The organism is Kytococcus schroeteri (genome assembly GCF_042433515.1).
In the GTDB taxonomy this organism is placed as follows: domain Bacteria; phylum Actinomycetota; class Actinomycetes; order Actinomycetales; family Dermatophilaceae; genus Kytococcus; species Kytococcus schroeteri.
Genome location: NZ_JBHLVH010000028.1, coordinates 1 through 107,475 on the forward strand (window position 1 = coordinate 1; position 107,475 = coordinate 107,475).

The following is a 107,475-nucleotide window of genomic DNA, read 5'->3' on the forward strand; positions in this document are numbered from 1 at the left end:
CTACCGACTCCGCATGCTCCTCATCGGCGGAGGACTCACCCCATGACCCACGCTCAACTCCGAAGAGCCGGTCTTCCCAGCTCCGTTCGCCCCCAGGAGGACGGTGCGACGAACGTCGGGCACCATCCATGTCAGGTTCTCCAGAACGGCCTGTCGACGGCCACGCCAGAGGCCGCCGCGGTGGACGGTGACGCCCGCCAGCCCGAAGGACGATGAAGCCAATTCGACTCCTCAGTACTTGACGCCGATTCCTTGGAAGTCCACGGCTTCGCGGTAGGAGATGTGCTGGTAACCGTTCAACCGAACCATGTAGTCATCCTTGCGCTGCCAGCCGTGGTTGAACTCTCGATAGCCGCCGCACGAGTGCGTGACGTTCCGGATCAAGATGTCCTTCTTGTACCACGGCTCGTTGCGGTCCAGCCCGAGAACGACATTGGGCAGGGGGTTCAGCTGTTGACCACGGTCGAAGTGCCGCTTGCAGTTCTTGGACCACACGACCGTCCCCGCCGAGGAGTTGGCTGCGTCGTTCCACACACGGGTGGTCTGGTGCAGGGTCGCACCACGCCAGAAACTGGACCAACTCCCGTCACCCGCACTTGCACTGGGTGCTGCCAGAACGGCCCCGGCAACTGCTGTGGGCAGGGCCATCCTGATCCATCGAAGGGTAGATGAGGTGCGCAGGGCGACCGTCCTTTCGTGTGTGGTGATTGTCGCGCCGCATTCTTATCGCCCCCCCCTTTGCCCAGGTCAAACCCACTCGTCCTCCACCCAGTCCAGGGTGCGCTGCACGGCCTTGGCCCAGGTGCGCACGTGGCGGTCCCGCACCGCGGGGTCCATTTGCGGCTCCCACCGGCGCGCCTCGTGCCAGTGGGCGGCCAGCTCGGCGGTGTCGCGCCAGAACCCGACCGCCAGACCCGCCGCGTAGGCCGCGCCCAGGGCGGTGGTCTCGGACACCTCGGGAACCACCACGGGCACGTCGAGCACGTCGGCCTGGAACTGCATGAGCATGTCGTTGACGGTCATGCCGCCGTCCACGCGCAGCTCGGTGACGTCCAGCTCCAGCGCGGCGGCGTCGGCCAGCATCGCGTCCACCACCTCGCGGGTCTGGAAGGCGGTGGCTTCCAGCACGGCCCGGGCGATGTGCCCCTTGTCGACGTACCGGGTGAGACCGACCAGCGCGCCCCGGGCGTCGGCGCGCCAGTGCGGGGCGAACAACCCGGAGAAGGCCGGCACGAAGTAGGCGCCGCCGTTGTCGTCCACGGTGGCCGCGAGCGTCTCCACGTCGTCGGAGCTGCTGATGAGGCCGAGGTTGTCGCGCAGCCACTGCACCAGGGAGCCGGTGACGGCGATGGATCCCTCGAGGGCGTAGACCGGGTCGGCCTCCCCCAGCTTCCAGCACAGCGTGGTGAGCAGGCCGTGCTGCGAGCGCACCGGCTGGCTGCCGGTGTTGAGCAGCAGGAAGTTGCCCGTGCCGTAGGTGTTCTTGGCCGTGCCCGGCTCCAGGCAGGCCTGGCCCAGGGTGGCGGCGTGCTGGTCGCCCAGCGCCCCGGCGATGGGGACACCCGCCAGCACGGTGTGCTCGTGGGCGTGGCCGTAGACCTCCGAGGAGGAACGGATCTGCGGCAGCATCGCCATCGGGATGCCCAGGGCCGCGCAGGTGTCGGCGTCCCAGGCCAGGGTGCGCAGGTCCATGAGCAGGGTGCGCGAGGCGTTGGTGACGTCGGTGACGTGGACTCCCCCGTCCACGCCGCCGGTGAGGTTCCAGACCAACCAGGTGTCCACGGTGCCGAAGAGCAGGTCACCGGCCTCGGCGCGCTCCCGGGCGCCCTCCACGTGCTGCAGCACCCAGCGCAGCTTGGGCCCGGAGAAGTAGGTGGCCAGGGGCAGGCCGGTCACCTCACGGAAGCGGTCCTCCCCCAGCGGCTCGCCGTCCGGGCCGGGTTCGGCGGCGAGCTCCTCCACCATCGAGCGGGTGCGGGTGTCCTGCCAGACCAGGGCGTTGCACACCGGCTCGCCGGTGCGGCGGTCCCACACCACGGTGGTCTCGCGCTGGTTGGTCACGCCCACGGCGGCCAGGTGCGCGGCGCTGGTGTCCGCGGCCGCCAGCACACCGGCGACCACCTGCCGGGTGGTGCGCCAGATCTCCATCGGGTCGTGCTCCACCCACCCCGGGCGGGGCAGCACCTGCCGGTGCTCCAGCTGGTCGGTGGCCACCGGGCGCCCGTCGCGGTCGAAGAGCATGGCGCGGGTGCTGGTGGTGCCCTGGTCGATGGCGAGCACGTAGCGGGGGCTGGACATGACAGGCACCCTGCCACGGGCGGGGCGGAGGAGACGGGTGGATGGGCCGGCGTGCACCAGACTGGCGCCATGCCCGACTCCCCCGTGATCCCCGACGTGATGCTGGCCAAGGCCGCCGCGAAGGTCCCTGCCGCCGACGCCCTGCCCGGTGGGTGCAGCTACGAGCCCAAGTGGGACGGCTTCCGCGTGCTCGTGGTGCGCGGCGCCGCGACCGACCCCGCCACGGCCGTGGGTGAGGGCGACGACGCGGTGGACCTGCTGGGGCGCAGCGGCAAGTCCCTGGCGCGGTACTTCCCCGAGGTGGTGGAGAAGGTGCGTGCCGTGCCGGCCCCGGCGATCGTGGACGGCGAGCTCGTGGTGCGCAGCGGGGAGCCCGGCGCCGAGCGGCTGGACTGGGACGCCCTGGCCCAGCGCATCCACCCGGCGGCCTCCCGCATCGAGCGGCTGGCGGCCGAGACCCCCGGCGAGGTGATCTGCTTCGACCTGCTGGCCGATGCGGGCGGCTCGCTTCTGGAGCGGCCCTTCGCCGAGCGACGCGAGCGGCTGGCGGCGCTCGTGGGTGGGCTCCCGGCATCCGGCGGGGTGCACCTGACCCGGGCGACGACCGACCCCGGGGAGGCGGCCGACTGGTTCACGCGCTTCGAGGGCGCGGGGCTCGACGGGATCATGGCCAAGGGGCTCGACACCCCCTACGAGCCGGGGAAGCGCACCATGCTCAAGGTGAAGCACAAGCGCACCGCCGACGCCGTGGTGGTGGGCTACCGGGTGCACAAGAGCGGCACCGGGGTGGGCTCGCTGCTGCCGGGACTGTGGTCGGGTGACCAGCTGGTGCCGGTGGGCGGGGCCTCGGCGTTCACCACGGCGCGGCGGGCCGAGCTCGAGGCCGAGCTGCAGCCCTGGGTGGTGCGTGAGGCCGACGGGTCGGTGGCCAGCGCCGAGCGGGCGCGCAACCGGTTCACCTCCGGCAAGGACACCAGCTACGTGCCGCTGCGCCCCGAGCGCGTGGTGGAGGTGGCCTTCGACCAGCTGGAGGGCCACCGGTTCCGCCACGCGGTGCGCTTCCTACGCTGGCGCGACGACAAGGACGCCGCGCAGTGCACGCTGGAGCAGGTGGACGTGGCCTCCGGCTACGATCTGGACGCCGTGCTGGCCGCGGACTCCTGAGAGTCCCCACCGGAGCGCACGGCCACGAACACCTCGGGAGGACCCATGCACGCACTGCTCACCGCCGCCGGCGAGACGACCTCGTGGATCCCGGGCGCCGTGTGCGCCGGGCTGCTGGCCGTGGTGGCCGTGCTGATGCTGGGACGCTCCGGCTCCCTGCCGGTGCCGGTCAAGGGCATCGTGCGCGCGATGTCGCTCGTGGCCCTGCTGGTGGGGGCCGGCCTGTACCTCCTGGGCGCCAACGGCATGGGGTGGCTGCCGCTGGCCCTGGTGACCTTCGTGGCCCTGCTGCTGGTGCTGGGCACCACCGGGCTGCTGGCCACCCGCGCCGAGCGCACCGCGCGGGAGCGCCGCGCCGCGCGCGACTGAGGGCCGCCGGCCTCAGGCCTTCCGCGCCCGGCTCGGCTGCACACGGGGCGGCTCACCCGGCATTTTCGGGTGGTCCGGCGGGAACGGCTCCTCCCCCAGCCCGCGCTCGAGGTCGGCCTCCCACATCGCCATGACCGGGGAGAAGTCCCCGCGATGCTCGAGCATGTCGGCCCACGGGTCGGGCTCGGCCAGGTGCTCTGCCACGGTGTGCACGCTCACCGCGCCGGGCACCACGGCATCGAGGGCGGCCCACGCCACCGGCAGCGACACCGGCGCACCCGGCAGCGCACGGGGGCTCCACGCCCCGGCCAGCGTGCGGTCGCGGCAGTGCTGGTTGAAGTCGACGAAGCACTTGTCGCCCCGCTCCTCCTTCCACCAGCGCGTGGTCACCAGCTCCGGCAGGCGGCGCTCCAACTCGCGGGCCAGCGCGATAACACCGTGGCGCACGTCGAGGAACTCCCGCTCCGGGGCGATGGGGGCGAACACGTGCAGACCCCGGTTGCCGGAGGTCTTCACGTAGGCGGTGAGCCCCACCTCCTCGAGGAGCTCGCGGGCCGCCCGGGCGATGGTGACGACGTCGCCGAAGCCGCGCCCCGGCATCGGGTCGAGGTCCAGGCGTACCTGGTCCGGGCAGTCGTTGAGCAGCTCCCCGGAGTGGTCGGTGGTCCGCACGGGCCAGGGGTGGACGGTGAGCGTGGACATCTGCGCCGCCCAGACCACCGAGGCCACCTCGTCGAGGACGACCTGCTCGTGCGAGCGCCCGCTGGGGTAGGTGCAGGTCGTGGTGCGCAGGTACTCCGGGGCGCCCTTGGGCGGGTTCTTGGAGTAGAACTCCTCCCCCGTGATGCCGGTGGGGAAACGCTGCAGGGTCACCGGCCGGTCGGCGTTGGCGGTCAGGAAGCGTTCGCCGACGGCCACGAGGTACTCCGCGAGGTCGAGCTTCGTGACCTCGAGCGCCCCGGGCGCCTCGCCGGCGGGGCACATGACGCGGTCGGGGCTGGAGACCCGCACCTGCCGCACCGTGCCGTCCGGTCCGGGCACCTCCAGGGTGGTGGCCTTGCTCGCCATGCCGTGCTCCTGCCTCGAGGGGGTGCGCGGTGAGCCCGCGCACCGGCGAGCCTACGGCGCGGTCCGTGCGCTGCGGCCTCGTTCACCGGGCGTCCACGTGGGCGGCACCTTGTGCACACCGTGGTCTGTCAGGGTGCAGCGTCCTGTTCCCCCACCTGGGAGACCACGCACCATGCGACCCCTCACCCGCACCCCGCTGGCCCTGACGCTGGCCCTCCTGCTGCCGGCCGCCTCCCTGGCCGGCGCGGCCACCGCGCCCGCGCACGCCGTCTCGGAGGACCTCGTGATCTCCGAGGCCTACGGCGGCGGCGGCAACTCCGGCGCCCCGCTGCGCAACGACTTCGTGGAGCTGTTCAACCGTGGCGACCACGCCGTCGACCTCACCGGCTGGACCCTGGAGTACCGCTCCGCCACCGGCAGCTCCGCCCAGGTGACGAAGCTCTCCGGCTCCGTGGCCCCCGGCGCCCGGTTCCTGGTGCAGCAGGCCGCCGGGTCCAACACCTCCGCGGCCCCGCTGCCCACCCCGGACGCCACCGGCACCGTGCCGATGTCCTCCTCCGGCGCCAAGCTGCAGTTGGTGGGCCCGGACGGCTCCGTGGTGGACCTGCTGGGCTGGGGCGGCGCGAACGCCGCCGAGGGCCTGCCGGCCGGCGCCACCTCCAACACCACCTCGGTGGCCCGCACGCAGCCGTGCCACGACACCGACAGCAACGCCGCGGACTTCACCACCGGCGCCCCCACCCCGGAGAACAGCACCGAGGCCCCCGTGGACTGCTCCGCGGTGCCGGACCCCGACCCGGACCCCGAGCCGGGCGACGTCACCATCGCCGAGATCCAGGGCACCGCGCACCGCTCCCCGCTGGAGGGCCAGGGCGTGCGGGGCGTGCCCGGCGTGGTGACCACCACCGACCGCAACGGCTTCTGGATGCAGTCGACCACCCCCGACGAGGACGACGCCACCAGCGAGGGCGTGTACGTGTACACCCGCGGCAAGACCCGGGTGGCCGTGGGCGACGCGGTGCTCGTGGACGGCCTGGTGGCCGAGTACCGGCCCGGCGGTTCCGGCGGCCACGACAACCTCACCACCACCCAGCTCACCAACCCCACCGTGACCGTGACCGGCACCAGCGAGGTGCCCGCCCCGGTGGTGCTTGGCGAGGACGTGCAGGTGCCCGCGCAGACGGTGGAGTCCGGCGACCCGGGTTCGGTGGAGTACGCCGGCGTGCCCTTCCTGCCGCAGGTCGACGCCATCGATGCCTACGAGGCGCTGGAGGGCATGCGCGTGGGCGTCCGCGACGCGCAGGCGGTGGGCCCCACCGCCTCGTTCGACGAGGTGCCCGTGGTGCCCGCCGACGCCGGGGCGCAGCGCAGCGTCTTCGGCGGCGTGGTCTACGGCGGCTACGACCAGCCGAACGCCCGCCGCGTGCAGCTGGCCGGCGACCTGCTGGGCTCCGAGGGGCTGCCGCAGGTGGACACCGGCGCGCGCTTCGACGGCCTGACCGCCGGCGTGCTCGACTACTCGTACGCCAACTTCAAGCTCAAGGTGACCGAGCTGGGCTCCGTGCAGGCCAGCCCGTTCAGCCGCGACGTGGCCGCGCCCAACCGCAAGGACGCCCTCGAGGTGGCCACCTTCAACGTGGAGAACCTCGACCCCACCGACGACGCCGCCAAGTTCGACGGCCTGGCCCGCCAGCTGGTGGACCACCTGGGCGCCCCCGACATCGTGGCCCTGGAGGAGGTGCAGGACGACAACGGCGTGCAGAACGACGGCACCGTGGACTCCTCCACCACCACCGACCAGCTCATCGCCGCCATCGAGGCCGCCGGCGGCCCCCGCTACGAGGCCCGCTGGGTGAACCCCGAGGACGGACAGGACGGCGGCCAGCCGGGCGGCAACATCCGCAACGTGATGCTGCACCGCACCGACGTGGACGGCCTGAGGTTCGTGCACCGCCCCGGCGGCGACGCGACCACGGCCACCACCGTGGAGTCCCGTGGCCGCTGGGCGGCGCTCTCGGCCTCGCCCGGCCGCATCAACCCGCTGAGCAGCGCGTGGGAGAACTCCCGCAAGCCGGTGGTGGCCGAGTACTCCTTCCAGGGCCGCCCGGTGTTCGTCATCGGCGTGCACTTCAGCTCCAAGGGCGGTGACGACCCGATCTTCGGCCGCTGGCAGCAGCCGGTGCGCTCCTCGGAGACCCAGCGCATGGAGCAGGCCCGCGAGGTGCGCGGCTTCGTGGACTCGCTGCTGGCCAAGGACGCGCAGGCGAACGTCATCGTGGCCGGTGACGTGAACGACTTCGAGTTCTCGCCCGTGGCCGACACGCTCGTGGGCTCGGGTGCCACGGCGCTGCGGGACCTGCCGCGCGAGCTGCACCCGGCCGACCGGTACACGTACACCTACCAGGGCAACAGCCAGGTGCTGGACCACCTGCTGCTCTCCCCGGGCATGACCACGGCCTTCCAGGGCAAGCGTCCGGTGACGGCCTACCGCCACGACGTGGTGCACGTCAACGCCGACTTCCACGACCAGCTGAGCGACCACGACCCGCAGGTGGTCAGCGTGGACCGTCGCGCTCTGCGCTGACCAGTCACTCGCGCCCTGCGCTGACTCACCCGCGCGCCACCCCCGTCGACCCGATGGGGGTGGCGCGCAGCGTGCGGTGGGAGGATCTGCCCATGGACATCCCCCTGCTCAACTCCGCCAAGTACCCTCTGGGCCGCGACGACTCCGCGTGGCGCGAGGAGCTCTCCGCCGAGGAGTACGCCGTGCTGCGCCAGTCCGGCACCGAGCGACCCGGCACCGGGAAGTTCGAGTCCTTCGAGGGCGAGGGCGTCTACTCCTGCCGCGGGTGCGGCACCGAGCTCTTCCGCAGCAGCACCAAGTTCGACGCGCACTGCGGCTGGCCGGCCTTCTACGCCCCGCTCGCCGAGGACCGCGTGGAGTACCTCAAGGACAACTCCCTGCCGAACCGCCCCCGCATCGAGGCCCGGTGCGCGGCGTGCGGCTCCCACCTGGGCCACGTGTTCACCGGCGAGGGCTTCGACACCCCCACGGACACGCGCTACTGCATCAACTCCGTGTGCATGACCTTCACCCCCGACGACGGCGGCGAGACCGTCCGCGGCGGACGGGACTGACGCTCCCCTCGACGACGACGGCGGCCCGCTCCGGTGAAGGAGCTGGCCGTCGTCGTGCAGTCGGTCGGTGGGTGCCTCAGCCGGCCTGCACGGCCGGGTGGTGCGGCAGCTCACGCACGATGTCGGCCAGCGGGGTGCGCTTGCCGGTGTGGAAGGGCGTCTCCAGGGTCACGTGGCGGCGCGCGTCGGTCTCGCGCATGGTGCGCATGAGGTCCACGATCTGGCCCAGGTCGTCGGACTCGAAGGCCAGCACCCACTCGTAGTCGGCCAGGCCGAAGGCGGGGATGGTGTTGGCGCGCACCTCGGAGTAGTCACGGGCCTTCATGCCGTGCTCCACGAGCATGCGGCGGCGCTCGTCGGCCTCCATGAGGTACCACTCCGGGTCGCGCACGAAGGGGTACAGGCACAGGTACTCGCGTACACGACCACCGGCGAGGAAGGCCGGCACGTGGGACTTGTTGAACTCCGCCGGGCGGTGCAGGGCCGATGCGGTCCAGGTGCAGCGGGAGCGCGCGCCGAGCTCGGTGCGGCGGAAGGCACGGAAGGCGGCCTGCAGCTGGTCGTTGGACTCCGCGTGCCACCACACGAGGTAGTCCGCACCGGGGCGCATGCCGGCGATGTCGTACGTGCCGCGCAGCTCCACGCCCTGGGCGGACAGGCCGTCGAGGAACTCCTGGGCCTCGGTGGCGATCTGCTCCACGCGGTCGGCGGGCAGGACGTCCGGCACCTCGAAGACCGACCACATCGTGTAGCGGACGGACTCGTTGATCTCCCGGACCTTGGCGGGGCTGACGCGATCTGAGCTGCTCATGCGCCCATCCTCCCACCGGCCACGAGGCGGGCGGCGGCCGCCCTCGCGGTACCGATGCAGGCCGGGATGCCCACCCCGTCGTACACCGACCCGGCGAGCTCCAGGCCGGGCACGGCGGCCACGGCGTCGGCCACGCGGGCCATGCGCTCCAGGTGCCCCACTTCGTACTGGGGCAGGCCGTCGGGCCAGCGCTGCACCCGGACCTCCAGCGGCGCGGGAAGGTCGGCGCCAGTGTGCTCCGCGACGGCCTGCGCCACGTCGGCCAGGGCCAGGGCGCCCAGCTCGTCGTCCGTGCGGTCGGAGAGGTCGTCCCCGGCCCGGCCCAGGGAGGCGCGCACGAGGGTGACCTCGTCGTCGCCCACACCGGGCCACTTGGCACTGAGGAAGGTGGAGGCCTTGATGGCGCGGCCGTCCACCGGGGGCACGAGGAAGCCCGAGCGGTCCAGGGGCGGCATCGCGGCGGTGGGGAACGCGAAGGTCACCACCACCATCGAGGCGGTGGGCACGGCGGCCAGTTCGTCGGCCGCGGCGGGCAGCTCGGGCCGCAGCAGGGCGGCCGCGGCCGGGGCGGGCACGGCCAGGAGCACGGCGTCGGCGGGCAGCGCCTGGCCTGCGGCGCGGACCTCCCAGCCCCCGTCGGTGCGCGTCACGGCCTCGACCGGGGTGCCGGTGCGGACCCTCACACCCCGGGCCACCAGGTCGTCGGTGAGCGCCTCCACGAGGCGGGCCAGGCCCCCGGGCAGGGAGGCGAACGGCGGTGCGGGCCGGGCCTGCGTGCCTCCCCCGCTGCGGGCGGTGGCGGCCTGCACGGCCTCGGTGAGCGAGCGCCCCTCGGCCGCGGCCTCGGCGAGCGCCGGCAGGCAGGCCCGCACCGAGAGCCGGCGGGCGTGGCCGGCGTACACCCCGCCCAGGAGCGGCTCCACGAGGCGGTCCACCACCGCGTCGCCCATCCGCTCGGCCACGAGGTCGCCCAGCGAGACGTCCTCGACCAGCGGCGGGTGCTCGCGGCCGGAGTCGTCGGCGCGGTCCACCTCCTGCTCGGTGAGAAGCCCGGCGGCCTGCGCGGCGTCGCCGGGCACACCCATGAGGGTGCCGCGGGGCACCGGGTGGATGCCGCCACGCGACCAGACCGCGGCCGGCACCCCGGTGGGGTGCACGGCCTCCTCGGCCAGGCCCAGCTCGGCCAGCAGGTCCGTCGCCTCGGGGCGGGTGGTGAGCACCGATTCCGCACCGAGGTCCACGGTGCGGCCGGCCACCTCGCCGCGCAGCAGCACACCGCCAGCGCGCTCCCGCGCCTCGAGCACGGTCACGTCACCCGACGCGATGCCGTGGTGAACCACCAGCTCCCGGGCGGCCACCAGGCCGCTGAGTCCTCCACCGACGACGACCGCTCGCGTCATCGCGCGGAGACCTCGTGCACGCGCGCGGTGACGCGGGTGAGGACGTCGGGGTCGGTGGACGGCAGCACCCCGTGGCCGAGGTTGAAGATGTGGCCCGGCGCGGTGCGGCCGGCGGCGACGATCTCGTCGACGCGGGCCATGAGCGGCTCGGTGGGGGCGAACAGCAGGGCCGGGTCGAGATTGCCCTGCAGCGCGTGGCGGCCGCCGGTGCGGGCCAGGGCGTCGGCCAGGTCCACGCGGTAGTCCACGCCCACCACCTCGGCGCCGGCGTCACCCATGAGGTCGAGCAGCTCCCCGGTGCCCACGCCGAAGTGGATGCGGGGGACGCGGCCCTCCACGGCGGCGAGAACGGCCGCGGAGTGCGGGGCCACGAAGCGCTGGTAGTCGCGGCGGTTGAGATAGCCCACCCAGGAGTCGAAGAGCTGCACCGCATCGGAGCCGGCGTCCACCTGCACCTGCAGGAAGGCCCCGGCGATGGCGGCCAGGCGCTCGCACAGCGCGTTCCACAGCTCGGGGTCGCCGTGCATGAGGGCCTTGGTGTTCTCGTGGTTCTTCGACGGGCCCCCTTCCACCAGGTAGCTGGCCAGCGTGAACGGCGCGCCGGCGAAGCCGATGAGGGCCTGGTCGGGGCGCAGCTCGCGGCGCACGGCGGCGATGGCGGCGCTGATGTCCGGGACCATGTCGGGCGTGAGCTCCGGCAGCCGGTCCAGGTCGGCACGGGTGCGGAAGGGCTGCGGCACCACCGGGCCGGTGCCCGGCACGATGTCGAGATCCACCCCCACGGCCTGCAGCGGCACCACGATGTCGCTGAAGAAGATGGCGGCGTCCACGTCGTGGCGGCGCACCGGCTGCAGGGTGATCTCGGTGACCAGGTCGGTGTCGCGGCAGGCCTCGAGCATGGCGTTGCCCTCACGGACAGCGCGGTACTCCGGCAGCGAGCGACCGGCCTGGCGCATGAACCACACCGGCGTGTGCGGCACCTCCTGTCCCCGTGCGGCGGCGACAAGGGTGGGCACCGTGGCGGAGGGCGTGGGGGAACCGGTGGCGGCGTGCTCAGTCATGGCCGAATCGTCCCACGGCAGCAGCCGTGTCACCGGCCGGGGCGGGGCGGCACGGCGCGCCTGCGGGAGGTTGTCGGCGCCGCGCCATATCGTCCCCGGTGTGACCCCCCGTTTCCTGCCCGGGCGCCGTGCTGCGGACCCGGAGGCCGCCCTGGAGATGCTGCGGAGCGCCCCGCCGCGCGCCGGCGTGCTCTGCGAGGAGGTCCCCTCCCCCTCGCGTCTGGCCCCCACCTCGGTGGCCTTCACCGCCGAGGTGCCGGCCGCCGACCCGGAGGCCGAGCCGTTGGCCGCCGGCCGCTTCGTGCTGCTGCACGACCCGGACTCGCCGGAGGAGTGGGGCGGTGACTGGCGCGTGGTGACCTTCGCGAGCAGCCCGGTGGAGTCCGAGCTGGCGCACGACCCCTTGTTCGGCGAGGTGGGTCGAGCCTGGCTGCAGGAGTGCCTGGCCCAGCAGGGGTGCCACCTGGAGACGCTCAGCGGCACCAGCACGCGCGTCACCTCGGAGCCCTTCGGGGCCCGCGAGCACCTCGGGCCGGAGGTCACCCTGGAGGTGCGCGCCTCCTGGACACCCCTGGACGCAGACCTGCTGCGCCACTTCGACGCCTGGAGGGACCTGTTGTGCACGATCGCCGGGCTGCCGCCCGTCCCGGAGCTCCCGCAGGGCGTGGTGGCCCTGCACGGGGTGCGCTGATGCCCACCCCGCTGGACCGCCCTGCCGAGCCGCTGCCGGAGGTGGTGGCCGACGACGCCGCGCTGGCCGAGGCCGCCGCCCGGCTCGCCGCCGGCACCGGACCGGTGGCCGTGGACGCCGAGCGCGCCTCGGGCCACCGCTACGGCAACGACGCCTACCTGGTGCAGCTGCGCCGCGAGGGGGCCGGCACCGTGCTGCTGGACCCCACCGGCATCGACGACATGTCGCCCCTGTCCGCGGCACTGGACGGCCCGGAGTGGGTGCTGCACGCCGCCACCCAGGACCTGCCCTGCCTCACCGACCTGGGACTGGCACCCCGCGCCCTGTTCGACACCGAGCTGGGCGGGCGCCTCGTGGGACTGCCCCGGGTCGGCCTGGCCGCGGTGGTGGAGCACTACCTGGGGCTCACCCTGGCCAAGGAGCACTCGGCCGTGGACTGGTCCACCCGCCCGCTCCCCCACGACTGGCTGGTCTACGCCGCGCTGGACGTGGAGGTCCTCGTGGAGACCCGCGACGCGATGGAGCAGGACCTCGAGCGCCTGGGCCGTCTGGAGTGGGCGCGGCAGGAGTTCGAGGCCCTCACGCACTTCCGCGGCAAGGAGCACACCGAGGAGGCCTGGCGCCGCACGTCGGGCTCCCACCGGCTGCGCCGTCCGCGGCAGGCCGCCACGCTGCGCGAGCTGTGGCAGGTGCGCGACGCCATGGCCCGCGAGCGCGACGTGCCGCCCTCCAAGGTGATCCGCGACGAGGCGCTCGTGGCCCTGGCCACCGCCCCGATGGTGGAGCCGGCCGACATGGCCCCGGTGGTGAAGTTCGCCCTCGCCGGCCGCAGCGGCCGCGCCCGAGGCGGCCGGCCCTCGCGCACCGCGGGCACCACCGAGCGCCGCGTGCGCCGGGCCCTGGCCACGCTGCAGGGCCACCAGGAGCAGTGGTGGGGGGCCGTGCAGCGCGCCCGCGCCCTGCCCGAGGACCAGCTGCCCGCCGCCCGCCTGCCCGCCGTAGGGGCACCCCCGGCCAAGGCGTGGGCCGACAAGGACCCCCGCGCCGCCGCGCGCCTGGCCCGAGCACGGGCCGACCTCGGGGAGATCGCCGACGACCTGGGCGTGCCCGTGGAGAACCTCCTCACCCCCTCGCTGCTGCGCGACCTGCTCTGGGAGACCGCCGAGAGGGACCGGGTGGACGCCGACGAGGTGGAGCGCCATCTGGCGGACGGCGGGGCGCGTGAGTGGCAGCGTGGCCTGGCGGTGCCGGTGGTGGTGCGCGCCGTCGCCGAGGCGGCCGCCTGAGGCCGTCGGGCACCCGCAGGTGGGCCATGACACACGGCCTGTCGGAGCGTCGGCCGGTTGCGATATCTCATCCATGAGATACCGTCGAGGGCATGACTGATGAGTACTTGGCACGGATCGGGAACCTCATCCGCGACGCCCGACTGCACCGGGGCATGACCCAGCAGCAGGTCGCGGAGATCCTGAACACCAGCCAGAGCGCGGTCGCGCGCATGGAGCAGGGCAAGCAGAACCTCTCCCTGGACACCATCGCCCGCGTGAGCGAGGCCCTCGACCACGACATCGTCGTGCCGGCCTCCATGCCCCAGCACCTGCGCATCGAGGGCGGACGCAAGCTCTCCGGCAGCATCGAGGTGCGCACCTCCAAGAACGCCGCCGTGGCGCTGCTGTGCGCCTCCCTGCTCAACAAGGGCACCACCACGCTGCGCAACCTCGCCCGCATCGAGGAGGTCAACCGCCTCATCGAGGTGCTGAACTCCCTCGGCGTCGAGACCAAGTGGCTCGGTGACACCAACGACCTGCGCATCACCCCGCCGGAGCGCCTCAAGCTCGAGGAGATCGACGAGGCCGCGGCCCGCCGCACCCGCTCGATCATCATGTTCCTCGGCCCGCTGCTGCACCGGCACCCCGAGTTCCAGCTGCCCTACGCCGGCGGCTGCGACCTGGGCACCCGCACCGTAGGCCCGCACCTGAACTCGCTCAAGCCCTTCGGCCTGGAGGTGCTGGCCACCGAGGGCCAGTACAACGCCACGGTCAACAAGAAGGCCCCGGGCCGCGCGATCGTGCTCACCGAGCGCGGCGACACGGTCACCGAGAACGTCATCATGGCCGCCGCCATGGAGCCGACCACCACGGTCATCCGCAACGCCTCGAGCAACTACATGGTGCAGGACCTGTGCTTCTTCCTCGAGGCGCTGGGCGTGAGGATCGAGGGCGTGGGCACCACCACGCTCACCATCACCGGCGTGGAGGACATCGACACCGACGTCGAGTACTCCCCCAGCGAGGACCCCATCGAGGCGATGAGCCTGCTGACGGCCGGCATCGTCACCCAGTCCGAGATCACCATCGAGCGGGCGCCGATCGAGTTCCTCGAGATCGAGCTGGCCACCCTCGAGCACATGGGCATGAAGTACGAGCTCACCGAGGAGTACACCTCGGCCAACGGGCGCACCCGCCTGGCGGACATCACGTACAAGCCCGGCCCGCTGGTGGCACCGCAGGACAAGGTGCACTCGATGCCGTACCCCGGCCTCAACATCGACAACCTCCCGTTCTTCGTGATCATCGGCGCCATGGCCGAGGGCAAGACGCTGGTGCACGACTGGGTGTACGAGAACCGCGCCATCCACCTCACCGAGCTATCCACCCTGGGCGCCCGCGTGCAGCTGCTCGACCCGCACCGCATCCAGGTGGAGGGCCCGACCCGCTGGCGCGCCGCCGAGATCATGTGCCCGCCGGCGCTGCGCCCGGGCGTGGTCATCCTGCTCGGCATGCTCGCCGCGCCGGGCACCTCGGTGCTGCGCAACGTGTACGTCATCAACCGCGGCTACGAAGCGCTGGCCACGCGCCTCAACGAGTTGGGCGCGAGCATCACGGTGTTCCGCGACATCTGATCTCCCACCGCACGGCCAACGGCCGGGTCCGCAGGCGCGGGCCCGGCCGTCGTGTGTGTGGCGTGGTGGACGGGGCGGGCCACCACAGGACAGATCCCGTTCACCGAGGTGGTGGAGGCTGCCCCCATGGCCGCCACGCGACACCTCTTCCCCGAGGACCCTGCCCCCGCCGCCCGCATCCCCTCCCCCGGCGGTGCCGACGCCGGGGACACGCGCACGCCCTACCTGGCGGGTGACAGCCCGCTCGTGCTGGCCCACCGCGGGTTCGCCCCGGACGGCAGCGAGAACTCGATGGCGGCCTTCGACGCCGCCGTGGCCCTGGGCTGCACGTACGTGGAGACCGACGTGCACGCCACCGCCGACGGCGTGGTGGTGGCCTTCCACGACGACACCCTGGACCGCGTCACCGACGCCACCGGCCGCATCGCCGACCTGCCGTGGGAGCAGGTGCGCCGGGCCCGCATCACCGGCGGCCACCCGGTGCCCACGCTGGAGGAACTGCTCACCCGGCACCCGGGGTTGCGCCTCAACGTGGACCTCAAGTCCGACGGCGCGGTGGAGCCGACCGTGGCCCTCGTGGAGCGCCTCGGCGTGCACGACCGGGTGCTGCTCACCTCGTTCGACGACGCCCGCCGCCAGCGCGCGCTGGACCTGCTCTCGCGCCCCGTGGCCACCTCGGCCGGGCAGGCCCGCACGGCCGCGATGTGGGCCGCCAGCCGGCTGCTCGTGCTCGCCGCCGGCATCGGGGTGGGCACCGCCGAGCTGGCCCGGGGGCGCCTGGCCGCACCGGGGCGGCATCTGGCCACGGCAGCCGAGGAGTGGACCCACCGGCTCGTGCGGCGGGTGGCCCACGACATCGACGCCTACCAGGTGCCCGAGCACTTCCGGGGGTTGCGCGTGGTGGACCACGCCTTCCTCGACGCGGCGCACCTCGCCGGCGCGCAGGTGCACGTGTGGACCGTCAACGAGGAGGCCGACATGCGGCGCCTGCTCGACCTGGGCGTCGACGGCCTGGTGACCGACCGCGCCGACCGCGCCCTGGCGGTGGTGTCCGGACGGTCCTGAGCCGACGGGTGTGCGTCGACCGGGTGTGAGTCGACCGTGCGGCACCTGTGAGTCGGGGGCGAGCCGCGCACGGGCCGGGGCTGGCACAGTGGGGGCGTCCGGTCGAGGGCCGGGGCCGGGCCCACCACCGGGGCCACCCCGGCGGCGAGCTCGTACACGACCACCGCCGACGTGGACGGTGACGGCGCGAAGGACCGCGTCACCATCACCTCCGGCAGCAAGACCACCCGGGTGACCGTCCGCCTGGCCACCGGGCGCACCGTCTCCACCGGCCACACCCACGGCCCCGTCCTCGCCCGTGCCCGCACCCAGTACGTGGGCGCCGCCCACATCTCGGCGTGGTCGAGCCTGGGCTACCGCCGTGAGCGACTGTCCAACGGCACGATCCGGGCGCACACCTCCGTGGGCATCGCGCCCCGCCCCGGCGATGACTTCCGCCAGAGGCACTGCTGCACGGACGGGTGACAGGTCGGGTCAGGCTGCCTGAGCGGCCAGTGTGGTCATGATGGTCTCGTACTCGATGGGGGCCAACCGGCCGATAGCGTCCTGCCGCCGGCGGCGGTGGTAGGTGCGCTCGATCCAGGTGACGATCGCGATCCGCAGGTCCTGTCGGGTCGTCCAGTGCCGACGGTCCAGGACGTTCTTCTGCACCAGGGGGAAGAAGGACTCCATCGCAGCGTTGTCGCCGGCCGCGCCGACCTTGCCCATGGAGCCGACCATGCCGTGACGGTGCAGAGCGCGGACGAACGTCCGGCTTCGGAACTGCGATGCCCTGTCGGCGTGCAGGGCATTGGCGCGGTAAGCGGCAGCCAGCTCGGCGTCAGTGACCGGGTTGGACAGCCACCGGTAGTAGTGCTGGCGAGCGATCTTGAACACCCGGCACGTCACCGTGACGGGGATCCCGTCGCCGGCCAGCTCGCGGACGAGCGGGTACATCACTTTCCCGGCAGGTTCGCCTGAGACAGGTGAGCCGCAGCGCGGCGCAGAACCTCGTTCTCCTGCTCCAGCAACCGGATCCGCTTTGTGGCCTCGCTCAGCTCGACGTTCTCCGCTGTCGTCCTCCCGGGCCGGGCGCCACCGGTCACCTCGGCCGCGCGCATCCAGTTGCACAAGCACGACTCAGCGATCCCGAAACCGGCTGCGATCTGCTTGATCGTCTATCCAGATTCACGGTTTCGGGCAACGCTGACCACGTCGTCACGGAACTCTTGGGGACAGGGATTGGGCACGGTGCGCGTCCTTCCAGCGACGCCTCGTAGCGCCACAGACCAGATGTCACCTACCTGTGCAGCAGTCCCATGTCACTCAGACGAGGACGAGGCGGCGACGTGGAACACCGAGTCGCCCTCGCAGTCGCTCGTGACGTTCTCACCGGGGTTCCCGCCGCCCAGCTCGATCTCGTCGCCCTCGCCGTAGTGGGTGCCCTGGTAGGTGAGGCCGTCGTCCTCCCAGACGACCTCGCCGGTCGGGAACACTGGAACGGTCGTGCCCTGGTGCTCGCCCTCCACGACCCAGCATCCTTCCCGCTGCGTCAGGGTCCCCTTGAGCTGCGCGGCCATCCCGCCAGGCCCCTTGGCCTCGTACTCCTGCGCCGGGTTCTCCGATGCTGAAGCACTCGGAGGGCTCGAGGCCCCCTTATCCGAGGGCTCGCCGCTATCGCCGTTGCTCGCGCATGCAGCCAACGCCAAGAGTGTCACGCCAGTGACTGTGCATCCCCGAACTGAACACCAGAGTCTCGCGTTCCCCTTCACGGTGGTGAGCCTAAGGCGCACGCCTCGATGAGTCGAGAGGGACTGCGGCCCCGATCCCCGAGCGTGCTCGATCTGCACCTGATGCCTGAGACGGCGCGAGGTGCAGCTGTGCTTGGCGCTCCGATGCACAGCAGGTTCGCTGTACCTGGAAGAGGCGGCGATCGCGACATCTCTTCGCAAGGAAGGGCCACGATGTGCAAACTCTGATCGATCAAGCTCCCTGGATCACTCGGCGGAGCACGAGGGCCGGCCTCCGCGGTGGGTACCGGCCCTCGTGCTGCCCGGCGTGCCCCGGGGCGGCCGGACGCCCGCCCGCTCAGCCCAGCAGCTCGGCGGCGATGCCGTCGGCGTCCAGCCCGATCTCGGTGAGGATCTGCCCACGCGAGGCGTGGTCGAGGAAGCGCTGCGGGATGCCGAAGGCACGCACGGTGCGCTCGGGGAACTCGGCGGCCACGCGCGAGCCCAGGCCGCCCACCACGAGGGCGTCCTCGACCACCGAGACCCGGCCGCCGGCACGCTCCACCTCGGCCCGCAGCCCGTCGGAGAGCGGCAGCACCCACAGCGGGTCCACCACACGGACCGTGCGGCCCGCGGCGCGCAGGCGCTCGGCCAGGTCGAGGGCGACCGGCGCCATGGCCCCGATGGCCACCACCAGCTCGTCCACCGCACCGTCACCGTCCTGCGTGAGCACGTCCACGCCGTCGCGGTGCGCCACCGCCTCCACCGGCTCGGGCACGCTGCCCTTGGGGAAGCGCAGCACGGTGGGCGCGTCGGTGACCTCCACGGCATCGCGCAGGGCCCGGCGCACGCGCACGCCGTCGCGCGGGGCGGCCAGGTGCAACCCGGGCACGATGGACAGCAACGAGTGGTCCCACATGCCGTTGTGGCTGGGCCCGTCCGAGCCGGTGACCCCCGCGCGGTCGAGCACGAAGGTGACGCCCTGGCGGTGCAGCGCGCAGTCCATGAGCAGCTGGTCGAAGGCGCGGTTGAGGAAGGTGGAGTAGATGGCCACCACCGGGTGCAGCCCGGCACGGGAGAGCCCTGCGGCCATGGTGACCGCGTGCTGCTCGGCGATGCCCACGTCGAAGACGCGCTCGGGGAAGCGCGCCTGCATCGGCTCCAGGCCCACCGGGATGAGCATGGCCGCCGTCAGCGCCACCACGTCCTCGCGCTCGGCGGCGATGTCGACGAGCTCCTCGGAGAACTCCTCGGTCCACGCCCGGCCGGCGATCTCCAGCGGCAGCCCGGTCTCGGGGTTGATCTTGCCCACGGCGTGGAAGCGGTCGGCCTCGTCGTTGGTGGCCGGGTCGTAGCCGCGCCCCTTCTGGGTGATGACGTGCACGATCACCGGGCCGCCGTAGCGCTTGGCCAGGCGCAGGGCGTTCTCCACGTCCGGCAGGTCGTGGCCGTCCACCGGGCCGATGTACTTGATGCCGAGGTCCTCGAAGAGGCCCTGCGGGGCCAGCACGTCCTTGACGCCCTTCTTGAGGCCGTGCAGCGCCTCGAACACCGGACGCCCCACCACGGGGGTGCTCTGCACGCTCTTCTTGGTCCAGCTGAGGGCCTGCTCGTAGCGGCGCTGGGTGCGCAGGTGGGCCAGGTGCTCGGCCATGCCGCCCAGGGTGGGCGCATAGGAGCGCTCGTTGTCGTTGACCACCACCACCAGCGGCAGGGTCTTGTCCGCGGCGATGTTGTTGAGCGCCTCCCAGGCCATGCCACCGGTGAGCGCGCCGTCACCGATGACGGCCACGGTGGCGCCCTCCTCGCCGCGCAGGCGCCGCCCCACCGCGATGCCGTGCGCCCAGCTGAGCGAGGTGGAGGCGTGGGAGTTCTCCACCACGTCGTGCTCGGACTCGGCGCGGCTCGGGTAGCCACTCAGCCCGCCGGCCTGGCGCAGCGTGCTGAAGTCGGTGCGGCCGGTGAGCATCTTGTGCACGTAGCTCTGGTGGCCGGTGTCGAACACGATGGGCTCGGCCGGCGAGTCGAACACGCGGTGCAGGGCGATGGTCAGTTCCACCACGCCGAGATTCGGCCCCAGGTGCCCCCCGGTGCGCGAGACGCTCTGGATGAGGCGACTGCGGATCTCCGCAGCCAGACCCGGCAGCCGGTCGGCTGCCAGGGCCTTGAGGTCGTCGGGGTTGCCGATCTGGTCCAACGTGCTCACGCAAAGTCCGTTCCGTCGTGCGAAGGGCCCAGTCTAGAGGCGCGGCACCCAGCGTTCACCGCGGAGCGCCTCGCTGAGCAGCTCGGCGCCCCGGCGCGCCTCGGCCAGGCGGCGCCCCTCGGCGGCCATGTGCTCCATGAGCGAGGGCAGGGCCTCCGGCGGCACGTGCACCCCCACCTGCAGCCGCACGTCGCGCCACGCCTGGCGCAGCACCTCCACCTGCCCGGCCACGTGGCGCTCGGCGATCCACGCCAGCATCACCGGGTGGCGGCGCCAGCCGTCGTAGGCGCGGAAGTCCGCCGGGCAGAGGTCCAGCAGCCAGGCCACCGCGTCATCGCGCCACCCGGGGGCGTCCACGGGGCGCACTGGAGCCGGCCAGCCGGGCGGGCCGGAGCGCGGGTCGCGGGCAGGTGCCATACCCGCAGTCTATGGAACAGGCGTACCGATGCGCCAGCCGCGTCTGCGACAGGAGTACTCATGCACCTGCCGTCCCGGTACCCGCCACCGCCGGTCAGTCGCCCGAGTCCTTCTCCCCCGCCTGCGCGGCGAAGGTGTCGCGCACCATCGCGCCGTAAGCGAAACCACCCTCGATGCCGGGGTGCACGCCATCGCTCTGCAGCCACTCGGGGTGCTGCGAGACCAGCGCGTGCCAGTCGGCCACGGCCACGTTGGGGTAGTCCTCGGCGATCTGCCGCAGGTTGTCGTTGGACTCGTCGATCCACGTGGACTTGCCGAAGAGGTTCACCAGCACCACCTGGCGCTCGGGGCCCAGGTCGTCGAGGGTGTCGCGCACCACCTTCTGGTCGCGCACGCCGGCGTTGGTGCCGAAGGCGATGACCACCGAGTCGCGCACGTCTCCGGCGCGCAGGTGGGCACGGATCACCGACTGCCCCTCGGGCCACTGGCGGTTGGACTTGGCGTCGACGGCCAGCCCGGGGAACTCCTCCTTGAACCCGTGGAGGCTGGTGACCACCAACGAGTCACCGAAGACCGAGACCTGGTGGCCCTTCGGGACGTACCAGCCGGAGCCCTTCCCCGTGGGCGCCGTGGACTCCCCCGGCTCGGGCGACGGGGTCGACGAGGGCGAGGCGGCGGGCGACGACGACGCGTCGGGCGAGGGCGAGGCGTCCGGCTCCCCGGTCGGCGAGGGCGAGGCACCCGGGGCCGGGGAGGTGTCCGGGCCGGTGGGGTCGCCGGGCACGACGACCTCGCCGTCGGGACCCACCTGGGCCCCGGGCATCTCGGCCAGCTCCTTCTCGCCGGCCTCGATGGCCAGCTGGGTCTCGGTCTTCTCCGGGGCCGTGGCCACCGCCACACCGCCCATGAGCAGGGCCACCACGGCCGCTCCTGCGGTCACGCGGGCCGGCACCGGTGGGCGCAGCGCGCCGCGGGCACGGACACCCGGGACGGCGCCGCGTCGCGCCGGGCGTGCCCCACGGGGCACCGGACGCCCCCGCTCGGCGGGGCCCCGCACGGCCTCCACCGCCTGCAGCGCCCAGGCCCGGAAGCCCATCCGCCGCACGGGGGTCTCCACCCAGCGGTAGCTGGCCTCGGTGGCTGCCACCGCCAGCGCCAGCGCCAGCAGCCGGGTCAGGAACGAACCCAGCGAGCCCGGGGTCTGCGCCGGCAGCGCGGCCTCGAGCAGCAGCAGCACCGGCCAGTGCCAGAGGTACAGGCCGTAGGAGCGCTCCCCCACCCACTCCATCGGGCGCAGCTCGAGCACCCGGTGCAGGGCGGTGCGGCCCGGCAGCAGGGCGGCGATGACCACCGCGGTGAGCAGGGACACCAGGAACAGCCCGCCGGTGTAGGTCACCGCACGGTCCTCCGGCATCGCCAGGGCCAGCAGCAGCACGCCCGCCAGCGAGCCCACGCCCGCCGGCCCGCGCCACCGGCGCCAAGCGGCCCCTCGCAGCACGCTGCGCCGCGACATCCACAGGAAGGACACCATCACCCCGGCCATGAGGCCGAAGAGGTGGGAGTCGGTGCCGTAGTAGGGGCGGGTCACGTCGGGGGCGGTGACGTACAGCACCGCCATCCACACCGCCGAGAGCACACCCACCACCGAGACCACGGCCATGCGCTCGCGCCAGCGGCCGGTGAGGGCGATGAGCAGCGCCAGAGCGGGTGGCCAGAACAGGTAGAACTGCTCCTCCACCGAGAGCGACCACAGCGGCTTGTAGAGCACGGGCTGGTTCTGGTCGAAGTACGAGGTGCCGTGGGAGATCTCCACCCAGTTGGTGCTGAAGGTCAGGCCGCCGAGCACCTGCCGGCCGAGCCCCACCCGCAGGTCCCCTCCCCGGGTGAGGTCCACCACCAGCACCAGTGCGGTGCACACCAGCAGCAGCAGCACCAGGGCCGGGACCAGCCGGCGGATGCGGCGCATCCAGAAGGTGGGCATGTTCATGTACCCGTTGCGCCGCACCTCGCGCAGCAGCAGCGTGGTGATGAGGAAGCCGGAGATCACGAAGAAGACGTCGACCCCGAGGAAGCCGCCCCGCACGGTGCCGGGCCACAGGTGGAAGAGCACGACCAGCCCCACGGCCAGGGCGCGCAGGCCGTCGAGGCCCTGGATGCGGCCGGAGTCGGCGGCGCCGGAGCCCATGCCGGCCACCGGACGGGTCTCCCCCTCGGGGGCGCCGCGCCGCGCCTGACCCTGCTGCCGGCCCACGGCCACCTCCTCCGGGGGCGCTGCACCCCACCGTTCCGCGGCGCCGGCCTCGTGCCGCGCGCCGGCGACACGATAACGCCCACCACCGACGACCTGCGGCACCGACGCACACCACGGCGCCCGCCCCCGGGTGCGGGGACGGGCGCCGTGGAACTCCTACCGCCTCAGCGGTTCACCGCCTCAGGCGGCGAGCTGGCGCAGCACGTACTGCAGGATGCCGTCGTTGCGGTAGTAGGACATCTCACCGGGGGTGTCGATGCGCACCACGGCGTCGAAGGAGACGGACTCGCCGCCCTCCTTCGTGGCGGTGACCTTCAGCGTCTTCGGGCGCTCACCGGCGTTGAACGCCTCGATGCCCTCGATGTCGAAGGTCTCCGTGCCGTCCAGGCCTAGGGACTCGGCGGACTCGCCCTCGGGGAACTGCAGCGGCAGCACGCCCATGCCGATGAGGTTGGAGCGGTGGATGCGCTCGTAGCTCTGGGCGATGACGGCCTTGACGCCCAGCAGGCGGGTGCCCTTGGCGGCCCAGTCGCGCGAGGAGCCGGAGCCGTACTCCTTGCCCGCCAGCACCACCAGCGGCACGCCGGCCTCCTGGTAGGCCTGCGAGGCCTCGAAGATGGTGGTCTGCTCGCCGCCGGCCAGGAAATTGCGGGTGAAGCCGCCCTCCACGCCGTCCAGCAGCAGGTTCTTCAGGCGGATGTTGGCGAAGGTGCCGCGCACCATCACCTCGTGGTTGCCGCGGCGCGAGCCGTAGGAGTTGAAGTCCTTGCGCTCCACGCCGTGCTCGGCCAGGTACTTTCCGGCCGGGCTGTCGCCCTTGATGGAACCGGCCGGGCTGATGTGGTCGGTGGTCACCGAGTCACCCAGCAGGGCCAGCACGCGGGCGCCCTTGACGTCCGCCACGTCCGAGGGCTCCATGGACATGCCCTCGAAGTACGGGGGCTTGCGCACGTAGGTGGACTCGCCGTCCCACTCGAAGGTGCTGCCCTCGGGGGTCTCCAGGCCCTGCCAGCGCTCGTCACCGGCGAACACGTCGGCGTAGTCCTTGACGAACAGGTCCTTGGTGATGGCCTCCTTGATGGTGGCCTCCACCTCCTCGGGGGACGGCCAGATGTCCTTGAGGAAGACGTCCTTGCCCTCGGCGTCCTGGCCCAGCGGCTGGGACTCGAAGTCGAAGTCCATGGTGCCCGCGAGCGCGTACGCGATGACCAGCGGCGGGGAGGCCAGGTAGTTCATCTTCACGTCGGGGTTGATGCGGCCCTCGAAGTTGCGGTTGCCCGAGAGCACGGAGACGACGGCGAGGTCGTTCTCGGTGATGGCCTGGCTGATCTCCTCGGTCAGCGGACCGGAGTTGCCGATGCAGGTGGTGCAGCCGTAGCCGACCAGGTGGTAGCCCAGCTTCTCCAGGTAGGGCCACATGCCGGCGGCGTCGTAGTAGCCGGTGACGACCTGCGAGCCGGGGGCCATGGAGGTCTTCACCCACGGGGCCACCGAGAGGCCCTTCTCGACGGCGTTCTTGGCCAGCAGCGCGGCGGCCATCATCACCGACGGGTTGGAGGTGTTGGTGCACGAGGTGATCGAGGCGATGGCCACGGCGCCGTGGTCGATCTCGAAGGTCTCGCCGTCCACGGTCACGCGGACCGGCTTGGACGGGCGCTGGCCACCGTTGGTGGAGATGGCGCTGCGCACCGGCTTGCCGGCCTCGGTGGCTTCCTCGGAGGCGTCCTGGGCGGGGGCGTCGGAGGCCGGGAACGAGTCGGCGAGCTCCTTGTCGACGGCGGAGCCCTGGACCTCGTTGCCCTCGACCACGTAGTTCTGCAGGTCGGCGCGGAACTGCTCGGCGGCCTTGGTCAGCTCGATGCGGTCCTGCGGGCGCTTCGGACCGGCGATGGAGGGCACCACGGTGGAGAGGTCCAGCTCGAGGCGCTCGGAGAAGCGGGGCTCCACCGAGGGGTCGTGCCAGAGGCCCTGCTCCTTGGCGTAGGCCTCCACGAGGGCGACCTGCTCGTCGGAGCGACCGGTCAGGCGCAGGTAGTCCAGGGTGATGTCGTCCACCGGGAAGATGGCGCAGGTGGAGCCGAACTCCGGCGACATGTTGCCGATGGTGGCTCGGTTGGCCAGCGGCACCGAGGCCACGCCCTCGCCGTAGAACTCCACGAACTTGCCGACCACACCGTGCTCGCGGAGCATCTCGGTGATGGTGAGCACCACGTCGGTGGCGGTGGCGCCGGCGGGGATCTCGCCGGTGAGCTTGAAGCCCACCACGCGCGGGATGAGCATGGAGATGGGCTGGCCCAGCATCGCGGCCTCGGCCTCGATGCCGCCGACGCCCCAGCCGAGCACGCCGATGCCGTTCTCCATGGTGGTGTGGGAGTCGGTGCCGACGCAGGTGTCCGGGTAGGCGGTGAGCTCGCCGTCGACCTCACGGGTCATGGCGACGCGGGCCAGGTGCTCGATGTTCACCTGGTGGACGATGCCGGTGCCCGGGGGAACGACCTTGAAGTCGTCGAAGGCGGTCTGGCCCCAGCGCAGGAACTGGTAGCGCTCCTGGTTGCGCTCGTACTCGATCTCGACGTTCTTCTCGAAGGCGTCGGGGCGGCCGAACACGTCGATGATGACGGAGTGGTCGATGACCATCTCGGCCGGGGCGAGCGGGTTGATGCGGTCGGCGTCACCACCGAGCTCGGCCACGGCCTCGCGCATGGTGGCGAGGTCGACGATGCAGGGCACACCGGTGAAGTCCTGCATGATCACGCGGGCCGGGGTGAACTGGATCTCGACGCTGGGCTCGGCGTTCTCGTCCCAGTCGGCGATGGCCTTGATGTGCTCGGCGGTGATGTTCTCACCGTCCTCGGTGCGCACGAGGTTCTCGAGCAGCACCTTGAGGCTGTAGGGCAGGGTCGCGGCGCCCTCGAGGCCCTCGACGTCCTTGATGCGGTGGATCGCGTACTCGTTGTCGCCGACCTTCAGGGTCGACTTGGCTCCGAAGCTGTCGCTCACAACCATTCCCTTCGTCGTGCCGCCCGCGCGCAGGGGCGCCGGGTGGCCGTGGTGGTGGTGCAGCGCGCCGCGAACCGGCGCCCTGCCGTCGTCATCCATTCTGTGACCTCCGGAACGCCCGGTCCACCGAGGTGGACCTGCGTGCAGCAGCGGGGGCGGATGACCTGGAACTTTTTTATCTTGACGTCAAGAGAATATCAGAGGCCCGCCCGTCGCCGATCCCGGCCCTCGGTGGGCCGGGTGCCGTGCCCGCCGCGAGTCAGGGGCGGCGGAGCGTGGCGATCGCCTCGACGTGGTGGGTGTTGCCGAAGGCGTCGAATCCGACCACCTTCTCCACCTGCAGCCCCAGGGTGCGGGCGGTGCCCAGGTCGCGCCCGAGCGCCGCCGGGTCGCACGCCACGTACGCGATGCGGGAGGCGCCGCTGGCGGCGACCGCGTCCATGACCGCCCTCCCGGCCCCGGCGCGCGGCGGGTCGAGCACCACGAGGTCGGGGGCCTGGCCCTCCCAGCCGGACAGCGAGCGCGCCACGTCCCCGACGAGCAGGTCGGCCGGGGTGCCCGGGGCGTGCTCCTCCAGGGCGGCCGCGCAGGCGTCGACGGCGGGCTCGTACCCCTCCACGCCGAGCACGGCACCGGCCTCGCCCACCGCCAGCGCGAGCGGCACGGTGAAGGCACCCGACCCGCAGTAGAGGTCCCAGGCCCGCTCCCCCGGCTGCGGGGCCAGCTCGGCCAGCACGTGCTCCACGAAGGTGGGCACCGCCGCCGGGTGCGCCTGCCAGAAGCCGCGCGCCCCCAGGCGCACCGGCAGCTCGCGGCCGTCGGGGGCGACGGTGCGTTCGGTGACCTCGGGTTCCTGCCCGAGCACGCGGCCGCGGTGCCCGAGCTCCACGGCGACCGGCTCCGAGAGGGCCGGGTCCACGGCATCGACGGCGCGGACGCCCCGCGGGCGCGGGGTGCCGAGTCCCGCTGCACCCACCACCCCGGAGGTCGCGATGAGGCAGTCGTCCACCGGCAGCACGTCGTGGCTGCGGTGGGCGCGCAGGCCCGGCACGCCCTCGGGGTCGGTGGCGAACTCCACCCGGGTGCGCCAGCGCGTGCCCGGGGCGACGCCCGGCACCGCCAGGGGACGCACCTCCACCGGCAGCTCCAGCCCGGCCAGGCGGCGCAGTTGCTCGGAGAGCACATGGGCCTTGAGCTGCAGCTGGGTGCCGGGGGTGGCGTGCTGCAGGTCGCAGCCACCGCACCCGCCGGGGCCGGCCCACCGGCACGGCGCCTCGCGACGACCGGGGGCGGCGCGGAGCACCTCCACGGCGTCGGCACGCAGGAAGCGGCTGGTGCTGCCGCCCTCGGTGACGGTGAGGCGCACCTGCTCACCGGGCAGCGCGTGCCGCACGAAGACGACCTGTCCCTCGGCGGTGCGGGCGACGCAGTGGCCGCCGTGGGCGAACTCCCCCACCTCCACCACCGCACTCGTGCCGACGAGGTCCTGCGGCTCGGGGGACGTGCGGTTCCGGCGGCTCATGGGCCGGAGTCTAGGTGGGACGCCTCGACCCGGCCCGGTCCCGGGGCCGTGCCGGCGGGAGCGCTCAGCCCTCGCGGGCGAGCTGCTCGGCCTCGGCCTCCAACGGGGCGTCCACGGCGGTGCGGCCGGTGGCCAGCATCGCCACCATCGCCCCGACGGCCACGAGGTACAGCGGCCAGCCCATGACGATCTTGGCCACGCCCAGCGCCGCCACGTTCCCGGCCAGGTACATGGGCAGCATCACGGCCACGCGCACCGCGTAGAGCGCCACGAGCGCCCAGGTGAGTCGGGAGCACACCCTCACCATGGCGCGCGAGCGGCGCCAGCCGGTGGGGTCGGTCTCGAACTGCGGGTCGCCCAGGGCCACGAGGAAGCCGACCACCGGCCACCGCACCAGGACCGAGACCAGCGTGAGGACGCACCACGCGGCCGACATGAGGATGCCGGGCAGGAAGGCGTCCTGGGCCTCCCCCGAGCGGAGGGCGAAGAAGGCCGCCAGGGCCGTGGCGAAGACCGACGCCCCGAGGTAGCGCAGGGTGCCGCCTGCGGCGAACCGGGCCACGGCGAGCACGCCGAGCACCACCACCGAGGCGATGACGGCGCCGCGCACGTCGTGCCGCAGCAGCCACCAGGTCACGAAGGCCACGGTGGGCAGGGCGGCCTCGAGCGATCCGCGCCACCCGCCGAGGGCCTCGGCGAGCCGGTGGCGGATGACGTGCTCGACCGTCTCGGCGGCGGCCGCCTCGGAGCGCGGCGCGGAGGGTGCGCTGCCGTCGCCGGCCGCGCCGGCGGGGGTGGCCATCAGGCCGGACCGGTGCCCGGGCGGGGCTGGCTGCGCGCCGCCATCGAGCCGTTCTCCGGGTTGTCCGAGGGCAGGTGCAGGGGCAGCAGCGAGCGCGGCTCGCGCGGGACCTCGTCGCGGTGCACCACGGTGGCCTTGAGCAGGGCGTACATGAGGCCGGCCTTCTCGCGGTCCACCGCGGCCGGGCCGGAGATGACGCCGCGCAGGAACCAGCCGGGGCCGTCCACGCCCACGAAGCGCACCGGCGCGGTCCTGGCCTCCCCCTGGCCGTCACCGAGCTGGCCGGTGCGCGGCATGCGCGCGTGGATCTCCGGGCCCAGCGGGCCGTCCACCACGGCGCCGTGGCTGCCGGAGCGCTCCAGGCCCTCCACGAGGCCGGAGCGGATGTCCTCCCACAGCCCGCCGCTCAGCGGGGCGGCGTAGGCCTGGAGCTGCAGGTTGGAGTCGCCCACGAGGACGTTCACCGCCGTGACGGCGCCGGTGGCGCGGTCGGACTCCAGGCGCATCTGCATGCCGCCCACGCCGGGCACCCAGATCGAGCCCATGTCCACGCGGTTGCGGGGCGAGGGCACCTCGGTGGAGTCGTACGGGCCGGTGGCGCGCAGGCCCTCGGGGCGCGGCAGGCCCAGCGCGGCGGCCTCCTCGGACTCGGCGCGCAGCATGTCGCGCTGCTCGGGCTCCATCTCGGCGGCCTCGTCGGGGAGCTCCTCGGCCGCGGCGGTCTCGGACGCGGGCTCGACCGCGGCCACGATGCCCTCCAGGCCGCCCATCCGGTCCACCTCGTCGGCGGAGAGGCCGAGCTCCCGCAGCTCGTCGTCGGTCAGGTCGGAGCCACGCACGGACCCGGCCGGGGCCTGGTGGTCGGGCTGGGTGCGGGACCGCTTGAACAGTGCCATGCCTTAGGTGTCTCCTCGTCGGTGCGGCGGGTGGTGCCAGGTGCTCAGCGTCCGGTGGACCCGTGTCCGCCGGTGCCGCGCTCGGTGGTGCCCAACAGCGCCACGTCCTCGACCTCCTCGATGGCGGGGAGCTCCACCCGCTGCACGAGCAGCTGGGCGATGCGGTCCCCGACACCCACCGTAAAGGGTGCGGTCCGGTCGGTGTTCAGCAGGCACACGCGGACCTCCCCGCGGTAGCCGGCGTCGATGGTGCCCGGCGCGTTCACCACGGTGATGCCGTGGCGTGCGGCCAGCCCGGAACGGGGGTGGACCAGGCCCACCGTGCCCGGTTCCAGGGCCACCGCGATGCCGGTGCCCACGAGGGCCCGCTCGCCGGGGGCCAGGGTGACCTCCTCGCTGGCGTACAGGTCCGCACCCGCGTCGTCGGCGTGCGCCCGGGTGGGCAGCGTGGCCGACGGCGTGAGGCGGGCGACGCGCAGCGAGGGGGTCATCGTGCTCTCAGGCGCACTCCGAGCAGACGAGCTGGCCGTTCTTCTCGGCGGCCAGCTGGCTGCGGTGGTGCACCAGGAAGCAGGAGGAGCAGGTGAATTCGTCGGTCTGCGTGGGCAGCACGCGCACCGACAGCTCCTCGGAGGAGAGGTCGGCGCCGGGCAGCTCGAAGCCCTCGGCCTGCTCGGTCTCGTCGACGTCGACGTTGCCGGAGGTGGTGTCGCCGCGGCGGTTCTTCAACTCCTCGATCGAGTCGGCCTCGATGTCGTCGTCGTTCTTGCGCGGAGCGTCGTAATCGGTCGCCACAGCCATCTCCTGGAAGTAAGGGACACCGCGCCGGGCCGGCGCAGCACGCGCGGAGAGTGCACCATCCGCGGGGATTTTGCAACACCGTTGCCGGCGCGGTGATTCCCGCGCCGGATCACGCCTCCAGCCGCACCAGCTCGTCGTGCAGCCAGCGGCCCACCGACGGCCCGCCGGCCACCACCACGGGGTCCCCCAGCGGGGCACCTCCCAGGCCGCCGACGACGCCCCCGGCCTCGCTCACCACGAGCACCCCGGCGGCGTGGTCCCACACCTGCGTGCCCTTCTCGTAGTAGGCGTCCAGGCGGCCGGCGGCCACGCAGCACAGGTCGAGGGCGGCCGAGCCCATGCGGCGCAGGTCGCGCACCTGCGGCAGCAGCGCGGCGGCCACCCGACCCTGCTCGCGGCGGCGCCCGGCGTCGTACCCGAACCCGGTGCCCACCAGGGCGCGGCCCGGGTCCTCCAGAGAGGTGACCGCCAAGGACCGCTCGCGCCCGTCGGGGCCCTGCAGCACCGCCCCCTGCCCGAGGCCGGCGTGGAAGAGCTCGCCCCAGACCGGGGCGCCCACGGCACCGGCCACGGTGCGCCAGGCGCCCGGCGTGCGCGGGTCGCCCACCACGCACGCCACCGAGACCCCCCAGGCCGGCAGGCCGTAGAGGTAGTTCACGGTGCCGTCGACGGGGTCCACCACCCACGTGAGGCCCGACGCACCCGCTGCCCCCTCGGCGCCGTACTCCTCCCCCAGCACCGCGTCGTCCGGGCGCGCTGCGGCCAGCTGCTCGCGGAGCCACTGCTCACTGGCCCGGTCGGCCGCGGTCACCACGTCGGTGGCCGAGGACTTGGTGTCGGCCACCTCGACGGTGTCCGGCCTCCCGGCCAGCAGCCGTTCGCCGGCCTCGCGGGCCAGGCGGGCGGCCAGGGCGCGCAGCGAGGCGATCGTCCCGGCACCGGGCACCGGCAGGTCACCGGCACCGGCGGGCACGGCGCCGAAGGTGACGGTGGGCTGCTCAGCCATCGGCCTGCTCCCGGTACCAGGCGGGCTGCTCGGCCGGGTCGCCGCACAGCGCCGGCAGCGCCTCGCGCAGGTTGGGGCAGCACCCCGGCGCGCACTGCGAGGGCATGGCCGGCGAGGGCGGCCACTGGCGGTGCTCCACCGCCTCGCCGCGGGTCTCGGCGGCCCGCTCCAGCAGCAGGTCCACCAGCCCGGAGACGAACTGCCGGTCGGTGCCCACGGTGGGCACGCGCACCATCGACAGGCCGTGCTCGGCGGCGGTGGCAGTGGCCTCCACGTCGAGGTCGTAGACCACCTCCATGTGGTCGCTCACGAACCCGATGGGGGCCACCGCCACCGCGGTGAAGCCCTCGCCGGCGAGCGCCTCCAGGTGGTCGTTGACGTCCGGCTCCAGCCACGGGTGGTGCGGGGCGCCGGAGCGCGAGCAGTACACGAGGTCGGTGCGCAGCACGGCGCCGAAGGTGGCCTCCAGCTCGTCCTCGATCGCGCCGGTGAGCTGCTCGTGCTGGCGCTGGTACACCTCGCCGTCGCTGTCGCCCGGGCCGGAGGTCTCGTCCATGGCCACCGGGATGGAGTGGGTCACCATCACCACGGCCACCTGCTCGGGGCGGTGCTCGGCGAGCAGGCCTCGGACGGCCTCGGTCACCAGGTGGGCGTTGGTGGCCGAGAAGCCCGGGGCGTGGACGTAGGGGCGCACCTTGTCGATGCGCACCGGCGCTCCCCCGGCGTCGTGGTGGTCGACCACGGCCTGCGCGAGGTTCTCCCGGTACTGCCGGCAGCTGGAGTAGCTGGAGTAAGCGCTGGTGGTCAGCGCCAGCAGGCGGCGGTGGCCCGCGGCCGAGGCCTCGGCCACGACGTCGGACAGGAAGGGCGCGCTGTTGCGGTTGCCCCAGAGCACCGGCACCTCCACCTCGCGGCGGGCGAGCTCGGCCTCGAGGGCGGCCAGCAGGGCGCGGTTCTGGTCGTTGATGGGGCTGCGTCCGCCGAAGTGGTGGTAGTGCGCACCCACCTCCTCGAGGCGCTCGTCGGGGATGCCGCGGCCGGCGGTCACGCGGCGCAGGAAGGGCAGCACCTCCTCGGGGGCCTCCGGGCCACCGAAGCTGGTGAGCAGCACCGCGTCGTACGGCGCGAGGGGCGAGTCGGTCATCGGGCGTCTCCTGTCGTCAGGGCCTGGGGCAGGTGCCAGTCGAACACGATGCTGGCGATGCGGATTCCGAACACGACCCCGATGATGGGCCACACGGTCTGCGGGGACACCAGGCCGTGCTCGTGGGCCAGCGCCGTGAGCGTGGCGCCCAGCAGCGCGGGCAGGGCGTAGAGCTCGCGGCGCAGCAGCTCGGGCACCTGGCCGGCCACCACGTCGCGCAGCACCCCGCCGCCCACCGCCGAGACGGTGCCCACGATGACGGCGGTCACCGGGCCCACCTCCGCGCGCGTGGCCACGAGCGTCCCCGAGACGCAGAAGAAGGCCAGCCCCAGGGCGTCGAGCAGCCGGATGGGGCGCTGCACCCGGTGCATGCCGGTGTGCAGGGCGAAGGTGACCAGGCCGCCGAGCACGGCGGCGGTGATCATGCGCCAGTCCGAGACCCCCATCGGCGGGACGGCCCCGATGAGGACGTCGCGGATGGTGCCGCCCCCGAGCCCGGTGAGCCAGGCGAGCACGAGCACGCCCACGAGGTCGAGGCCGCGCCGCACCGCCACCAGCGCGCCGGAGACCGCGAACGCGAAGACCCCCACGAGGTCCAGCGCGAGCGCGAGGGCCGGTTCGAAGGGGGTCACCGCGTCATCCTAGGCCGCGGCGTGGTACCCGACGCGACGCCCGGGCCCGTGGCATGGTGCGATGGAGCCCCGCCGCACGTCGTGGCCGCGGGACACCGACGAGAGCCCACCGCCGCAGGTGGCGGGACCGATGCGAGGAGTTGCCGATGGACGAGCTCACCTTCCTCGGGGTCGATGACTCCGGGGACCACCTGCTGCTGCAGGACGCCGCGGGCACCCGGTACACGGTGGCCGTCACCCCGGCGCTCACCACCGCCCTGCGCCGCCGTCCCGAGCACGCCGTGTCGGCCGCCCCGGAGGTGGCCGTGACGCCGCGCGAGGTGCAGGCCATGATCCGCGCCGGTGCGAGCACCGAGGAGGTGGCCGAGGCCTCCGGGTGGAGCACGGACAAGATCGGCCGCTACGAGGCGCCCATCCTCGCCGAGCGCGGCCACGTGGCGGGTCTGGCCCGGGGGGCCTTCCTGCCCTCCTTCGGGCGGGGTTCCTCCCCCACCCTGGAGAAGCGCGTCAAGGAGCGTCTGGTGATGCGCGGCCTGCGCCCGGACGACGCGTGGTGGGACGCCTGGCGCCAGGACGGCACCCCGTGGGCCGTGAGCCTGTCCTTCGAGGCCGGCGGGCGCACCCGCACCGCGGTGTGGCACTTCGACCCCATGACCTCGGCCCTGACCCCGCAGGACGACGAGGCCCGGTGGCTGAGCACCGCCGAGGAGGACGGCTTCGAGGACGACGCCCCGGCCGCGGCCCAGGAGGCCCCGGCCGCGCCGGGCGTCGGGCACGAGCCGGTGAGCCACGCCCGCACCACCCGCGGCGAGGCGGGGGGCCCGCTGCCGACGGCCCCCGGCACGTCCCGTGGGCAGGAGGGCGAGCAGGCCGGCGACGAGCACGCCGATGAAGCCGACCAGGCGACCGACGTCTCCGGGGACCACCGCCGCGCCCAGTCGCCGGAGAGCGCCCCCGAGCACGACGCCGCCGACGAGCCGGCCCCGCAGGAGCCCACCCGCACCGGTGGGGCCGCGGTGCCCGAGCCGGTCGAGGAGCCGCAGGAGCGCGAGGCACCCCTGGCCCCGCGGCAGCGCTCGCAGAAGCGCCGTGGGCGCCCGTCGGTGCCCAGCTGGGACGACATCATGTTCGGCGGCTCCAAGGGCTGAGCCCCTCGCCCGCCCGTCGCGGTGCCCCCGTCCTGCTCAGCGAGGCGGGGGCACCGCGCACACGTCGAGGTCGAAGGGCAGCAGCTCCCCCTCGGGCGAGGAGACCCGTGCCACGTGCGAGGTCATACGCCGCATGAAGTGGCGACGGCAGAGCACCTCGTACTCCACCTGCGGCGTGGGCGCGTCCGAGCCGCCGACGTCGCCCACGGCCACCTGGTCGCCGTCGGTGACCATGTGCCCGTCCACCACGCGGGCGTTGTGCGTGGCGCGGCGGCCGCACCAGCACAGGGCCTCCACCTGCAGCAGGTGGGTGCGGTCGGCGAGCTCCAGCAGGCGCTTGCTGCCGGGGAACAGCTGGGCGCGGAAGTCGGCGGTGATGCCGAACGCGAAGACGTCCACCTCCAGCTCGTCCACGAGGCGCGCCAGCTGCTCCACCTGCGCGGCGCTGTAGAACTGCGCCTCGTCGCAGATGAGGTAGTGCACCGGGCGGCCCTTGGTGGCCTCGGCCACCACCATCGCGAAGAAGTCGAGCTGGTCGTGCACCTCGAGGGCCTCGCGCTGCAGGCCCAGACGGGAGCTGACGGTGGCCTCCCCGGCGCGGTCGTGGGAGGTGAACACCAGACCGTGGCGGCCACGGGCCCGGTGGTTGTGGTCCATCTGCAGCGCCAGGGTGGACTTGCCGCAGTCCATGGTGCCGGTGAAGAAGGCGAGCTCAGCCACGGGTCACCGAGCCGGCAGGAGCACGTCGGGCACCAGCAGCTCCTCGCGGTGCAGACCGCCGTGCCAGCCCTTGAGCGACATCTGGCCGGTGCTGTCCGGCCCCGGCACGAAGGCCAGGAAGCGGTCGTCCCGGGCCACCACGAGCACGTCGCCGATGCGGGACAGGTTCTCCGCGGTGGTGCCGGGGCCGAACCAGCCCGAGGCCACCGCCTCGGCACGGGTCACCACGAGCGCGCCGTCCCCGGCGGCCTCGCGCCAGGCGTCCACGAGCTCGGCCTGCTGGGCCCGGTCCGGCTCACCCTGGCGTCCCTCGGGGGACTCGTCGGCCCGGGGCAGGTACAGGAAGCGACAGCGCGGGTCACCGGCCACCGCGGCCACCCCCTCCACGAGGTGGGCGTGCTGCGGGTCGTCGGTGCGCAGGGCCCCGGCCGGGTCGATGCCGAGCATGCCGTGGTCGGCGGTCAGCGAGAAGTGGACCCCCGGCGGCAGGCCCTCCACGAGCTCGCGCAGGGCGGCGTCCACCTCCTCCAGGGCGCCGGTCCAGTCCACCGAGCCGGGCCCCTGGGCGTGGCCGATCTGGTCGAGCACCGGCCAGTACAGGTAGGCCGCCGTCGGCTCGCTGCGGCTGGAGCGGCGCGCGAGGTCGAGCCCGGCGGCGGTCCAGGCACCCAGCCCGTCCGCGGGCAGGTAGGTGCCCCCGCGCTGGGCGGCCCGGGTGAGGGCCGAGGTGGCGAACTTCTTCTGTCCCACGCGTACCACGCGCACCCCGGCATCGGCCAGGCGGCCGAAGAGGGTGGGCTGGGTCTGCCAGGCCAGCGGGTCCGGTCCGTCCTTCCACGAGAGGTGGTTGAACACCGTGGAGGTGCGCGGGTCGCGCACCGCGTAGCCCACGTGGCCGTGCACCGCCGGCGGCACGCCGGTGGCGTGCGTGGCCAGGGAGACGGCGGTGGTGCTGGGGAAGCCGCAGACCGCCGGGGTGCTCACCTGCGGGTCCTGCAGCAGCGAGCGCAGGAAGGGTGCGTGCCCGGCGTAGCGCTCCAGCGTGGTCCAGCCCAGGCCGTCCAGCAGCACGCTCACCACGCCGTGGGCCGGCGGCAGCTCGCGGACGGGCAGGTCCGGCAGGTCGACGCCCAGAGAGGCGCCGAGGCTCGCGAAGAGGGAGGCCAGGCCGCCCGGCGCGTAGCCCAGGGCGGGGTCGACGGACTCGATGTCCAGCAGCGGGTGCGTGCTCACGCCGGACCTCAGCGCCCCAGGTTGGCCTGCACGGCGCGGGCGAAGTCCAGCGCCTCCTGCACCGCCTGGGCCCCGGAGACCTCCCCGCTGACGCGCAGCGAGATGTCGTCACCGGCCACCGTGCCCTCGTAGCCGTGGTCGCCCTCGCACTGCGGGTCGGCGCAGCCGGCCGGCACGAGGTCCAGGCGGCTGATCGCACCCCATCCGAGGGTCAGCGTGACCTCCCGGCCCAGGCTGCCCGGCCGGTAGTCCTCCGGGTTGGCCATGACGTGCGAGAGCACCACGCCGCGCAGACGGCTCAGCGGCACCGTCTCGGTGGTGGCCATGGCCACCGGCGCGGACTCCACGTGCTCTGCCTCGCGGTCGTCGGCGTGCGCGATGACCAGCCGCCCGGGCGTGAGGACGAGCACCGTGAGGTGGCGCCGCACGGTGTCGGTGTCGAAGGTGGCCTCCTGGTGCACCAGGTGGGCCTGCACCTCCTGGCCCGCCACGGCGGTGGCCACCACGTCGGCCACGAGGGCCGGGTAGTAGCCGGCCGCCTCGATGTCGTCGGCCAGGTCCTGCGGCAGGGAGTCCGCGGGCACCTGGGGGTCGTGCGACTCGTGGAGGCGTCCAAGCATGGGGGTCATCCTGCCACCCGGCACCGACGACCTCCCGCTGGGCGGCCTCAACGGGAGATGCTGCGACGCCCCGCGTCCTGGCGCACCTTGGGGCGGCGCACCGTGGCCCGGGCGCCGTGCACCACCACCCCGTCGGCCCGCACCTCCACCGGGCTCAACTGCAGCTCGGCGAGCTCGGGCACCGCGTCGGCCAGCACGGCCACGCGCGCCAGCAGGTCCTCCAGGGCGGCCCGGTCCACGCCGCGCGCGGTGAGCAGGCGGCTGCCCTGCAGGGAGTCCACGAGGTCGTGCACGTCGGCGTCGGTGAGCGGCGGCACCCGGTAGGAGGGGGTGCCGAGCAGCTCGGCGGTGCGCCCGTGGAAGCGCAGCGAGACCACCGGGCCGAAGAGCGGGTCCTCCACCGCCTCCACCACCAGCGGCACCACCTCGCCCGGCCAGCCCGCGGCCGGCTCCCCGGGGGCCGCCGGGTCGTGCTCGATGCCCACGGCGGACAGCAGGTCCTCGAGCTCCTCGGGGCGCAGCTCCCGGCCGGCCGGGGCCGAGCGCAGCGCGTCGCCGGCCACCTCCTGCGCGGCGTCCAGCGACTGCCAGGTGACCCCCTCGGGCTGCACCAGGGTGCCCCGCGAGGAGCGGCGCCAGGCGGCGTAGCGCTCCACGGCGTTGAGCGCCCGCACCGCGTCCTCGGGGGTCATGTACGCCGGCACCACCTCGGTGACGGGACCCTCCGGGGTGTCCTTGGTGGCCGAGAGGGTCTCGTCGACGCCGTCCATGCCCGTCATCGTGGTCAGGCAGGGCTTGTCCTGGTCGAGGGCCACCCGGCCCACCGTGCGGGCCAGGTCCGTGCCGTCGCCCACCAGCGGCGGGATGAACACCGCGAGCACCGCGTGCACGGACGGGTCGGCGAAGGCCTCCTCCAGCGCGGCGGCCACCTCCTCCATCGAGGCGTCGTGCGCGAGCGAGGCGGGCTCGCGGGCCATCTCCAGCCCCCAGCCCACGCACGCGTCGGCGGCCAGGGCGGCCAGCGAGCTGGAGTTACCCACGATGGCCACGCCACGCCCCTCCGGCAGCGGCTGGTGCAGCGCCAGCTGGGCCACGTTGAACATCTGGTGCAGGTTGCTCACGCGGATCACGCCGCTCTGGCGCAGCATCGCGTCCAGCGCCTCCGGGCTGGCCTGGCTGCGGCGGATGAGGTGCCCCGGCGGCACGCCGTAGCCCGAGGTGCCGGACTTGATGACGATGACCGGCTTGCGCGCGGCCAGCCGCTGCGAGATGCGGAAGAACTTGCGGGCGTTGCCCAGGGTCTCCAGGTAGAGCCCCACCGCGGCGGTGTCCTCGTCGTCGATCCAGTACTGCATGAGGTCGTTGCCCGAGACGTCCGCACGGTTGCCCGCCGAGACGAAGGTGGACAGGCCCACGCCGCGCTGCCGCGCCATCTGCGTCACCGAGACGCCCAGCGCACCGGACTGGGCGAAGAGCCCGAACCGCCCCCGCACGGACGGCGCGCCCAGCGTGGCGTTGAGCGAGACCTCCTGCGCGGAGTTGCTCAGCCCGTAGGAGTTGGGGCCCACCAGGCGCATGCCGTGCCAGTGCACCAGCCGCAGCAGCTCGCGCTGGCGCCGCGCCCCCTCCTCGCCGGCCTCGGCGAACCCGGCCGAGACCACGAGCACTGAGCGCACCCCGATGGCGGCGCAGTCGGCCACCACCTCGTGCACCTTCTCGGCCGGCAGGGCGACGATCGCCAGGTCCACCGGGCCCTCGACCTCTCGCACGCTGGGCGTGGTGGTGATGCCCAGCAGCTCGGGCACCTCGGGGTGCACCACCTCCAGGCGCCCGGTGTACCCGCCGGCCACGATCTCCTCGAGCACCTTGTGCCCGATGGTGCCCTCGCGCCGCGAGACGCCGATCATCACCACCGACTCCGGGCGCAGCACGCGGGCCACCGAGCGGGACTCGGCGCGCTGCTCGCGGGCCTCGCGGACGGTGCGGGAGGTCTCGTTGGGCTGGATCTCGAAGGACACCGCGATGACGCCGTCCTCGAAGCGGTGGGCCACCTCGTAACCGGCCTCGGTGAAGACGTTCATCATCTGGCGGTTCTCGGGCAGCACGTCGGCGGTGAAGCGCCCCAGGCCCAGCTCGTCGCCGATGGCGGCCAGATGCTCCAGCATCACCGAGCCCAGGCCGCGGCCCTGGTGGGCGTCGGCCACGTTGAAGGCGACCTCGGCGGTCGTCGGGTCGAGGCGGTCGAAGCGCGCGATGGCGATGATCTCCCCGCCGATCTCGGCCACCAGGGCCACCCGCTGGTCCTGGTCCACCTGGGTGAAGCGGTCCAGGTCGCGGGCCGAGAGCTCGGGGATGGTGGCGAAGAAGCGCAGGTAGCGCGAGCGCTCGGACTGGCGCCGGTGGAACGCGGCCACGGCCTCCCGGTCCCCCGGGCTGATGGGCCGCAGGTGGGCCACGGCGCCGTCACGCAGCACCACGTCCGTCACCCACGTGGCAGCACGGTCCGCCCTGATCTGCTCGGTGGTGGGGGCGACCTCGTCCATGGCCCCAGTGTGGCAGGCGCCCTCCGGGCGGCCGCCACCGCTCCGGACACCCCGGCCCCTGTCATGTGACGCCGGTCACCTGGCGGGTAGGTTTCCCCCATGAGCACTCCCACCGACACCTTCCGGGACGCCCGCGACGCCGTCCTGGCCCTGCACGACGCCGACGACGCGGCCGTGGACGCCTTCGCCGCGCCCCGCCTCACCGAGTTCAACTGGGGTCTTCACCACATCGATGCCGTGGCCGCCGGACCGCGCGCCGACGAGCCGGCCCTGCGCATCGTGGACGTGGTGAAGGACGGCACCCGCACCCACCAGCTCACCTGGGCGGAGGTCTCCCGCACCTCCTCGCAGATGGCCAGCTGGCTGCGCGAGGTGGGCGTGGCCCAGGGCGACCGCGTGCTGGTGATGCTGGGCAACCAGACCGAGCTGTGGCAGGTGATGGTGGGCTGCATCAAGCTGGGCGCCCAGGTCATCCCGGCCACCACGCTGCTCACCCCCGAGGACCTCACCGACCGCGTGGCCCGCGGGAAGGTCAAGCACGTCATCACCACCGCCGGCGAGGCACACACCTTCGCCAAGGTGGACGGCGACTTCCAGCGCATCGCCGTCTGCGGCGAGGGCGACACGCCCGAGGGCTGGCTGCGCCTGGAGGACTTCCACGCCGCGAGCGCCGACTTCACCCCCGACGCGCCCACCATGGCCGACGACACGATGCTGCTGTACTTCACCTCCGGCACCACGAGCGCGCCCAAGCTCGTGGAGCACACCCACTCCAGCTACACGGTGGGCGCCCTGTCCACGATGTTCTGGGTGGGCCTGCGCCCCGGCGACGTGCACGTGAACATCTCCTCCCCCGGCTGGGCCAAGCACGCGTGGAGCTCGCTGTTCACCCCGTGGACCGCCGAGGCCACGATCCTCGTGGTCAACCAGCCGCGCTTCGACGCGAAGGCCCTGCTGGAGGTGCTGGCCGCCGAGGGCGCCACCACCTTCTGCGCCCCGCCCACGGTGTACCGCATGCTCATCCAGCAGGACCTCGCCGCCTGGCGCGAGAAGCTGGCCCTGCGCGAGATGGTGGGCGCCGGCGAGCCGCTCAACCCCGAGGTGATCCGCGCCGTGGAGAAGGGCCTGGGCATCACCATCCGCGACGGCTTCGGCCAGACCGAGACCACCGCGCAGATCGGCAACGCGCCGGGTCGCCCGCTCAAGCCGGGTTCCATGGGCCGCCCCCTGCCGGGCTACGACGTGGTGCTGCTCGACCAGGCCACCGGGGCCGAGGTGACCACCCCCGGCGAGGAGGGCGAGCTGTGCCTGCGCCTCGATGGCCCCAAGGGACGCCCCATCGGGCTGATGGTGGGCTACCACGGCGACGAGCAGAAGACCGCTGACGCGATGCGCGACGGGGCGTACCACACCGGTGACGTGGCGGTGCGCGACGAGGACGGCTACATCACCTACGTGGGCCGCGCCGACGACGTGTTCAAGGCCAGCGACTACCGCATCAGCCCGTTCGAGGTGGAGTCCGTGCTCATCGAGCACGAGCTCGTGGCCGAGGCGGCCGTGGTCCCCTCGCCGGACCCGACGCGCCTGTCGGTGCCCAAGGCCTACGTGGTGCTGGTCGAGGGCACCGAGCCGAGTCGCGAGATCGCCGGGTCGATCCTCGCCTACTGCCGCGCCAACCTGGCTCCGTACAAGCGCGTCCGCCGCCTGGAGTTCGGCGAGCTGCCGAAGACCGTCTCCGGCAAGATCCGCCGGGTGGAGCTCAAGGCACGGGAGAACGAGTTCCACCCCGTGGGCGACGACCCCGCCGAGCGCGCCAGCGAGTGGGAGTTCTGGGAGAGCGACTTCCCCGACCTCAAGGGCTGTGCAGGAGGCCGGTGACACCGACGGATGGGCTCCATGCGAGAATGCTTTCAATAACACTTCTCAAAAGGAGCCCTTCGTCGTGTCCCTGCACCGCCGCCCCCACGCAGCTGGTCTGACCGCGCTCACCATCCTGTGCCTGACCGGCTCGATGGTGTCGCTGTCGCCCGCCGGCGCCGCCCCCACCGTCCCGCCGACCGCGCAGAACGACAGCCCCCCAAGCACCACCGCCCTGGAGGAGCTCACCACGCTCCCCCCGCAGCAGACGCCGGCTGACCGCAGCTGGTCCGACGGCCTGTACGTGGTGGTGACCGCCGACGAGCCGATCGCCACCTACACCGGGGGCGTGAAGGGCCTGTCCGCCACCGCTGGGAAGGCCGGGGACGCCCGCCCGTCAGCCGTGCGCGCCTATGCCCAGCACCTGACCAGCCAGCAGGACGCGGTGCTCTCTCGCGTGGACGCACCCCGCCCGGTGGAGCGCTACACCCACGCCCTCTCCGGGGTTGCCGTGGAGCTCACCGCGGAGCAGGCCCGGAAGCTGTCCGCCGACCCGCGCGTGCTGTCGGTGACCGAGAACCGTCTGGAGACCCTCCACACCGACCAGTCCCCCGAGATGCTGGGACTCACGGGCCCCGACGGCGTGTGGAAGCACGCCGGCGACACCCAGGGCCAGGGCGTCGTCGTCGGCGTGATCGACTCCGGCATCAACCCGGCCAACCCCTCCTTCGACGACGCCGGCATGACCGCGCCGCCGGCCGACTGGCGCGGAGCGTGCAAGAGCGAGACCCCCGCCGACTTCCCCGAGAGCACGTGCGACAACAAGATCATCGGTGCCAAGGTCTTCCGTGAGGGCCTGGGCGAGCACAAGCTCGCCGACCACGAGTCCCACTCGCCGCTGGACGTCCACGGCCACGGCTCGCACACCGCCAGCACCGCCACCGGTGCCGCCGGCACCAAGGTGTCGGTCAACGGCCTGCCGTCCGGCCCCATCTCCGGCATGGCACCGAAGGCGCACGTGGCGGCCTACAAGGCCTGCTGGGAGCTCGCCGAAGGCCGAGGTGTTTGTCCGACCGTGGACACCACCGCGGCCATCGACGCCGCCGTGGCCGACGGGGTCGACATCATCAACTACTCGATCTCCGGCACCGACCGCGACCTGCGCGACCCGGTCGAGGTGGCCTTCATGAACGCCGCCGCCAGCGGCGTGTTCGTCGCGGCCTCGTCGGGCAACGACGGCCCCAAGGAGGCCACCACCAACCACCCCTCCCCGTGGGTGACCACCGTGGCCGCCGGTGCACACGCCGAGCACCGCAAGACGCTGGTCACCGGCGACGGCCAGCGCTACGAAGGGTCCTCCATGACACCGCCCCTGCCGCAGGAGGCCCCGCTGGTGCTCGCCGACGAGGTGGCCCCCGAGAACGCCTCGCCCAGCACCGAGTGCCGCGCCGGGACGCTGGACCCGGCCAAGGTCAAGGGCACGATCGTGGTGTGCGACCGCAGCGAGGCCAACCCGATGGATCAGTCCCGGGCGGTGAAGGACGCCGGTGGCGTGGGCATGGTGCTGGTCAACACCGAGCCCGGGGACACCCTTACCCACGACCACTGGGTGCCCACCGTGCACCTGGACTCCTCCGCGCGCAAGGGCCTGCGGGCCTACGCCCGCGGCTCCGAGGCCACGGCCTCGCTGGTGGACGAGCACGGGGACTCCTCCACCGTGCCCAGTCTGGCCGACTTCTCCTCCCGCGGCCCGACGAACGCTGCGCAGGGCAATCTGCTCAAGCCCGACCTCACGGCCCCGGGTGTGGACGTCCTGGCCGCCTGGTCCTCCGCGGAGCGTGGCCGCCCCGTGGCCAGGCACGTCTCGGGCACGTCCATGTCCGCACCGCACGTGGCCGGCCTGGCCGCCCTGGTCAAGCAGGCCCACCCGGACTGGTCCCCGATGGCGATCAAGTCGGCCATGATGACCACCTCCCGGAAGATGACCGGCCCGGACGACAACCACCCCTTCGGGGGCGGCGCCGGCTTCGTCGAGCCACGGGCCTTCCTGGACCCCGGTCTCGTCGTGGACTCCGACGCCTCGGACTGGGAGCGCCTCCTGGCCGGACAGGGTGCGCGGATGGGCCAGGACGTCGACCCCATCAAGCCGTGGCAGCTGAACACCCCGTCCATCGCGCTCGGCGGCCTCCTCGGCGAGCAGACCGTCACCCGCACGGTCACCAACACCACCGGCAGGACCACCACCTGGACCCCGAAGGTGTCCGGCCTGGACGGCGTGGAGACGTCCGTCTCCCCCCAGCGTCTCACTCTGGCCCCCGGTGAGTCCGGCACCGTGACCTTGACCTTCACCGACACCGGCATGCCGGCCCAGCAGTGGGTCACCGGCCGACTCGACCTGACCGCCAGCGGGGTGAACCCCTTCCACCTGCCCATCGCGCTGCGCTCCGAGGCGGTGCAGATGCCCAGTCATGTGCTGGGTCACGCCGGTCAGTCGACCGTGCCGGTGGAGCTGCGTTCCTCGCGCAAGCGCGACGTGGCCCTGCGGACCCACGGGATGGTCCCGGGACGTGAGTGGCGCGGCACCGTGCGCCAGGACAAGGGTGAGGAGTGGACGGGTCGCGAGAAGGAGGCCTACCGCGTGCCCTTCGAGGCGAAGATCGGTGACGTGTTCTGGGCCGAGATCGAGTCCGACGACCCGAACGTGAACCTGGACCTGACCATCACCTGGAAGGAGTTCCCCGGGTACCCGCTGGACCGCGGGCGCACCCCCGCCGCCAACGAGCGCCTCATCGTGCCGAGCATCGGCACCGACGCGGACTTCGAGCTGCACGTGACCGGTACCGACCTCAAGGGCAAGGAGTCCACCGACTTCACCCTGCGGCTGTTCGTCCTGTCGCCCGACGCGGCCGACGCGGGCAACCTCGCCTTCAAGAGCCCGGTGCACCTGCCCCGCATCGCGCCGCACACCGCCGAGGGCGCGGTGTCCGTCGACGACCCCACCAAGGCCTGGCTGGGGATGGTCGAGATGGAGCCGGCCGAGGGCGGTGAGCCGCTGGCCCGCACACTGGTGCACCTGGACCCCTCGAAGGCGGAGAAGGTCTCCCGCGTGGGCGGCGCCAACCGTTACGCCACCGCAGCCCGCCTGGCCCGCAGCATGAAGGGCGACCACGACACGGTGTACGTGGCCTCCGGCCAGGACCACCCTGACGCCCTGGCCGGCGCATCGGTGGCCTCCAGCAAGAATGCTCCGCTGCTACTCACCCGTCGCGACCGTCTGCCGGCCGAGACCCGCGAGGCACTGGCCCAGATCGGCCCCCGCAAGGTGGTCATCCTGGGCGGCGAGAAGGCCGTGAGCCGTGAGGTGGCCGACCAGTTGGCGGCCGGTGGCAGGACGGTCGAGCGCGTCGCCGGCGCCAACCGCTACGCGACCGCGGCCCGTCTCACTGCCGGGCACGACGCCCCGGTGGACACCGTGTACCTCGCCTCCGGTCAGGACTACCCCGACGCCCTCACCGGTGCTGCCGTGGCCGGTGCCCAGGACGCGCCGCTGCTGCTCACCCGGGGCGACCGCCTGCCCACCGAGACCCGCAAGGCACTTCAGCGGATGCGTCCCGACCGGGTCGTCATCCTCGGTGGTCGCCAGGTGGTGAAGGGCTCGGTCTTCGCCGAGGCGGGCGAGTATGCCGACGCGGTGCGCCGCATCGGCGGCGCCGACCGCTACGAGACGGCCGAGTTGGTGGCACGGTCGGTCAAGAAGGACCCCTACCAGGTGTTCGTCGCCTCCGGTGAGAACTACCCCGACGCCCTGACCGCCGCCGCCGTGGCCGGCACGCAGGACACCGCCGTGCTGCTGACGCGCAGTGACCGTCTGCCCGAGCCGACCTCGCGGGCCGTCACCCGCCTCTCGCCGTGGGTCTCCACGGTGGTCGGTGGCGCCACGGCCGTGGGCGACAAGGTCGTCCAGGCCCTGCGCGGCATCACCCGCCGCTGAGCCGATCCACTCCGGCGCCCGCCCCCGTCTTCCGGTGGTCCAGCAGACCACCGGAAGACGGGGGCGGCCTCGTGCCCGGGGCAGTGCGTGCCGGTCCCCCGGCGCGGCGGGCGGATGACGCATCATGTGGCCCGTGCCCAAGAAGTCCGACAAGCCCGCAGAGCCCACCCAGGTGGCCGACACGGTCATCGACATCGACGTCGCCGAGGAGATGAGCTCGGCCTTCCTCGAGTACGCCTACTCCGTCATCTACAGCCGCGCGCTGCCGGACGCGCGCGACGGCCTCAAGCCGGTGCAGCGCCGCATCCTCTTCGGCATGGACGAGCTCGGCCTGCGCCCGGACCGCGGCTACGTCAAGTCCTCCCGCGTCGTCGGCGAGGTGATGGGCAAGTACCACCCGCACGGCGACCAGGCCATCTACGACGCCCTCGTGCGCCTGGCCCAGCCGTTCACGATGCGCCTTCCCCTGGTGGACGGGCACGGCAACTTCGGCTCCCTGGACGACGGACCGGCCGCCAGCCGCTACACCGAGGCCCGCATGGCCCCGGCCGCACTCACCATGACGGCCACGCTGGACGAGGACACCGTGGACATGGTGCCCAACTACGACGACCAGCTCCTGCAGCCCGAGGTGCTGCCCGCGGCCTACCCCAACCTGCTGGTCAACGGGGCGTCGGGCATCGCGGTGGGCATGGCCACCAACATCGCCCCGCACAACCTGCGCGAGGTGGTGGCCGCCGCCCGCCACCTCCTGGACAACCCCGCCGCCACGGTGGAGGACCTCATGCGCTTCGTGCCCGGGCCGGACCTGCCCGGCGGCGGCCGCATCGTGGGGCTCGACGGCATCCGCGACGCCTACCGCACCGGCCGCGGCTCGTTCCGCACCCGGGCCAAGGCCACCATCGAGAACGTCACCCCGCGCCGCAAGGGCATCGTGGTCACCGAGCTGCCCTACCTGGTGGGGCCGGAGAAGGTCATCGCCAAGCTCAAGACGCAGGTGCAGGCCAAGAAGCTGCAGGGCATCGCCGACGTCAAGGACCTCACCGACCGCCACAACGGCCTGCAGCTGGTCATCGAGGTGAAGAACGGCTTCAACCCCGAGGCCGTGCTGGCGCAGCTGTACAAGCAGACGCCGATGGAGGAGTCCTTCGGCATCAACACCGTGGCGCTCGTGGACGGCCAGCCGCGCACCCTGGGGCTCAAGGAGGCCCTGCAGGTGTACGTGGACTTCCGGTGCGAGGTGGTACGGCGGCGCACCGCGTTCCGCCTGGGGAAGCGGCGCGACCGGCTGCACCTGGTGGAGGGGCTGCTGCTGGCCATCCTCGACATCGACGAGGTCATCCAGCTCGTCCGCTCCTCGGACGACGCCGCCGAGGCCCGCACGCGGCTCATGGAGGTCTTCGACCTCTCCGAGGCGCAGGCCTCCTACATCCTGGAGCTGCAGCTGCGGCGCCTGACGAAGTTCTCCCGCATCGAGCTGGAGACCGAGCGCGACGAGCTGCAGGCCGCCATCGCCGAGCTGGAGGCGATCCTGGCCGACGAGGCGCGCCTGCGCGGTGTGGTGAGCGACGAGCTGGCCGCCGTGGCCGCCGAGCACGGCACCCCGCGCCGCACCGTGCTGCTGGAGAGCGAGGCCGCCGCCGCGATGGTGCCCGCCGCCCCGCTGGAGGTGGCCGACGACCCCGTGACCGTGGCGCTCTCGGCCACCGGACTCATCGCCCGCGTGCCCCGCGAGGAGGACACCAGCGGCGCGCTGGTGCGCACCGACGTGCGCCCCGCCGACGCACCCCGGGTGGACCACGACGCCATCGCCTCGGTGGTGGCCGCCACCGCCCGTGGCCAGGTGGGCCTGGTGACCTCTGCCGGGCGCCTGGTGCGGCTGTCGGTGGTGGACCTGCCCGCCCTGCCGGCCGCCGGCTCGCTGGGGCTCACCGGTGGGGCTCCGGTGGCGGCCTTCGTGGACCTGGCCGGCGGCGAGCGCCCGCTGGCCCTGGTGCGCACCGACGACGTGGAGGGCACCGCCGGGCTGGCGCTGGGCACCGCCCGGGGCGTGGTCAAGCGGGTGCGCCCGGAGTACCCGGCGAGCAAGGACGCGATGGAGGTCATCAGCCTGGCCGAGGGCGACGAGCTGGTGGGCGCCGCCGAACTGTCCGACGGCAGCGAGGAGCTCGTGTTCGTCACCGACGCCGCCGCGCTGCTGCGCTACCCGGCCTCGCTGGTGCGCCCGCAGGGGCTGTCCGGAGGCGGTGTGGCCGGCATCAAGGTGCCCGAGGGCGGGCGCGTGGTGGCCTTCGCCGCGGTGCGGACGGGCGGCGAGGGTGAGACCGACGCCCCTGCCCCCGTGGTGGTCACCGTCGCCGGGTCGGCCGGGGCGCTGCCCGGCTCCGGCGGGTCGGTGAAGGTGACGCCGCTGGAGGCCTACCCGGGCAAGGGCCGGGCCACCGCGGGCGTGCGCTGCCACCGCTTCCTCAAGGGTGAGGACGCGCTCGTGCTGGCCTGGGTGGGCGCCGACCCGCGGGCGGTGGACGCGGGGGGCTCGGCGGTGGCCCTGCCGGAGCCCACCGACCGCCGCGACGGCTCGGGCACGCCCGCCCCGGCGGCGATCCTCGGCATCGGCTGAGGCGTCAGACGACGCACCCACGCCTCGAGAACCAAGGACTTGACCCTCCCCCCCGATGGTTCCATGATGTGGGTCGCACCGGGCGGCCGGAAAAGGGGAAAAACCATGCACCGCACTCGCATTCGACCACTGGCAGCCGCTGCACTGGCGGTCGTCGCCGCTGTGTCCGCGACGTCCGCCTACGCCGGTACGAGTTACCGGTCGTACAGCACCACGGTCGGCAAGTTCAACGGCAAGGCGTACACCGCCTCCCAGACCAAGAGCATCAACAGTCGTGCCGGTGATCTCACGTCACAGTCCGTGGGGGGCAACTACAAGGTGGATGCCCGGATGCTCCCCGGCGGCACCGGGGTCTCCGGTGTGACCGACAACCAGGAGTACAAGCTGAACAACTCGATCGGCTCCGGTGCCTCCACGCGTGTGGAGTTCAACAACGGTGTCTTCACGCGGGTGGACGTCCAGGTCAGCGGCACGTGGCGCAGCAACTGAGCACTGTGGCGAGGGGTGCCAGCGTCCGGCTGGTGCCCCTCGCTGTTGCCCTGCTCGTCCTCACCCTGGGCGGCCTCACGAGCTGGTTCGGCACTCAGGGAACGGCCTATGTGAGCCCGTTCCACAGTTATCTCGCCGCCTCCAGCGGACCCGTGGGACTCACACTGCCACTGGCCCTGGCACTCGTCGCCGGCTGGCACCTGCGGTCCTGCCTGACCGACGGGTTCCTCGAGGCGACCCGGACGCGTGCCCCTGTGACCGTCACCCTCCGTCGGCTCTGCTGGCCATGGGCGGTCGTCGCCGGCCTCGCCGCTGCGCTGCTGCCCGTGGTCTACGGACTGGTGACCCTGGAGTTGCTCCCGAGCACGGGCTTCCAGTACTACCCGGACGCCTACCACGTGGCCGAGCAGCACGTGGCGGACTGGAACGCCGATGCGGTGGCCGGCGGCGCCCTGACCCGTCGGACCCCATGGGCCTACGTTGCCGCCCACAGCGCATGGCTCGGCCTCTGGGGGCTGGTGCTCGCCGCGGCCACCCAGGCACTCCTGCTCCTGGTGAGGCGCCATGCGCTGGCGTTCTTCCTCCCCCTCGCGGGTGTCACCGTCGTCTCCGTGGTGCTCGCACTCGCCAAGCTGGAGACCTTCACCCCCACGGCCTCGCAGTTCCCACCCACCTTGGATGTCTTCCCGCTCTGGCACGCTGTGCCCTCGCTGGCCCTGGCCACGGGAGTGACGGCGCTCCTGTGGATGTGCGTGCTGGTGCGGCTGCCTGAACTCCCCCGGTGAGTACCGTGCTCCGACCGAGGACGCTCGGGATACTCGTCGTCGGTGTCGTCTGCGGCTGCCTCTACGGGCTCCACGCCCGCTCGGCCGCCGCGCCCACCGTTGCAGATCACCTCTGGATGCGGCTGACCGACCCCCGGCCCTGGGTGTCCGTGATCCTGCCGGCAAGTCTCGTGGTGGCCGTCTCCGACGGTGTCTGGCACGGCTCCCCGGCCGCGCGCATGCGGCACGGTACCGACCGCTCCCTCACGCGGGCGCTGTTCCTCGATGCCCTCACAGCCTCGTGTGCAGCTCTCGGCGGGTACCTCCTGGGGGCCGCAGCCAGCGCCACCGGCCTGCCGTGGGAGAGCCTGCCCCAGGCGGCACCGACCCTGGCGGCCTGTCTCATGACACTCGCTGCCGCGACGACGCTGCTGAGCACGGCCGTTGCAGGAGCCGCCGCGTGGCGTGCGGCGGCAGGCTGGGCGCTCTGCTGTGCCGTGGTGCTCTGGGCCGTCTGCCAGATCGGCCTGGGCATCCCCACCCTGGGAGTGGGCCCCGTCGACCTGGCCCTGCCGGGCCCCGAGGCAGGCAGGGTGCGGTCCCTCGCCTCGCTGCTTGCCTGCGCGGCCCTGGCAGTGGCAGTGCAGCGGGGCCCCCTTCGACCCACCTCCGCCTTCTGGACCACCACGGCCGCTGCTGGGCTGTGGACCCTGGCAGCGCCCGCGCTCCAGGGCAACGGGTGGCACTCCTCGGGAGAGGTCCTTCTCCTCACCTGGTGGGGGCACGGCGGCGGGGCGTTCGATGCCCAGGTCTTCACGGTGCACTGGATGGTCACCAACCTCCCGGTGCTCATGGCCCTCCTGGCCCTCGACACCCCTGCCCTGCGCTCAGCGCCCCTGCGTGTCCTCGCCCATGGAAGGACCTGGCCCGTTCTGAAGCCCTCCGTCACGGCCCCTGCCGTTGCCGTGGTCGGCGCAACGGCGTGCACCACCGTGATCGCCACGGTCATGACCGGAGAGCAGCTCTCGTCGTCGCTCCTGCTCGGTGGCCACCTCCTTCTCGGGTGGCTCCTGCACGTGCTCGTCTGGGGCACGCTCACCGTCTCGGTCACGTGGGTCGCCGGTGACCAGAACTGGGGGCTGATAGTCCTCAGCAGCACGCTGCTCCTCGCCCCCCTCGCACCGTGGGAGTCCTCGCACCTCCCGCTCGGCCTCACCGCGCTGGCCCAGGACGCGGGAGCCTCTCCAGCCTGGCTGTGGCTCGCCGCTCCCGTGGCAGCGCTCGCCCTGACCATCCGATGTTCACCACTGCCCCGACAAGGACGTGACCTCTGACATGCACGCCATCTCCGCCCTTGGGCTCTCGAAGGCCTTCCGCGGCACCCCTGTTCTGCGAGACGTCGACCTCACTGTCGAGCACGGTGAGTCCATCGGCCTCAGCGGCCCCAACGGCTCCGGCAAGTCCGTGCTCTTCAAGTTGCTCGTAGGGTTCATGCGACCTGACGCCGGAGAAGTGACCATCGACCCAGCCCTCATGGGGCCCGGACGCAAGTACCCGGAGTCCTTCGGCGTCATGATCAATTCCCCCGGGTTCCTCGGCCATCTGAGTGCCGCGGACAACCTGCGCGAGCTGGCGCACATCCGCAGGGTCGCGGATGAGGCCCGCGTCCGAGAAACCCTCGAGGCCGTGGGGCTGGACCCCACGTCATCGACCAAGGCGAAGAACTTCTCCCTCGGGATGAAGCAGAAGCTGGGCATCGCCCAAGCAATCCTCGAACGACCGCGCGTGCTGCTGCTGGACGAACCCTTCAACGCACTCGACCAGTCGAGTGCCGAGCGCATCACCGGCCTCCTGAGGGACTTCTCCTCGGATGGTGGCACGTTGCTCATGACCAGCCATCGTTCGGAGGACCTCGAGGCCCTCACCCAACGGCGTCTGCGCATCGACGACGCACGGGTGGTCGAGGCCTGAATGACCGAACCCGGCATCGGCTGAGGTTCGACCGCCGGCGCGGCGGGACCCCCGTACCCGGTGTGACCGGGGTCACCCATAGCATCTGGGTGCCCTGTCCCCTCGCCTGGAGGTCCACCCGTGTCCAGCCCCGCGTCCACGGCCACCACCCGCCCCAGCCCGGACCGCCGCCGCGGCCAGGGGGTGATGGGGCCGATCAACCACCTGGTGGAGCGGTTCATCCCCTCCTCGCTGGTGTTCGCCATCGTGCTGACGCTCGTGGTGATGGTCGCCGCGCTGGCGCTCACCGACGCCGGCCCCCGCGAGGTGGTCACGGCCTGGGGTGACGGACTGGCCGGGCTGCTGGCGTTCATCACCCAGATGGCGCTGGTGCTCATGCTCGGCCACGTGCTGGCCCACACCGGCCCGGTGCGCACCCTGCTCACCGGCCTGGCCCGCGTGCCCCGTGGCCGCGTCATGCCCTACGTCTTCGTGGCCCTGGTGACCTGTCTGGCCACCCTCGTCACGTGGGGGCTGGGCCTGGTGGTCGGCGCCCTGCTGGCCAAGGAGGTGGCCGCCCAGGCCCGGCTGCGCGGCGAGAAGGTGCACTTCCCGCTGCTCGTGGCCACCGGCTACACCGGCATGAGCATCTGGCACATGGGCTACTCCGGCTCGGCGCCGCTCACGGCCGCCACCGAAGGCTCCTTCGTGGCCCAGCAGGTGGGCCACACCATCCCCATCACGCAGACCACCTTCAGCTGGTGGAACCTCACCGCGGCCGCGGTGGCGTTGCTGGTCATCCTCGCCACCGTGGCGCTCATGGCCCCGAAGTCCGGTGCGGACGTGGTGGAGATGCCCGAGCACCAGCTGGAGACCGCCCGGCCGGAGTGGACGGTGGAGACCCCGGCCGACGCGGTGGACGCCTCCCGGGTGACCACCACCGTGCTCGGCCTGCTGGTGGTGGCCTACCTGGGCCTGCACTTCGCCGACGGCGGCACGCTCACCCTGGACGTCGTCAACTGGAGCTTCCTGGGCCTGGTGCTGCTGCTGGTGCGCAATCCCTTCGAGCTGGTGGAGCTGGTCAAGGACGCCGCCTCCAACGTGGGCGAGATCCTGCTGCAGTTCCCGCTCTACGCCGGGATCATGGGCATCATGGCCGGCACCGGCCTCATCGCCGTGCTCTCGGACGCGGTGGTCGACACCTCCACGCCGCAGACCTTCGGGCTGCTGGCCTTCCTCTCGGCCGGCCTGGTGAACTTCTTCGTGCCGTCGGGCGGCGGGCAGATCGCCGTGCAGGGGCCGATCCTGCTCGATGCCGCCGAGCGCCTCGGCGTGGACCCGGCGGTGGCGATCATGGCCGTCTCCTACGGCGACCAGTGGACCAACATGGTGCAGCCCTTCTGGGCCCTGCCGCTGCTGGCCATCGCCGGCCTCCGCATCCGCGACGTGCTGGGCTACACCACGATGATCCTGGTCACCGTGGGCGTGGTCCTGGCCGCCACGATGCTGCTCGTGGGCACCGGGGCGTGACCCCACCACGCACGAGGGGCCCGGGCGCCTGCCCGGGCCCCTCGTGCGTGCCTCACACCTTGGCGGCGCGCCACCCGGCCTTGATCGCCTCGGCGGCGGAGCAGAACCACCGCTCCCCCTTGGCCGGCGAGATCTTGGTCTGCGTGTAGTGCCGCTGGCCCGGGGAGTGGAAGATCTTCTCCCCACTGCTGGAGATGTTGCCCTTGATGCGGCACGCGCCACCACCGGGCTCGGCCGGCGCCGGCGGGGTGTCCACCAGGCGGGCCGGCGGCGCGGTGGTGGCCGGAGCCGGGGCGGGCGTCGGGGTCGGGGCAGGGGCGGGGGCCGGAGCGGGGGCGGTGCAGCCGCTGCGCCCCCAGATGCCGAGCCGCTCGGCCTTGGCCGCCCGCTCGGCCGCCAGGTGGGCCGCACGGTTCTGGTACGGCTCGTCGTACAGGTACTCCGGAGCCAGGCCCTGGCGGATCATGCGCACGGCAGCGGAGTCTCCCCCGGCCATGCGGACGTGCCGCACCAGGCGTCCGTACCGGTCCCGGTTGTCCTGGGTGGGGTCGCGCTCCCGGGTGACGGTGGTGCCGGCGACCAGGTTCCGCAGGCCGGCGGACGCCTCGCGGAAGCCGCACTCGCCGATCTCCGGGGTGTCCAGGCCGATGACGCGCACCCGCTCCACCCCGGAGGCCAGACGCACGTGGAGGGTGTCACCGTCGACGACCTTGACCACCGGGCCCCGGGACGCCCCGGCAGCAGCGGGAGCAGCGGCAGCGGCGGCCACCGGGGTGGAGGCTGCCGCGGGCGCCGCGGTGCGGGTGGCCGACGGTGTCGTCGTGGGGTCCACCGCCGTGGCGGACGCCCGCTCCGTGGCCGCGCTGCTGGGTGCTGCCACGGTGGCCGTGGGCGTCGTCGACCCCTCGCTGGCCGAGGAGGCTGAGGAACGATCCGCGCTGCGCGCGGCATTCGTGCGCGTCGGGGACGCGCTCGACGCCGCAGACGTCGGGGACCCGCTCGACGCCGACGCCGTCGTCTCCGCCCCGGAGCCGGACCCCTGCTCGGCCGCCGCGGCCTGCGAGACGTCCCCGGTCTCGGTGTAGCGACCCTCGCTGCCCAGCGAGCCGACGTCGCAGCCGGACAGCGTCACGGCCAGCAGGAGGCCGGGGAGCAGCAGCGACGTGCGGCGGGCCCACCGCCTCGGACGGGAACCGGTCGTCTGGGCATGGTGGGGGGCGTCAGCGGGCACGGCGCGTCCTCGGCATCGTCGGTGATGGGTCAAGAACTTGCACCACGGGGGCACCGTCGCGGGCGGGCGCCACGCGCAGGCGACCCATGGCGAGGACGCCGACGGGGGCCGCCCCGGGTGGGCGGCCCCCGTCACTGCACCACCGCATCGGCAGAACAGGGTGGTCGGCCCACGTGGGCCGACCGGCCGATCAGGTGAGGTCCTCCGGGTGACGCAGACGGGTCGGCTTGGCGTACAGCGCCCGGTTGAGGAACCAGGTCAGCGCCCACGCCACCACGGCGATGACGACCAACCACCCGGCGATGACGTACTGCTCGGTGTCGCGACCGGTCCACGGACCCACCATGTAGGCACACGCGATGGCGCCCACCCACGGGATCCAGGTGGGGGCCTTGAAGTAGTCGTGGTCGATCTCGTGGTCCCGCTTGCGCAGCACGATGCAGGCGACGTTCACCAGGGCGAACACGGCCAGCAGCAGCAGCGCGGTGGTCCCGCCCAGAGCGGAGACCTTGCCGACGAAGGTGATCAGGCCGACGGCCAGCAGGGTGGTCACGATGATGGCAACCCACGGCGAACGACGGCCGCTGTGAACCAGCGCCAGCGGGCGCGGGAGGACGTCCTGCTTGGCCATGCCGTACAGCAGGCGGGAGGCCATGAGCATGTTGATGACCGCGGTGTTGGCCACGGCGAACATGGCGATGAACGGGTAGAAGGTGTCGATCGGCAGGTTCGGGGCGCCGGCCTGGACCACCTTGAGCAGCGGGGTGTCCCCCTCGCCCAGCTCACCCACCGGCACCAGGGCCACGGCGGTGACCGAGACCAGCACGTAGATCGCCGCGGTGATGACCAGACCGGTGAACATGATGCGCGGGAAGGTCTTGATCGGGTCCTTGGTCTCCTCGGCCATGTTCACCGAGTCCTCGAAGCCGACCATGGCGAAGAAGGCCAACGACGTGCCGGCGGTGACGGCGAGGAACGCGTTCTTGTCGCCGCTGGTCTCGAACATCATCGCGCGGGAGAAGTCGACCGGGGCGTCCGAGCCGCCCATGACAGCCCACAGGCCCACGAAGATCACCAGCAGCAGACCTGACAGCTCGACGCAGGTGAGCACCACGTTGAGCATGACCGACTCGGCCACGCCCCGGAAGTTGATGAGGGCCACCAGCAGCATGAAGGCCACGGCCAGCAGGAGCACCGGCAGGGAGTCCGAGGCCCAGTCCGCACCGAGGCCGGCCGAGAGGTTGGACGCGAAGGCCTTGGCTGCGGTGGAGGCCGAGGTGATGCCCGAGGCCATCACCAGGAAGGTCACCATGAAGGTGAGGAACTGGATGCCGAAGGCCTGGTGGATGAAGTTGGCCGCACCACCGGCGTGCGGGTACTTGGTGATGAGCTCGAGGTAGGCGAAGGCGGTGATGATGGCGATCGCGAAGGCGATGACGAACGGCACCCAGACCGCGCCGCCCACCTCGTGGGCCACCTTGCCGGTGATGGCGTAGATGCCGGTGCCCAGGATGTCACCGATGATGAACAGCAGCAGGAGCTTGGGGCCCAGGACCCGCTTCAGCTCGGGTTCGCCCCCGGAAGGGGCTGCCGAGCCGTCCGGGACCGGGGACGTCTGCGAGGTGGCGGTACTCATGGACCATATGGTGCGGCATCGCGTGTGACTGGCACCACGCCGACACGCATTTCGTTGCCAGAGCGAGACCTCCGGCCACCACCGGCCACTCGACGCGAGGTGGCCGGCCCCTTCAGGCGTCGATGCGCTCGGCGTCCAGCTGCGCGGCGTTGCTCACGATGAACTCCTTGCGCGGGGCCACCTCGTTGCCCATGAGCAGGGTGAAGATGCGCTCGCCGGCCTCCACGTCCGCCATCGTCACGCGGCGCAGGGTGCGGTGGGCCGGGTCCATGGTGGTCTCGGCCAGCTGGTCGGCGTCCATCTCGCCCAGGCCCTTGTAGCGCTGCAGCGGGTCCTTGAGCGTGCGCCCGTTCTTGCGCAGGCGCGCCAGCTCCCTGTGGAGCTGGGCCTCGGAGTAGGTGTACACGTAGTCGTTGGCCCTGCCTCGGTTCACCACCTCGATGCGGTGCAGCGGCGGCACCGCGGCGTAGACCCGCCCGGCGTCGACCAGGGGCCGCATGTAGCGGAAGAACAGGGTGAGCAGCAGGGTGCGGATGTGGGCGCCGTCCACGTCGGCGTCGGTCATGATGATGACCTTGCCGTAGCGGGAGGCCTCGAGGTCGAAGCTGCGGCCCGAGCCGGCCCCGATGCTCTGGATGATGGCCGCGCACTCCTCGTTGTTCAGCATGTCGGCCACCGAGGCCTTCTGCGTGTTGAGGATCTTGCCGCGGATGGGCAGCAGGGCCTGGAAGTCGCTCTGGCGCGCCAGCTTGGCGGTGCCCAGGGCCGAGTCGCCCTCCACGATGAACAGCTCGCTGCCCTCGGTGTCGGTGGACCGGCAGTCCACCAGCTTGGTGGGCAGCGAGGAGGTCTCCAGCGCGTTCTTGCGGCGCTGCGTCTCCTTGTGCATGCGCGCCGAGACGCGGGACCTCATCTCCGCGACGATCTTCTCCAGCACGGCCGCGGACTGTTGCTTCTGCCCGCGGGCGGTGCTCGTGAGCAGCGCCGTGAGTTCGGTCTCCACCACCTTGGACACGATGCTGCGCACTGCCGAGGTGCCCAGCACCTCCTTGGTCTGCCCCTCGAACTGCGGCTCGGCCAGACGCACGGTCACCACCGCGGTGAGGCCCGCCAGCACGTCGTCCTTCTCGATCTTGTCCTTGCCCGGCTTGAGCTTGCGGGAGTTGGCCTCCACCTGCTTGCGCACCACCTTGAGCAGCGCGGCCTCGAAACCGGACACGTGGGTGCCGCCCTTGGGCGTGGCGATGATGTTGACGAACGAGCGCTCCACCGTGTCGTACCCGGTGCCCCAGCGCAGCGCGACGTCCACCTCGCAGTCGCGCTCCACCTCGGTGGGCACCATGTGGCCGGCGTCGTCGAGCACCGGCACGGTCTCGGTGAAGGTGCCGGTGCCCTGCAGGCGCCAGGTGTCGGTCACCGCCTCGTCGGCCGCCAGGTACTCGGCGAACTCGGTGATGCCCCCCTCGTGGAGGAAGGTCTCGGTGTGGGTGCCGTTCTCCCCCGGCGTGCCCGGGATGCGGCGCTTGTCGGTGATGCTGATGCGCAGGCCGGGCACCAGGAAGGAGGTCTGGCGGGCTCGGTCGGTGAGCTGCCGGTAGGAGAACTCCGCGTCGGCCAGGAAGATCTGCGGGTCGGCCCAGTAGCGCACGCGCGTGCCGGTGACGCCGCGCTTGACCGTGCCGGCCTTCCGCAGCTCGCTGCCGGTGGTGAACGGTTCGAAGGTGCTGCTCGGCGAGGGGCCCGAGGCGTCGTCGGCGAAGACGCCCGGCTCACCGCGGCGGAAGCTCATGCCCCAGGTGGTGCCGGCGCGGTCCACCTGCACGTCCAGGCGGGAACTCAGGGCGTTGACCACGCTGGCACCCACGCCGTGCAGACCACCGGATGCGGTGTACGAGCCGCCGCCGAACTTCCCGCCGGCGTGCAACTTGGTGTAGACGAGCTCCACGCCCGTCAGGCCGGTGCGGGGCTCCACGTCCACCGGCACGCCACGGCCGTCGTCGGCCACCTCCACCGAGCCGTCGGCGTGGAGGGTGACGTCCACGCCGGTGGCGAAGCCGCCGAGGGCCTCGTCCACGGAGTTGTCGATGATCTCCCACAGGCAGTGCATGAGGCCCCGGGAGTCGGTGGAGCCGATGTACATGCCGGGCCGCTTGCGCACCGCCTCGAGGCCCTCGAGCACCTGGAGGTGCCGGGCGTCGTAGCCGGTGCTGCTGGTGGTCGAGGCCTTGGCAGTGCGGGGATTCACGGGGCCAAACCTAGGTGACGCCACCGACAGCCTCGTGAGGCGGTGGGGCGTGTCCGCCTCAGAACAGGGCGGGCAGCACCAGGCTCGCCAGCCAGGTGCCGGCGATGAGCATGCCGGCAAGCAGCTCGATGAGGATGCTGGTGCCCACGGCCTTGAGCGCGTGCAGGGTGGCCTGCCAGGGGGTGAGCCCACCGGACGAGCCGCGCAGGGCCTGGGCGAGGAAGACACCGCCCACGAAGCCCACGAACAGGCCCACGACGGGGATCACGAAGAAGCCCACGATGCCGCCGAGCACGCCGACCAGCAGCGTGGAGGTGCGGATGCCGGCGGCCTTCATGCGGCGGCCGGGCACCAGGTACTGCACCACCGTGGCGGTGCCGGCCAGCACGGTGGCGATGCCGAGCACCCACCACGCGGCGGTGGACTGGACCGCCAGCGCCCACACCAGGGTGGAGGCCCACACCACCACCAGGCCGGGCAGCACGAGCAGCGCGCTGCCGACGAGGCCGACCAGCATGGCGGCGCCGACGAGGACGGCGAGCAGGACGGTCCAGTCCATGGGCGTCAGCCGTGCAGCAGGTGCGTCTCGTCGAGCACCTCGACGTCCGCGCGGTCCTGCAGGGCGGGCAGGTGCTCCTGGCCGTGGTGGGCGCAGAAGTGCAGCGGGGAGCCGGCGAGGGTGACGCGCACGTAGGCGCGGGCGCCGCAGCGGTCGCAGCGGTCGGCGGCGGTCAGGACGGGGGCGACGGCAGTCTCCACGAGTACCTCCTGGGTCATGGCTGCTGTGTCAGCAGGTCGTTCCGGGTCCCCGGGTGCGGGGTCCGTGCCCGTGCCAACAGGGGGCGGGGCCGGGACGTTCCGGGTTTCGCCGTGGGCGCAATCGGCCGGGTGCGTCAGCGGCCGCGCTCGTCGCGCCGGGCGTCCCAGCGGCGCTCGAGCCGCTGCATGAAGGACCCCTGGGTGGCCCGGGCACGGCCGGGAGTGCCGGCACGGCCGCTGACAACGGACCCCCCGGCGCGACCGGGGAGACCGTCCACCCGGGACCCGGTGACCCGTCGGCCGCCGTCCCAGACGCTGCCCGGGCGGTCCCGCCCGAAGGGGTCGCGCCCGAGGAGGCCACGCGGCGCGCCCGGGTCGGGCCGCGCAGGGGCCTGACGGTGCTCCCCCCACGAGGAGCGGGAGGAGTTGCCGGGCATGCGCATCCACAGCGCGGCCGCGATGACGAGCAGCGCAAAACCCCCGACCCCCACCCACGGCAGCCGGGCCCAGGCGGCCAGTGCGTACAGCCCGATGGCCACGGTCACCACGAGCAGGCCCACCACCAGGCGTCCGGCACGGGAACGGCGACCGGTGGGGCGGGCGGAGGGGCCGTCGAGGGGGCGGGCACCGGTCGGCGGGGCGTCCTCGTCCAAGGGCGGGGCCGCCGCGGTGGCGCGACCGGCGAACACGGCGAACAGGTCGGCCTCGTGGGAGTCCCGGCGAGCGGTTCGCTCGACCTCGGGCATGTGGGAGTGGTCGCCGTCCTCCACCAGCAGGGACTGCTCCAGGGCGTCCAGTCGGCTCTGCTCGTCTTCCGACAGGGCCATCGGCCACCTCCAGCTCCGGTCCACGACCTCACGGATCCGTCGACGGCTCCCGACGCACGCCGCGGTCCGTCCAGTCTACGCATGCGCACGGCTCACCGACCGGCCCCGGAGAGCAGGCTGGCCGGCCGCACGATGCCGGCCCCGAACCGGGCACTGGCCCGGTCCACCGCCACGTCGGCCTCGCGCCACCCGACCTCCGGCTCGTCCAGCATCGCCTGCCGGGGGGTGCTCTCGGCGGGGGTGAGCCCGGAGAGCACCACCCGCACCATGCGCACGCGGGCACGCTGCAGGCCCAGGGACCGGAAGGCGACCAGGGCCGCCTCGTGCACCTCCCGGCTCACGTCGGTGGGGCGGCGCAGGGTGGTGGAGCGCTGCACGGTGGTGAAGTCCGCGAAGCGCACCGTCACCTGCACGGTGCGGCCCACCGACCCGGCCGCACGCGCCCGGGCGGCCACCCGGTCGGAGAGCAGCAGCAGCCGGGTCTCCACCTGGCGGGGGTCGTCGACGTCGTGGTCGAAGGTCTGGCCGTTGCCGATGGTCTTCTCGGCCACCACCGGGCGCACCCGGGCCGGGTCACGGCCCCACGCCCGCTCGGCCAGGGCGGCCCCGGCGTGGTGGCCGACGATCCGCTGGAGGGTGGGCACCGGCGTGTGGGCCACCTGCCCCACCGTGGTCAGACCGAACCGGGCCAGTTGCTCGGCGGTGCGCTCCCCCACGCCCCACAGCACGCCCACGTCCAGCGGGTGGAGGAAGGGCACGACCTCGGCCGGGGTGACCTCGCGGACACCGTCCGGCTTGGCCTGGCCGGAGGCCACCTTGGCCACGAAGGGGTTGGGGCCGATGCCGACCGAGCAGGTGATCTGCTGCTCGGCGAGCACGGTGCGGCGGATCCACTCGGCCACCTGCTGGGGCGTCCCCCACCGACGGGCGGTGCCACCGAGGTCGAGGAAGGCCTCGTCCACCGAGGTGGGCTGCACCGTGTGGGTGACCTGGCGGAAGACCTCCATGACCGCCTCCGAGACCGCCGCGTACCGCTCGTGGTCGGGGCGCACCACGGTGGCCTGCGGGCACAGCCACCGGGCCCGGGCCATGGGCATGGCCGAGCGGACCCCGAAGGCCCGCGCCTCGTAGGTGGCCGAGAGCACCACCGACCGGTGGCCGCCACCCACCACCACGGGGTGGCCCCGCAGCTCGGGGCGGTCCACCAGGGCCACCGAGGCGTAGAAGGCGTCCATGTCCACGTGCAGCACCGCGCTCACCATCCCGAGCTCCCCGGGGAGCTGTGCCAGAGCTTGCGCGAGGGCATCCCGCCCGTCCCCGGCGCACCGGCGCGACCGGTCCGACCCGCCCCGGGCGCTCCTGCGGCCAGGCCCCCGACCGCGGGCCCGGCGGCGCCGACGTCGGCATAGGGCGACTGCCGGTAGCCCGAGGCGTGCACGAGCACCCGCCGCCCCAACGGTCCCTGGGCGGCCGCGGCCTCCTGCCCGGCCCGTGCCCGCTCGTGCTGCACGCGGTCCTGCTCCTCCCACGCGGCGAAGAGCCCGTCGACCCCGCCGGAACGGTGTGCCCCGGTCAGCTCCGAGAGCTCCCACGCCCCGGTGGCCCGCAGCGAGACGCCACGGGGGCCGGTGCGGCGCACCACGCCCCGCACCAGCAGGAACCACGACTGGAAGAGCACCTGCGCGTAGGGGCCCTGCACGTCCTCGAAGAAGGTGGCGTCGCTGGCCCCGGTGGGGTCGTTGAGGGTCACGAAGACCACCCGGCGGCCCGACCGGACCGGCGGGGTCTGCGTGGCCACGCGTACCCCGGCCACCAGCACCTCGGTGCCCGACCGCAGCCCCAGCAGGTCCCGGGCCGGCCGCGCACCGAGTGCCCGCAGGGTGGGCAGGTGCGGCTCCAGCACGTGGGCGGTGACGTCCATGCCCAGCACCTCCAACTCGTGGGCCACCTGCTCCTCCCGGGCCATCGGGGGAAGCCCGGCGTCCCCCACACCGCGGGGTGCGGGCAGGTCGAGCATCGGCTGGGTGCCGCGCTCGGCCGCGCGGCGGTCCTGCTCGGCCCGGTCCAGTGCCAGGCGGGCCCGACGCCCCCGCGAGCGCGGCTCCCGCCACCGCTCCAGGTCCACCAGCTCCACCAGCAGGTCACGCCGCCGCTCGGGGGACGCGAAGGCGTCGAACGCCCCGGCCAGCACCATCCGCTCCACCAGCGGGCGGTCCACCCGGGCCCGGTGCCAGAAGTCGGCCAGCGAGGCGTACGGCTGCCCGGCCACGATCCGCCGCGCGTCGTCCTGCCCCAGGCCCTTCACCTCCGACAGGGCCACCCGCAGCCCCCACCGGCGGGCCCGGCGGCGCACCCGCTCCAGGGCCCGGTCGGGGTCCACCTCGGTGAGGGGGACGGACAGGTCGTCGTCGGGCTCCTCCTGCCCCACCGGCTCCACCCGGTAGCCCTCCCCGGAGGCGTTCACGTCGAGCCCCAGCACCGTCACGCCCAGCTCGCGGGCGTCGTCGAGGATGAGCCGCTTGGGGTACATGCCCGGGTCGTGGGTGAGCACCCCGGCCATGAAGTGCGCCGGGTAGTGGGTCTTCAGCCAGGCCGACTGGTAGGTGGGCAGCGCGAACGCCGCCGCGTGCGCCTTGCAGAAGCCGAACGAGGCGAAGGCCGCCAGCACCTCCCAGATGCGGTCGGCCACCTCCCCGGTGAACCCTCGGGCCGCGGCCGCCGGGCGCCACCAGCGCTCCACCGCCTCACGCCCCTCGGCGGTGCCCATCGCGCGGCGGGCCTCGTCGGAGTGCGCCAGGTCCACCCCGGTGGTGGCGGTGATGACCTGCAGCACCTGCTCGTGGAAGACCACCACCCCCTCGGTGCTGCGCAGGTGCTCCTGGAGCGCCGGGTGCATGAGCAACGGCTCGGCCCACCCCTGCCGGGCGGCCAGGAAGGGCGTGATCATGTCCGACTTCACCGGACCCGGCCGGAACAGCGAGATGTCGATGATGACGTCCTCGAAGGTCCGCGGCCCGAACTTGCCCACCAGCTCCCGCTGCCCCGGCGACTCGATCTGGAAGCACCCCAGGGTGCGGGTGGAGCCGATGAGTCCGAAGGTCTCGGCGTCGTCGTGCGGCACCTGGGCCTCGTCGTCGAGGTCGATCCGCACCCCGTCGGTGGCCTCCACGAGGTCCAGGGCGTGGGCCATGGCCGACTGCATGCGGATGCCCAGCACGTCGAGCTTGAGCAGCCCCATGTCCTCCACGTCGTCCTTGTCGAACTGGCTCATGGGGAAGCCCAGCCAGCTGGCCTCCACCGGGGTGCGGTCGCGCAGGCCCAGGTTGGAGAGCACCACGCCGCAGGGGTGCAGGGCGATGTGGCGCGGCAACCCGTCGAGCCGCTCCACGAGGTCGAGCATCCGCTGCAGGCGCGGGGCGTCCAGCCCGGCGGCCCGCAGCTCGGGCAGGTCCCGCACCGCCGCCCGCGCGTCCCGGGCCCGCACGTGCGGGAAGGCCTTGGCGATGGCGTCCACCTCCACCGGGGGCATGCCCAGCACGGCCCCCACGTCGCGCACGGCGTGGCGCACCCGGTAGGTCTCCATCATCGAGACGCAGGTGACCCGGCCGTCGCCGAAACGCTCCAGGACCCGCTCATAGATCTCGGTGCGCCGGTCGGACTCCACGTCGATGTCGATGTCCGGCAGCTCGGCCCGCAGCGGCGAGCAGAAGCGCTCCATGAGCAGGTCGTGCCGCAGCGGGTCCACCCCGCTGATGCCCAGCAGCCGGTTCACCAGCGACCCGGCACCCGACCCGCGGGCGGCCACCCGTCCCCCGGCCTCGCGGATGAGGTCGCACACCTGCGCCACGGTGAGGAAGTAGGTGGCGTACCCCAGCGCCCCGATGGTGGACAGCTCGTCCTCCAGCCGGTCGGCCGCCCGCCGCCGGGCCGCCCCCGGGTACAGCTCCTCCAGGGCCGTCCGGCAGCGTTGCACCAGTCCCGCCATGGCGTCCTGCGCGTCGGCGAAGCCCAGCACCTCCGGCTCGGGCAGGTGCACCGACCCGATGCCCAGGTCGTCGCGGGCCGAGAGCCCGCACTCGACGGCCACCTCGCAGGTGGTGGCCAGCAGCCGGTCGGCCGCCCGCTCCAGCGGCCCGGGCCACGCCGCCCGCTCGGCGAGCCACCGGGCCACCCGCACCATCGTCGGGGTGGAAGCCAGGTGGGCCGCCGAGGTGCGCTGCTCCAGGTGCCGGGGGTCGAGCAGCACGTGGCGCCGTGCGGCGTCGAGCACGTCGGCCACCACCACGTCACCGGGGTCGGCGTGCCGCACCGCGGCGGTGAGCACGGCCCGCACCCCCACCTCGGAGGCCAGGTGCCACAGGCCCACGGCCTGGTCGGTGCACCCGGGCTCCCCGGCCGGGGCACCGGAGCAGACCAGCTCCACCACCACCACGCGCCGCGCGGTGACGTGGTCGCCCACCCGGTGGGCCACCGCGTCCACCCAGCCCTCCAGCAGGCGTCGCGCCTCGGCCCGGCGGCGGGCCAGCACGGCCCGCCCCACGTCGGAGTCCGGCCCCAGCAGCACCCGCACCGCCGGGGCGGCACCGGCCACCAGACCGGTGGTGGTGCGCGGCTCCCCACGATCCCCCGCAGCGTGCGTGGCCGAGACGAGCCGGCACAACGCCGCCCAGCCCACACCGTGGCCTCCCCCGCCCTGCCCCCCGCAGGCCAGCACCCGCACCCGGTGGTGGCTCTCGTCCACCCACGCCCCGCCGCGCACCGGGGAGCGACGGGTGGGCGTGGCGGCCCCCGGCGCCTCGCCCTCGGCGTGGGCCAGGGCCAGGTCCACCCCGAGCACCGGCACCACACCCGCCTCGGTGCAGGCCCGGGCGAAGCGCACGGCGCCGTAGAGCCCGTCCCGGTCGGTGAGGGCCAGGTGGCCCTGGCCCCACGCCGCGGCCCGGTCCACGAGCTCCTGCGGGGTGCAGGTGCCGTACTGCAACGAGAAGCTCGAGGCCACGTGCAGGTGGGCGAAAGCGGCGGACATCAGCGGTCCCCGGTCGGCCAGCCGGCCACCAGCAGGGCCGTGGCGGCAGGCAGAACCGGCAGGCCCAGCAGTCCGCGCACGCGCTGCTCGAAGTCGTCCACCTGCCGCACCAGGTCGTCGGCCTCGCGCTGCGAGCAGGCCTGCCCGCGGGCCAGGGCCGCCCGGCGGCGCGCGGACCCGTCGAAGAAGACCGCCCACTCGTGCAGCTCCGGCGCGGCCGTGGCCAGCAGGTCCCACACGCTGCGGGGCCGCGAGGCCCGGCCGGGCACGGTGCGTGCCGCCACCACGGCGGCCGCCGCCCGCAACGCCCCCAGGTGGGCCGCCTCGTAGCGCTCGGCGGGCACCGGGGAGGCGCACGCCTCGGCCAGGCTCGCCCGGGACCGCTCCATGAGGTCCAGCACCGTACCCGCGGGGGCACCGCCGCCCACCGGCACGACCGAGCTCGTCATCGTCGTCATCGTCGTTCCTCCTGCCGTCCTGTCGTCCGTCGTCGTCCCGCCGCAGTCGCCTCAGTCCACGACCCGGTCCAGCTGCCACGCCGCGGCCACACCGGCCGGCGGGGCCACCAGGTCGAAGACCCCGGCCGGACTGTGCCGCCCGGCGCGCGCCTCCACCCGCCACACCTCCTGGTCGCTACCGGCCTCCAGGGCCAGCCCCTCGGCCTCGGTCACGTAGCGCCACCACGGGTGCCGCTGCCGCCACCGGTCCAGCACCTCGCACACCACGTACAGGCGCCCCCGCCACACGAAGGCGTCCGGCTGCCCAGCCGCCTCGCAGGCACCCCGCAGGGTCCGCACCTCCACCGTCTCCGCACACCGCCGCATGCCGCTCTCCTCCCGTCGGGTCGTCATCTCACCGACCCGGACCAACCGTACTGGAGTACGACTTTCCGGATCAAGACCCATTCATCCATACGACACCGACAACCTCCCCCGACCCGCCCCAGGACGCGGCGGACGCCGCTGCGCCTCCCCCTCACCACCCACCCGGGACACCCCACCCGCGCCCACCACCGCGCACCCGCACACCTACGATGACGCCGTGAGCCCCAACCCCCTCGACGACGCCTTCCAGGCCGCGATCACCGCGAGCATCACCGAGCAGGTCGCCGACCACCGGGCCCAGCTCGCTCCCATCGACCCCGCGGCCGACGAGCTGGCCGACGCCATCGGGCTCCTCATGGCCCGCGGCAAGCGCCTGCGCGCCGGGTTCCTGCACTGGGGCCACCTCGCGGCCGGCGGCGAGGCCTCCCCCGCCACCCTGCGCGCCGCCACCGCCATGGAGTTCTTCCAGGCCGCCGCCCTGCTCCACGACGACGTCATGGACGACAGCGACACCCGCCGCGGCGCCCCCACCGCCCACCGCGCCTGGGCCGCCCGCCACCGCGAGCAGGGCTGGGACGGCTCACCGGAGGACCACGGCCTGGCCGGGGCCATCCTCGCCGGCGACCTCTGCCTGGTGTGGGCCGACGCCGCCTTCGCCGGCTGCGGCTGGTCCCCCGAGCAGATGCGCCGCGCCGTGCCCACCTGGAACCTCATGCGCACCCAGCTCATGGGCGGGCAGTTCCTCGACATCCTCAACGCCGCCCGCCCGTGGGACGACGAGGACGCCCCCGCGCGCACCGAGCGGGTGCGCCGGGTCATGACCTACAAGAGCGCCAAGTACTCCATCGAACACCCGCTGCTCATCGGCGCCGACGCCGCCGGGGTGGACCCCACCACCCGTGGGCACCTGAGCACCTACGGCCTCCACCTCGGCCTGGCCTTCCAGCTGCGCGACGACGTGCTCGGCGTGTTCGGCGACAGCGCCCTCACCGGCAAGCCCACCGGCGACGACCTGCGCGAGGGCAAGCGCACCGCCCTCGTGGTGGGCGTCCTCGACGCCGCCTCCCCCGCCGACGCCGCGCGCTTCGAGGCCCTGCTGGGCACTCCCGACCTGTCCCCGGACGACACCGAGTGGATGGCCGGGCTCATCACCTCCACCGGCGCCCTGGCGGCCGTGGAGGCCCAGGTCGATGCCGACCGCGACGCCGCCCTGCACGCGCTGGCGGCCGCCCGGGACTCCATCGACCCGGCGGCCGCCACCGCCCTCGAGCAGCTCGCGTACGTCACCACCGCGCGCAGCGCCTGAGGATCACCAGGCGGTCTCGGACGCCCTCCGGCGGATCTCCGTCTTGTGCCCGGCGTGCAGGTCCTCGATCGCCGAGCCCTCGCGCAGCGTCTCGTCCGGCTCGAACAGCCAGCGGATGACGTCCTCGTCGGACATCCCCCCGTCGGACAGCACCGTGATGGTGCCCGGCAGCGCCTTGAGCACGCCGCCACCGTCGAGGAAGCGCGCGGGCACCTGCAGGGTGTCGTTCTCCCCGCGACGCACCGCCAGCAACTCGCGGTCCTTGACGAGCTGACGCACCTGGCTGACGCCCAGCCCCGTCCGCTCCACGACGTCCGGGATGGTCAGCCACTCGATGGTGTCGAACAGGTCCTGGGCCATCTCAGTCGCCTCCGAGGGTCGGGTCGTCGGTGATCATCTGCGCCACCCGCAGGGACAGCTCCAGGCTCTGGTTGCGGTTGAGGCGCGGGTCGCAGGGGCTCTCGTAGCGCTGCCCCAGGTCGTCCTCGAGCACCGGCACCACACCACCGATGCACTCGGTCACGTCGCTGCCGGAGAGCTCCACGTGGAGACCGCCGGGCACGGTGCCGGCCGCGCCGTGCACCTCGAAGAAGCCCTGCACCTCGTCGACGATGTCGTCGAAGCGGCGCGTCTTGTGCCCCGAGGCGCTGGTGAACGTGTTGCCGTGCATCGGGTCGGTGAGCCACAGCGGATGGGCGCCCATGGCCTTCACGGCCTCGACGACCTCCGGCAGGACCTCGCGGATCCGGCCGGCCCCCATACGGGTGATGAAGGTCAGGCGACCGGGGGTCCGCTCCGGGTCGAGGCGGTCCACCAGGCGGCGCACGTCCTCGGCCGTGGTGGTGGGGCCGAGCTTGACGCCGACGGGGTTGCGCACCCGGGCCAGGAAGTCGATGTGCGCGCCCTCGGGGTCGCGGGTGCGCTCGCCGCACCACAAGAAGTGGCCGGAGGTCGCGTACGGGGTGCCGGTCCGCGAGTCGATGCGGGTGAGCGCCTTCTCGTAGTCCAGCACGAGCGCCTCGTGGCTGGCGAAGTACTCGGTGGAGCGGAAGGCCAGCAGGTCGGCTCCGGCGGCGCGAGTGAAGCGCAGCGCCTGCTCGATGCCGCGGCTCACCTCGGTGTACTCGCGCGTGGCCTCGGTGGTGGCCTCGGTGCCCCAGGTGCTGAGGTTCGACAGGTCCGCGTAGCCGCCGGTGGTCCAGGCGCGCACGAGGTTGAGCGTGGCCGCGCTCGCGTTGTAGGCGGCGAGCATGCGCTGCGGGTCGTGGCGGCGGGTCTCGGCGTCGAAGGCGAAGCCGTTGACCATGTCGCCGCGGTAGACGGGCAGCTCGACGCCGTCGCGGGTCTCGGTGTCGCTGGAGCGTGGCTTGCCGAACTGGCCGGCGATACGGCCGAGCTTCACCACGGGAACGCCCGCCTGGAAGGTCATCACGGCCGCCATCTGCAGCAGCACGCCCACCCGGTCGCGGATGAGGTTGGCGGTCACCTGGTCGAAGGTCTCGGCGCACTCGCCGGCCTGCAGCACGAAGCGCTCGCCGCGCGCGGCCGCACCGAGGTGCTCCAGGAGGGTGTCGCACTCCTCGGCGAACACCAACGGGGGCAGACGCCGCAGCGATGCGGTGACCTGCTCGGCCTCGGCCGGGTCGTCCCAGGTGGGCTGCTGCTTGGCCACCAGGTCGGGCCACTCCAGGGCCGGCTCACCGATGCCCACGGCGTTGAGGGGACGGGATGCGGGGACGAAGGGGGTGGTCATGCTCCGTGAGCTGCCTTCCTGCTCTTGACGACGCTGGAGTACTCGTCGACGTACTCCTGACCGGTGATGGACTGGATGCGCCGCATGATCTCGTCGGTGGCGGCGCGCAGGTCGTCGCGGCTGGGCCGCTGCACCGCGCGTGCCTGCTCCTCCGGGGTGGCGTCGGCGTGACGGGACTGCACGAACGCGGTGACGTCGAACGGCTCACCGAAGGTGGCAGTGAACGGGCGGACCTTCGGCACCGCGGCCTCGATGGGCTGGATCTCGGTGGTACCCACCAGGCCGACGGGGACCACTGGCGAGCCGGTGGACAGCGCCAGGCGCACCACGCCGGTGCGGCCTCGGTAGAGACGCCCGTCGGGAGAACGCGTCCCCTCGGGGTAGATGCCCAGCAGGTTGCCGTCCTTGAGCACCTGCTCGGCCTCACCCAGAGCCGCGAGGCTGGCCCGGCCACCCGACCGGTCGGTGGGGATCTGCCCGACGCCCCGGAAGAAGGCGGCCATCGCACGCCCCTTGAGGCCGGGCTGCGTGAAGTACTCGGACTTGGCCGGGTAGCGCAGCTGGCGGGGGACCACCAGCGGCAGGGCGATGGAGTCGAAGAAGCTGCTGTGGTTGGCCGCGAGGATCGCCGGGCCGTTGGTCGGCACGTGGTGCAGACCGTGGACGGTGGGGCGGTACAGCGTCTTCAGCGCCGGCCCCAGGGCCACGTTCTTCAACGTCCAGTAGAGCACCTGATCTCCTGCGTCTCGACTCGATCGGTGGGCGGTCGCGACCGACCCACCGGGCGGCGTGGGGGCCGCTGCGCACGGGGCATCCTTTCACGGGCCACCGCGCCCGAGCGTGTCAGGATGGCCACCATGCAGCCCTCCCCCAGCGCCCTCGTCTCGGTGCGTTCACCGCTGCCCGGCGGTGGGGCGCGCACCCTGCCCGGACCGGTGGGCGCGCCGCAGGCCGTGCTCCTCCACGGTTTCACCGGGTGCCCGCAGTCGCTCGGCCGGTGGCCGGACGCCCTGGCGGATGCCGGTGTGGCCGTGGACGTTCCGCGCCTCCCCGGGCACGGCCGCACGTGGCAGGCGGCCAACCGCACGGGGTGGGAGGACTGGTACCGCGTGGCCGAGCGCTCGCTGCTGCGCGCCAGCCGCAGCCGCCCCGCCGTGGTCGGCGGCCTGTCGATGGGGGGCGCGCTCGCCCTGGCCCTGGCCATCGCCCACCCGGCCCGGGTGGCCGGTGTGATGTTGGTCAACCCCGCGGTGGCGGCGGTCAACCCCTTCGTCCCGCTCACGCCGCTCGTGCGCCGGGTCCGCCCGGGCATGCCCGGCATCGCCGGCGACGTCGCGGACCCGGACTCCCCCGGTGAGTTGGCCTACGACACCGTGCCCATGCACGCCCTGGACTCCCAGCGGGCCCTGTGGCGGGGTGTGCGGCGCCGCGCGGCGGAGGTCACCTGCCCGGTGCTGCTGATGCGCTCCCGGGTGGACCACGTGGTGCCGGCCCGAAGCAGCGCCACGATCCTGCGCCGGATCTCCTCCCGCGACGTCACCGAGGTCGTGCTCGAGAACAGCTTCCACGTCGCGACGGTGGACCTCGACGCCGAGCGGGTCCACCAGGAGTCGGTGGACTTCGTCCGCCGCATCAGCGGCTGAGCCTCAACGTCCCCGGGCCCGGTCGCTCATGATGGTCGCGGCCCCGATGACCCCGGCGTCGTTGCCCAGGGAGGCCAGCAGCACGTCAGGCCACGGCCGGTGCCCCCGCCCGGTGAGCTGACGCCGGAAGGCGCGCTGCGCCGGCTGGACCAGCAGGTCGCCCGCAGCGCTCACCCCACCGCCGATGACGATGGCCCCGGGGTCGAGCACGGCCGCGAGGCTGGCCGCGCCCTCCCCGAGCCACACCCCCAGCTCGTGGAGCAGCTCCTCGGCTGCCGGGTCCCCCTCCTCGGCCAGGCGGGTCACGTCGGTGCCCTCGAGCCGCTCGGGGTCCCCTCCGCACGCCTCGACGAGGCGGCCGGCCATCGGCGTCCCGCTGCGCACCAGCTCGCGGGCCTCGCGCACCAGGGCGCTGCCGGAGGCGTACTGCTCCCAGCACCCCCGGTTGCCGCACCCGCAGCGCAGGCCGTCGCGCACCACACGCAGGTGACCGATCTCCGCGGCGATGCCGGACGAGCCGCGCAGCAGGTGCCCGTCGTCCACCACCCCACCGCCGATGCCGGTGCCCACCGTGATGAGCGTCATGGTGCGGTGCTCGCGGCCGGCACCGTGACGGAACTCGCCCCAGGCCGCGGCGTTGGCGTCGTTCTCCAGACGCACGGGCAGGTCGGTGCGCTCGGCGAGGCGGGCGCGCAACGGCTCGTCACGCCAGGCGAGGTTCGGGGAGAACAGGATGGTCTCGCCCTCGCGGTCCACGAACCCGGCGCAGGCGATCCCGGCACCGACCACCTCCTGGTCGCCGGCGGCACCCTGGAGCTGGTCGAGCACGTCGACCACGGCCTCGGCGATGGCGTCGACGTCCTCCGCGGGCGTCTCCACCCGCGCACGCTCGAGCACCACCCCCTCCCGGACGAGCGCGCCGGCGATCTTCGTTCCGCCGATGTCGACTCCGATGGCCAGGCTCATGGGGGGGTCTCCTCGAGGTGGGTCAGGTCGTGGTGGACGGGTGGCCGGTCCGCGGACGACCCGGCGCGTCAGGCGGGCTCCGACAGGTGGATCAGCCCACGGCAGGCCAGTCTGCATCACGCACCCCTGCGACGAGCACCTCCCGCACCACCTGCCCCGGCACGCCCTGCCTGGTCAGGAAGTCGCGCAGGGAGCCCGGACCGGGCAGCTGGGAGGACCCCCAGGCGGCGTCGACACGGCGCACCAGGCGCCGGTCGTGGCGCGCCAGCAATTCCACCGACCGCCGCGCCGCGGCATACCGGGCCGCTCGCGCACCAGATCCCTGACCCTCGACACGAGGTTCACTGGGGCGCACCTCGACGTCCACTGCACGGTCACCAACCTGGGAACCCCCGATCGCACCGTGGGCGACCCACTCCGCCACACCCTCTCGCCACCACAGCGGCTCGGCGCGGGACACCACCTGGTCGAAGCGCGCGTGCACGAGCTCGTGCCGCAGCACCAGACCCCGGTCCGCCGAGCCCAGGGCGGTGACGTGCGGGTGCAGCACCACCTCCACCACCCCCTCGCCCTCGGCGGACGCGGACGCGACGCCCCCGCCGCCCGACCGGCCCCGACGGTCCACAGGCTCCAGGCTGGCCCGCCCCGGCACCACGCGGAGACCCCGGGTGATGCCCGGCACCTCGTCCGAGCCCCCGGCGGCCGCGAACTCCCGCCGCCCTGCAGCCAGGCGTACCACCACCGGACGGTCTCCCGGACGCGAGCGCCACACCTCACGGACCGCGTCGTCCGCACGGTGCACCTCCTGGCCCCAGGGCGTGCCCGTGGCGTCCAGCGCAGGCACCTCACCCGATCCACCGTCGCGCACGGCCCCCTCACCCTGTCCCGCCCCGCGGCACCCCGCGACGACCAGGGGAGCCGCCGCGGCCACACCGAGGGCCAGCACACCCCGCCGGGTCGGTCCGTCGTGTCGCATGGGCACAGTCTGGCCCCCGGCCCTAGCCCCGGGAGCCTGCCCCGACGAGCCCGGTCAGGGGCAGGACCTCCGCCCGGGCGCCCAGCGCCGTGCCGAGACCCACGAGTCCGGACCGCACGAGGGCTGCGACCGCCTCCTGCTCACGGGCATCCAGAGCCGCCCCCGCAGTCCCCGGACCCCCGGTTCCCGCACCACACCCGACGCACGGCGCGGCCGTCGACAGCGCCGCACCCACACACTCCGCCTGTCGGACCCCAGCGGTCCGGTCCACCTCGTCCATGGTCACCTCCTGCGAGCCCCAAGGGCCCGTTCGCATCCGACGCCCGGGCGGAACCGCCCTGACACCGACGAGACTAGAACAGGTGACCGACAACATCCGTCCACCTGTCCGCAACCTGTGGACGAGAGGCGCCGGTGGCGCGCCGGACACCGCACGAAGGCACCCCCGCGAGCACAGCAGGTGCTGAGGTTGTCGGTGCCGCCACCTACCGTGCCGGCATGTCCAGCTCCCCCGCCCTCACCGACGGGGTCCAGGCCACCTTCGAGGACCTCGGGACCCCGCTGGCAGACGTCACCTTCGTGGTGTTCGACCTGGAGACCACGGGCACCAACTCGACCGAGAGCGAGATCACGGAGTTCGGTGCCGTCAAGGTCCGCGGCGGCGAGGTGCTCGGCGAGTTCCAGACCCTCGTACGCCCGGCCCGGGGCATCCCGCCGTACATCCAGGTGCTCACCGGCATCACCACGGCGATGGTGGCCCGGGCCCCTTCCATCGAGGAGGTGCTCCCCACCTTCCTGGAGTTCGCCGGGGACGCGGTGCTCGTGGCCCACAACGCCCGCTTCGACACCGGCTTCGTGCGCCACGCCTGCGAGCGGCAGGGACGCCGGGCCCCCACCAACCCGGTGCTCGACACGGTCCACCTGGCCCGGCAGCTCCTGCCCCGCTCGGAGGTGCGCAACCACAAGCTGTCCACGCTCGCCCAGCACCTCGGGGCCCGCACCACACCCACCCACCGTGCCCTGGACGACGCCCGCGCCACGGTCGACGTCCTCCACGGCCTCATCGAGCGCGTGGGGCCGCTGGGCGTCCACTCCCTCGAGGAGCTGCTGGCCTACACCCGCCGCGTCCCGGAGGCACGGCGCCGCAAGCGCTCCCTCGCCGCAGACCTCCCGGAGGCACCGGGGGTCTACCGCTTCCTCGACGCGCAGGGCGAGGTGCTCTACGTGGGCACGGCCGTCAACATCCGCCGCCGCGTGGGCCAGTACTTCACCGCCTCGGAGACCCGCCGCCGCATGGAGGACATGGTGCGGCTGGCCGAGAAGGTGGTGCCCATCGTCTGCCCCACGGCCCTGGAGGCATCGGTCCGCGAGCTGCGCCTCATCCACGAGCACCAGCCGCGCTACAACCGCGCCGGTCGGAAGGCGGGCTCGCTGCCCTACGTGCGCCTCACCGACGAGCCGTTCCCCCGCCTCTCGGTGGTGCGCGCGGTGTCCACCGACGGCGCGACGCACATCGGCCCCTTCCCCAGCACCTCCGCCGCCCGCGAGGCGGTGGCCGCCCTGCACTGCGCCCTGCCGCTGCGGCAGTGCACGCAGCGCATCACCGAGGCCTCCGCGGCCCGGTCCACCACCGCCTGCGCCCTGGCCGACCTGGGCCGCTGCGGAGCCCCCTGCACGGGCGCCACCTCGCGCGCGGAGTACGCGCTGGTCGCCGAGGAGGCACGCCACGCCCTGCGCGACGACCACCGGGCCGCCTGGCGGCACCTCAGCGACCGGATGGAGTCCCTCGCCGCCAGTGAGCGGTTCGAGGAAGCCCGCGCACTGCGCGACGGAGCGCGGTCCTACCTGCGCGCAGCAGCACGGAGGCAACGCCACGAGGCGCTCGCGGACCTCGAGGAGCTGGTCGCCGCCGCCCCCATGACCGCCGGGGGCTGGGAGCTCGTGTGCATCCGCCACGGCCGACTCGCCGGCACGGCCCTGGCGCCCCGCGGCACCGACCCGATGCCGGTGGTGGACTCGCTGCGCGCCACCGCCGAGGTGGTGGCGCCGCGGCCCGACGGCTCCCCGGCCGCCCTGCCGGGCGAGGCCGACCTCGTCCTGGGCTGGCTGGAGCGCGAGGGCGTCCGCCTGGTGACCTCCAGCGGAGGGTGGGCCTCCCCCATCCACTCGGCGGCCGCGGTGACCGGCGTCCTCGACGCCGCGGTGTCGGCGGATCTGCCTGCCCCGGGCCGGCGGGGCCGGGGCTAGGGTGGCGGCATGATCTCCGCCATCGTCCTGATCCACGCAGAGTCCGCCCGCATCCCCCAGGTGGCCACGAGCATCGTGGAGATCCCGGGTGTCGAGAAGGTCTACTCCACCGCCGGCGCGGTCGACCTCATCGCGGTGGTCAAGGTGGAGAAGCACGAGGAGTTCGCCGACGTGATCGCCGATCGTCTCAACAAGGTCGAGGGCATCACCGACACCGAGACGCACATCGCGTTCCGCACCTACTCGGCCCAGGACGAGGCCGAGGCCTTCGCCATCGGCCTCGACGACTGACCGTCGGGCGGGGCGCCGCCCCTCAGGCGGCTCCCGGCCGGGTCGCCCGGACCCACTCCGCGAGAACGCCAGCGGCCGCACCGGAGCCGATGGTCTCCCGGGCCACCTCCACGTGGCGGGCCACGAGCCGCTCGAAGCCGTCCTGGTCCAGCTCCTGCGGGGCCTCGGTGGCCGTCGCCAGGGCCACCCCGGCGTTGAGCACCACGGCCTCGGTGGCCGGACCGTCGGCACCGGCGAGCACCCGGCGCGCCACCTCGGCGTTGTGGGCGGCGTCCCCGCCCCGGAGTTCCTCGATGGTGTGACGCCGCACCCCCACGGCCTCCGGCTCGAGCACGAAGGAAGTGATCTGCCCCCCTCGCACCCACCGCACGTCGGTGGGACCGGCCGGGCTGGCCTCGTCCAGGCCCTCCCGCCCGCGCATCACCGTCGCGGTGGTGCCCCGGTCGGCGAACACGCCCGACAGGATCTCCATGGCCCGCTCCTGCGCGCACCCCACCACGGACACCTGCGGGCGGGCCGGGTTGGTGATGGGCCCCAGGATGTTGAAGGCGGTCGGGATGCCCAACCCGCGCCGGGCCGTCGCCGCGAAGCGCATCGAGGGGTGGAAGGTCTGGGCGAAGGCGAACGAGATGCCGGCCTGCCCGGCCACGCGCGCCACGTCCTCGGGCTCCATCGTGAGGTCCACCCCGAGGGCCTCGAGCACGTCCGCCGCCCCGGACTTCGAGGACGCCGCCCGGTTGCCGTGCTTGACCACCGTCACGCCGGCCGCGGCCGCGACGACGCACGCCATCGTGGAGATGTTCACGGTGTCGTACCCGTCGCCGCCGGTCCCGACGATGTCCACCAGCGGGCGCCCACCGGACTCGACCGGCAGCGGTACCGCGTGCCCCACCATCACGTCGGCCAGCGCGCGCACCTCCTCCACGGTCTCCCCCTTGGCCCGCAGGGCCACCAGGAAGCCCGCCACCTCCACGTCCGTGGCGCGGCCGGACATCACCTCGTCCATGGCCCAGGAGGCGGTGGCACGATCGAGGTCCCGACCGGCCAGGAGGTCGGTCAGGACGGTCCGCCAGGTCCGGTCACCGGGTGCGCTCGCCATGGGCGCACTCTATGGCCACCCCACGGCCGTCACCGACGTCGCACCCCAAGGCCCGGCACGGTCACCCAGGGGCCTTCCCGACCGTGCGTGTCGCGCGCGGTGGCGCGGCAGGAGGCGGCAAATCTGCGACGCGCCGTCGTAGCGGGCCGGCCCCTCCCCGCAACGGCTGGGGCCATGGTCCATAATGCTCGCGTGGCGACTGTGAACTATTCCCCTGCGCAAGCCGAGATCCGCTCGAACGCTCTCGGCCCGGTGACGCGTCCGAACATGGCCGCGGTCGGAACGATCGTGTGGCTCGGCTCCGAGCTCATGTTCTTCGCCGGTCTCTTCGCGATCTACTTCACGCTCCGTGCGGTTGCTCCCCACCTGTGGGACCTGCACACCCCGGAGCTGAACGTGCCCTTCGCGCTGGGCAACACGATGATCCTGGTCATCTCCTCGGTGTGGTGCCAGATCGGCGTGATGAAGGCCGAGCACGGCCAGTCCTCGCGCACCGGCGGCCTGTTCGAGATCGGCAAGTGGGGCATGCGCGAGTGGTACGTGCTGACCTACGTCTTCGGCTCCATCTTCATCGCCGGTCAGGTGCTGGAGTACGCCGAGCTCGTGCACGAGGGCTTCACCCTGCAGACCGACTCGTACACGTCGATCTTCTACCTGGCCACCGGCTTCCACGGCATCCACGTGCTGGGCGGTCTGATCGCCTTCCTGCTGATCATCGGCCGCACGTTCACCACCCGCCACTACTCGCACTCGCAGGCCACGGGCGCCATCGTCACCAGCTACTACTGGCACTTCGTCGATGTCGTGTGGATCGTCCTGTTCGCGTCGATCTACCTGCTGAAGTGACGCCCTCGGTGTCCACCCCCCGTTCCGCCCCCGCGTCCCTCGACGATTGGTCCGACCGATGAACTCCCTCCTCGATCTCCGGCGCCACCCGGCTGCCATCCTGGTGCTGCTGCTCGCGGCACTGGCCGTGATGGGTGGCCTCTACACCGCGCTGAAGCCCACCGACGTCCAGGCCGAGGCCCCCGCCGCTGCCTCCGCCGACGACGTCAAGGAGGGCGACAAGCTCTTCCAGGCCAACTGCGCCACCTGCCACGGCAAGAACGGCGAGGGCATCACCGATGCCGGCCCGTCCCTCGTGGGCGTCGGCGCCGCCGCGGTCGACTTCCAAGTCGCCACCGGCCGCATGCCGCTGAGCGGCCCGGGCGTGCAGGCCAAGCGCAAGGCCCCCCAGTTCGACCAGAAGCAGATCGACCAGATGGCCGCCTTCGTCGCGAGCCTCGGCAACGGACCCTCCACCCCCGAGGCCGAGTACACCGACCTCAAGGGCGCCGACCCCGCCCACGGTGGTGAGCTCTACCGCGTCAACTGCGCCATGTGCCACAACTTCAACGGCTCCGGTGGCGCCCTGACGCGCGGCAAGTTCGCCCCCACGCTGGAGGGCGTCGAGCCGAAGCACATCTACGAGGCCATGGAGACCGGCCCTCAGAACATGCCGGTGTTCAACGACCAGAACCTCTCGCCCCAGGACAAGGAGGACATCGCCGCCTACCTGGACGAGATGCACTCCTCGCCCAACCAAGGCGGTAACGACCTCGGCAACCTCGGCCCGGTGGCCGACGGTGTGTTCATCTGGACCCTCGGCATCGGCCTGTTCCTGGGTGCCGCCTACTGGCTGACCCGGAAGTCCAGCTGATGCCCCCCGCCCACATCCCTGCCCACGGAGAGGACGCCATGTCGCACGGCTCCCACCCCCTGGCCCGCCACGAGGGTGACTCCCACCACGACGTGGTGCCCGACCACTTCGAGAACCCCGGCCACCCGCCGCACGTGCTGCGCTGGGCCGACGTCGACCCTGCCGCCGCGCGCCGCGCGGAGCGCCAGGTCGCCGGCTTCTTCCTGCTGTCCATCATCGGCACGCTGGCCTTCATCGTCGCGTACTTCTGGATGGACCAGGACGCCGTCGGCACCGTGCCCGGCATCGGCGCGCAGAACCTGTACCACCTGGTGCTCGGCGTGACGATGGCCCTGTCCCTGCTCGGCATCGGCCTGGGTGTCGTCCACTGGTCCAAGACCCTCATGGACGACCACGAGGTCACCGAGGAGCGCCACGTGCTGGCCTCCGACGCCGAGACCCGCCGGGGCTTCGGCGACACGATCGCCGAGGGCCTGGAGTCCTCGCAGATCATGCGTCGCCCGCTCATCAAGTACACGCTCGGCGGCGCGCTGGGCCTGTTCGCCCTCCCGCTGGGCATCCAGCTGGTCGGCTCGATGGGCCCGCTCCCCCGCAACGACCTCGAGGAGACGTTCTGGGACAAGGGCATGCGTCTGGTCACCGACCCCGACGGCATCCCGATCAAGGCCGCCGACGTGAGCAAGGGATCGGTCTTCCACGTGCTGCCCGAGGGCATCAACGAGGCCGAGCACCCGCTGGACGAGAAGGCCAAGGCCTCCGTCCTGCTGATGCGCCTGAACCCGGACGACATCCAGTCCGACAAGCAGCGCGAGTGGGGTTACGAGGGCATCGTGGCCTACTCCAAGATCTGCACCCACGTGGGTTGCCCCGTTGCTCTGTACGAGCAGCAGACCCACCACCTGCTGTGCCCCTGCCACCAGTCGACCTTCGACGTGACGCAGGACTGCAAGGTCATCTTCGGCCCGGCCAAGCGCCCGCTGCCGCAGCTGAAGATCTCCGTCGACGAAGAGGGTTACCTCACCGCCGACCAGGGCTTCACCGAGCCGGTCGGCCCGAGCTACTGGGAGCGTGAGCTGTGAGCACCGCTGCAGAGTCCCGCACGGCGCGTACGACGCGCCCCGCACCGGTCGTCGCGCCGACGCAGCGCGGCCCGATCCAGAACGTCGCCACCTGGGTGGACGCCCGCACCGGTGGTGCCGGCTTCACCCGGTACCTGATGCGCAAGGTGTTCCCGGACCACTGGTCGTTCATGATCGGTGAGATCGCCATGTACTCGATGGTGGTCTGCCTGGTCTCGGGTGTCTTCCTCACGATGTGGTTCGTCCCCTCCATGGCGCACACCGTCTACGAGGGCGACTACGAGCCGCTGCGCGGCATCGGCATCTCCGAGGCGTACAACTCCTCGCTGGCCATCAGCTTCGACATCAAGGGTGGTCTGCTCATGCGGCAGATCCACCACTGGGCCGCGCTGATCTTCATCGTCGCCATCATGCTGCACGCCCTGCGCGTGTTCTTCACCGGCGCGTTCCGCAAGCCGCGTGAGATCAACTGGGTGATCGGCTGCATGCTGTCGATGATCGCCATCTTCGAGGGCTTCATGGGCTACTCGCTGCCGGACGACCTCCTGTCGGGTACCGGTGTGCGCGCCATGCAGGGCTTCCTGATGTCGGCCCCGATCGTGGGCACCTACCTGTCGTACATGCTGTTCGGCGGTGGCTTCCCGGGCGAGATGATCATCCCCCGCTTCTACGCCTTCCACGTGCTGATCATCCCGGCCATCCTGGTGGGTGTGTTCGCGGCCCACATCATCCTGGTGGCCGTGCACAAGCACACCCAGTACCCCGGACCGGGCCGGACCAACGACAACGTCGTCGGTTTCCGCGTGATGCCGGTGTACGCCGCGAAGGCCGGTGGCTTCTTCTTCATCGTCTTCGGCCTCATCGTGCTGATCTCGGCCCTGGTCACGATCAACCCGATCTGGGCGTACGGCCCCTACGAGCCCACCCAGGTGACGGCCGGTTCTCAGCCCGACTGGTACATGGGCTTCGCCGACGGCGCCCTGCGCCTGCTGCCGGGAAGCTTCGAGTTCGTGCTGTTCGACCGCACCTTCTCGATGAACATCTTCCCGGGCTCGCTGTTCCTCATCCCGTTCATGTACGGCATCGCGATGGTCTACCCCTTCCTCGAGGCGTGGGTCACCGGTGACGACCGTGAGCACCACCTGCTGCAGTACCCGTACAACGCGCCGGTGCGTGCCGGTCTGGGTGCCGCCTTCTTCACCGTCTACCTGGTGCTGTGGGCCGCGGCCGGCAACGACATCATGGCCATCAAGCTGGGGCTGTCGATCAACGACGTCACCAACGTGCTGCGCGCGCTGTTCTTCATCGGGCCGGTGGTCGTGTTCTTCGTCGTGAAGCGCATCTGCCTCTCGCTGCAGCGTCGCGACCGCGACAAGGTGCTGCACGGCCGTGAGTCGGGTCGCATCGTCCGCACCCCGGAGGGTCGCTTCTTCGAGGCGCACGAGGAGCTCTCGGACTACGAGCGCTGGAACCTCGTGCAGCACCCGGACTACCGGGCGCTCACGGCCGAGGAGATCGCCGGCACCGACGAGAACGGCGTGCAGCGCGACCCGTCCTTCATGGACAAGGCCCGCGCCCGCATGACCTCGTTCTTCTTCGAGGACCGCATCCCCGCGGTGACCCCGGCCGAGCTGGCCGAGGCGCACGCCGACGAGCACCACGCCCACGATCACCACCTGGCCGTCCAGGCCCAGAACGAGGTCGCCGTCGTGGAGGAGTCGCTGCAGGGCCAGAAGCGCCACTGACGCGACACCACCCCTGAACGGGCCGCTCTCCCACCGGGAGGGCGGCCCGTTCCGCGTCCCCGCCCTCCTCCCTCGTGGTCCGGGCGCTGCCGGCGCCTCATCCGGGCGCTGCCGGGACAGGCTCGCCTGCCCGGCGCGACGGTGCCCACCTTGAGATACTCCGACCATGGACAGCCGCCGGTACGCCCTCTCCCGCGAGGAGTTCGAGGAGGCCGTCGGCGACGGCCTGGACCGCCTCCCGGAGCGCCTCGTCGACCGCATGGACAACGTGGTGATCCTCGTGGAGGAGGAGCCCACGCCAGAGCAGCTCGCCAGCATCCGCGAGCCGGGCGCCCACGGCCAGGGCACGTCCCTGTTCGGCCTGTACGAGGGGGTGCCGCTCCCCCAGCGCAGCGGCTTCCACCCGCCCCACGTGCCGGACCGCGTGTTCATCTTCCGCGGCCCCCTCTCCCGGGCCTTCCGCACGCCCCACGCGCTGCGCGAGCAGGTCGCCGTCACCGTCCTGCACGAGGTGGGGCACCACTTCGGCATCGACGACGACCGGCTGCACGAACTCGGCTGGGGCTGACGAGTCACGCAAGCGGCGGGCCCCACCCCACGACCCCGGGCCACCAGCGCCCGATGAGGACACCACCAGGAGGAACCATGGACACTCCCGCAGCGCGGCACCCCGAACGCACCGACCCACCCACCGGGCACCCCGGGGAGCCCCACGCCGCCAGCGCCGCCTCCCGGCTCAACTGGCTCCGCGCAGGGGTGCTCGGCGCCAACGACGGCGTCGTGTCCACCTCTGGCCTTGTCATCGGCGTGGCGGCTGCCTCGGCCTCCGACTCGGCGATCCTCGCCGCCGGCATGGCCGGACTGGCCGCCGGTGCCCTCTCCATGGGGGTCGGTGAGTACGTGTCGGTGTCCACGCAGCGCGACACCGAGACCGCGCTGCTGGCCAAGGAACGCCACGAGCTGGCCACCATGCCCGAGGAGGAGCTGGAGGAGCTGGCCGCCCTCTACGCCGCCAAGGGCCTCGACCCCGAGCTGGCACGCGAGGTGGCCGTCCAGCTGACCGCCCACGACGCCCTGGGCGCCCACGCGGAGGTCGAGCTGGGCCTCGACGAGGACGAGCTCACCAACCCCTGGCAGGCGGCCGCTGCCTCGATGCTGGCCTTCACCCTCGGGGCGCTCATCCCCCTGCTCACGATCCTGCTCCTGCCTCCCTCCGTGCGCGTGGCGGGCACCGCCGTCGCGGCGGCCGCGGCCCTCGCGCTCGCCGGCTGGTCCAGCGCCGTGCTGGGCGGCGCGGCCATCGGCCGGGCGGTGGCACGCAACGTCGGCGGCGGCATCCTGGCCATGGCCATCACCTACGGCGTCGGCGCGCTCGTGGGCACCTCGGTGGGCTGAGCCCCCTCCGATCCTCCTCCGGCACACACGAAGGAGCCCGCCCCCTGTCCAGGGGGCGGGCTCCTTCGTGTGTGCGGCGCTGGGCCTCAGACGTGGTGCGGACCGGAGAAGTACTCGTAGGTCCAGCCGATCACGGAGAAGATCAGCATGGCCATGCCGAGCACCACCATCCACCAGCCGATGGCCACGCCCATGAAGACGACGGCACCGGACAGGGCGAGCCACAGCGGCTGCCAGGAGTACGGCGCGAAGTTGCCGTAGTGACCGGCGACCTGGTCGATGTGGCCGTAGCGGTCGTCCTCCGGGCGGGTGGCCGGGAGGGTCTTGGCGGTGACGCCGATGTACCAGCCGATCATGCCCACCATGCCGGCGCAGAGCAGCAGGCCGACCCAGCCGACCGGCTCGTTCCAGCCACTCCAGAAGCCGTACAGCAGCCAGAAGGCCAGGAACGGAGGAACCAGGTACCAGAAGAGCTTGCCTTCAACCTTCATGGGCGTTCCTCACTTGTCCGTGGTGCGAACGGTGGCGCGGGCGTCACCGTAGTCGGCGTTGTCGTGGCGACCGTCCTCCTTGACGCCGCCCTCGTCCGGGGCGTCGGCCAGCTGGCCCATGACACCGGAGTCGGGGGTCGGGGCGTCCAGCGCGGCGACCTCGGGGTGGTTGAGGTCGAACACCGGGCGCTCGGAGCGGATGCGCGGGATGGCGTTGAAGTTGTGGCGCGGCGGCGGGCAGCTGGTGGCCCACTCGAGGGAGGAGCCCCAGCCCCACGGGTCGTCCACGTCGACCTTCTCGCCCTTCTTGGCGGTGATGTAGACGTTCCAGAAGAACGGCAGCATCGAGACGGCGAGCATGAACGCACCGACCGTGGAGATCTGGTTCAGGAAGGTGAACCCGTCCTCGACCATGTAGTCGGCGTAACGACGCGGCATGCCCTCGACACCCAGCACGTGCTGCACCAGGAAGGTGATGTGGAAGCCGAAGAACAGGATCCAGAAGTGGATCTTGCCCAGGGTCTCGTTGAGCATCTTGCCGGTGAACTTGGGCCACCAGAAGTAGAAGCCCGCGAACATCGCGAACACCACGGTTCCGAAGATCACGTAGTGGAAGTGGGCCACCACGAAGTAGGAGTCCGTCAGGTGCAGGTCCACCGCGGGGGCGGACAGGACGATGCCGGTCAGACCACCGAAGAGGAAGGTCACGAGGAAGCCGAGCGACCACAGCATCGGGGTCTCGAAGCTCAGCGAGCCGCCCCACATGGTGCCGATCCAGTTGAAGAACTTCACGCCGGTGGGCACCGCGATGAGCATGGTCATCACGGAGAAGAAGGGCAGCAGCACCTGGCCGGTGCCGAACATGTGGTGGGCCCACACGGACATCGACAGCGCGGCGATGGTGATCGTCGCCATGATCAGGGTCTTGTAGCCGAAGATCGGCTTGCGGCTGAACACCGGGACGATCTCGCTGATGATGCCGAAGAACGGCAGGGCGATGATGTACACCTCGGGGTGGCCGAAGAACCAGAACAGGTGCTGCCACAGCATGGCGCCACCGTTGGAGACGTCGTAGATGTGCGTGCCGACGATGCGGTCGGCGGCCATGCCGAACATGGCGGCGGTCAGCACCGGGAAGACCAGCAGCACCAGGATCGAGGTCACCAGGACGGTCCAGGTGAAGATCGGCATACGGAACATGGTCATGCCCGGCGCACGCATGCAGATGATCGTGACGATGAAGTTCACCGAACCAAGGATGGTTCCGAAACCACTCAGACCCAGACCCATGACCCAGAGGTCACCACCCAGCCCGGGGCTGTAGGTGGGGCCGGCCAGCGGCTGGTAGGCGAACCAGCCGAAGGAGGCAGCGCCGTCCGGGGACAGGAAGCTGGCGGCGGCGATGAGGCCACCGAACAGGTAGAGCCAGTAGGCGAACATGTTCAGACGCGGGAAGGCCACGTCCGGGGCGCCGATCTGCAGCGGCATGAGCGCGTTCGCGAAGCCCGCGAAGAGCGGCGTCGCGAAGAGCAGCAGCATGATCGTGCCGTGCATGGTGAACAGCGCGTTGAACTGGTCCTTGGACTGCAGGACCTGCATGCCCGGGTCGAACAGCTCGGCGCGGATGAACAGCGCCATGAGCCCGCCGAGGCAGAACCACGCCACGGTGGTGATGAAGTAGAGGTTTCCGATCACCTTGTGGTCGGTGGTCGTCAGGTACTTGACCGCCAGGGCACCGGCCCGCGTTTGCGGACGAGCCACGCTGTGCGCCTCGTCAGCCACGCGGGGGGCGACCCCGGGGTGAGAGATGGTAGCCATCAGTTGTCCTTCCCGCCCTTGCTGATCCACTCGTTGTGCTTCGGGTCGCGCTCGTGCACGCCCTTCTCACCCTGGATCAGCTCCTTGCGGTCGTAGCCGGTGTCCAGGAAGCCCTGCTTGCCGTCGTCGGCCAGCTTCTTCATCTGCTTGTCGTACTCGTCGCGCTCGACCACCTTCACCTGGAAGAGCATCTCCGAGTGGTAGGTGCCGCAGAGCTCGGCACACTTGCCCTGGTAGGTGCCCACCTTGGTGGGGGTCACCTGAAAGCGGTTCACCACACCCGGGATCATGTCCAGCTTCTGGAGGAACTGGGGCACCCAGAAGGAGTGGATGACGTCGCGCGAGGTGAGCACGAACTCGGTGCGCTCGTTGACCGGCAGGTACAGGGTGGGCAGCTTGTCGGCCACACCGTCCTTGCCCGTGAGCACGGCCTGCTGGCCGGAGTCGTGCACGTCGTCGCTCAGGTAGTTGAAGTCCCAGCTCCACTGCTTGCCGGCGACGTTGACGATGTTCTGCGGCTCCTGCTCGACGCTCATGAGCGCGTCCTCGGTCTTCACGTTCTGCACGAAGAGCGCGGCGACCATGACGATCGGCACGACCGTGTAGAGGATCTCGATCGGCACGTTGTACCGGAACTGCTTGGGGACCTCGGCGTCGTTCTTGCGGCGGTAGGCCAGCACGCACCAGAGCATCAGGCCCCACACCAGGATGCCGACCGCCAGGGCGGCGATCCACATGCCCACCCAGAACGAGATGACGCCGTCGGCATTCTCGCTGGCGCCCTCGGGGAGGTACCCGCGGGCGATCTGGTCCGAGCTCCCGCAGGCGCTCAGGACCATCGCACCGATGGTGGCCGCTCCGGCCAGGACCGCGGGGCGCTTCCAGCGCCGTGTGTGATCGGGGTGCCTGTGCACTCGATGCCACCTTCCGTGAAGCTGTGTCGTCAGTGCACGCGGTTCAGGGGCATGCACTGCAGTTGCCCCATCATCCTACCCAACGTCGGAGTTCGCCACGGGGGCGGCTCGCCGCCACGGATCATCCTCGTCGGTGGCGGCGTCCAGGCGCCGCAGGTACTCCGCGCGCGGCAGCGTGGTCACCCCCATCGAGGCGAGGTGGTCGGTGCGCCACTGCACGTCGACCAGCCCCCGCTCCCCCACCACGTCCATGACGCGCGCCATGCCCACCATCGCCGCCTTCGAGGCGTCCGTGACGTGATGGAACATCGACTCCCCCGCGAAGAAGCCCCCGATCCCCACCCCGTAGAGGCCGCCCACCAGCCGGCTCTCCTGCCACACCTCCACGCTGTGGGCGTGGCCCAGCCGGTGCAACCGGCCGTAGGCCCGCCGAACCGTCGGGGTGATCCACGCGCCCTCGCGCCGGGGGTCGGCGCAGGCGGCGACCACGTCGTCGAAGGCGGCGTCGGTGGTCAGGGTGAACGCCCGCATCGACCGGCGCAGGGACCGGCTCACGTGCAGCCCCCCGGGCAGGAGCACCCCCCGCTCCTCGGGGAACCACCAGCCGACCGGCCCGCTGCCGCCTCCCCCGACCCCCATCGGGAACACGCCGTGCGTGTAGGCCGACAGGAGCGTCTCCGGGGCCAGGTCGCCCCCGACGCCGACGAGGTCGTCCCCCGGCACGGCGCTGGCGACCGCGGCCGCGAAGTCCAGACGGCACCGCAGACGCACGGCTCACCCCCTCCGGTGGGGGTGAGCCGTGCGGTGCCCGGACTCAGCTGAAGGAGTCACCACAGGCGCAGGAGCTGCCCGCGTTCGGGTTGTCGATGGTGAAGCCCTGCTTCTCGATGGTGTCGGCGAAGTCGATGGACGCGCCGTCGAGGTAGGGGGCGCTCATGCGGTCCACGACCACCTCGACGCCGTCGAAGTCACGGGTCAGGTCACCGTCGAGCGTGCGCTCGTCGAAGTACAGCTGGTAGATCAGGCCGGAGCACCCACCGGGCTGCACACCGATGCGCAGGCGCAGGTCGTCGCGGCCCTCCTGGGCGAGCAGGCTCTTGACCTTGTCGGCGGCGACCGGGGTCAGGGTGACGCCGTGGGTGGCCTCGGAGGTGGTCTGGTCCTGGACGGTCATGTCTGTCCTCACTCGGGGTGCGGCTTGATGGGTCCTCAAGGGTACGCCTCGTCCCCGCCGGGCATTCCCGACGGGGACGAGGCGGCGGGGACGCCGGTCAGTCGGCGAGGCTCGAGAGCAGGAGCGCCTCGGCGACGCAGACCTTCTCGAACTCCCCCAGGTGCAGGCTCTCGTTGGCGCCGTGGGCGCGGGTGTCGGGGTCCTCCACGCCGGTCACGAGGATGGACGCCTCGGGGAACTTCTCGGCGAACATCGCGATGAACGGGATGGAGCCGCCCAGACCGATGTCGACGGCGTCGGTGCCCCAGGCAGCGCCGAAGGCGCTGCGCGCCGCGTCGTAGGCCGGGCCGGAGGCGTCGGCGCGGAAGCCGCTGCCGGCGTCCTGCAGGGTCACCTCGAGGGTGGCACCCCAGGGCGCGTACTCGCGGAGGTGCGCCTCGATGGCCTCGAAGGCGGCCTGCGGGTCCTGCGAGGGCGCCAGGCGGAAGGACAGCAGACCGGTGGTGCTGGCCAGCAGGGTGTTGGAGGCCTCGGAGACCCGCGGGGCGTCCACGCCGATGACGCTGGCGGTCGGCTTGGCCCACAGGCGCTCGGTGAGGCTGCCGGTGCCGACGAGCCGGCTGTCGGGGAGCATCCCGGACTCGCTGCGGAAGTCGGCCTCGTCCATATCCAGGTCCCCCACCGGGTCGACGGCCAGGCCCTTGACGGCCACGTCGCCGGCCTCGTCGTGCAGGCTGGCGGCCAGGCGGGAGAAAGCGGTGAGCGAGTCCATGGCCGGGCCGCCGTACATACCCGAGTGCACCGCGTGGGAGAGCGTGGAGACCGTCACCTGCACGCGCACCATGCCGCGCAGGGAGGTGGTCAGGGCCGGCACGCCGACCTTCCAGTTGGCCGAGTCGGCCAGGACGATGGCATCGCAGGCCAGCTTGTCGCCGTGCTTCTCGAGGATGTCCGGGAGGCTCTCGGAGCCGTACTCCTCCTCCCCCTCCACGAAGACGGTGACACCCACCGGCGGGCGTCCGTCGTGGGCCCGCAGGGCGGCGACGTGGGCCATGACGCCCGCCTTGTCGTCGGCGCACCCGCGGCCGAAGAGGCGGTCCCCCTTGCGGGTGGGCTCGAAGGGCGGGGTGTCCCAGTCGGCCTCGTCCCCGGGCGGCTGCACGTCGTGGTGGGCGTAGAGCAGCACCGTGGGGGCGCCCTCCGGCGCCGGGAGCGTGCCGATGACCGCCGGCGCCCCACCCTCGGTGACGATCTCCACCTCGAGGCCGGCGCCCTCCAGCAGGCGGGCGGTGGCCTCGGCGGAGGCCTGCACGTGGGACTGGTCGAAGGACGGCATCGACACGCTGGGGATGCGGGCGAGCTCCACCAGCTCGTCGATCACCTGCGGCATGCCGTCCAGGACGGCCTGGCGCAGGGCGGCGTCGTCGCGCCGGGGTGCGGGGGCGGGTGTGTTCTGGGTCATGTCCCCGACCCTATGCGGTGCCCGCGGGCGCTCAGCGCAGGGCGCGGGGCTTCTCGCCGCGGCCCACGGCCGGGCGCGGGGTGCGGGCGCCGCGCATCTGGAAGGAGCGCAGGATGACGTAGGTGGCCAGGCCCTTGCCCTCCTCGGCCCGGCGCGGGAACACGCGGGCGACCTCGCCCCTCAGGCGGCGGGCCAGCAGCCAACCGTCCACGAGCCCGGCGACGAGCATCCCGTAGACGAGCACGAAGATCGGCAGGCGGAAGGTGGCGGCCAGCTCCGGGCGGGCGATCATCACGACGGTGAGCAGCAGGGTCACCAGCAGGATCGGCAGCATGACCTGCCCGACGGTGAAGCGAGAGTCCACGCGGTCACGCACGTAGGCACGCACCGGACCACGGTCGCGCGCCGGCAGGTAGGCGTCGTCCCCGTCGAGCATCCCCTGGCGGGCACGGGCCCGCTCCTCGGCGCGCTCGCGACGCTCGGCCTCCTTGGCGGCCTTGCGGTCGGTCACCACCAGCGGCTTGCGGCGGGCGGCCTGCGCCTCGCGTCGCTTGGGGGTGGGGCGCCCCTTCTTCCGCTGGCCCTCGGGGCGGGTGTCCACCTCCTCCACGGGCTGGGGTTCCTCGGTCTGCACGGTGTCTCGGTGGGCCATGGGCGAAGGGTACGTGGTGACATACTGCGCGACGCAGACCAGCCGGCACCGAACGCACCCACCGAGGGGGAGGGACCACGATGGACCGCACGACGGACCGAGGACGCCGGGACGCTCCCGGGCCCCGCCGCCCCCGCACGGCGCTGGCCCTGGCCCTCACGGTCACCGCCGCCCTCTCGGCGGCCTCCCCCGCCCACGCCGAGCCCGCCCACCGGTACTGGTCGACCTGGACGCTGCAGGGCACCAGCTGGCAGGTGCCCGAGCGCAGCGCCACCGAGGAGGTCCCCGCCGACGGATCCGTCGTCGGGCTGCGCTTCGCCCTGCTCCCGGCGTCGGCCACCAACGGTCGCTCCCCGCGCGCGACGCCGTCGTTCGAGGAGGTGTGCGGCCGGACCGCGCCGGAGGCCGGCACCAAGCGGGTCGGCGTGGTGGTGGACCACGGTCGCCCCGAGGAGTCCGCCTCCCGCCCGCAGGACGCCCCGCAGGTGGAGACGGCCTGCGCCGTGGCCCCGGTGGACGCGACCCTGGTCGCCACCGTGCGCCACGCGCTCGACGTGCAGGGCACCCCGCCGATGGTGTGCGCCGTCGACGGTCACCCGGCCGAGGGCTGCTCGGCCAACCGCGTGGCCGACGCGGACTCGGCCGTGCTGGAGGCCACCGAGGAGCCGGTGGAGCCCGTGCGGCGCACGGCCCCCGAGCCCACCGACCCGGACACGGCGCCCGCGGCGACCCCCTCCCCCGAGGCCTCCCCGTCCCCCTCCGGCGGCGAGGAGTCCGCCGGGGAGGGCCCGGCACCGACCGCCGGCGAGGACGCCCCGGCCGCCCCCGAGCGACGGGAGGCACCGGACGGCGCCCTCGTGCCCTGGTACGTGACGGCCCTGGCCCTGGCCCTGCTCGCCGGCGGGCTCTGGATGCTGCTGCGCCCGCTCCCCGCCGGACGGGGCAGCGGGTTCCGCCACACCCTCGCCGAGCAGCTGCGCACGCGCCGCGGCACCGGCGGATCCGCACCCGAGGACGCCGCCGACGCCCCCGGAGCGGAGGCGGAACCCGACCCGGTGGACGACGCCCCGGACTCCCCCGACCACNCCCCCGGCGGGGCCCCGCCGCCGTGCGATGGGGTGCCGCGTCAGCCGCGGACGCCGGCCTCCACGAACGGCGGCTTCACGAGCTCGCCGGCCACCTCACGGCCGCGCACGTCGATGACGACCTCGTCACCGAAGGTGTGGGAGCGGTCCACCAGCGCGATGGCGATGCCGTGGCCCAGGGTGGGCGAGAAGGTGCCGGAGGTGACCACCCCGATGACCGTGCCGTCGGTGGCCCTCACCTCGTTGCCCTCACGCGGGATGCCGCGACCGGTCACCTTGATGCCGCGGTTCAGGCGGCCGGACTTCTCCGCGCGCTGGGCCGCCAGGGCCTCCTTGCCCCAGAAGGCCTCCTTGTCCCAGCCGACGGCCCAGGCGTTGCGGGCCATCACCGGGGAGATGTCCACCGAGAGCTCGTGGCCGTGCAGCGGGTAGCCCATCTCGGTGCGCAGCGTGTCGCGGGCACCCAGGCCGGCGGGCAGGCCGCCCACCTCGGCGGCAGCGGCCACGAGGGCCTCCCACAGCTCGGCGGTGGCGTCCCAGGGGCAGACCAGCTCGTAGCCCTTCTCACCGGTGTAGCCGGAGCGGCAGACGACCACCTCGTGGCCCTTCCACTGCGCGTCGAGGAAGGACATGAAGTCCGGGTGGTCCACCGGCAGGCCGAGGGCGGTCATGACCTCGTCGGCCTTCGGGCCCTGCACGGCGACGATGCCGTGCTGGGTGTGCTCGTCGGAGACGGTCACCTCCGGGGCGCGCTCGGCCGCGGCCTCGGTGAGCAGGCGGGCCACCTGGGTGGCGTTGGCGGCGTTGGGCACGAGGAACACGTCGTCCTCGGAGCGCAGGTACTGGATCAGATCGTCGACGACACCACCGGACTCGTTGCAGCACATCGTGTACTGCGCCTTGCCCGGCTCGATGCGGGTGAGGTCGTTGGTGAAGCAGGAGTTGACGAAGGCCGCCGCACCGGGACCGGAGACGCGGACCTTGCCCATGTGCGAGACGTCGAAGAGCCCGACGGCCTCGCGGGTGGCGTTGTGCTCGGCCTTGACGCCGCCGCCGGGGAACTCGATGGGCATGTCCCAGCCACCGAAGTCGGCCATCTTGGCGCCGCGGGCGACGTGGGCCTCGTGGAGGGGGGAGTGACGGAGGGAGGAGTCGGTCATGTGCGCACCGTACCCGCCCGGACGTGACGTGGATCGCACCGCGCGTACGATCGGTGCCACTGTGGCCCGGCGGCCGAGTCGCCGGGCCGTCTGGAGCGCGAACCGATCCCGATCCGAGGAGACCTGATGACGAGCGTGCCCTTCGAGCTGTCCCCCTTCGACCTCGAGCTCACGACGGCCACCGAGGCCCCGGCCGAGGCCACCGCCGACGCCCTGGTGCTGGGCGCCTGGCAGGTGGACGGCAAGGCCGAGCTGGCCGCCGCCGACCTGCCCGCCGAGGCCACCGAGGCCCTGGCCGCCGCCCTGACCACGCTCAAGGCCACCGGCGCCGTGGACTCCACGACCGTGCTCGCCGGCGCCCCCGGCGTGTCCGCCACCCTCGTCGTGGTGGCAGGTCTGGGCAAGCAGGCCGACGCGACCACCGACCGCCTGCGCCGCGCCGCCGGTGCCGCCGTGCGCGCCACCGCCGGCGCCACCCGTGTGGTGCTGGCGCTGCCGGCCACCGACGCCACCGGCACCGTCGCCGCCGCCGAGGGCGCCGTGCTGGGCGCCTACGCCGACACCCGCTTCAAGAGCTCGGTGGAGGCCACCGACGAGGTGGAGGCCGAGGCCCCCGAGGTGCGCAGCATCGCCGTGGTGCCCGCCGGGGACGCCGCCGAGGTGGAGACCGGGCTGCAGCGCGCCCTGGTGCTGGGCCGCCAGATGGCCTACGCCCGCGACCTGGTGAACACCCCCGCCAACTTCCTCTACCCCGAGTCCTTCGCCGCCTCGGTGACCGAGCGCGCGCCGCAGGGCGTGGAGGTCGAGGTCATCGACGACGCGCAGCTGGAGTCCATGGGCGCCGGCGCCATCCACGGCGTGGGCAAGGGCTCGGCGCGCGGTCCCCGCATCGCGGTGCTGCGCTACCGCCCGGCCGGTGCCCAGAAGCACGTGGCGATGGTGGGCAAGGGCATCACCTTCGACACCGGTGGCCTCTCCCTCAAGCCGCCGCAGGGCATGACCACCATGAAGTGCGACATGGGTGGCGCGGCCGCCGTGGCCGGCGCCGTGTTCGCCGCCGCCGAGCTGGGCGTGCAGACGGCCGTCACCGGCATCCTCTGCCTGGCCGAGAACATGCCCTCGCGCGACGCCCAGCGCCCCGGTGACGTGGTGACCGCCCTCAACGGCCTGACCGTGGAGGTGCTCAACACCGACGCCGAGGGCCGTCTGGCCATGTGCGACGGCCTCGTGCTGGCCACCCGCGAGAAGCCCGACCTGGTGCTCGACATCGCCACCCTCACCGGTGCCGCGGTGATGGCCCTGGGCGACCGCACCGCCGGCGTCGTGGCCAACGACGACGCCCTGCGCGAGCGCGTGGTGGGGCTGGCCGAGCGCACCGGCGAGCCGCTGGTGGGCCTGCCCATCCCCGAGGAGGTGCACGAGGGCCTCGTCTCCCCCGTGGCCGACCTGCGCAACATCATCGGCTACGGCAAGCCGGCCGGCATGCAGACCGCCGCGGCCTACCTGATGCGCTTCGTGGGCTCCACGCAGGGTAAGGACCACGTCACGGGCGACGCCCAGCAGCTGCCGTGGGCCCACATCGACATCGCCGGCCCGGCCTTCCACGAGGGCAGCCCGTGGGGCTACACCCCCGCCGGCGGCACCGGCTCCGGCCTGCGCACCCTGCTGGCCGCCGTCGAGGACGTGCCGCTGGCCTGACGCGCCCACCCGGGCCCGCTCCCCCGCCCGCCCCGGGCCGGGGAGCGAGGGGGCCGGACACGACGGAGCCCCCACCCGGTGCCGTGCACCGGGTGGGGGCTCCTCGCACGCGCGCGGACGGCGCTGCGGGTGCTCAGACGCTCTTGCGCCGGAACATCTGCTGGGCGCCCGAGGTCTCGGGCCCGTGGGGGTGCTCCACCTTGCCGTGGCCCCCCTCGGCCGACACGTCGGTGCCGCCGTGGGCCTTCTTGGCCGCGAGGGCCTCCTCGAACTTGCGCCTGGTCTCGTCGGTGACGTGCTCGTTCGTCATGACGTGACCTCCTTCCCGCCGATGCCAGGGCCGCGGCCGGTCCGCGGTGCTCGACTGCGCCCAGCGTGGCACCCCACCAAGGGGGCGTCCACCGTTTTTCCCACGGCCGACGGGCCGCGGCCCGACCGACCCGGGAGCCCACCTGACGTGGCCTGCGCCACATGGCACGATGACCCCGACCTCTCCCGGGCCACACCGCCCGGTCCCCCGACATCCACCCCAGGAGCGTCCATGTCGAGCAGCCAGCCCACCCACGACCTCGTCATCCTCGGTGGCGGAAGCGGCGGCTACGCGGCCGCCCTGCGCGCGGCCGAGCTGGGCCTCACCGTGGCCCTGGTGGAGAAGGGCAAGCTGGGCGGCACCTGCCTGCACCAGGGTTGCGTGCCCACCAAGGCGCTGCTGCACGCCGCCGAGGTGGCCGACAGCACCCGCGAGAGCGCCAGCTTCGGCGTGAACGCGACCTTCGAGGGCATCGACATGGGCCGCGTGAACGCCTACAAGGACGGCGTCATCGGCCGGCTGCACAAGGGTCTGCAGGGCCTGGTGAAGGCGCGCAAGGTGGAGTACGTGGAGGGCGAGGGCCGCCTCACCGCACCCAACACCGTCACCGTGGACGGCCGCGAGCTCGTGGGCAAGGACGTGGTGCTGGCCACCGGGTCGCGCCCGCGGTCCATCCCGGGTCTGGAGATCGGTGGTCGGGTGATGACCTCCGAGCAGGCCCTGCAGCTCGACTTCGTGCCGCAGTCCGTGGTGGTGCTCGGTGGCGGCGTCATCGGCGTGGAGTTCGCCAGCGTGTTCACCAGCTTCGGGGCCCAGGTCACCGTGGTGGAGGGCCTGGACCGCATCGTGCCCGCTGAGGACGAGGCCGTGAGCAAGACGCTGCTGCGCGCCTTCCGCAAGCGCAAGATCGACGTCCGCACCGGCGTCATGTTCGAGTCCGTGGACAACCGCGAGGACGGCGTCACCGTGAGGCTGCAGGACGGCACCACGCTGGAGGCCGACCTGCTGCTCGTGGCCATCGGTCGCGGCCCGGTCACCGAGGGGATGGGCTTCGAGGAGGCCGGCGTCACCCTCGACCGCGGCTTCGTGGTCACCGACGCCGACCTGCGCACCGGCGTGGACCACCTGTGGGCCGTCGGCGACATCGTGCCCGGCCTGCAGCTGGCCCACCGCGGCTTCGCCCAGGGCATCTTCGTGGCCGAGAAGATCGCCGGCCTGGAGCCCGCCCCGATCGACGAGGCCGGCATCCCCCGCGTCACCTACTGCGACCCCGAGATCGCGTCGGTGGGCCTCACCGAGGCCAAGGCCAAGGAGCAGTACGGCGAGGACGCCGTGGAGGCCCTGGAGTACAACCTCGGCGGCAACGGCAAGAGCCAGATCCTGGCCACGCAGGGCTTCGTCAAGCTGGTGCGCCGCAAGGACGGCCCGGTGGTGGGCATCCACATGGTCGGCGCCCGCATGGGTGAGCAGGTGGGTGAGGCCCAGCTCATCTACAACTGGGAGGCCCTGCCCGAGGAGGTCGCCGCCCTCGTCCACGCCCACCCCACCCAGAACGAGGCCCTCGGCGAGGCCCACCTGGCGCTGGCCGGCAAGCCGTTGCACGCCCACGCGTGACGTACACGGCACGCCCCGGGTGGTGCGCGGCACCGCCCAGTGTGGAGAATGGCTGCGCAAGGGCAGTACAGACCGCTCAACGAACGACCGAGGAGACAGGGAATGTCTGAGAAGGTGACGATGCCGGAGCTCGGCGAGTCCGTGACCGAGGGCACGGTGACGCGCTGGTTGAAGGCCGTGGGTGACGAGGTGGCGGTCGACGAGCCGCTGCTCGAGGTCTCCACCGACAAGGTGGACACCGAGATCCCCTCCCCGGTGGCGGGTGTGCTGCAGGAGATCCTTGCCGAGGAGGACGACACCGTCGAGGTCGGCGGCGACCTGGCCGTCATCGGCGACGGCGAGGCCTCCGGCGGGTCCGACGACTCCTCCGACGAGAAGGACGAGGAGCCCGCCGAGGAGAAGGCGGAGGAGCCGAAGAAGGCCGAGGAGAAGACGGAGGAGAAGGCCGAGAAGCCGGCCAAGAAGTCCTCCGGCGGCGGCGAGGGCCAGACCGTGACGATGCCGGAGCTCGGCGAGTCCGTGACCGAGGGCACCGTGACCCGCTGGCTGAAGGCCGAGGGTGACGAGGTCGAGGTCGACGAGCCGCTGCTCGAGGTCTCCACCGACAAGGTGGACACCGAGATCCCCTCCCCCTACGCGGGCGTGCTCTCCAAGATCATCGCCGGTGAGGACGAGACCGTCGAGGTCGGCGGCGAGCTGGGTGTCATCGGCGGCGAGGCCGGTGGCGACGACTCCTCCGAGGACGAGGCCGACCAGGACGCCGACGCCGAGCCGATGGACGCCGGGTCCGCCGAGGAGGTGGCTGCCGAGGGCGAGACCGAGGACCCGCAGGCCGCTGCGAAGGCCGACGAGAAGAAGGCCGCGGACAAGAAGGACCAGGAGCCGGCCCCGGCGAAGGAGGCCCCGAAGAAGGCCGAGTCCTCCGACAAGGGCTCCGACTCCGAGACCTACGTGACCCCGCTGGTGCGCAAGCTGGCCAAGCAGCACGGCGTGGACCTCTCCACCCTGGAGGGTTCCGGCGTGGGTGGCCGCATCCGCAAGCAGGACGTGCTGGCCGCCGCCGAGGGCAAGGGGGCCGAGGCGCCCGCCAAGGGCAAGGGGGCCGAGGCGCCCGCCGAAGCCCCGGCCGAGCAGCCGAAGGCCGAGCAGGAGCCGGCCGAGCAGCCCGCGCAGAAGCCCGCGGCGCAGTCCTCGGGTTCCGCGCAGAAGTCCTCCGGCGCCCTGGGCGACCTGCAGGCCAAGCGCGGCACCACCGAGAAGATGACCCGCCTGCGCAAGGTGATCGCCCAGCGCATGCTGGAGTCGCTGCAGGTCTCCGCGCAGCTGACCACCGTGGTCGAGGTGGACGTCACCAAGATCGCCCGCCTGCGTGACCGCGAGAAGAAGGCCTTCCAGGCCCGCGAGGGCGTCAAGCTCTCGTTCCTGCCCTTCTTCGCGCAGGCCGCCATCGAGGCGCTCAAGGAGCACCCGACGGTGAACGCCTCGGTGGAGGACGACCAGATCGTCTACCACGCCCAGGAGAACCTGGGCATGGCCGTGGACACCGACAAGGGCCTGCTGGTGCCGGTCATCAAGGACGCCGGGTCGCTGAACATCGCCGGCATCGCCCGCAAGATCGACGACCTGGCCAGCCGCACCCGCGACAACAAGGTGGGCCCGGACGAGTTGAGCGGTGCGACCTTCACGCTCACCAACACCGGTTCGCGCGGCGCCCTGTTCGACACGCCGATCATCAACCAGCCGAACGTGGCGATCCTCGGCACCGGTGCCGTGGTGAAGCGCCCGGTCGTGGTGAGCGACGAGGACGGTCTGGAGACCATCGCCATCCGCTCGATGGTGTACCTGGCCCTGTCCTACGACCACCGCATCGTGGACGGCGCCGACGCCGCCCGCTTCCTGGGCACCATGAAGGAGCGCCTGGAGGCCGGCCAGTTCGAGGTCTGACCCGCTGACGCCGGTCCGGCCCGCCCGGCCGGCACAGCCCTTGCACACGACGGGGCCCCGCACCACACGGTGTGGGGCCCCGTCCGCGCACCCGCTCCCGGTCAGGCGGCCAGCACCCGCCAGTCGGCCAGCCGCCAGGAGATCGGGCCGCCGTCCTTCCCCGAGGGCTCGAGCTCGAGCCGGACCGTCCGCGGGTCCCCTCCCTGGGCGGCCACCTTGGCGGTGAGCACCACCCGGCCCGCGCCGCTCCCTCCGTCTGCCCGGACCGGCCGCACGTCGCTCACGCGGTAGCGGGCCGCCACCGAGTGGCCCTCGGGCGCGGGGTGCCCGGTGTCGCGGCGCCAGGCGGGGCTGTCGCGCACCACCACCCGGGCCAGGGCCTCCCGGTCCCCTGCCACCCACGCGACCGCCCGGGTCGTGAGCAGATCGTCGACCTCCTCGGCGGTGGGCAGGGCCACGGGCGCGCCCGCCTCCGGCGCGGTGCGCGTGCGTGCAGGGGCAGGCGTGGGCGAGGCGGTACCACCGGCCGGGCGGTCCGACACGGCGGAGGGATCGGCCGGCGCCCCGGAGGGACCGGGCGCCGCCACCGGGGTCTCGGCCACGGCCGGGTCGGCCCCCTGCGAACCCACCGCCCAGAGGCCGCCGAGGGCCAGCACCGCCACGGCGCCGAGCACCAGCGGGCGCGTGCCCACCGGGTGCAGGCGCGACCGCAGACCGGACCGCTCCGGTTCCTGGGCGGCAGCGGCGAAGGCCTCGCGGAGGGCGGCCATCCGGTCCTGGTCGCCGCTGGCCGAGCCGTGGACCACCATGTCCGGCCAGGAGGTGCCCGGCCGGTCCGCGGGGTCCGCGTCCTCCGCGCCTTCGTCCCCGAGGGCGAACGGTGGCGCCTCCACACGCTCGGCAGCCGGGCTGGACGGGAGGGGGCTGGACGGGGCCGCACTCGCCGCCTCCGGCTCGTCCGGCCCGGGCGGAAGGTCGACCGGGCCGTCGGGCGGCGTGCTGGCCCCGGCCACCTCCTCGAGGGCGCCGGCGGCACAGACCACCAGGGCCGTGACCGTGGGACGTCCCGACGGGTCGTCGCGCAGGCCGCGCTCCACGGCCACCACGAGCTCCTCCGGCAGCTCCCACGTCACCACGTCGAGCAGGTCCCGGACCACCGCGGCCAGTTCGTAGGTGTCGCTCGCCGGGGTGGGCGCGTCGCCGTCCACCACCTCCGGCGGCTCCCGCAGCCAGGGGTCGTCCCCGGCCGGGACCGGCGGCCCCAGGTGGAAGCCGTGGTCGGCCCCCACCCCCACCACCGCGGTGCTCACGCCACCGTGCACCGCGCCACCCTCGTGGAGCCGCACCAGGTCGGCCCCCACCTCCCGCAGGAGCCGGGCCACCTCCTGCGGCGACGGCTCCCACCCTTCCTGCACCAGTTCCTGCACTCGAACCATGGGTGCAGCCTGCCGCGGATCCGGGTGGGCGTGTCGGGCGTCGTCCACAGGCGTACCCTCGGCGTATGCGCTTCGAGCACGTGGGCCTGGTTCCGGACACCGTCGACTACATGGAGGGCTGGGACCTGCAGAAGCAGGTGCACCAGCGCGTCGTCGAGGGTGGTGAGGACACCGTGCTGCTGCTGGAGCACACGGCCGTCTACACCGCCGGCAAGCGCACCGAGCCCCACGAGCGCCCCCTGGACGGCACCCCCGTGGTCGACGTGGACCGCGGCGGCAAGATCACCTGGCACGGCCCCGGCCAGCTCACCGGCTACCCGATCGTGCGGTTGCCGGACCCGGTGGACGTGGTGGCGCACGTGCGCCGCCTCGAGGAGGTGCTCATCCGCACCGTGGCCGAGTACGGCATCGAGGCCACGCGGGTGGACGGGCGCAGCGGTGCCTGGGTGCTCGGCGACCCCGCCGCGCAGGACGAGTTCGGACGTCAGGACCGCAAGATCGGCGCCGTCGGCATCCGCGTGAGCCGCGACGTGGCCATGCACGGCTTCGCCCTCAACGTGGACTGCCCGCTCACCTGGGCCGAGGGCATCGTGCCGTGCGGCATCTCCGACGCGGGCGTGACCAGCATCGCCGCCGAGCTGCGCCGCCGCGGCGAGGACGCCGCCGGCGCGACCGTGGCCGACGCCCTGCCGCGCGTGGAGGCGCACCTGCGCGACGTACTCGGCGCGGTCGAGGTGGCGCGCCCGGCCGCCACCACCGCCGGGCACGACGCCGCCTGAACCCACCCGCCGGCACCCCGCCCCACCCGGCGTATCCTGTGGTGCTGCGTGCGGCGTCCACCGCCGCCCACCAGGCCCCGGCAGACACCGCCGGGACGCCACGTCGAGTGCAGGGAGTCAATCCGTGACCATCGCCCCCGAAGGTCGCCGTCTGCTGCGCGTGGAGGCGCGCAACGCCGAGACGCCGATCGAGCGCAAGCCCTCCTGGATCCGCACCACCGCCAAGATGGGCCCGGAGTACCGCGAGGTGAACTCCATGGTCAAGGGGCAGGGCCTGCACACGGTGTGTCAGGAGGCCGGCTGCCCCAACATCTTCGAGTGCTGGGAGGACCGCGAGGCCACCTTCCTCATCGGTGGCGACACGTGCACGCGCCGCTGCGACTTCTGCGACATCGCCACCGGCAAGCCGATGCCGCTCGACCCGGCCGAGCCGATGAAGGTGGCCAACTCCGTGGCCCAGATGGGCCTTCGCTACGCCACCGTCACCGGCGTGGCCCGCGACGACATGCCCGACGGCGCCGCCGCGCTCTACGCCGACACCATCCGCGCCATCCACGAGCGCAACCCGAACACCGGCGTGGAGATCCTGCCCCCGGACTTCGGCGCCAAGCCCGAGCTGGTGCAGCAGGTCTTCGACGCCCGCCCCGAGGTGTTCGCCCACAACCTGGAGACCGTGCCGCGCATCTTCCGCCAGATCCGCCCGGCGTTCACCTACGAGAAGTCGCTCAAGGTGATCTCCATGGCCAAGGAGGACGGGCTGCTCACCAAGTCCAACCTCATCCTGGGCATGGGCGAGAACGACGAGGAGATCAAGCAGGCGATGGTGGACCTGCGCGACGCCGGCTGCGACATCCTCACCATCACCCAGTACCTGCGCCCCTCCAAGCTGCACCACCCCATCGACCGGTGGGTGAAGCCGGAGGAGTTCGTGGCCCTCAGCGAGTACGGCGAGGAGCTGGGCATGAGCATCATGGCCGGCCCGCTGGTGCGCTCGTCCTACCGCGCCGGCCGCCTGTGGGCGCAGACCATGCGCAAGCTCGGCCGCGAGATCCCCGAGCACCTGGCCCACCTCGGCGAGGCCGTCGACGACGGGGCCCGCCAGGAGGCCCGTACCCTCGTGGAGAAGCGCCTCGGCGCCACCGGCTGACGCCGCCCCACTCCCCCGCCCTGACACAGAGGAACCCCAGCCCCATGGCACAGAAGGACACCCCGCGCGGCGCCCGCCGCGACGGCACCGGCAAGCGGACGCTCGGCCAGCGCGTGAAGGCCTACGGCTCGCAGGTCGGCGAGGTCTACCGCATGACCCGGCGCGCCAACCCCAACACGCCGCTGGTCCTGCTGGCCGTGTTCCTGGGCGTGCTCGTGCTGTTCGGCCTGCTGGGCCTGCTGTTCGACATGTTCGTCTACTTCGTGCTGCTGGGGCTGCTCGTGGCCATCCTGGCCACCACCTTCACGCTGGGCCGCCTGGCGCAGAAGGCCGCCTACGCGCAGGTGGAGGGCCAGCCCGGGCAGGGCGGGGCCGCACTGCAGGCGCTGGGGCGCACTTGGTACTACGAGCAGGAGCCGGTGGCCGCCGAGATGCCGCGCCGTGCCCGGGGCGTGCAGGACATGGACAAGGCCGCGATGGTGTTCCGCGGCGTCTCCCGGCGGGGCGTCGTGCTGCTGGGCGAGGGTCCCAAGGGGGGCGCGCAGCGGCTGCTGGCCTCGCAGGAGAAGTTCGTGCACCGCATCGCCGGTCCGGAGGTGCCCGTGACCACCTACCTGCTCGGCGAGGGCGAGGACCGCACGCCCATGACCGACGTGATCCGCGAGGCCAAGAAGCTGCCCAAGCAGATGACCGACGCGGAGGCCGAGGCCGTGCACAAGCGCCTCACGGCGATGGGCGGCATGGCCCAGCAGGCCGGCATGCCCAAGGGCATCGACCCGCGCCGTGCACGGACGGCGAAGCGCTCCACCATCCGCTGAGACCCGCCGTGGTGGCGCCCTCCCGTCGGCGATTCGTGCTGGGCGTCGCCCTCGCCGGACTGGTGCCGGTGGCCGGGTGCGGGCACGCCGGCACGCTCGTGGTGGTGAGCCCCCACCCCGACGACGAGACGCTGCGTCTGTCGGGCTACGTGCTGCACGCGCGCGACCGGGGCGACCACTTGGTGCTCGTGGCGGTGACCCGGGGCGCCGCGAGCGGGGCCGCCCCCGCCTCGTGGAGCGCCGAGCGCCTCGAGGCGGTGCGCTCGGCGGAGCTGGAGGACGCCTGGGCCGCGCTGACCGGCGAACGGGGCACCATCACCCACCTGGAGCTGCCCGACGGTGGTCTCACCGAGTCCGCGGTGGCCGAGGCCCTCTCCCCCGTCCTGGAGGAACACCCCGACGCCGTGGTGGCCGCCGCCTGCGCCACCGACGACGACCATCCCGACCACCGCGTCGTGGCCCGGGTGGTGCGCCGGCTCGCCGGCGACCGCAGCCGCACCGCGCTGCCGCCGGGAGCACAGGGCGGACGGATCTGGGACTGCCCGGACCTGCCGGCCGCCCGCCGGGCCGACGCCGCCTACGCACCGTTCGGGCACCGGTCGGTGAGCGGGCTGTTCGACGACCTGCGCGCGGCGGACCACCGGTCGGCGGTGCTCGGGTGAGCAGCATCGGGCCCGGTGCGCGGCGCCGCCTGGTCTCCCTCGACTGGTCGCGCGGCGCCGCGGTGGTCTTCAACCTGCTGATGATCGCGGTGCTGCCCCCGCTGCCGACCGCGCTGGTGCACGCCCACTGGGAGGGCATCCACCTGGTGGACCTGGTCTTCCCCACCTTCGTGGTGCTCTCGGGCGCCGGCATGGCCTTCGCCTACGCCCGCACGCCCTCGTGGTGGGTGGTCCTGCGCCGCTCGGTGGTGCTGTGGGCAGCCGGGCTGCTCTACAACGCGGTGGTGCTGGACTGGCCGGCCCCCGCGGAGTTCCGCCTCATGGGCCCCCTCCAGGTTTACGCGGTGCTGGTGCCGGTGGTGGCCGTGGCGAGCACCCGCCTACGCAGCCCCCGGGCGTGGGCGGTCGCGGTGGCCGTGCTGACGGTGGCGCTCACCGCGCTGCACCTGGCCTGGGGTGCGCACTGCGGCGGCGTGACCCCGACCTGCAATCCCTCGCGCACGCTCGACCTGCCGTGGATGGGGGCGCACGCCTACCGGGGTGGTGCGCGAGGCCACGACCCGGAGGGGGTGGTGACGCTCGCCGGTGCCCTGGTGACCGTGGGAGTGGGCCTGGTGGCGGGCGCCACCGTGCGCACCCTGCACGGCACCCCCGGGGCGCGGGGGCGGATCATCACCCTCATCCTGCTGCTGGTGGGCGCCTGCCTGGCCGCAGGGCTGGTGCTGCACCTGCTGGGCGTGCCCGTGGTCAAGCGGTTGTGGACCCCGTCCTTCGCCCTGCTCACGGCCGTGCCCGGGTTGCTCGTGCTGCTGGGTGCGTACTTGCTCCTCGACGCCGACGGGGCCCCTCCGGCGTCATCGCTGGTGCGACCGGTGCCCGAGGCACTCGGCCGCAACGCCCTGCTCGGTTACTTCGGCTCGCACCTCGTGCTGCACCAGCTCACCGCCGGCGACCCCTCGGTGGCCGACAGGGTGGTGCGGCTGATGGGTCCAGACGCCGGCCGGTGGGTCTTCGGCATCGCGTTCCTGGCCTTCTGGGTGGCCCTCGCCCTCGTGCTGGCGCGGTACCGCGTGTACGTGCGGCCCTGAGGCACCCGCGTCGTCACCGGGCCCGTCAGGCCCTGACCCGCCTCAGCGCCCGCGGACGATGGCGGTGCGACGCACCCAGTCGTGTGCGCCGCGCTGGTCGCGGTCCCAGATCAGGGCCGGCAGGGCCAGGCAGAGCAGGACCGCGCGCACCGCGGAGTCCACGAGCGTGACCGGCCGGTCGTCGAGGCGGATCACCTGCAGGCCCATGATGCGGTGGCCGAGGGTGCCGCCGGCCGCGGCGACGAGCACGAGGTTCTCCAGCAGGAAGATCCCGTGCGTCACCAGCTGGCCGGACCCGCCCGGCCCCAGGTGGCCCCACGTGGCGGCCGTGATGGCCAGACAGGCGAACCAGTCGATGAACAAGGCGACCAGGCGCGGGCCGAGGCGGGCGATGGACCCGGGGCCGGTGGCCGGCAGGCCGAGGCGTTGACCCGGGTGGTCCTGGGGGCTGGGGTGCTCGTCGTCGGGGAGCGCCGCCCGGGGTCCGCTGAGCCAGGAGCCGATCTCACGTCTGTCCACGCGCACAGGGTACGGACCGGGCGGAGCGCGGGCGGGCCGGTGGGTGGCGCGTGTCCGAGACCACCGACGACACGTGGCCACCCGGTGACGTGGGAGTGACTCCACGGCAGGGGCCAGTCGATAGGCTGGGTCCGTTCCGCGACACCGCCGACCCGGCGGTGCCGGCCACCACTCCCGCTCCCAGGAGGGCACAGCAGTGTTCAGCAGCCCGCAAGAGGTCATCGACTACATCCGCGACGAGGAGGTGGAGTTCCTCGACATCCGGTTCTGCGACCTTCCGGGCGTCATGCAGCACTTCAATGTGCCCGCCTCCACGGTGGACGCCGAGGCGCTGGCCACCGGCCAGATGTTCGACGGCTCGTCCATCCGCGGCTTCGTCGCCATCCACGAGTCCGACATGAAGCTGCTGCCCGACCTGGCCACCGCGTTCATCGACCCCTTCCGGGACGCCAAGACGCTGGTCATGAACTACTCCATCGTCGACCCCTTCACCGACGAGCCCTACGGCCGCGACCCGCGCACCATCGCCCGCCGCGCCGAGGAGTACCTGAGGACGACCGGCATCGCCGACACCGTCTTCATCGGCGCCGAGGCCGAGTTCCACGTGTTCGACGAGGTCCGCTACGAGACCACCCCGGGCAGCGCGTTCTACAGCATCGACGCCGAGGCCGCGGCTTGGAACACCGGCCGCGAGGAGGTGGGCGGCAACCAGGGCTACAAGGTGAGCACCAAGGGCGGGTACTTCCCGGTGTTCCCCACCGACCACTACACCGACCTGCGCGACCAGATCTGCCGCAACATGGAGAAGGTCGGCCTCGAGGTCGAGCGCAGCCACCACGAGGTGGGCTCCGCCGGCCAGCAGGAGATCAACTACAAGTTCAACACGCTGCTGCACGCCGGCGACGACATGATGAAGTTCAAGTACGTCGTCAAGGGCACCGCGTGGGAGGACGGCCGCTCGGCCACCTTCATGCCCAAGCCGGTCATGGGTGACAACGGCTCCGGCATGCACACCCACCAGAGCCTGTGGAAGGACGGCGAGCCGCTGTTCCACGACGAGAACGGTTACGGCCAGCTCTCCGACACCGCGCGGTGGTACATCGGTGGCCTGCTCAAGCACGCCCCGGCGCTGCTGGCCTTCACCAACCCGACGATCAACTCGTTCCGCCGCCTGGTGCCGGGCTTCGAGGCGCCGGTCAACCTCGTGTACTCGGCCCGCAACCGCTCGGCGTGCATCCGCATCCCGATCACGGGCACCTCGCCGAAGGCCAAGCGCGTGGAGTTCCGCGTGCCGGACCCGTCGGCCAACCCGTACCTGTGCTTCGCGGCGCAGCTGATGGCCGGCATCGACGGCATCCGCAACCGCATCGAGCCGCCGGAGCCGGTGGACAAGGACCTGTACGAGCTGCCGCCGGAGGAGCAGGCGAACATCGAGCAGCTGCCGTTCTCGCTCGACGCCGCCCTGGAGGCGCTGGAGGCCGACCACGACTTCCTCACCGAGGGCGACGTGTTCACCGACGACCTCATTGCGGCCTGGGTGGACTACAAGCGCACGCACGAGATCGCGCCGATGCGCCTGCGCCCCAACCCCTTCGAGTACGAGCTCTACTACCACATCTGAGTCGCCGACCACGGTGTGACGACGGGGCCGGTCCTGCGGGACCGGCCCCGTCGGCGTCCCCGGGCGTGCGCGTTCCTGTGCCTGGGCGGCTCAGGCGGGGCGGACCAGCCCGACCCGGTAGAGGGCCGCGACCGCCTCGGCAGCCAGGCGCTCGGCGTCGGGGTGGGGGCCGAAGGTCTCGACGAGGAGCGCGGTGAGCTCACCGACGGTCCGCGGCGAGTCCGCGAGCTCCTGCCAGAGGGTCGCGCCGAGCTGGCCGAGCTGCAGCACGGACGACCCGACCATGAGCACCACGTCCCCCTCACCGCACACCACGGCCCAGGAGAACGGGGCCTGCTCCCAGCGGGCTCCCGGCGTCGTGTCCGGGTCGTCCAACGGCTTGGGAGGGACGGCGTCCCACGGCGCGTCCCCCTGGAGCGCGGTGAGCTCCTCGGCCGGGGACGGGGCCCCCTGCGCGGCGAGGTCGGCGAGCAGGTCGGTGGTCTCGGTGATCTCGGAGTACACCAGGCGCTGCACCCCGAGGTCGGTGACCGCACGGGCCAGGGTGGACAGGCCGCCGGGGGTGCGGCTCAGCGCGGAGGTCTGCGGCGCGAGCAGCGGCAGGGCCTCGACGGCCGGCACCGGCTCCAGGCGGGGCAGCGGGCCCGGGTCAGCCTCCCGCTGCTCCTCGGTGCGCAGGCGGTGGAGGAGCACCAGTCCGGTGAGCCGGGCCCCCTCGGGCGCACGGGCCATGCCCAGCTGGTCGGGTCCCAGCTGGTGCTTGTGGTGCGGGTTGCCCCGGGGGTCGGTGACCACCGAGAGGGGCTTCTCCAGGGGCATCACCCGGTAGCCGTCGTCGACGGCGACGCACTCGTCGGTGAGGTAGCCCCACCCCGCCTGGGCCAACACGCGGCTGGCCGTCGTCTTGCCCGTCCCCGACGCGGCCACGAGGCACAGGGCCCGGTCGGTCCCGGGGGCGGTGAGCGCCGCGGCGTGCACCATGAGCGACTGCCCGATGTGGCGCCCGATCGAGGCGGCGATCAACCACGAGGCCAGGCTGTACCCGCCCTGCTCCCCGGCGACCACGACCGCCTCCCCTGCGGGTGGCGCCTCCCCCACGGCCACGAGGTGCAGCGGCACGTCGGGCTCCTCGTCGGTGATACAGCGGGACCACAGCGCGGGCACGTCGTCCTGGATGCCGGAGGCGTGGTCACGGACGGACCAGACCGTGTCCAGCACGCGCAGGCGTGCGATCTCCGTGCCGCTCCAGTCCAACGCCCGGGCCTCCGCCTCCGTGGCGCCCGTACCGGTGCCCGTCCTGTCGGTCATGCCTCCACCCCCAGTGCGTCGAGCAGGAACGCCAGCTCGAGGGCGCGGTCGCCCCACACGTCGTACCGGCCGGAACGGCCACCGTGGCCGGCGACCATCTCGGTGCGCAGCAGCACGGGACGCTCGACCGGGTCGCTGGTGGCCCGCTCGCGCACCGCCTGCACCCACTTGGCGGGCTCCCCGCACCCGACCCGGGTGTCGTTGAGGCTGGTGGTCGCCAGCATCGCGGGGTACTGCGCGGTCCGCACGTTCTCGTAGGGCGAGTACGCGGCCATGAGCTCGTAGGCCGCCGGGTCGTGCAGGGGGTTGCCCCACTCGGTCCACTCGCCCACCGTGAGCGGCAGGGAGGGGTCGAGGATGGTGGTCAGCGCGTCCACGAACGGCACCGCGAGGTGCGCCGCCCGGTAGAGGCCGGGCTCGAGGTTGATGGCCGCTCCCAGCAGCAGGCCGCCGGCGGAGCCGCCCTCCGCGGCGAGGCGGTCGGGGTGCACCCACCCGGCGTCGACGAGGTGGTGCGCGGCGGCGTTCAGGTCGGTGAAGGAGTTCTGCTTCTGCGCCAGACGGCCGGCCTCGTACCAGTGGCGCCCCATCTCGCCGCCGCCGCGCACGTGGGCGATCGCGAAGACGACGCCGCGATCCAGCAGCGAGAGACGGCTGGTACGGAAGTCGGGCTCGGTGGACACCTCGTAGGCGCCGTACCCGTACAGCAGCCCGGGGGCCGTCCCGTCGGGCCGAGCGTCCACGTGGTGCACCAGGGACACCGGGATGCGCGTCCCGTCGGCCGCCGTGGCCCACAGGCGCTCCTGCACGTACTGGGCCGGGTCGTACCCGCCGAGGACGGGCTGCTGCCGCAGCACGGTGGGCGGCGCGAGCTCGCCCCCCTCGAGCACCGGCCCCAGGTCGTACTCGCTCGTGGTGGGCGGGGTCACGAGCGACTCGGTGACCACCTGCAGCGTCGTCGTGGCGTGGTCGGGGTTGGTCCCCAGACCGATCGTCCACAGCGGCTCGTCGGGGACGAGGTCGAGCGGCGCACCCAGGCCCAACGGCACGTCCGGGCCCGCGGTGCGCGGGTACACCCGCAGGGCCGTGAGACCGTCCCGCCGGAGGGAGACCACGGCGAAGCGCTCGTAGAGGTCCACCCCCAGGAGGCGCTCGTCCTCGGCCGGGGGCTGCACCGCACGCCAGTGCTCCCGGCCGGACGCCGCGACGGTGGCCGTGGCCAACTCCCCCTCGGGAGTGTTCGCGGTGTGCACGAGGAGCAGCTCGTCGCCGTCCACGTCGACGTCGTACTCGAGACCGTCGACGCGCGCCTGCACCACCTGCGGACGGGCAGCCGGGTCGGTGGTGTCGAGCACCCACCACTCGCTGGAGTCGCTGGAGGCCTTACCGATGAGCAGCCAGCGGTCGTCGCCGGAGGTGTCGATGCCCATCCACCAGGCCTCGTCCTCCTCGGTGTGCACGAGCTCGTCGGTGGCCGGGTCCGCCCCGATGGCGTGGCGCCAGACCTGGTGGGGCCGCCACGCCTCGTCCACGCGGACGTAGTAGAGGTGGGTGGCGTCGTGGTCGAAGCACAGGCCGTACCCGACGCCGCTGATCGACTCGTCGATCCGCTCGCCGGTGGCCAGGTCCACGACCGTGACGTTGAACCGCTCGTCCCCCGAGGTGTCGGTGGCGAAGGCCAGGCGCTGGTCGTCCCGGCTGGTGGTGAAGCCGCCCACCGAGAAGAAGGTCGCGTCGCCGGCCTCAGCGTTGCCGTCGAGCAGCACCTGCTCCCCGGCCGGCACCTGTCCCGGTTCCAGGACGGGGCGCTGCACCGCGTACTCCCCCCGCGCCGCCACCCGGGCGTGGACCGGGTACTGCTCCCCCTCGACGGTGCGCGTGTAGTACCACCAGTCCCCGTGCCGGGCCGCGACGGACACGTCGGTCAGCTGCGTGCGGGCGACGATCTCGTCGAAGACGCGCTTCCGGAGCCCCTCCTGCCCGGCGAGCCGCTCCTCGGTCCAGGCGTTCTCCGCCTCGAGGTGTGCGACGACCTGCGGGTCCTCCGGGTCTCGCAGCCACTGCCACGGATCGTCCACGACGTGCCCGTGGTGCTCACGGCGATGGGGGCGGCGGGCCGCGATCGGCGGGGTGCTGCGGGACATGCGGGCCACCCTACGCGGCAGCCGGGGCTCTCCCCCGCCCTGTCGGTGGCTGGTCATGGGTGTGCTGTGTGGAAGTGGACGGTCGTGGCGCCGTCGGGTCCGGTCGTGGTGGTGTGCGTGTACCGGGGGTCGTCCAGGCGGCGGTGGTGTCGTCCGCACAACGGGATGGCATTGGCCAGGTCGGTCCTGCCACCGGTGTCCTTCGCCCCGCGGTCACCGCGGTGATCGGGGTGATCGGGGTGATCGGGGTCGTTCCTGGGTGGTGCCGTACCGGCCCCGGTGCCCGGTGGCGGCCCCTCGGCTGCTGCCCGGGGCGTCCTGCGGGGTGTCCAAGGCGTGTCGTGATGGATCTCGCACCAGGCGAACGGTCGATCACAGTGCTCCTCGGCGCACGTGGAGTAGGTGACCGCGAGGGCCTTGCGTTGGGAGTCGGTGAACACCCGGGTCTGCCGGCCCAGGTCCAGGACGGCCGAGTCGGTGCCCATGACCACCGGGACGATCCCGGCCGTGGCGGCCAGGCGGCGGACCTGCCCGGCCGAGACCTCCTCGTCGTGGTCGGTGACCCCGACCCGGTCAGTGGCCCCGCGGAGGGTGTCCAGGTCGGTGCGCAGCAGCAGGATCGCGGTCGAGGGTGTGGACAGGTGGTCGGTGGGCAGGTGGGAGACGAGCTCGGCGAAGGCCTTGCCCTGCTCGTGGGCCCAGTCCACCTGGCGATCACCCCACGAGGAACCCTCCTGCCCGTCGGTGGTCGCGGTGGTGGTGGTGGTCCGGTGGCGTGCGAGGCGGCGGGGGCTGGTCATGGCCTGCAGGACCTTGGCCAGCATCCGGCCCTGGAGGACCGGGAGGGTGAACCGTCCGGTCATCGTCCCGTCACCCTCCTCGCGGATCCAGAACGACGCGGCCGCCCACGCCTTGTCCTCCTGGGCAGCCACCCGGGTGTTCTCATGGGTGTCAGCCACGGCGGTGGTGTAGCCGAGGTCCTCCAGGACGCGGCGTGCCGCGCGCCGCAACGCCCGCACCGAGAGCTTCTGGGCCCTGACCGTGAGGACCTCCTCGGCGCGCAACC

90 protein-coding genes and 3 pseudogenes are annotated in these 107,475 nt (G+C 72.9%); 39 read left to right on the forward strand and 54 right to left on the reverse strand.

Annotated elements, in window-relative coordinates; translation table 11 throughout:
• Nucleotides 1–231: 231 nt before the first annotated feature.
• Both ACFFHC_RS11070 and glpK read right to left on the reverse strand, forming a co-directional pair.
• Entirely contained in the window at nt 232–648 is a 417-nt protein-coding gene (locus ACFFHC_RS11070; RefSeq protein ID WP_141494738.1) for a hypothetical protein, read from the reverse strand.
• Nucleotides 649–747: 99 nt separating this feature from the next.
• A complete protein-coding gene (gene glpK / locus ACFFHC_RS11075; protein WP_070705693.1) occupies nt 748–2,298 on the reverse strand; it encodes a glycerol kinase GlpK in 1,551 nt (516 codons plus the stop codon).
• A 69-nt stretch (nt 2,299–2,367) separates the two neighbouring features.
• Between glpK and ACFFHC_RS11080 the strand changes: the two genes are divergently transcribed.
• Both ACFFHC_RS11080 and ACFFHC_RS11085 read left to right on the forward strand, forming a co-directional pair.
• Nucleotides 2,368–3,462, forward strand: coding sequence for an ATP-dependent DNA ligase (locus ACFFHC_RS11080; RefSeq protein WP_141494737.1), 1,095 nt, complete (start codon nt 2,368–2,370; stop codon nt 3,460–3,462).
• Nucleotides 3,463–3,507: 45 nt separating this feature from the next.
• Nucleotides 3,508–3,831: a hypothetical protein gene (locus tag ACFFHC_RS11085; RefSeq protein ID WP_070705694.1), complete on the forward strand. Its 324-nt coding sequence runs from the start codon at nt 3,508–3,510 to the stop codon at nt 3,829–3,831.
• Nucleotides 3,832–3,843: 12 nt separating this feature from the next.
• On the opposite strand, the gene ACFFHC_RS11090 is transcribed toward ACFFHC_RS11085, so the two are convergent.
• Nucleotides 3,844–4,899: a DNA polymerase domain-containing protein gene (locus ACFFHC_RS11090; RefSeq protein WP_070705695.1), complete on the reverse strand. Its 1,056-nt coding sequence runs from the start codon at nt 4,897–4,899 to the stop codon at nt 3,844–3,846.
• 172 nt (nt 4,900–5,071) lie between these two features.
• On the opposite strand from ACFFHC_RS11090, the gene ACFFHC_RS11095 reads away from it, so the two are divergent.
• Nucleotides 5,072–7,483 carry a DUF8508 domain-containing protein gene (locus ACFFHC_RS11095; protein ID WP_379805439.1) on the forward strand — a complete coding sequence of 804 codons (2,412 nt, stop codon included), beginning with the start codon at nt 5,072–5,074 and terminating at the stop codon, nt 7,481–7,483.
• 92 nt (nt 7,484–7,575) lie between these two features.
• A complete protein-coding gene (gene msrB, locus ACFFHC_RS11100) occupies nt 7,576–8,037 on the forward strand; it encodes a peptide-methionine (R)-S-oxide reductase MsrB (protein WP_070705697.1) in 462 nt (153 codons plus the stop codon).
• A gap of 76 nt (nt 8,038–8,113) precedes the next feature.
• Here msrB and hemQ read toward each other — a convergent pair whose 3' ends face one another.
• Genes hemQ through hemE form a run of 3 tightly spaced genes read right to left on the reverse strand, consistent with a single transcriptional unit; the run spans nt 8,114 to nt 11,309 of the window.
• Nucleotides 8,114–8,848 (reverse strand): hydrogen peroxide-dependent heme synthase, encoded by a 735-nt coding sequence (gene hemQ, locus ACFFHC_RS11105; protein WP_070705698.1) that lies wholly within the window; start codon nt 8,846–8,848, stop codon nt 8,114–8,116.
• A complete protein-coding gene (hemG, locus tag ACFFHC_RS11110; protein ID WP_101849604.1) occupies nt 8,845–10,248 on the reverse strand; it encodes a protoporphyrinogen oxidase in 1,404 nt (467 codons plus the stop codon). The genes hemQ and hemG overlap by 4 nt, the downstream gene beginning before the upstream one ends.
• On the reverse strand, nt 10,245–11,309 hold the full coding sequence (hemE, locus tag ACFFHC_RS11115; RefSeq protein WP_070704791.1) for a uroporphyrinogen decarboxylase: 1,065 nt from the start codon (nt 11,307–11,309) through the stop codon (nt 10,245–10,247). Before hemE ends, hemG begins: the two co-directional genes overlap by 4 nt.
• Nucleotides 11,310–11,409: 100 nt before the next feature.
• Between hemE and ACFFHC_RS11120 the strand changes: the two genes are divergently transcribed.
• The 5 genes from ACFFHC_RS11120 to ACFFHC_RS11140 all read left to right on the forward strand — a co-directional run bounded on the left by ACFFHC_RS11120 (nt 11,410) and on the right by ACFFHC_RS11140 (nt 16,432).
• The gene (locus tag ACFFHC_RS11120) at nt 11,410–12,000 is read left to right on the forward strand and encodes a DUF3000 family protein (RefSeq protein WP_070704788.1); all 591 of its coding nucleotides are present in this window, start codon (nt 11,410–11,412) and stop codon (nt 11,998–12,000) included.
• Nucleotides 12,000–13,286: an HRDC domain-containing protein gene (locus ACFFHC_RS11125; protein ID WP_101849603.1), complete on the forward strand. Its 1,287-nt coding sequence runs from the start codon at nt 12,000–12,002 to the stop codon at nt 13,284–13,286. Before ACFFHC_RS11120 ends, ACFFHC_RS11125 begins: the two co-directional genes overlap by 1 nt.
• A 92-nt stretch (nt 13,287–13,378) precedes the next feature.
• On the forward strand, nt 13,379–14,902 hold the full coding sequence (locus ACFFHC_RS11130; RefSeq protein WP_379805444.1) for a helix-turn-helix domain-containing protein: 1,524 nt from the start codon (nt 13,379–13,381) through the stop codon (nt 14,900–14,902).
• 126 nt (nt 14,903–15,028) lie between these two features.
• Nucleotides 15,029–15,967 (forward strand): glycerophosphodiester phosphodiesterase family protein, encoded by a 939-nt coding sequence (locus tag ACFFHC_RS11135; protein ID WP_379805446.1) that lies wholly within the window; start codon nt 15,029–15,031, stop codon nt 15,965–15,967.
• Nucleotides 15,968–16,138: 171 nt separating this feature from the next.
• Complete coding sequence (locus ACFFHC_RS11140; protein ID WP_070704357.1) at nt 16,139–16,432, forward strand: hypothetical protein; 294 nt, start codon at nt 16,139–16,141, stop codon at nt 16,430–16,432.
• 9 nt (nt 16,433–16,441) lie between these two features.
• Here the strand turns inward: ACFFHC_RS11140 and ACFFHC_RS11145 are convergent.
• The 14 genes and pseudogenes from ACFFHC_RS11145 to ACFFHC_RS11210 all read right to left on the reverse strand — a co-directional run bounded on the left by ACFFHC_RS11145 (nt 16,442) and on the right by ACFFHC_RS11210 (nt 32,353).
• Nucleotides 16,442–17,196: pseudogene (locus ACFFHC_RS11145) on the reverse strand (transposase).
• 72 nt (nt 17,197–17,268) lie between these two features.
• Nucleotides 17,269–17,526, reverse strand: coding sequence for a hypothetical protein (locus ACFFHC_RS11150; RefSeq protein WP_070704366.1), 258 nt, complete (start codon nt 17,524–17,526; stop codon nt 17,269–17,271).
• A 508-nt stretch (nt 17,527–18,034) separates the two neighbouring features.
• On the reverse strand, nt 18,035–19,882 hold the full coding sequence (dxs, locus tag ACFFHC_RS11155; protein ID WP_379805449.1) for a 1-deoxy-D-xylulose-5-phosphate synthase: 1,848 nt from the start codon (nt 19,880–19,882) through the stop codon (nt 18,035–18,037).
• 33 nt (nt 19,883–19,915) lie between these two features.
• On the reverse strand, nt 19,916–20,299 hold the full coding sequence (locus ACFFHC_RS11160) for a hypothetical protein (RefSeq protein WP_070704371.1): 384 nt from the start codon (nt 20,297–20,299) through the stop codon (nt 19,916–19,918).
• Between the two features lie 94 nt (nt 20,300–20,393).
• The gene (locus ACFFHC_RS11165) at nt 20,394–22,550 is read right to left on the reverse strand and encodes an acyltransferase family protein (RefSeq protein WP_379805453.1); all 2,157 of its coding nucleotides are present in this window, start codon (nt 22,548–22,550) and stop codon (nt 20,394–20,396) included.
• Nucleotides 22,551–22,730: 180 nt separating this feature from the next.
• Nucleotides 22,731–25,556 (reverse strand): aconitate hydratase, encoded by a 2,826-nt coding sequence (locus ACFFHC_RS11170; RefSeq protein WP_070704473.1) that lies wholly within the window; start codon nt 25,554–25,556, stop codon nt 22,731–22,733.
• Nucleotides 25,557–25,809: 253 nt separating this feature from the next.
• The gene (locus ACFFHC_RS11175; RefSeq protein ID WP_101849598.1) at nt 25,810–27,072 is read right to left on the reverse strand and encodes a class I SAM-dependent RNA methyltransferase; all 1,263 of its coding nucleotides are present in this window, start codon (nt 27,070–27,072) and stop codon (nt 25,810–25,812) included.
• Nucleotides 27,073–27,136: 64 nt separating this feature from the next.
• Nucleotides 27,137–27,874, reverse strand: coding sequence for a DUF3159 domain-containing protein (locus tag ACFFHC_RS11180; RefSeq protein ID WP_101849597.1), 738 nt, complete (start codon nt 27,872–27,874; stop codon nt 27,137–27,139).
• A complete protein-coding gene (locus tag ACFFHC_RS11185) occupies nt 27,874–28,770 on the reverse strand; it encodes a DUF3710 domain-containing protein (protein WP_101849596.1) in 897 nt (298 codons plus the stop codon). Before ACFFHC_RS11185 ends, ACFFHC_RS11180 begins: the two co-directional genes overlap by 1 nt.
• A 44-nt stretch (nt 28,771–28,814) precedes the next feature.
• Nucleotides 28,815–29,261 carry a dUTP diphosphatase gene (gene dut, locus ACFFHC_RS11190; RefSeq protein WP_070705420.1) on the reverse strand — a complete coding sequence of 149 codons (447 nt, stop codon included), beginning with the start codon at nt 29,259–29,261 and terminating at the stop codon, nt 28,815–28,817.
• A 7-nt stretch (nt 29,262–29,268) separates the two neighbouring features.
• On the reverse strand, nt 29,269–29,565 hold the full coding sequence (locus ACFFHC_RS11195; RefSeq protein WP_070705421.1) for a DUF4193 domain-containing protein: 297 nt from the start codon (nt 29,563–29,565) through the stop codon (nt 29,269–29,271).
• A 115-nt stretch (nt 29,566–29,680) separates the two neighbouring features.
• Nucleotides 29,681–30,577, reverse strand: coding sequence for an inositol monophosphatase family protein (locus ACFFHC_RS11200; protein WP_101849595.1), 897 nt, complete (start codon nt 30,575–30,577; stop codon nt 29,681–29,683).
• Nucleotides 30,570–31,721, reverse strand: coding sequence for a ferrochelatase (locus ACFFHC_RS11205; RefSeq protein WP_101849594.1), 1,152 nt, complete (start codon nt 31,719–31,721; stop codon nt 30,570–30,572). The genes ACFFHC_RS11200 and ACFFHC_RS11205 overlap by 8 nt, the downstream gene beginning before the upstream one ends.
• The gene (locus tag ACFFHC_RS11210; RefSeq protein ID WP_101849593.1) at nt 31,718–32,353 is read right to left on the reverse strand and encodes a trimeric intracellular cation channel family protein; all 636 of its coding nucleotides are present in this window, start codon (nt 32,351–32,353) and stop codon (nt 31,718–31,720) included. The genes ACFFHC_RS11205 and ACFFHC_RS11210 overlap by 4 nt, the downstream gene beginning before the upstream one ends.
• Nucleotides 32,354–32,499: 146 nt before the next feature.
• On the opposite strand from ACFFHC_RS11210, the gene sepH reads away from it, so the two are divergent.
• Entirely contained in the window at nt 32,500–33,501 is a 1,002-nt protein-coding gene (gene sepH / locus ACFFHC_RS11215) for a septation protein SepH (RefSeq protein WP_181443129.1), read from the forward strand.
• A 36-nt stretch (nt 33,502–33,537) separates the two neighbouring features.
• Here sepH and ACFFHC_RS11220 read toward each other — a convergent pair whose 3' ends face one another.
• Genes ACFFHC_RS11220 through ACFFHC_RS11235 form a run of 4 tightly spaced genes read right to left on the reverse strand, consistent with a single transcriptional unit; the run spans nt 33,538 to nt 38,617 of the window.
• Nucleotides 33,538–34,221, reverse strand: coding sequence for a thymidine kinase (locus ACFFHC_RS11220; RefSeq protein WP_070705678.1), 684 nt, complete (start codon nt 34,219–34,221; stop codon nt 33,538–33,540).
• A gap of 3 nt (nt 34,222–34,224) precedes the next feature.
• A complete protein-coding gene (locus ACFFHC_RS11225; RefSeq protein WP_180802233.1) occupies nt 34,225–35,454 on the reverse strand; it encodes an alkaline phosphatase family protein in 1,230 nt (409 codons plus the stop codon).
• 8 nt (nt 35,455–35,462) lie between these two features.
• On the reverse strand, nt 35,463–36,074 hold the full coding sequence (locus ACFFHC_RS11230) for a DUF5998 family protein (protein WP_070703275.1): 612 nt from the start codon (nt 36,072–36,074) through the stop codon (nt 35,463–35,465).
• Between the two features lie 47 nt (nt 36,075–36,121).
• On the reverse strand, nt 36,122–38,617 hold the full coding sequence (locus ACFFHC_RS11235; protein ID WP_083323357.1) for a bifunctional acetate--CoA ligase family protein/GNAT family N-acetyltransferase: 2,496 nt from the start codon (nt 38,615–38,617) through the stop codon (nt 36,122–36,124).
• A 99-nt stretch (nt 38,618–38,716) separates the two neighbouring features.
• Here ACFFHC_RS11235 and ACFFHC_RS11240 point away from each other — a divergent pair, with 99 nt between their 5' ends.
• From ACFFHC_RS11240 to ACFFHC_RS11275, 8 genes are all read left to right on the forward strand, one after another.
• A complete protein-coding gene (locus tag ACFFHC_RS11240) occupies nt 38,717–40,495 on the forward strand; it encodes an AMP-binding protein (protein WP_379805466.1) in 1,779 nt (592 codons plus the stop codon).
• Between the two features lie 64 nt (nt 40,496–40,559).
• Nucleotides 40,560–44,465, forward strand: a complete 3,906-nt coding sequence (locus tag ACFFHC_RS11245) for a cell wall-binding repeat-containing protein (RefSeq protein ID WP_379805469.1) — start codon at nt 40,560–40,562, stop codon at nt 44,463–44,465.
• Nucleotides 44,466–44,589: 124 nt separating this feature from the next.
• Nucleotides 44,590–47,085: a DNA gyrase/topoisomerase IV subunit A gene (locus ACFFHC_RS11250; RefSeq protein ID WP_101849587.1), complete on the forward strand. Its 2,496-nt coding sequence runs from the start codon at nt 44,590–44,592 to the stop codon at nt 47,083–47,085.
• A gap of 105 nt (nt 47,086–47,190) precedes the next feature.
• Nucleotides 47,191–47,574 (forward strand): hypothetical protein, encoded by a 384-nt coding sequence (locus ACFFHC_RS11255; protein WP_083323358.1) that lies wholly within the window; start codon nt 47,191–47,193, stop codon nt 47,572–47,574.
• A 32-nt stretch (nt 47,575–47,606) separates the two neighbouring features.
• On the forward strand, nt 47,607–48,359 hold the full coding sequence (locus tag ACFFHC_RS11260; protein ID WP_141761908.1) for a hypothetical protein: 753 nt from the start codon (nt 47,607–47,609) through the stop codon (nt 48,357–48,359).
• Nucleotides 48,356–49,672 carry a hypothetical protein gene (locus ACFFHC_RS11265; RefSeq protein WP_070703273.1) on the forward strand — a complete coding sequence of 439 codons (1,317 nt, stop codon included), beginning with the start codon at nt 48,356–48,358 and terminating at the stop codon, nt 49,670–49,672. The genes ACFFHC_RS11260 and ACFFHC_RS11265 overlap by 4 nt, the downstream gene beginning before the upstream one ends.
• A gap of 1 nt (nt 49,673) precedes the next feature.
• The gene (locus ACFFHC_RS11270) at nt 49,674–50,309 is read left to right on the forward strand and encodes an ABC transporter ATP-binding protein (protein ID WP_070703274.1); all 636 of its coding nucleotides are present in this window, start codon (nt 49,674–49,676) and stop codon (nt 50,307–50,309) included.
• Between the two features lie 186 nt (nt 50,310–50,495).
• Nucleotides 50,496–51,818: a short-chain fatty acid transporter gene (locus ACFFHC_RS11275; protein WP_101849609.1), complete on the forward strand. Its 1,323-nt coding sequence runs from the start codon at nt 50,496–50,498 to the stop codon at nt 51,816–51,818.
• Nucleotides 51,819–51,870: 52 nt separating this feature from the next.
• Here the strand turns inward: ACFFHC_RS11275 and ACFFHC_RS11280 are convergent, their stop codons facing one another.
• Entirely contained in the window at nt 51,871–52,587 is a 717-nt protein-coding gene (locus ACFFHC_RS11280; protein WP_379805475.1) for a thermonuclease family protein, read from the reverse strand.
• A gap of 52 nt (nt 52,588–52,639) precedes the next feature.
• Between ACFFHC_RS11280 and ACFFHC_RS11285 the strand changes: the two genes are divergently transcribed.
• Complete coding sequence (locus ACFFHC_RS11285; RefSeq protein WP_141494950.1) at nt 52,640–52,903, forward strand: hypothetical protein; 264 nt, start codon at nt 52,640–52,642, stop codon at nt 52,901–52,903.
• A gap of 336 nt (nt 52,904–53,239) precedes the next feature.
• Here the strand turns inward: ACFFHC_RS11285 and ACFFHC_RS11290 are convergent, their stop codons facing one another.
• From ACFFHC_RS11290 to ACFFHC_RS11330, 9 genes are all read right to left on the reverse strand, one after another.
• Nucleotides 53,240–54,685, reverse strand: coding sequence for an APC family permease (locus ACFFHC_RS11290; RefSeq protein WP_083323352.1), 1,446 nt, complete (start codon nt 54,683–54,685; stop codon nt 53,240–53,242).
• Between the two features lie 112 nt (nt 54,686–54,797).
• On the reverse strand, nt 54,798–56,930 hold the full coding sequence (locus ACFFHC_RS11295; RefSeq protein WP_379805479.1) for a DNA gyrase/topoisomerase IV subunit B: 2,133 nt from the start codon (nt 56,928–56,930) through the stop codon (nt 54,798–54,800).
• Between the two features lie 58 nt (nt 56,931–56,988).
• Nucleotides 56,989–57,489: a DUF456 domain-containing protein gene (locus ACFFHC_RS11300; RefSeq protein ID WP_070703247.1), complete on the reverse strand. Its 501-nt coding sequence runs from the start codon at nt 57,487–57,489 to the stop codon at nt 56,989–56,991.
• Nucleotides 57,490–57,494: 5 nt separating this feature from the next.
• A complete protein-coding gene (locus ACFFHC_RS11305; RefSeq protein ID WP_083323351.1) occupies nt 57,495–57,689 on the reverse strand; it encodes a DUF7455 domain-containing protein in 195 nt (64 codons plus the stop codon).
• A 134-nt stretch (nt 57,690–57,823) separates the two neighbouring features.
• The gene (locus ACFFHC_RS11310) at nt 57,824–58,516 is read right to left on the reverse strand and encodes a hypothetical protein (protein ID WP_379805484.1); all 693 of its coding nucleotides are present in this window, start codon (nt 58,514–58,516) and stop codon (nt 57,824–57,826) included.
• Nucleotides 58,517–58,608: 92 nt separating this feature from the next.
• Nucleotides 58,609–59,778 (reverse strand): DNA polymerase IV, encoded by a 1,170-nt coding sequence (dinB, locus tag ACFFHC_RS11315; RefSeq protein WP_141494986.1) that lies wholly within the window; start codon nt 59,776–59,778, stop codon nt 58,609–58,611.
• The gene (locus ACFFHC_RS11320; protein WP_379805488.1) at nt 59,772–63,542 is read right to left on the reverse strand and encodes a DNA polymerase III subunit alpha; all 3,771 of its coding nucleotides are present in this window, start codon (nt 63,540–63,542) and stop codon (nt 59,772–59,774) included. Before ACFFHC_RS11320 ends, dinB begins: the two co-directional genes overlap by 7 nt.
• The gene (locus ACFFHC_RS11325; RefSeq protein WP_101849583.1) at nt 63,542–64,000 is read right to left on the reverse strand and encodes an SAV_6107 family HEPN domain-containing protein; all 459 of its coding nucleotides are present in this window, start codon (nt 63,998–64,000) and stop codon (nt 63,542–63,544) included. Before ACFFHC_RS11325 ends, ACFFHC_RS11320 begins: the two co-directional genes overlap by 1 nt.
• Before the next feature lie 51 nt (nt 64,001–64,051).
• On the reverse strand, nt 64,052–64,366 hold the full coding sequence (locus ACFFHC_RS11330) for a DUF6504 family protein (RefSeq protein ID WP_070705672.1): 315 nt from the start codon (nt 64,364–64,366) through the stop codon (nt 64,052–64,054).
• Between the two features lie 217 nt (nt 64,367–64,583).
• Here ACFFHC_RS11330 and ACFFHC_RS11335 point away from each other — a divergent pair, with 217 nt between their 5' ends.
• Complete coding sequence (locus ACFFHC_RS11335; RefSeq protein ID WP_070705671.1) at nt 64,584–65,672, forward strand: polyprenyl synthetase family protein; 1,089 nt, start codon at nt 64,584–64,586, stop codon at nt 65,670–65,672.
• 3 nt (nt 65,673–65,675) lie between these two features.
• Here ACFFHC_RS11335 and ACFFHC_RS11340 read toward each other — a convergent pair whose 3' ends face one another.
• The 3 genes from ACFFHC_RS11340 to ACFFHC_RS11350 are packed head-to-tail and all read right to left on the reverse strand — an operon-like array spanning nt 65,676 to nt 68,156.
• The gene (locus tag ACFFHC_RS11340; RefSeq protein WP_070705670.1) at nt 65,676–66,032 is read right to left on the reverse strand and encodes an Rv2175c family DNA-binding protein; all 357 of its coding nucleotides are present in this window, start codon (nt 66,030–66,032) and stop codon (nt 65,676–65,678) included.
• Between the two features lies 1 nt (nt 66,033).
• Complete coding sequence (locus ACFFHC_RS11345; protein WP_141494570.1) at nt 66,034–67,425, reverse strand: class II 3-deoxy-7-phosphoheptulonate synthase; 1,392 nt, start codon at nt 67,423–67,425, stop codon at nt 66,034–66,036.
• A complete protein-coding gene (locus ACFFHC_RS11350; protein ID WP_070705669.1) occupies nt 67,422–68,156 on the reverse strand; it encodes a lysophospholipid acyltransferase family protein in 735 nt (244 codons plus the stop codon). Before ACFFHC_RS11350 ends, ACFFHC_RS11345 begins: the two co-directional genes overlap by 4 nt.
• 126 nt (nt 68,157–68,282) lie before the next feature.
• On the opposite strand from ACFFHC_RS11350, the gene ACFFHC_RS11355 reads away from it, so the two are divergent.
• Nucleotides 68,283–69,068: an alpha/beta hydrolase gene (locus tag ACFFHC_RS11355; RefSeq protein ID WP_083323668.1), complete on the forward strand. Its 786-nt coding sequence runs from the start codon at nt 68,283–68,285 to the stop codon at nt 69,066–69,068.
• Between the two features lie 3 nt (nt 69,069–69,071).
• Here ACFFHC_RS11355 and ACFFHC_RS11360 read toward each other — a convergent pair whose 3' ends face one another.
• Nucleotides 69,072–70,034: an ROK family glucokinase gene (locus tag ACFFHC_RS11360; RefSeq protein ID WP_070705668.1), complete on the reverse strand. Its 963-nt coding sequence runs from the start codon at nt 70,032–70,034 to the stop codon at nt 69,072–69,074.
• 91 nt (nt 70,035–70,125) lie between these two features.
• The gene (locus tag ACFFHC_RS11365) at nt 70,126–71,010 is read right to left on the reverse strand and encodes a hypothetical protein (RefSeq protein ID WP_379805497.1); all 885 of its coding nucleotides are present in this window, start codon (nt 71,008–71,010) and stop codon (nt 70,126–70,128) included.
• A 498-nt stretch (nt 71,011–71,508) separates the two neighbouring features.
• Here ACFFHC_RS11365 and ACFFHC_RS11370 point away from each other — a divergent pair, with 498 nt between their 5' ends.
• Entirely contained in the window at nt 71,509–73,257 is a 1,749-nt protein-coding gene (locus ACFFHC_RS11370; protein WP_379805500.1) for a DEDD exonuclease domain-containing protein, read from the forward strand.
• 9 nt (nt 73,258–73,266) lie between these two features.
• Complete coding sequence (locus ACFFHC_RS11375) at nt 73,267–73,548, forward strand: Lrp/AsnC family transcriptional regulator (RefSeq protein WP_070706201.1); 282 nt, start codon at nt 73,267–73,269, stop codon at nt 73,546–73,548.
• Between the two features lie 22 nt (nt 73,549–73,570).
• On the opposite strand, the gene trpD is transcribed toward ACFFHC_RS11375, so the two are convergent.
• Nucleotides 73,571–74,647: an anthranilate phosphoribosyltransferase gene (gene trpD, locus ACFFHC_RS11380; protein WP_101849578.1), complete on the reverse strand. Its 1,077-nt coding sequence runs from the start codon at nt 74,645–74,647 to the stop codon at nt 73,571–73,573.
• A 174-nt stretch (nt 74,648–74,821) separates the two neighbouring features.
• Between trpD and ctaE the strand changes: the two genes are divergently transcribed.
• The 6 genes from ctaE (at nt 74,822) to ACFFHC_RS11410 (ending at nt 80,565) form a co-directional block, all read left to right on the forward strand.
• The gene (gene ctaE, locus ACFFHC_RS11385; RefSeq protein ID WP_446685147.1) at nt 74,822–75,493 is read left to right on the forward strand and encodes an aa3-type cytochrome oxidase subunit III; all 672 of its coding nucleotides are present in this window, start codon (nt 74,822–74,824) and stop codon (nt 75,491–75,493) included.
• A gap of 58 nt (nt 75,494–75,551) precedes the next feature.
• Complete coding sequence (gene qcrC, locus ACFFHC_RS11390; RefSeq protein WP_070706198.1) at nt 75,552–76,346, forward strand: cytochrome bc1 complex diheme cytochrome c subunit; 795 nt, start codon at nt 75,552–75,554, stop codon at nt 76,344–76,346.
• A 38-nt stretch (nt 76,347–76,384) separates the two neighbouring features.
• Nucleotides 76,385–77,425 carry a cytochrome bc1 complex Rieske iron-sulfur subunit gene (gene qcrA, locus ACFFHC_RS11395; protein WP_070706197.1) on the forward strand — a complete coding sequence of 347 codons (1,041 nt, stop codon included), beginning with the start codon at nt 76,385–76,387 and terminating at the stop codon, nt 77,423–77,425.
• Nucleotides 77,422–79,170, forward strand: coding sequence for a cytochrome bc1 complex cytochrome b subunit (gene qcrB, locus ACFFHC_RS11400; RefSeq protein WP_070706196.1), 1,749 nt, complete (start codon nt 77,422–77,424; stop codon nt 79,168–79,170). Before qcrA ends, qcrB begins: the two co-directional genes overlap by 4 nt.
• 166 nt (nt 79,171–79,336) lie before the next feature.
• Entirely contained in the window at nt 79,337–79,738 is a 402-nt protein-coding gene (locus ACFFHC_RS11405) for a metallopeptidase family protein (protein ID WP_070706195.1), read from the forward strand.
• Nucleotides 79,739–79,815: 77 nt separating this feature from the next.
• On the forward strand, nt 79,816–80,565 hold the full coding sequence (locus ACFFHC_RS11410) for a VIT1/CCC1 transporter family protein (RefSeq protein WP_070706194.1): 750 nt from the start codon (nt 79,816–79,818) through the stop codon (nt 80,563–80,565).
• Nucleotides 80,566–80,651: 86 nt separating this feature from the next.
• On the opposite strand, the gene ACFFHC_RS11415 is transcribed toward ACFFHC_RS11410, so the two are convergent.
• The 7 genes from ACFFHC_RS11415 to ACFFHC_RS11445 form a co-directional block, all read right to left on the reverse strand.
• Nucleotides 80,652–81,056, reverse strand: a complete 405-nt coding sequence (locus ACFFHC_RS11415) for a cytochrome c oxidase subunit 4 (RefSeq protein ID WP_070703681.1) — start codon at nt 81,054–81,056, stop codon at nt 80,652–80,654.
• Between the two features lie 9 nt (nt 81,057–81,065).
• Nucleotides 81,066–82,874, reverse strand: a complete 1,809-nt coding sequence (gene ctaD / locus ACFFHC_RS11420) for an aa3-type cytochrome oxidase subunit I (protein WP_070703683.1) — start codon at nt 82,872–82,874, stop codon at nt 81,066–81,068.
• Nucleotides 82,874–83,845, reverse strand: a complete 972-nt coding sequence (gene ctaC / locus ACFFHC_RS11425) for an aa3-type cytochrome oxidase subunit II (protein WP_446685148.1) — start codon at nt 83,843–83,845, stop codon at nt 82,874–82,876. The genes ctaD and ctaC overlap by 1 nt, the downstream gene beginning before the upstream one ends.
• 18 nt (nt 83,846–83,863) lie before the next feature.
• Nucleotides 83,864–84,559 carry a leucyl/phenylalanyl-tRNA--protein transferase gene (gene aat / locus ACFFHC_RS11430; RefSeq protein WP_070703687.1) on the reverse strand — a complete coding sequence of 232 codons (696 nt, stop codon included), beginning with the start codon at nt 84,557–84,559 and terminating at the stop codon, nt 83,864–83,866.
• Between the two features lie 43 nt (nt 84,560–84,602).
• The gene (locus ACFFHC_RS11435; protein ID WP_070703688.1) at nt 84,603–84,962 is read right to left on the reverse strand and encodes a HesB/IscA family protein; all 360 of its coding nucleotides are present in this window, start codon (nt 84,960–84,962) and stop codon (nt 84,603–84,605) included.
• Between the two features lie 97 nt (nt 84,963–85,059).
• Nucleotides 85,060–86,424 (reverse strand): dipeptidase, encoded by a 1,365-nt coding sequence (locus ACFFHC_RS11440; protein ID WP_070703690.1) that lies wholly within the window; start codon nt 86,422–86,424, stop codon nt 85,060–85,062.
• Nucleotides 86,425–86,455: 31 nt separating this feature from the next.
• Complete coding sequence (locus tag ACFFHC_RS11445) at nt 86,456–87,076, reverse strand: DUF3043 domain-containing protein (protein WP_070703692.1); 621 nt, start codon at nt 87,074–87,076, stop codon at nt 86,456–86,458.
• Between the two features lie 80 nt (nt 87,077–87,156).
• On the opposite strand from ACFFHC_RS11445, the pseudogene ACFFHC_RS11450 reads away from it, so the two are divergent.
• Nucleotides 87,157–87,684 (forward strand): annotated as a pseudogene (locus ACFFHC_RS11450) (SCO2322 family protein); the annotation flags it as partial.
• Nucleotides 87,685–88,202: 518 nt separating this feature from the next.
• On the opposite strand, the gene gcvT reads toward ACFFHC_RS11450, so the two are convergent.
• Nucleotides 88,203–89,321, reverse strand: a complete 1,119-nt coding sequence (gene gcvT / locus ACFFHC_RS11455) for a glycine cleavage system aminomethyltransferase GcvT (protein ID WP_070703581.1) — start codon at nt 89,319–89,321, stop codon at nt 88,203–88,205.
• A 126-nt stretch (nt 89,322–89,447) separates the two neighbouring features.
• Here gcvT and ACFFHC_RS11460 point away from each other — a divergent pair, with 126 nt between their 5' ends.
• Nucleotides 89,448–91,019, forward strand: a complete 1,572-nt coding sequence (locus ACFFHC_RS11460; RefSeq protein ID WP_379805520.1) for a leucyl aminopeptidase — start codon at nt 89,448–89,450, stop codon at nt 91,017–91,019.
• Between the two features lie 133 nt (nt 91,020–91,152).
• Here ACFFHC_RS11460 and ACFFHC_RS11465 read toward each other — a convergent pair whose 3' ends face one another.
• Entirely contained in the window at nt 91,153–91,329 is a 177-nt protein-coding gene (locus ACFFHC_RS11465; protein ID WP_168168510.1) for a DUF5302 domain-containing protein, read from the reverse strand.
• Nucleotides 91,330–91,560: 231 nt separating this feature from the next.
• On the opposite strand from ACFFHC_RS11465, the gene lpdA reads away from it, so the two are divergent.
• Both lpdA and ACFFHC_RS11475 read left to right on the forward strand, forming a co-directional pair.
• On the forward strand, nt 91,561–92,943 hold the full coding sequence (gene lpdA / locus ACFFHC_RS11470; RefSeq protein ID WP_070705736.1) for a dihydrolipoyl dehydrogenase: 1,383 nt from the start codon (nt 91,561–91,563) through the stop codon (nt 92,941–92,943).
• 102 nt (nt 92,944–93,045) lie between these two features.
• A complete protein-coding gene (locus tag ACFFHC_RS11475; protein ID WP_141494685.1) occupies nt 93,046–94,887 on the forward strand; it encodes a 2-oxo acid dehydrogenase subunit E2 in 1,842 nt (613 codons plus the stop codon).
• Between the two features lie 101 nt (nt 94,888–94,988).
• Here ACFFHC_RS11475 and ACFFHC_RS11480 read toward each other — a convergent pair whose 3' ends face one another.
• Nucleotides 94,989–96,323 carry a serine/threonine-protein kinase gene (locus tag ACFFHC_RS11480; RefSeq protein ID WP_144043045.1) on the reverse strand — a complete coding sequence of 445 codons (1,335 nt, stop codon included), beginning with the start codon at nt 96,321–96,323 and terminating at the stop codon, nt 94,989–94,991.
• Nucleotides 96,324–96,388: 65 nt separating this feature from the next.
• Between ACFFHC_RS11480 and lipB the strand changes: the two genes are divergently transcribed.
• From lipB to ACFFHC_RS11505, 5 genes are all read left to right on the forward strand, one after another.
• Nucleotides 96,389–97,102: a lipoyl(octanoyl) transferase LipB gene (lipB, locus tag ACFFHC_RS11485; protein ID WP_379805526.1), complete on the forward strand. Its 714-nt coding sequence runs from the start codon at nt 96,389–96,391 to the stop codon at nt 97,100–97,102.
• Nucleotides 97,103–97,226: 124 nt separating this feature from the next.
• On the forward strand, nt 97,227–98,249 hold the full coding sequence (lipA, locus tag ACFFHC_RS11490; protein ID WP_379805529.1) for a lipoyl synthase: 1,023 nt from the start codon (nt 97,227–97,229) through the stop codon (nt 98,247–98,249).
• A 44-nt stretch (nt 98,250–98,293) separates the two neighbouring features.
• On the forward strand, nt 98,294–99,067 hold the full coding sequence (locus tag ACFFHC_RS11495; RefSeq protein ID WP_070703528.1) for a DUF4191 family protein: 774 nt from the start codon (nt 98,294–98,296) through the stop codon (nt 99,065–99,067).
• Between the two features lie 11 nt (nt 99,068–99,078).
• A complete protein-coding gene (locus tag ACFFHC_RS11500; RefSeq protein ID WP_180802230.1) occupies nt 99,079–99,729 on the forward strand; it encodes a PIG-L family deacetylase in 651 nt (216 codons plus the stop codon).
• Nucleotides 99,726–100,817 carry a heparan-alpha-glucosaminide N-acetyltransferase domain-containing protein gene (locus ACFFHC_RS11505; protein WP_101849568.1) on the forward strand — a complete coding sequence of 364 codons (1,092 nt, stop codon included), beginning with the start codon at nt 99,726–99,728 and terminating at the stop codon, nt 100,815–100,817. Before ACFFHC_RS11500 ends, ACFFHC_RS11505 begins: the two co-directional genes overlap by 4 nt.
• A gap of 42 nt (nt 100,818–100,859) precedes the next feature.
• Here the strand turns inward: ACFFHC_RS11505 and ACFFHC_RS11510 are convergent, their stop codons facing one another.
• Nucleotides 100,860–101,336: an RDD family protein gene (locus tag ACFFHC_RS11510; RefSeq protein ID WP_070703465.1), complete on the reverse strand. Its 477-nt coding sequence runs from the start codon at nt 101,334–101,336 to the stop codon at nt 100,860–100,862.
• A 196-nt stretch (nt 101,337–101,532) separates the two neighbouring features.
• Here ACFFHC_RS11510 and glnA point away from each other — a divergent pair, with 196 nt between their 5' ends.
• Nucleotides 101,533–102,957: a type I glutamate--ammonia ligase gene (glnA, locus tag ACFFHC_RS11515; RefSeq protein WP_101849566.1), complete on the forward strand. Its 1,425-nt coding sequence runs from the start codon at nt 101,533–101,535 to the stop codon at nt 102,955–102,957.
• A gap of 90 nt (nt 102,958–103,047) precedes the next feature.
• Here the strand turns inward: glnA and ACFFHC_RS11520 are convergent, their stop codons facing one another.
• The 3 genes and pseudogenes from ACFFHC_RS11520 to ACFFHC_RS11530 all read right to left on the reverse strand — a co-directional run.
• Nucleotides 103,048–104,265 carry a hypothetical protein gene (locus tag ACFFHC_RS11520; RefSeq protein WP_379805537.1) on the reverse strand — a complete coding sequence of 406 codons (1,218 nt, stop codon included), beginning with the start codon at nt 104,263–104,265 and terminating at the stop codon, nt 103,048–103,050.
• Nucleotides 104,262–106,409, reverse strand: coding sequence for a S9 family peptidase (locus ACFFHC_RS11525; protein WP_379805540.1), 2,148 nt, complete (start codon nt 106,407–106,409; stop codon nt 104,262–104,264). The genes ACFFHC_RS11520 and ACFFHC_RS11525 overlap by 4 nt, the downstream gene beginning before the upstream one ends.
• A gap of 53 nt (nt 106,410–106,462) precedes the next feature.
• Nucleotides 106,463–107,475: pseudogene (locus ACFFHC_RS11530) on the reverse strand (HNH endonuclease); the annotation flags it as partial.

Bases quoted from the DNA above. Each gene is read 5' to 3' on its own strand.
- ACFFHC_RS11070 (WP_141494738.1), bottom strand. From the start codon at position 648: ATGGCCCTGCCCACAGCAGTTGCCGGGGCCGTTCTGGCAGCACCCAGT.
- glpK (WP_070705693.1), bottom strand. From the start codon at position 2,298: ATGTCCAGCCCCCGCTACGTGCTCGCCATCGACCAGGGCACCACCAGC.
- ACFFHC_RS11080 (WP_141494737.1), top strand. From the start codon at position 2,368: ATGCCCGACTCCCCCGTGATCCCCGACGTGATGCTGGCCAAGGCCGCC.
- ACFFHC_RS11085 (WP_070705694.1), top strand. From the start codon at position 3,508: ATGCACGCACTGCTCACCGCCGCCGGCGAGACGACCTCGTGGATCCCG.
- ACFFHC_RS11090 (WP_070705695.1), bottom strand. From the start codon at position 4,899: ATGGCGAGCAAGGCCACCACCCTGGAGGTGCCCGGACCGGACGGCACG.
- ACFFHC_RS11095 (WP_379805439.1), top strand. From the start codon at position 5,072: ATGCGACCCCTCACCCGCACCCCGCTGGCCCTGACGCTGGCCCTCCTG.
- msrB (WP_070705697.1), top strand. From the start codon at position 7,576: ATGGACATCCCCCTGCTCAACTCCGCCAAGTACCCTCTGGGCCGCGAC.
- hemQ (WP_070705698.1), bottom strand. From the start codon at position 8,848: ATGAGCAGCTCAGATCGCGTCAGCCCCGCCAAGGTCCGGGAGATCAAC.
- hemG (WP_101849604.1), bottom strand. From the start codon at position 10,248: ATGACGCGAGCGGTCGTCGTCGGTGGAGGACTCAGCGGCCTGGTGGCC.
- hemE (WP_070704791.1), bottom strand. From the start codon at position 11,309: ATGACTGAGCACGCCGCCACCGGTTCCCCCACGCCCTCCGCCACGGTG.
- ACFFHC_RS11125 (WP_101849603.1), top strand. From the start codon at position 12,000: ATGCCCACCCCGCTGGACCGCCCTGCCGAGCCGCTGCCGGAGGTGGTG.
- ACFFHC_RS11130 (WP_379805444.1), top strand. From the start codon at position 13,379: ATGACTGATGAGTACTTGGCACGGATCGGGAACCTCATCCGCGACGCC.
- ACFFHC_RS11135 (WP_379805446.1), top strand. From the start codon at position 15,029: ATGGCCGCCACGCGACACCTCTTCCCCGAGGACCCTGCCCCCGCCGCC.
- ACFFHC_RS11150 (WP_070704366.1), bottom strand. From the start codon at position 17,526: ATGGCCGCGCAGCTCAAGGGGACCCTGACGCAGCGGGAAGGATGCTGG.
- ACFFHC_RS11160 (WP_070704371.1), bottom strand. From the start codon at position 20,299: ATGGCACCTGCCCGCGACCCGCGCTCCGGCCCGCCCGGCTGGCCGGCT.
- ACFFHC_RS11170 (WP_070704473.1), bottom strand. From the start codon at position 25,556: ATGGTTGTGAGCGACAGCTTCGGAGCCAAGTCGACCCTGAAGGTCGGC.
- ACFFHC_RS11175 (WP_101849598.1), bottom strand. From the start codon at position 27,072: ATGAGCCGCCGGAACCGCACGTCCCCCGAGCCGCAGGACCTCGTCGGC.
- ACFFHC_RS11180 (WP_101849597.1), bottom strand. From the start codon at position 27,874: ATGGCCACCCCCGCCGGCGCGGCCGGCGACGGCAGCGCACCCTCCGCG.
- ACFFHC_RS11185 (WP_101849596.1), bottom strand. From the start codon at position 28,770: ATGGCACTGTTCAAGCGGTCCCGCACCCAGCCCGACCACCAGGCCCCG.
- dut (WP_070705420.1), bottom strand. From the start codon at position 29,261: ATGACCCCCTCGCTGCGCGTCGCCCGCCTCACGCCGTCGGCCACGCTG.
- ACFFHC_RS11200 (WP_101849595.1), bottom strand. From the start codon at position 30,577: ATGGCTGAGCAGCCCACCGTCACCTTCGGCGCCGTGCCCGCCGGTGCC.
- ACFFHC_RS11205 (WP_101849594.1), bottom strand. From the start codon at position 31,721: ATGACCGACTCGCCCCTCGCGCCGTACGACGCGGTGCTGCTCACCAGC.
- sepH (WP_181443129.1), top strand. From the start codon at position 32,500: ATGGACGAGCTCACCTTCCTCGGGGTCGATGACTCCGGGGACCACCTG.
- ACFFHC_RS11230 (WP_070703275.1), bottom strand. From the start codon at position 36,074: ATGCTTGGACGCCTCCACGAGTCGCACGACCCCCAGGTGCCCGCGGAC.
- ACFFHC_RS11235 (WP_083323357.1), bottom strand. From the start codon at position 38,617: ATGGACGAGGTCGCCCCCACCACCGAGCAGATCAGGGCGGACCGTGCT.
- ACFFHC_RS11240 (WP_379805466.1), top strand. From the start codon at position 38,717: ATGAGCACTCCCACCGACACCTTCCGGGACGCCCGCGACGCCGTCCTG.
- ACFFHC_RS11250 (WP_101849587.1), top strand. From the start codon at position 44,590: ATGTGGCCCGTGCCCAAGAAGTCCGACAAGCCCGCAGAGCCCACCCAG.
- ACFFHC_RS11255 (WP_083323358.1), top strand. From the start codon at position 47,191: ATGCACCGCACTCGCATTCGACCACTGGCAGCCGCTGCACTGGCGGTC.
- ACFFHC_RS11270 (WP_070703274.1), top strand. From the start codon at position 49,674: ATGCACGCCATCTCCGCCCTTGGGCTCTCGAAGGCCTTCCGCGGCACC.
- ACFFHC_RS11275 (WP_101849609.1), top strand. From the start codon at position 50,496: ATGGGGCCGATCAACCACCTGGTGGAGCGGTTCATCCCCTCCTCGCTG.
- ACFFHC_RS11290 (WP_083323352.1), bottom strand. From the start codon at position 54,685: ATGAGTACCGCCACCTCGCAGACGTCCCCGGTCCCGGACGGCTCGGCA.
- ACFFHC_RS11300 (WP_070703247.1), bottom strand. From the start codon at position 57,489: ATGGACTGGACCGTCCTGCTCGCCGTCCTCGTCGGCGCCGCCATGCTG.
- ACFFHC_RS11310 (WP_379805484.1), bottom strand. From the start codon at position 58,516: ATGGCCCTGTCGGAAGACGAGCAGAGCCGACTGGACGCCCTGGAGCAG.
- dinB (WP_141494986.1), bottom strand. From the start codon at position 59,778: ATGGTGAGCGCGGTGCTGCACGTGGACATGGACGCCTTCTACGCCTCG.
- ACFFHC_RS11320 (WP_379805488.1), bottom strand. From the start codon at position 63,542: ATGTCCGCCGCTTTCGCCCACCTGCACGTGGCCTCGAGCTTCTCGTTG.
- ACFFHC_RS11325 (WP_101849583.1), bottom strand. From the start codon at position 64,000: ATGACGACGATGACGAGCTCGGTCGTGCCGGTGGGCGGCGGTGCCCCC.
- ACFFHC_RS11330 (WP_070705672.1), bottom strand. From the start codon at position 64,366: ATGCGGCGGTGTGCGGAGACGGTGGAGGTGCGGACCCTGCGGGGTGCC.
- ACFFHC_RS11340 (WP_070705670.1), bottom strand. From the start codon at position 66,032: ATGGCCCAGGACCTGTTCGACACCATCGAGTGGCTGACCATCCCGGAC.
- ACFFHC_RS11345 (WP_141494570.1), bottom strand. From the start codon at position 67,425: ATGACCACCCCCTTCGTCCCCGCATCCCGTCCCCTCAACGCCGTGGGC.
- ACFFHC_RS11355 (WP_083323668.1), top strand. From the start codon at position 68,283: ATGCAGCCCTCCCCCAGCGCCCTCGTCTCGGTGCGTTCACCGCTGCCC.
- ACFFHC_RS11360 (WP_070705668.1), bottom strand. From the start codon at position 70,034: ATGAGCCTGGCCATCGGAGTCGACATCGGCGGAACGAAGATCGCCGGC.
- ACFFHC_RS11365 (WP_379805497.1), bottom strand. From the start codon at position 71,010: ATGCGACACGACGGACCGACCCGGCGGGGTGTGCTGGCCCTCGGTGTG.
- ACFFHC_RS11370 (WP_379805500.1), top strand. From the start codon at position 71,509: ATGTCCAGCTCCCCCGCCCTCACCGACGGGGTCCAGGCCACCTTCGAG.
- ACFFHC_RS11375 (WP_070706201.1), top strand. From the start codon at position 73,267: ATGATCTCCGCCATCGTCCTGATCCACGCAGAGTCCGCCCGCATCCCC.
- trpD (WP_101849578.1), bottom strand. From the start codon at position 74,647: ATGGCGAGCGCACCCGGTGACCGGACCTGGCGGACCGTCCTGACCGAC.
- ctaE (WP_446685147.1), top strand. From the start codon at position 74,822: ATGGTCCATAATGCTCGCGTGGCGACTGTGAACTATTCCCCTGCGCAA.
- qcrC (WP_070706198.1), top strand. From the start codon at position 75,552: ATGAACTCCCTCCTCGATCTCCGGCGCCACCCGGCTGCCATCCTGGTG.
- qcrA (WP_070706197.1), top strand. From the start codon at position 76,385: ATGTCGCACGGCTCCCACCCCCTGGCCCGCCACGAGGGTGACTCCCAC.
- ACFFHC_RS11405 (WP_070706195.1), top strand. From the start codon at position 79,337: ATGGACAGCCGCCGGTACGCCCTCTCCCGCGAGGAGTTCGAGGAGGCC.
- ACFFHC_RS11410 (WP_070706194.1), top strand. From the start codon at position 79,816: ATGGACACTCCCGCAGCGCGGCACCCCGAACGCACCGACCCACCCACC.
- ACFFHC_RS11415 (WP_070703681.1), bottom strand. From the start codon at position 81,056: ATGAAGGTTGAAGGCAAGCTCTTCTGGTACCTGGTTCCTCCGTTCCTG.
- ctaD (WP_070703683.1), bottom strand. From the start codon at position 82,874: ATGGCTACCATCTCTCACCCCGGGGTCGCCCCCCGCGTGGCTGACGAG.
- ACFFHC_RS11435 (WP_070703688.1), bottom strand. From the start codon at position 84,962: ATGACCGTCCAGGACCAGACCACCTCCGAGGCCACCCACGGCGTCACC.
- ACFFHC_RS11440 (WP_070703690.1), bottom strand. From the start codon at position 86,424: ATGACCCAGAACACACCCGCCCCCGCACCCCGGCGCGACGACGCCGCC.
- ACFFHC_RS11445 (WP_070703692.1), bottom strand. From the start codon at position 87,076: ATGGCCCACCGAGACACCGTGCAGACCGAGGAACCCCAGCCCGTGGAG.
- gcvT (WP_070703581.1), bottom strand. From the start codon at position 89,321: ATGACCGACTCCTCCCTCCGTCACTCCCCCCTCCACGAGGCCCACGTC.
- ACFFHC_RS11460 (WP_379805520.1), top strand. From the start codon at position 89,448: ATGACGAGCGTGCCCTTCGAGCTGTCCCCCTTCGACCTCGAGCTCACG.
- ACFFHC_RS11465 (WP_168168510.1), bottom strand. From the start codon at position 91,329: ATGACGAACGAGCACGTCACCGACGAGACCAGGCGCAAGTTCGAGGAG.
- lpdA (WP_070705736.1), top strand. From the start codon at position 91,561: ATGTCGAGCAGCCAGCCCACCCACGACCTCGTCATCCTCGGTGGCGGA.
- ACFFHC_RS11475 (WP_141494685.1), top strand. From the start codon at position 93,046: ATGTCTGAGAAGGTGACGATGCCGGAGCTCGGCGAGTCCGTGACCGAG.
- ACFFHC_RS11480 (WP_144043045.1), bottom strand. From the start codon at position 96,323: ATGGTTCGAGTGCAGGAACTGGTGCAGGAAGGGTGGGAGCCGTCGCCG.
- lipB (WP_379805526.1), top strand. From the start codon at position 96,389: ATGCGCTTCGAGCACGTGGGCCTGGTTCCGGACACCGTCGACTACATG.
- ACFFHC_RS11495 (WP_070703528.1), top strand. From the start codon at position 98,294: ATGGCACAGAAGGACACCCCGCGCGGCGCCCGCCGCGACGGCACCGGC.
- ACFFHC_RS11520 (WP_379805537.1), bottom strand. From the start codon at position 104,265: ATGACCGACAGGACGGGCACCGGTACGGGCGCCACGGAGGCGGAGGCC.
- ACFFHC_RS11525 (WP_379805540.1), bottom strand. From the start codon at position 106,409: ATGTCCCGCAGCACCCCGCCGATCGCGGCCCGCCGCCCCCATCGCCGT.